Source organism: Pseudomonas sp. MWU15-20650 (genome assembly GCF_023242475.1).
GTDB lineage: Bacteria > Pseudomonadota > Gammaproteobacteria > Pseudomonadales > Pseudomonadaceae > Aquipseudomonas.
This window is the reverse complement of the sequence record NZ_JALJFG010000009.1, coordinates 1-115,343: the sequence shown is the minus strand read 5'-3', so window position 1 is coordinate 115,343 and position 115,343 is coordinate 1. Positions and strand designations below refer to the sequence as shown.

Below are 115,343 nucleotides of genomic sequence, written 5' to 3'. Positions count from 1 at the left end.
ATGCCTGTTGTCTCTCTACGCCCTGGTGAAACCCTGTCCACGCCGCTGCCCGCGTCAAGCGGACCAACCGGCGCGGACAACAGTGCAATACCGCCGCTTGCCGAGCAAAACGTCCCGACGTCCTCGTGGGCTGAACGGCTCAAGAACACGCCCGGCTATAAAGCTGATAAGGAACTGGCTGCCTCTTTTGCCGATGCAATGGTCAACGCAGCCGGCAGAGAGACTGGCAACAGCTATGACGAGCCGGTTGTACCTGTTCCTCCTGATTCAATGTTCGCGCAATGGCGCCAGCAACTCGACGCCCTGCTGGCCAGCCCCGACTTTGAACAGTGGGCCGACTTCAATAATATCGATCGATCCAAACCCATCCGCATCGCCCCTGCCGACGGCACCTCACAGGCGCATATCGTCGCCGCGCTCAAATCAGACGCCCCCCGCGAGAAGGCACCCTTGATGTTATTCGCGGCCGGCCAGGGCAAGACGCTGCCGCACACGTGGCTGCTCATCATGCAGGCCGCCAGCACCTTGTCACCCAACGGCCATTCACTTGAGGTGCCTGCGGCCGCTCGGGCCTCCTCCGGCGTGCACGCCGAACGCCCCGCCTCAATCAGAGAGATCGCCAACTTTTATGGCGAGGCGCTGCCCTCCACCCAGCAAAGCGCCGTGCAACGAGCCAATCAGCTTAAACAGGCAGATTCGTTTCCCGCCGCAGACAGCTCACTGTCGACGGCGCAGTTCGACATGCGCGCCGACGAAATGCTTGAGCACCAACAGAAAACCCTGGGTGACATGCGTAATGACAACCGGTTGTTCCAACAGTTGAGCAACGTTCTGGACCTGATCGACGCTGACGCTGAGCCAGACGAAACCCGCCCCTCTTTCATCACCACACTGCCCACACCCGAAGCAACCGAACGTGCTGAAAAAGCCAACATCAAGGATCTGCTCAAAAGCACTCACCTTGAAATAGATCCTTCGTCCTGGTACTTCCAGGATGAGCAACTCATACCCGAAGACACCGTGACGCTGGAGCAATTCATCCATGACAAGTTCGGTAAAGTCCCCGAGACCAGAGCAGAAATCCTCAACCTGATAGGCGTCCTCAGACAAACGGAACCCGCGACGCCCCTCCATGGGAATTACACCGGAGCATTGGGTTGGGAAGCGCCCGTCAGCGCGTCCGAGCAAAAGGAGCTTTATTCCCACATTGCGTACAACAACCTGCAACTGCCAGGTCTCAGTGCGGGAAAAAAGACAGATGCTTTCAATTACCTGACCAAAAATCGACACTGGACAAGCACCGAGCTGCGCAATCCTGCCCATGTGCTGAGTCAGATACTTGCCTCGCCAAAGGCCAGGGAATTGGAAGCCTCGTTGCAGAAAAAAATGGGCGCCGCCGAAGACCCCGACAGTTCCGACTGGGTACTGGCCGCCATGCTGTTGGGGCTGGACGCGCCAACCTGGCTGGGCACGCCTAAAAAAGCCAATCAAACCGCAGGGTTCGATCTGGCTGACAAAGCCTTTCACGGAAAACCGCTCGACACCATCAAACAAGCGCTGGTCGACCATCTGGTGCAGACCCAGCGCGCCTCGCAAGAGATGGCCCCTGTGGCCGCGCATCTGCTGCTGGCGAGCGCGGCGCCGGAGCTTCAGGTCAAGGACATCCCCAAAGACGTGACCTATGGCTCACCGGCCTGGTTCAGTTTGAAAGCCACGGTGGCCTACATCGAAGCGAAGCACCCGGGAAGCAGTTCATTGATGAGCTTTGCCGAGGTGGTCAAGTATGGCGAGGTCAACCCGATCAGCGACGACGATCAAGCCTTGCTCAATGAGGTCAAGCAGGCTGCGGTCATCGATTGGGCCTTGGCCTATGGCGTACTCAAACCTTCAGCGACGGGAGAGTATTCGGCCCAACAGCTGAACGCTGCGCATACGACGTTCACTGAGGTCATGACCGGGCTGAAGAAGATTGCGCAGGATTTGAACGCACCTGTGCCCCTGCAAAAGTCCATGGCACTGGAGGTGATGGGACAGCACATCAAAAATGTCCCGTTTGAAGCGGCGGTCATCACCAACCCCCAGTCAAGAACCAATAACGCACTCAACGACGGGCCTTTGCACGTCAATACCGGCCCTTATTCGTTGCTGGACATGTACCTGTCCGAGCATGCGCCGAGCCTGAAGGACGATAACACCTGGTATTCACTCAACCCCTCAAAGGTCCCCGACGGCTCGATCAAACTGCTGGGCGATCTGCCCGACATCAAGCCCCTGCATCGCGACGCGGTGGCAAATTATCAGCAAAGCCGGGATAGCGGCCTGGTCAACCTGACCAAACATCTGATTGCGCAACTGCCGATAGAAGACCGTCACCACCTGGAATTCGGCAAGCTCGACCTCTTTATCGAGGGCACAGTCATCAAACACACCAGCTACACCCAGGCGGGCAATATCAATCACGACCAGCCATTCCCGGAACAGGAGAACGACAAGCGCTCATTGATTGTCAGGGCCACCGATGGCGACAGCGTCAGGGCGTATGAATTTTGCCCGCAAGAGAACAGGTTGAAACCACTGAGCGACTTCAAGCCCGGCCTGCAAGGCGAGTGGACCCGCCAGCCAGCCGGCATTATCGGAGGCGACAAATTCTCCAACACCGCCATCGTGCCCTTTGACGTCCCGGCGGGCGTGGCAGGCAGCCTCGACGCCACCACGCCTGGCGACGGGGCTGTACCCGCCTCGTATACCAGCGCCCGCAGCCAGTTTCTCGGTGAACTTCTGGCCCGTCATACCTTTGGCAAAAGTCCGCTCGACGAGTGGGTGAGCGCAACCGGTCACACCACGCGTTTCAGTGAAGAAGATCAAGACTTCGAACATAGCAAGGAGCTGTTGCTCGGATCGATACCTGGCGTGAATCTGGTCAGGAACGTGGTCAAGGGCGACTGGCTGGCTGTGGCAGCCGATCTTATATTCGACGGCGTGATGTATGCCACCACCGCCGGCCTGGGCGGTGGGTTCAAGGGGGTTAAAACCCTGAGGGCCGCCACAAAGCGCACACGTCAGACCTTTGGCAACCGCCTCTTCAATCGCTCGCGGGCATTAACGTCATCGACACCCACGACTGACTTCGACCGGCTATTGCGCGGGCGTACGGGGCGCAACGATCTCTCCAAATTCGCCACCCGCCCCGATGTCGCAGAGGGTACCTACAGGAAAAACGGTGCGACTTTCTCGGTGAGCGCGAAGCTGGACAAAAAAACCGGGAAAATCCACGCATTCGACCCGGTGAAAAACCGCACGTATGGAAAGCCGCTGGAGAACTTCACGCCCCATAAGCAGGTTGATGACGCCGTCCCCGGAACCAGTCGCAGCAGCCTTACGGGCAGGGAGCGTGCGCTGGACACGGCGCTGGGGCGCGATAACGTGATTCAGATGGGCGGAAAGATGAAAGCGCTGAATATGATAGGTAACAAAATCCATACATTTACAGATGAGTATAAAAATTTAAGCCGATTAAACATCGTGGCCCATGGCACCGAGCGCGACTGGGTTGATAACCTCTTCGGCTCAGGCACAAAAGTATGCATAGATGACAAATATTATGGCGCAAAAGATTTAATAAAATTACTGCGAAGCAAGAAAGTGGATCCAGCCAGCTTCAATACTGTCCGGCTGCTGATATGTCACTCAGCAGAAGGTAGAAGTAGATCTTTTGCACGTTTATTTCAAAAGGAAATTAAAAGACCCGTCAAGGCCTTTGAAGGAACGGTATCCGTGGCTCAAAATTCGACCTACATCACGACCCAACGAAATATCGAACGCGCGAGTGCTGCGCTATCAAATAAGGGCGCCGACGCGACGACCCTCAACTTTATTGCGGATAACGCGCTCAAGAAGAGATTCGTCAATAAAATCATTACCCGTGTTGAAAAAGATCATGGCGCAAAGATCAAGATCAACATTGCTGACGTCGACAAACCGGACGTCCTAATAGACGGTATCGTTACCTACCAACCACGTTGGTTCAAACACTAATAAAATGCCAGTCTCTAGGGACTGGCATTTTTATTTGCCTGATCAGAATACGCCCACGTCATCCGAAACGACGCCCCACCCCACTCCGAATCCAGCACTTGCACCTGCCCGCCATGCCACTGGCTGACACGCTTGACCAGCGCCAGGCCCAGGCCGAAGCCGCCCGTGCGGCGGTCACGGCTGGTATCCAGGCGCAGGAAGGGTTCGAAGATCTTTGTCCGCCCGTCCACCGGTACGCCCGGGCCATCGTCATTAACGCGCACTTCGTAACCGCTGCCGAACCTGACCAACGACACTTCCACGCGGCGGTCTGCGTAGCGAATGGCATTACGCAGCAGGTTGATCACCGCGCGCGCCATAAAGCGTGGTTCGATCTGAATAAAATCGACTTCACAGGTGCGCAGCGACAACTGCACGCCCGCGGCCTCGGCCTCCAGCGCTACGCTGCCGATCACGCTGTCCAGCCAGCTATGGGCCTCGATATTCTCGCGGGTCACCTGGGTGGCGCCACGCTCCAGGCTGGCATAGGTCAACAGTTCGGAAACCATTTCTTCCAGTTCACCCAGGTCGGCGTACATATCGGCAATCAACTCGCGGCTTTGCCGAGGATCGGCTTGCTGCTTGAGTTGGTCGAGTTCAAAGGACAAACGCGCAATCGGTGTACGCAGTTCATGGGACACGGCGTTGGTCAGTTCGCGCTGGTTGGCGATCAGGCTTTCGATACGCTCGGCCATCTGGTTGAAGTGCCCGGCCAGTTCGCGCACGGTGGAACGACGCGGCAGCAGGATGCGCGAGCCGAGGTCGTTGTCACCAAAGCGCTGCGCCGCGAGGCGAATATGCTCCAGGTCACGCCAGTGCGGGCGGACCCAGAAATACAGGACCAGGGCCAGGCTCACACCCAGGAAGCCATAGGCCCACATGTATAACCATTTGGGCTCTTCCGGCAGTTTGATTTGTAGCAACTGCGGGCCGCTATCAATGGTGGTCAGGAACTCCATGAAGTCACCGCGCACTACCAGTTCGCCTGCGGCCAGCAGTTTTTGCTCGCGCTCATCCAGCGCCAGGGTATCGCGCTGCACCAATTTCAGGCGCAGCCCGTAATGGGGTTGCAGCTCGGCCAGGCGAGCATCCCGGGCCGCGCCTTGCTCGGGCCGCAATTGTTCCACCAGGCCATAAGCCGGGCCACGCAGGGCTTCGCGGTTATAGACTTCGTTGGCCTCGGGCAGTAACTCGTCGAAGGTGTAGTTGACCAGCCAGATCGCCCCCGCCAAACCCAGCGCCAGGATCACATACAGGCGCAGAAACAGGCGCAGCATCTAAACCTCCCACGCGAACGGATTGAACAGGTAACCCTTGCCCCAGATGGTCTTGATGCACACCGGCTCACGCGGGTTGTCATTGAGCTTGCCGCGCAGCTTGCTGATGTAGACGTCTACGCTACGGTTGAGGCCATCGAAGGCAATGCCGCGCATGCGGTTGAGGATGTCGTCGCGCGAGAGAATTTTGCCCGAGCTGCTGGCCAGTAACCACAGCAACTCGAATTCCATGGTGGTCAGCTCGATTTTCTCACCGCCCAGGCTGACGACCCGGCAACTGCGATCAATCGACAATCGGCCGAATTCCAAGGCGCCGCGCACCGTGGGCTCCGGTACCTGCCGGCGCTGCAAGGCACGCAAACGCGCCAACAGCACCGGCGGCTTGATCGGCTTGATCACATAGTCATCGGCGCCGGACTCAAGGCCCAGGATATGGTCCAGGTCGTCTTCCTTGGCGGTGAGGATCACGATGGGCGTGTCGGAGACATTACGAATCTCGCGACACACATGCAGGCCGCTCTGGCCCGGCAGCATCAAGTCGAGCACGACAATCTTCGGTTTGAACTCCACGAATGCCGCCAAAGCGATGTCGCCCCGGTGCACCACCCGCACCTCAAAACCATGTTGCGACAGAAAATGCGCGATCAGCCCTGCCAGTTTCTCGTCGTCCTCAACGAGCAGGACCTTGCCCAGACCCAGGTTTTCCATAAATTCTCAGTGTGGATACGCGGCTTGAAGTACAGGCATTATAGGTGGCAAGCAGGTCAACAGAAGCCACTGGCCATTGAGCGCCGCCGAAGCTTCATGCTTTTAAGAGTTTTTAACAAATAGCCTGCAATCTTTAACGCCATTCACAGGGAGTTGTATGCGCAAGGACTACTTGGCATTTTTTGTATCGCTGTTCCTTTCGCGACTGGCCGACCAGATCCTGCTGTTTATCGTGCCGCTGATCGTGTTCCAGACGACCGGCAGTGTGGCATGGGCTGGCCTGGCGTTCTTTGTCGAGTCACTGCCGCGCTACCTGGCATTCCCGGTGTGCGGGGCGTTATGCGACAAGTTTTCACCGGTGCGCATTCTGCATCTGAGCCAAGTGTACCGGGCATTGGCCTGTGTGGTAGCGATGGCATTGCATGGGTGGTTCGACGGTATCTATTGGCTGGTCATCCTGTCTGCGTTATGTGGCGTGTTGACCACCCAGGGCATCATGGCCCGGGAAGTGGTCATGCCGCATATCTTCCAGCGCTACACCTACGCCAAGACCTTGTCCTACTCACAGATCGCCGACCAGAGCGGCCTGGTACTGGGGCCGCTGGTGGCGGCGCTGATGCTGGAACTGTGGGCCTGGTATTGGGTAGTGCTGGGCGTCGCCGGGCTGTTTGTGCTGGCGGACCTGGCGATGCTGATCTGGCAGCGCAACACCACCGTCCGCCTGGAAAGCCACCCCCAACATCGGGATATCTGGCTGCAACCGTTGCGCATCGCCTTCGGGCATATCCGCAGCCTGCCGGAATTGAAGCGGATTATTACGTTGGCGGTGGGGGTGAACCTGATTATCGGGGTGACGCTGGCCACTTCTGCGGCGATGGTCACGGGCCAATATGCGGCCAGCAAGGATACTTACGCCCTGCTGCAAGCGGCGGGCGCCTTGGTGACCATTGGGATCTTGTTTTACCTGTCGCGCTCCAGCCTGCCCTTGAAGGTACTGGGTGGGTTGTCATATTCGATGATTACCGTGGGCGCGCTGATCACCGCAATCAGCCCCGGCTTGTGGGCCTATACCTTGGGTTTCTTGCTGGTCACCGGCTTCGACAAGATGTTCAACGTCTACCTACGCAGCACCCGTCAGCGCGTGATTCCGGTGCAGGACTTCGGCAAGACCGTCGGCGTGATCACATTACTGAACAACCTGGCACAACCCTTGGCGGGCTTGCTGATTGCCACACTGGCGGCGCCGCTGGGCGCGCAAACGGTGATCCTGCTGTTGGCGGGCGTCACCGTATTGCTCGGCGTGGCCGTGGCCTCAGGCTGGCACGCCACTGTGAAAGCGGAACTCGATGTCGGGTGATTCGATCAGTTCCTGCTCGGCGGCCCTTACCCGCTCAATCACCTGGGCGATATCCTTGGCGTCGCCGTACTGGTAGGCCAGCTTCAAGTAACCCTGGAAGTGCCGGGCTTCACTTTTCAGCAAACCGAAATAGAACTTGCCGAGTTCTTCGTCCAAATGCGGCACCAGTGCTTCGAAGCGCTCGCAACTACGGGCTTCGATAAAAGCACCGACCACCAGGGTGTCCACCAGCTTGACCGGCTCATGGCTGCGCACCACTTTGCGCAAACCCGAGGCATAACGGCCCGCATGCAGTTGGCGCAGTTCGATTTTGCGCTTCTTGATCAGGCGCATGACTTGTTCATGGTGCACCAGCTCTTCGCGGGCCAGGCGCGACATCATATTGATCAGGTCCACATGGCCGTGGTACTTGGCGATCAGGCTCAGGGCCGTGCTGGCGGCTTTGAATTCGCAGTTCTTGTGGTCGATCAGCAAGGTTTCCTGATCGGCCAAAGCAGCCTGGACCCAGGCATCGGGGGTGCGGCAGCCGAGGAATTCGTGGATTTCGGGCAGGTTCATCGGGCTCACGGGTATAAGAATCACAAAAGGGCGCCGATTATACCGACCACGCCGCAGACCACCAGCCAGCGGCGTTGATGTGTATCAACATGCCGTCTGGCGCGCAGCAACTATAGTTGTTCCAGGCCCCTTTTTTGCGTCCCTGGAGATCCGTCCATGCAAGCCATCCGTAGCATCCTGGTGGTCATCGAGCCCGAGCATTCGGAAAGCCTGGCCCTCAAGCGCGCCAAGCTGATCGCCGGGGTCACCGGCGCGCACCTGCATTTACTGATCTGCGACAAGAAACACGAGCATTCGGCACTGCTGAGTCTGCTCAAGTCCGGTTTGCAGGAAGACGGCTACAGCGTCACCACCGAACAGGCATGGAATGACAGCCTGCATGAAACCATCGTCGATGTGCAGCAGGCCGAGGGCTGTGGGCTGGTGATCAAGCAGCATTTTCCCGACAGCCCACTGAAGAAAGCCCTGCTGACGCCCGCAGACTGGAAACTGCTGCGCTACTGCCCTACCCCGGTGCTGCTGGTCAAGACGTCGACGCCATGGGCCGGTGGTGTGATTCTGGCCGCGATCGACGTGGGCAATACCGACAGCGAACACCGTTCACTGCACCATTCGATCATCGACCACGGGTTTGATATCGCCAGCCTGGCCAAGGCGCAGCTACACGTGATCAGCGCCCATCCATCGCCGATGCTGTCGGCCGCAGACCCGACATTCCAGCTCAAAGAAACCATCGAGGCGCGCTATCGCGAGCAGTGCCAGGCATTCCAGGCCGAATTCGACGTGGATGACGCGCACCTGCATATCAAGGAAGGACCGGCGGACGTGCTGATACCGCATATCGCCCATCGCCTGCTGGCGGCGGTGACGATCATTGGCACCGTGGCGCGCACTGGCATTTCCGGCGCGTTGATCGGCAATACCGCAGAGGTGGTGCTGGATGCGGTGGAAAGCGACGTGCTGGTGCTCAAGCCACAGACGTTGATGGATCACCTCGAAGCGTTGGCTGGCGAGGCCTGAGGCTGATTTTTCAGGCACTGGGGACCTAATGTGGAAGGGGGCTTGCCTGCTAATGCCAGGCAGTTAAGAAGGAACACTATCACTGTGGCGTGCCCCCTCCCACGGTTTGATGTGTATTGTCAGGTAGATAGCGCGTCTTTCAAGAACCCCGGCGCGATGTAGCGCTGGTAATGGGCCTCGGACAGGATGAAAAACTCACGGTCGATGGCATCACGCAATTGCGGCAACGCCCAATCGCGAAACTCCGGCAACAACACCATGCCATACGCCTCGAGGTTATTGATCACCCGCGCCCCACGGGCGATCAACTGATAGGCCCAGCAATATTCGGACTGATGCGGCACAAAGCGAATCTTGCGTTGCTCCAATTGCCCGCGCAGGGTCTTGGGGTCGAAGACTTCCAGCTTGCCGGCCATCACCTGGACCAGCAGTTGTTCGAGCCTGAGCCAAACCGCACGCTTTTCTTCTTCGTTATAGCCATTCCACTGAATGACTTCGTGGTGGAAACGCTTGCAGCCACGGCACACGAGATCGCCGTAGACCGTGGAGCACAGGCCGACGCAGGGTGTCTTGATGGTTTGGTTGGACATGGGCAACAACACGCAGATCAGCGAAACAGTGCGCCATGTTAGCCCTTTGTCTAAGGTTGATCACCCAGCAAACTTGGTTAGGCAACTTACCTTTAGATTTTTTTTGCCGTAGAATCATCCGGCCTTGTAAGGCGCCAATAATCCGCTGGAAGCTGTTTTCAAAGCGTCACGAGCACAGTCGTTCCTTCAGAACGGTGTTGGCGTGGGTTTGACCCGGTAGGTCAGAACCGCGCCAACCCTCATCAGCTCCGTTCTGCAGGCGTAAAACTTTGAAAGCAGCTTCTGTAAGGAATGCCGGCAGCGCTGGCTTTGCGGCCCAAAAAGCCCCCGAGCGCATGCGTGCCGTTCATTTCTGGATGAGCGTCCCGTGGGACCACTGATGAGGGTAATAACTGTGCTTGAAGCCTACCGCAAACATATCGAAGAGCGTGCAGCCCTGGGTATCGTTCCCCAGCCGCTTAACGCCGAACAAACCGCAGGCCTGGTCGAGCTGCTGAAAAATCCTCCGGCTGGCGAAGAAGAATTCCTCGTTGACCTGATCACCAACCGCATTCCACCAGGTGTTGACGAAGCTGCCTACGTCAAGGCCGGTTTCCTGTCTGCCCTGGCCAAGGGCGAAGCCACTTCCCCCCTGATCGACAAGAAACGCGCTGTTGAACTGCTTGGCACCATGCAAGGCGGCTACAACATCGTGACTTTGGTCGAGCTGCTGGACGACGCCGAGCTGGCGCCTGTCGCGGCCGCCCAACTCAAGCACACCCTGCTGATGTTCGATGCGTTCCACGACGTGGCTGAAAAAGCCCGCAACGGCAACGAGCACGCCAAAGGCGTGATCCAGTCCTGGGCTGACGGTGAGTGGTTCCGCAACCGCCCTACCCTGGCCGACAAGATCAGCCTGCGCGTCTTCAAGGTCACCGGCGAAACCAACACCGACGACCTGTCCCCGGCGCCTGATGCCTGGTCCCGTCCTGACATCCCGCTGCACGCCCTGGCCATGCTGAAAATGGCCCGTGAAGGCATTGTGCCGGACGAGCAAGGCAAGACCGGCCCGATGAAGCAGATCGAAGAGATGCGCGGCCAAGGTTTCCCGATCGCCTACGTCGGTGACGTGGTCGGTACCGGTTCGTCGCGTAAGTCGGCCACCAACTCCGTACTGTGGTTCTTCGGCGACGACGTGCCTTACGTGCCGAACAAGCGTGCCGGTGGTTTCTGCTTCGGCAGCAAGATCGCCCCGATCTTCTACAACACCATGGAAGATGCTGGCGCACTGCCTATCGAATTCGACGTCACCAACATGAACATGGGCGACGTGATCGACCTGTACCCGCATGCTGGCAAAGTCTGCAAGCACGGCACCGACGAAGTCCTGACCACCTTCGAAATGAAGACCCCGGTGCTGTTGGACGAAGTTCGTGCCGGCGGCCGTATCCCGCTGATCATCGGTCGCGGCCTGACCGACAAGGCGCGTGCCGAACTGGGCCTGGGCCCTACCGACCTGTTCAAGCTGCCTGAAGCCCCGGTCGACACCGGCAAAGGCTTCACCCTGGCACAGAAAATGGTCGGCAAGGCATGCGGCCTGCCAGAAGGCAAAGGCGTTCGTCCAGGTACCTACTGCGAACCGAAGATGACCACCGTGGGCTCCCAGGACACCACCGGTCCGATGACCCGTGATGAACTGAAAGACCTGGCGTGCCTGGGCTTCTCGACCGATCTGGTGATGCAGTCGTTCTGCCACACCGCGGCCTATCCAAAGCCGATCGACGTGACCACTCACCACACCCTGCCTGACTTCATCATGACCCGTGGCGGTGTTTCGCTGCGTCCAGGCGACGGCATCATCCACAGCTGGCTGAACCGCATGCTGCTGCCGGACACCGTCGGCACTGGTGGTGACTCCCACACCCGTTTCCCGATGGGCATCTCGTTCCCGGCCGGTTCTGGCCTGGTCGCGTTTGCCGCCGCCACTGGCGTCATGCCACTGGACATGCCGGAATCGATCCTGGTGCGCTTCAAAGGCAAGATGAAACCTGGCATCACCCTGCGTGACCTGGTTCATGCCATTCCTTACTACGCAATCCAGGCTGGCCTGCTGACCGTAGAGAAGAAAGGCAAGAAGAACGCCTTCTCCGGCCGCATCCTGGAAATCGAGGGCCTGAACGACCTGACGCTGGAACAGGCTTTCGAGCTGTCCGACGCCTCGGCTGAACGTTCGGCTGCCGGTTGCACCATCAAGCTGTCCAAAGACTCCATCACCGAGTACCTGAACTCCAACATCACCCTGCTGCGCTGGATGATCGGCGAAGGCTACGGCGATGCACGTACCCTGGAACGTCGCGCCCAAGCGATGGAAGCCTGGGTTGCCAACCCGGAGCTGATGGAAGCCGATGCCGACGCCGAATACGCCGAAATCATCGAGATCGACCTGGCCGACATCAACGAGCCGATCCTCTGCGCCCCTAACGACCCGGACGACGCCCGTCTGCTGTCCAGCGTTGCGGGCGAGAAGATCGACGAAGTGTTCATCGGTTCGTGCATGACCAACATCGGTCACTTCCGCGCGGCCGGTAAGTTGCTGGAGCAGGTCAAGGGCCAGCTGCCAACCCGCCTGTGGCTGTCGCCGCCGACGAAGATGGACGCTCACCAACTGACCGAAGAAGGCTACTACGGCATCTACGGCAAGGCTGGCGCGCGCATGGAAATGCCGGGCTGCTCGCTGTGCATGGGTAACCAGGCACGTGTAGAGCCGAATTCGACCGTTGTGTCGACCTCGACCCGTAACTTCCCGAACCGCCTGGGTGATGGTGCGAACGTCTACCTGGCTTCGGCTGAGCTGGCGGCTGTGGCTTCTACCCTGGGTCGCCTGCCGACCGTCGAAGAGTACATGGGCTATGCGGCAAAACTGGACACCATGGCCAGTGATGTTTACCGCTACCTGAACTTCGACCAGATCGCTGAGTTCCGCAAGATCGCAGCAAGCGCCAACATCCCGGTGATTCAAGCTTAACGGTATGTTGATATGAGAGACGCCGCGTATCGCAAGGTACGCGGCGTTTTTTTATGCCTGGGATTTGACCTGCAGTGCCAGTCGCACGGCATCGTCCACGCTTAAAGCCGTGAGCATCACTTGCGGCGCTGCCGCTTCCGGCAGGGCTTGCAGCACTTCCTGCGCCCCATGGCGCACGCGGGCCAACACCAGGTGCTTGCCCTCCCCCCGCACTTGTGCAAAAAACACCGACAGCGCTTCGATGCTGGTGCCGTCAAGGTCAGGCGACTCTTCCAAGCTCAGCACCACAACCTCTACCGTCGACTGACGCATCAAGCGCAAGGCCGCTCCCAGGATGCGCTCGGCATTAGCGAAAAACAGCGCCTCGCTGGGCCGCACGATCAACAGGCCCGGCACTTCCAAGGCATCGGCATGATGTTGACGATCGACAAAGTCATGACTCTCACCCAGACGCCCAAGCACCTGGATATCTGCTGCCGACATCTGACGCAGCATCAACACCACGCTGATCGCCACGGCCGCCAGCAAACCATCCAGCACGCCCAGCACCAGCACCGCCGCCACGGCACAGATCACCAGCAAACGGTCGCGCCGCCAGAGGAAGTAACGCCCCAAAGGTTGCAGGCTCAAGCCGCGGCCCAGCGCGTAGATGACGATAGCCGCCAACACCGGCTCGGGCGTCAGCGCCACATAGGGCAGCACGGTCAACACGATCACCAGCACCACCAGCGCCGCGACGATCCCCGCCAGCCGTGAGCCGGCACCCGCCGCCTCGTTGGCCGACGTCGCCGAATACCCGGCACCGGCCGGCATACCGTGGAACAACCCGGACACCAGGTTAGCCGCTCCCAGTGCCAGCAGGTCGCGGTTGGAGGACACACGGTCACCGTGTTTAAGGGCGAACGAGCTGATCGAGCCGTAGGACTCCGCGTACAGGATCATGACCAAGGCAAACGCCAGCTCCCCCAGGCGCAGCCAGTCGGCGAACGGCAACACCGGGAAATGCCCCAGTTCCAGGCGCAAATCAATCAGGCCAATCAGCGCCACGCCATGGGCTTGCAGGTCCAGAAACTGCCCGGCAACAATACCCAGCACCACCACCAACAACCCACCCGGCAGGCGCGGGATGCGTGCGCACAGCCACAACACCAGCAGCGCCACCGCCGCGACCAGCGCAGCCGGCCAGTTCCAACTCGGCAACTGCTCCAGCAACTGCGGCAGGAAGCGGACCAGGTTGTTGTCGCTCAGGTGCACGCCCACCACACTGGCCAGCTGCTTGAGGATGATGGTCAGTGCCAGGCCGAAGGCAAAACCGCGCAGCACCGGCTTGGCAATAAACGAGGTCACGCCGCCCAGCTTGAATAACCCGGCCAGCAGGAACAGTACGCCGACGATCAATACCAAACCGAACGCCAGGGTCAGCCGCAATGCCGGATCGCCACCCGCCAGGCTGGCGGTGGCGGCGGCTAATACTGCCGCCGAAGACGACGTGGCCGACACAATCGCGAAACGACTGGTGCCGAACACGCCGTAGCACACTAACCCGGCGAACAAGGCAATGACACCGGTCTGGGGTGGCAGCGCGGCGATACTCGAATACGCCACGGCCTCCGGCAGCAGCAGCCCGGCAATGGATAACCCGGCGAGTATGTCTTGGGTACGGTTGGGCTGAGCAGCAATAAGGTTATCGGCTTCAGTTTTCAATCGGCCCAACCCATCCTGGCAAGTAACGTGCTTCCTGGGTGCGTGCCAGGGTCATCGCTTTATTCAACAGCTTGGCGTTCGGTTGGGCCACCACATCGCTACCGATGCGACTGCGAAAAAAGTCCGCCCACAGGAACTCACTGAACGGCGTCGCGTCTTTGGCGTAACCACCGGCCGTGCGCAACATGCCCGCCAGGCTGCGGTAGGGATCATCCTGAAGGTCGGTGATCTTGCGGGGAATAGCTTCGTAAGTTCGCCGCAGGCCCCGCGCATCGTAGGGATGCACCCATTGATTGAACGCCATGACATTCCAGAAGGTGTTGCGCTCCACGAAGGACAAATCCTTGAGCAGCAACAGCGACACGCTCTTGACCTCTTCCAGCAACAGGGCCAGGCCGAAGTGGTGATGGTCGGTAATGTAATAGCGCTCATCCGGCCCCAACACGCAAGGAAACCAGTGTTTGTCGAGGGCGGCGGCGCGTTCTTTACGCTTGAGCTTGGTCCAGGCCGCGCGCTTGGTGGCGACTTCAGCCATGCCGACCGTCAATTGAGTGGGGTGCAGCTTTTCCAGCTTGCCTGTAACCAGTTGCGGGCGAGGTCGAGCCATGGAGAACTCCAAAAAGGAAGCAATAAGCCGACAGCTTAGCCCTCATTGGTTGCCCAGTTTATTTAGCGCAAAAAAAAAGCCGATTCGCGGTGTGCGAATCGGCTTCGGTTCGGTACTGCCTGGCGTCAGGACAGCAGCGAGTAAATCAACGCAGTAATCGCCACCAGGCCAACGGCCGTGACAAATACGTTGGACGCCTGGCCGCGGTACTTGGCCATGGCCGGCACCTTGCGGATCGCGTACATCGGCATCAGGAACAGGATCGACGCAATCACCGGCCCGCCCAACGTCTCGATCATGCCAAGAATGCTCGGGTTCAGCGTGGCGACGATCCAGCACACCACCAGCATGAACGCAGCCGTCATGCGGTCCAGGGTCTTCGGAGCCGGACGACGGCCAGTCTTGACCACCAGGCCCTTGAGACCTTCACTGGCGCCTATGTAGTGGCCCAGGAACGACTTGGCGATCGCCACGAACGCAATCAACGGCGCGGCGAAGGCGATGGTCGGGTTGTCGAAATGGTTGGCCAGGTACGACAGGATCGACAGGTTCTGCGCTTTCGCCTCGGCCAGTTGCGCCGGCGACAGGGTCAGTACACAGCTGAAGACGAAGAACAGCACCATCGCCACCATCAGCAGGTGCGCGCGGGACAGGATCTGCGAGCTGCGCTCATCGGCGTGCGCGCCGTACTGGCGCTTCTGGTCAACCGCGAAGGCCGAGATGATCGGCGAATGGTTGAAGGAAAACACCATGACCGGAATCGCCAGCCACAAGGTGCTGAGCAATGCCGACGGCGCCGGAACCTCACTGGCGGTACTGAGGATGCCGCCATTCCAGTGCGGAACCAGGTACACCGCCAGAAACAGCAAGGCGACGATAAACGGATACACCATCAGGCTCATGGCCTTGACGATGACTTGCTCACCGCAACGCACCACGGCCAGCAGGCCGAGAATCAGCACAAACGCCAGGATCGCCCGCGGCGGCGGCATGATGTGCAGTTGGTGTTCCATGAAGCTGCTGACGGTGTTGGTCAGTGCCACGCTGTAGATCAGCAGGATAGGAAAGATCGCGAAGAAGTACAGCAAGGTGATCAGCGCACCGGCCTTGATGCCGAAATGCTCTTCGACCACGTCAGTGATGTCGGAACCATCGCGGCCTGACAGTACGAAACGGGTCAGCCCACGGTGGGCAAAGAACGTCATCGGGAACGCCAGCAACGCCAGGATCACCAGCGGCCAGAAGCCCCCCAGGCCCGCGTTGATCGGCAGAAACAAAGTACCGGCGCCAATGGCGGTGCCGAACAGGCCGAGCATCCAGGTGGTGTCCTGGCGGCTCCAGCTTGTGAGGGTTGCAGGTGTCGTTGCATAGCGTTCGTCGACGCTATTGGCCTGATCATTCATCCGGTCGGATCTCCGCATTTCCACAGCCGGGACGAGTCAGAAAAACCTGACAGGCAGCGCCCCAGCCGTAACAAGGGCGCGATTGTCCGGGATTCTTGTGAAGAAGCAAAGACTTAGCTGAGGAACGGCGCTGCAGTGCAGGGGTTTGAAGGCGGTTTATCAGCGGCCCCGTTGATCCTTCACGGTCAGATCGTCGTATCAACCGGTCAGCTGAAATCGGTTCATGGGCCGATCATCCAAGGGCGGCGAAGAGCTGGCAATTTGTTTAAACACACCCAGTCACTCAACACTCTCCAGTGGTAAGCCGCCGGCAGAAACCCACTATCGATTTAAGTTAACGCCTTCGTATATAAGAGAAGTCTTACATACAGTAAGCCACCCTATTTCGTTCGAACTTAGGTTTACTCCAGCTTTTGTTACAGGGATTTTCCCAGGTATTGAGAGCCCCTCCTATCACGCCTATATTCCAGTTCAGCGCAAACAATAAAGGCCTCTAAACCCCCGACAACAAAATCAAACGCCTAACTTGCCAGGAGCCACTTCATGAATAAACACAGCCTTCTCTTCACCCTGATACTTTCCGCCGGAATACTCAGCCCGTTGACCAGTCAAGCACACCCGGCAGTAGAAAACTCCGACGCCAAGGCCTTGGGGACATCCCCCCGCTGGCTGACTACAAAAGTTTATATAGAGGGCGCCCCGGAGATCGACGTAAAGGACACGTACCCAGGTGTCGTTGGAATATCAGCGTGGGACCCCGAGCGTAATCGCTACGAATTTTTCTACGCCGATACCGGGCTATCAAAATACGACAACGGCGGCGGCGGTTACTTCATGGTCACCGGTGACAAGAAAAGCCATATCCTGATACCCGACAACGGGCCGACGAGAACGATCGTCAGGCAACTTGAAACGCTGAACACTCAAGAATTCACTTATTCTCGTGAAGTACCGCGCGACATGATCGACGCCAACCCTCTTGTTCGAATACATGTGGTTCATGCCCCCTACACAGGGTCAGTCACCACCACTCCCACACACTAGCCCTCAACGCTCAATTCACGACTCGCGACAACACTCATAAAAAGGCCTCACACAATGAAAACACTATTAAAGCCTTTATTGGCGTCTGTTCTATTACTCTCTACCCTTGTTTCAGGCGCCCTTCATGCACAGGCTTCCGCGCCCGAAAAAACGGTCGCCATCAGTGCGGACAATGCCGTCATGTTGACCGTCTTCCTCAAACATGACCAGTCTCGCAATTTGAACGAAATAAGAGCCAAACTCACCGAGCAGGAACTCTTTAAAGTGTTTCCTCCTGAAGGGGTCGAGATTGTCAGTTGGAACATCGCCATGGGGATCGGTCACGTCATCGTTCTACGCTTCCCCGCCTCGCGCCTGCGAGAAGTCAATCTCGCCATCGAACGCTCTGCCTGGGGGCCCTTCAGGACTGAGTTCTTTCCTACCTACGATTACATGGACATCGTAGCGGCAGAACAGAGCAAGGTACGCAAACCCGCACCCGCTAAATAATTAATTCGCGCGCGTGCAAACAGCGTCTCCCACTCGCCGAGACGCTGGCACTTTTTGCACAATCAGTGGCGCTTTCTCAGGCCCTCGGCATTTCGCGCAACAAAAATGCAGCATAATCCGGGCATCGAACTCACCGGAGAGCTGCCCCATGCCCACCACTGTTCTGGTCCTGGTTGAAACCATCAACGAATACCTGCAGATCATCGAGAGCAACGACTTTCACGTGATTCTGGCACCGACACCTGCTGAACGCGCCCAAGCGATCAAGGCCCACGGCGGGCAGATCAAGGCCGTGCTGACCCGTGGCCCGCTGGGCTTGTATGCCGACGAAATCGCCGCACTGCCGCTGCTGGAGATCATCTGTGTGATCGGCGCCGGCTACGAACACGTGGACCTGCAAGCGGCGAGCAACCGAGGAATCGTGGTGACCAACGGCGCCGGGGTGAATGCGCCGTCGGTGGCCGACCATGCCATGGCCTTGCTGCTGTCGCTGGTGCGTGGCATCCCGCAGACGGATGCGTCTGTGCGGCGCAGCGAATGGCCGAAGGTGATGCGCCCTTCCCTGGCCGGTAAGCAACTGGGCATTCTCGGACTCGGCGCGGTAGGCATGGAGATCGCCAAGCGCGCCGCCCTCGGGTTTGGCATGGAGGTGAGTTATCACAACCGCCAGCCTCGCGATGATGTGGACTACACCTACTGCGCGACCGCCGTGGAGCTGGCTCGCACGTCGGACTTCCTGATCCTGGCCACCCCCGGCGGTGCCAGCACCCGTCACTTGATCGACCGAGACGCGCTGGACGCCCTCGGGCCGCACGGCTACCTGGTGAATATCGGCCGCGGCAGCGTGGTGGTGACCGCCGACCTGATCGCCGCATTGGAGCAACGGCGCATTGGCGGCGCAGCGCTGGATGTATTCGACGATGAGCCCAAAGTGCCCGACGCCCTCAAGCGCCTGAGCAATACCGTGCTCACCTCGCATGTGGCCGGTTTGTCGCCGGAAGCTGCGCATGACACCGTGCAGCGGGTAGCCGATAACCTGGTGGAATACTTCGCCGGCCGGCCGGTGCTGACGCCGGTGACGCTACCACCACGCAACTAGTAGCGATTGGCCAGCGACGGGGCAAAACCTGACTACACTTTCTTGCGGGTAGGCTCAGGACGTCGGTGCAGGACCGGCGAAGGAACGCACAATGTTTGGCCACGGACTCGGCCCGGCCCGCCAACGCGGCGCCATTGGCCTGATCGGCGCAATAACCCTGGGGCTTGCCCTGTTGTTCCTGCTGCTGGTGGTCGACAGTGGCCGACTCTACCTGGAAAAACGCAAATTGCAGCGCGTCGCCGATACCGCGGCGCTGGAAGCAGTCAGCCGGGGCGGCAACTGCGCGGCGCCGGACAATAACGCGGCGCAATTTGCGACGCAGAGCGCGCAGCGCAATCACTTCACAGTCGATGCCAATCGTACCCTGGCCGTTGCCTGCGGCACCTTGGCCACGGGCGCAGACTTTATGCGCACCTTCAACAGCGACCCGAGCAAAGCCGAGGCCATCCGCGTGATCACCACCCATCGCGTGGCCACCAGCATTGCCCACGGCATCCTGACCTTGTTTTCAACGCAGCCCGTCAGCCTCACCACGCTATTGAGTGCTACGGCAGTAGCGGCCGCACCGTCCCCGCCGGTGGCGACACTGACGGTTCGCAGCACCCTGCTGAGCGTGGACAGTACCAAGTCTGCTGCGCTCAACGCCCTGATCGGCGGCCTGCTCGGCGGGAAGTTGCAACTGGATGCCGTGGGCTGGAATGGCCTGATCAACACCAACATCAGCTTGCTCAGCTATCTGGATGCCTTGGCTATTCGCCTGAATGTCAGTGCAGGCAACTACGATCAGCTACTCAAGACCGACGCCACCGTCGGCCAGCTGATCCAGGCCGCTATCGATGTACTCAAGCTGGGCGGTAATGCGGTCCAGGTCGTGATCAATAACCTCGAAGCGATCAAGCTGATAGCACCGGGCACGCAGATCCTGCACCTGGGTGACCTGGTCAACATCCAAAATGGCACGGACAAGAGCGCCCTGGACATCAACCTGCAACTGTTCAACCTGATCCAGGGGGTTGTGCAGTTATCGAACAAGGCCAGCGCGGTGGCGGTCGAGTTGCCGGTGGATGTGCTGGGCCTGCTGAACATCACGGTCAAGACCCGGGTCATCGAGCCCGCCCAGATTTCGGCCATCGGTAACCCGCAGTTGATCGCCACTCAACCGATTTTCGTCAGGACGGCGCAAGTCCGCACGTTGGTTTCCGTGAAACTGCCCGTCATTGATGGGCTCAACAAAGTTATCGACGCCGTCACCGGCCTGGTCGGTTTTCTGCTGGGCAGTTCCCTGGACCCCAATGTCGGCACACAAATCGATATCGCCCTGGAAGCCGCCAGCGGCAGCAGCTACGTCACCGGTTACCGCTGCAACGGCCCTGCGGACAAATCACTCTCCGTGTCAGGCACCACCTCAGCGGTGAGATTGATGGTGGGCCAGATCGACCCGCAAAACCTGTTTTCCTCGTCCCAAACCCTGAAAGTCGACGACTTCCCGTTGCTCGACCTGGGGGTCAGGACTTGCAGCAACGGCGCGTGCGATCCCAGGCAGCCCTATGCGGTCGGCGGCCTTAGCCTGAGGGTCGACAGCAGCGTCGCCAAGACGACCCGAACGCATGTCTACGTCTCGCCGCCCGAGGTGAAACAACCGCCCAGCTACTTCAGTTTCAGCGCCAATAACGTCGTCGGCAGCTTGAGCGATACCCTCAATGGCATCCGGCTGGCCAGCCATACACCCACCCTCGGCGGGCTGCTAGGGTGGGTACTTGGCTTGGTGGTCGACGTGTTGACCGGCGTCCTGAACCTGCTCAGCGGGGTCATCTCCGGCCTGCTCAGCCCGCTGCTCGACCCGCTGGTCAATAACCTGCTCGCCGGTCTGGGTATCGACCTGGCGAAAGTCGACATCGGCGCCAATCTATCCTGCAACCCCGGCGGCCGCGCCACCCTGGTGATTTAAGCGCATCAAGCCGGATGATCATCCCCCAACACGCTAACCTATTAAGCCGCCCTGACCTTGTCGCTGGGCGGCGACGCGCATTAGATTAGCCAATAGTCCAAGGCCTTTAAAATAAGCAGAAGGGATAAGCATGGCGCTTAACGACCAATCGACCCAGATTCGCCCAGGCGAAGAACTTGATGCCAGCCTGATCGATCCCTACCTCAAGGCCCACATTCCCGGCTTGAGCGGCGAGGTCAAGATCAGCCAGTTCCCCGGCGGTGCATCGAACCTGACTTACCTGCTGGAATACCCGGGCCAGGAGTTTGTGCTGCGCCGCCCGCCGTTTGGTCACAAGGCCAAGTCCGCCCACGACATGGGCCGCGAATACCGCATTCTCAATCAGCTTAAGGATGGCTTCCCGTATTGCCCCAAGGCGTATGTGCACTGCACCGATGAGTCGGTGATCGGCGCCGAGTTCTATGTGATGGAGCGCGTCAAGGGCATCATCCTGCGCTCCGACGTACCGGCCGAACTGGGCCTGGACACGACCAAGACCGACGCCTTGTGCAAAAGCTTCATCGACAAATTCGTCGAACTGCACCAGGTTGACTACACGGCCTGCGGCCTGGCCGACCTGGGCAAACCCGAAGGGTATGTGCAGCGCCAGATTCGCGGCTGGAGCGAGCGCTACGAGAAAGCCCTGACCCCCGACGCCCCGCGCTGGGAGACCGTGCGCGCGTGGCTTAACGACAAGATGCCGGCCGACCATCCGACCTCCAGCATCGTGCATAACGACTACCGCTTCGACAACGTCATCCTCGACCCGCACAACCCGATGCAGATCATCGGTGTGCTGGACTGGGAACTGACCACCCTGGGCGACCCGCTGATGGACCTGGGCAACACCCTCGCCTATTGGATCGAGGCTGGCGACCCTGCGCCGGTGCAACTGATGCGGCGCCAACCGAGCAATGCCCCGGGCATGCTCACCCGCCGCCAGTTTGTCGACTACTACGCCGAGCGCGCCGGCATCCAGATCGACAATTTCGACTTTTACTACACCTACGGCCTGTTCCGCCTGGCCGGCATCGTGCAGCAGATCTACTACCGCTTCTTCCACGGCCAGACCCAGGACAAACGCTTTGCCCAGTTCATCCACATGAACACGCTGCTGGAGCAAATGAGCCTGAATGTCATCGGCAAATCAGCCCTCTAAAGGAAACCCTATGTCCAAGACCAACCTGTTCGACCTTGACGGCAAAATTGCTTTCGTTTCCGGCGCCAGCCGTGGCATTGGCGAAGCCATCGCCAAGTTGCTGGCCCAACAAGGCGCCCATGTGATCGTCTCCAGCCGCAAGCTGGAAGGCTGCCAGCATGTGGCTGACGCGATCATTGCCGACGGCGGCAAAGCCACCGCCATTGCTTGCCATATTGGTGAAATGGAGCAGATCACCCAAGTGTTCGCCGGTATTCGTGAACAGTTCGGCCGCCTGGATATCCTGGTCAACAATGCCGCCACCAACCCGCAGTTCTGCAACGTGCTGGACACTGACCTGGGAGCCTTCCAGAAGACCGTCGACGTGAACATTCGCGGCTACTTCTTCATGTCGGTGGAAGCCGGCAAGCTGATGCGCGAGAACGGCGGCGGCAGCATCATCAACGTGGCCTCGATCAATGGCATCTCGCCGGGCGTGTTCCAGGGCATCTACTCGGTGACCAAGGCCGCCGTGATCAATATGACCAAGGTGTTTGCCAAGGAATGCGCGGCATTCGGTATCCGTTGCAACGCGCTGTTGCCGGGCCTGACCGACACCAAGTTCGCCTCGGCACTGGTCAAGAACGACTCGATCCTGAAAATGGCGCTGGCCCAGATTCCACTCAAGCGTGTGGCTGACCCCAGCGAAATGGCCGGCGCAGTGTTGTACCTGGCCAGTGATGCGTCGAGCTACACCACTGGCGTGTCGCTGAATGTGGACGGTGGCTTCCTGTCCTGACATCGCCTGGGTTTCTACGGATCGATTTACGCGTAACCTTGGCGCAGATCGATCTGTCCCAGGATGAAACATGGAATTGCACATTGTCATCAACGGCCGCAAGGACTTGGCTGCCCAGCTTTATCAGCAATTACGCGAAGCCATCTGCGCCGGGCGACTCTCGGCAGGTGCGCAACTGCCTCCCAGCCGACTGCTCGCCGAACAGTTAGGCGTATCCCGCAAGACGGTGTCCGACACCTACGCCACCTTGACGTACGAAGGTCTGCTGGTTGGCAAGATTGGCCGGGGCACCTTCGTCAATGCGTGGGCACCGCAGCCCGACCGCCAGCAAACCGCGACCGACCTGGCGTGCGCCGCCAACCTGGCCAAATGGGCGGCGTTGCCCTCGCCCATGCGCCACCCGCTACGTGACAACATCCTGCGCTACGAATTTATCGGCGGCGCGACCACGCGCAATCAATTCCCCCAGGATGAATGGCGGCGCTGCACCCAGGATGCATTGCGCCGTATCGCCCAAGACAGTGGCTTCTACAGCCAGCCGGAAGGTTTGCCGGCACTGCGCGACGCCATCGCCGGGCATATCGCCTTCTCCCGCGGGGTGAAATGCGGCGCCAGTGACGTGGTGGTCACCAACGGCGCGCAACAGGCGTTGGACTTGATTGCACGCGTGGTCGTGGAGCCGGGCACGATCGTCGCCATGGAAGACCCCGGCTACAGCCCTGCACGCCAGTTGTTCCTGGCCATGGGCGCCCGCGTTGCAGGCGTGCCGGTGGACGAGCACGGCATGCAGGTCGACCTGATCCCGGATGGCACGCGGCTGATCTACGTGACCCCGTCCCACCAGTTTCCACTCGGCATGCCCATGAGCCTGCCACGCCGCGAGGCCCTGCTGGCAAGGGCCATCGAGCTCGGTGCGATCATCATCGAAGACGACTACGACAGCGAGTTCCGCTACGAAGGCCGCCCCACCGACTCCCTGCAAAGCATGGACACCCGTGGCGTCGTGACCTACGTGGGCACGTTCTCCAAAACCCTGCTACCCGAGCTGCGCCTGGGCTACGCGGTGCTGCCGCCGGCGATTTATGGTGCGGTGCTCAAGGCCAAGCAATTGACCGACCAGCACAGCTCGACTCTGCCGCAATGGGCACTGGCCAAGTTCATCAGCGAAGGCTACCTGCAAAAGCACATTCGCCGCTGTCACAGCGTGTATGCCGGACGCCGCGAGCGCATCTTGCAGCGCCTGGCGGGTGACCTCTCGCCCTGGCTTGAAGCCGTGCCCAGCGTGGCCGGGTTCCACATGGCGGCACTGTGCACAGTGGCCGTGAACATCCCGCTGCTGATGGAACGGGCGCGCCAGGCGGATGTGGGGTTGTACCCGTTGAACGTGTTCTTCCACGACACGCCCGTGCGTGCAGGCTTGATCATCGGTTTCGGTGCCATCGAAACCCTCGACATCGACCCGGCGCTGGACAGGGTCCGCGATATTCTCCAGCAGATTGGCTAGCCGCGCGGTCGATGGGTGGGTGTCGACACCTTCAAGGCCGCTGGAACTGCTGGCGCAGCGCTTCGATCTGTGGCCGGCAGGCGCAGCCTTCCAAGTGATCATTGACCATCCCCATCGCCTGCATCAAGGCGTACATCGTGGTTGGGCCAACATAGGTCCAACCGCGCTTTTTCAAGGCTTTGGACAAGCGCACCGAAGCCGGTGACGTCGGGTTGGCGCTCCAATAGGCCATGTCCACCACGGCCGGGCGCTCATGCTCACCGGGCTCGAACGCCCACAGCCAGCGCGCCAACGACCCCGTCTCATCCACCAGCTCGCACGCCCGGCGCGCATTGTTGATGGTGGAGACGATCTTCGCCCGATTGCGCACGATGCCCGGGTCGCTCATCAAGCGCTCGATATCAGCCTCGTTGTAGTGCGCCACCCGCCGGAAATCAAAACCCTCGAACACCTGCCGAAAGCGCTCACGCTTGCGCAGGATGGTGATCCACGCCATCCCCGCCTGAAACCCCTCCAGGCAGATCTTCTCGTACAACTGGATGTCATCCGCCACCGGCACGCCCCACTCGTGGTCGTGGTAATGCGGGTATTCGGCCGCCGCGTTGCGCCAGGTGCAATGGGTGCACCCTGCTCCGTCCGTTGTCAGTCCTGATGGATCCATTCATCACCTCGCGTGCCGATGGCCGATGATACGCAAAAATATTTAAACCCGGCCAACCGCTCAAGCATCACCCTTACCGACCAACTGGTCAGACCGGGACCTGCCAACCGCCGAATATTTACTTGTGATTTGAAAAATTCCAGGCGTAGACTGGCCCCGCACTGGACTTACCGGTAAGACCACAACAATTAAGCCCTGGAACCACCAGGGCACCGAATAGAGATCCCTCCCATGCTCAGATGGTGCTCGCGTTCGATTTTCCTGCAAGTCGTCATTGGCCTGATCCTGGGCGTAGTGTGCGGCTTGGCCCTTCCTGAATTCTCCTCGCAACTCAAACCCCTGGGTGACGGCTTTATCAAGCTGATCAAGATGCTGATTGGCCTGATCGTATTCTGTGTGGTGGTCAGCGGCATTTCCGGCGCCGGCGACTTGAAAAAAGTCGGGCGCATCGGCCTCAAGTCGGTGATTTACTTTGAAGTACTCACCACCGTCGCCCTGGTGCTGGGCCTGATCATGGCCTTCAGCACGGGCATCGGCACTGGCGCCAACATCCACCTGGAGCAGCTTTCGTCCGCAGGTTTAAATGAACTGGCCGACAAGGGCCAGCACCTGCGGGGCACCAGCCAGTTCCTGATGGAGCTGATCCCCAACTCGGTGATCGGCGCGTTCGCCGACAACAACGTACTGCAAGTGCTGTTGTTCTCGGTACTGTTTGGCAGTGCGTTGAACCTGGTGGGCGAAGCCGCGTCCGGCATCTCGCGCCTGATCAACGAACTGAGCCATGTGATCTTCCGTATCATGGGCATGATCGTGCGCCTGGCGCCGATTGGCGTGTTCGGTGCGATTGCCTTCACCACCAGCACGTACGGCCTGGACTCACTGCAACACCTGGGTAGCCTGGTGGGGTTGTTCTACCTGACCTGCTTTGCCTTCGTCGGGTTGATCCTGGGGCTGGTGATGCGCCTGTCGGGCCTGCGCATCCTGCCGTTGCTCAAGTACCTGCGCGAAGAACTGCTGATCGTGATGGGCACCGCCTCCTCCGACGCCGTGTTGCCACAGATCATGCGTAAACTGGAGCACCTGGGGATTGGCAGCTCCACCGTGGGCCTGGTGATTCCGACCGGGTATTCGTTCAACCTCGACGGGTTCTCGATCTACCTGACCCTGGCCATTGTGTTTATCGCCAACGCCACCGGCACGCCGCTGTCGATGACCGACTTGCTGACCATCTTGCTGGTATCGCTGATTACCTCCAAAGGTGCCCACGGTATTCCGGGCTCGGCGCTGGTGATTCTTGCGGCAACACTCACCGCCATCCCGGCGATCCCAGTGGTCGGCCTGGTGCTGGTACTGGCGGTGGATTGGTTCATGGGCATCGGCCGCGCGATGACTAACCTGATCGGCAATTGCGTTGCCACCGTGGCCATTGCCCGTTGGGAAAAAGACATCGATATCCAGCGCGCCAACAAGGTGCTCGACGGCCAGCAAGGTTATGCCTTCCAGGCCAAAAAGCCGGTGCTGCCGGCGCATCAGGAGTTCTGACCCAGTTACATGGGTGACACAGTTCAACGGTGGGAAGGGGCTTGCCCCCTCCCACATATTGTTCATCACCCACTTGGCAATCGTATTTGCAACATCAAGGAAACTTTGAAGTGATCAGCACCTCAACTGTCGTCAATTCAGTCGTAGAGAAACTGCGCGCAGCCCTGGCGCGTGGCCAGTGGCGGCGCGGCGAAATGCTGCCCGGCCAGCGTGAACTGGCCGAGCAGATGGGCATCAGCCGCCCGAGCCTGCGTGAAGCCGTGATTGTGCTGGAAACCCTCGGCCTGGTGCGTTCCATGCCCGGCAAAGGCGTGGTGGTACTGGAAACCAGCGTCAGCGAACCGCAATCGAACGATGCAGTCGCCGAGGCCAGCCTCGAAGACATCCTGCAACTGCGCTACACCCTCGAGCCGTTCATTGTCGGCTTGGTGGCCCAGTCCATCAGCAGCAAGGAAGTCGGCCAATTGCGCCTCACGCTCATGGACATGCGCGAAGCCCTGGACGCGGGTGACGCCGAAGCGGGCATGAATGCCTATATCGGCTTTCACGAAGAGCTGTTCGCGCTGACGTCCAACCCGATTTTCCAGAACGTGGTGCAGCAAACCAGCACCGCACTCAAGCAAAGCGCCCAAGTGCTGCGCAATTCGCCTGAACACCTGGCCGAACGCCTGCAGGAAAATGAAGCCATGGTGCGCGCCATCCGCAACAAGAACAGCGCCCTGGCCAGTGCCGAAATGCGTCGGCACATCCTTCAGGAAGGCCTGCGCATGGGCATTCGCTTGAATATCCCGGACGACCATCTGGGCAGTTGATTTTTTGGAGACAGGCCATGACCGCTCACGCCGTGCAACGCAATCCAGTCGTCAACGCCCTGCCCACCATGCGCCTGGTGGCCGGTAAAAAGCCCTCGGTGGACGATATCTACCCACGGCTGTTCGACGCGATCCTCGAGCAACGCATCGCTCCGGCCAGCCGTTTTACCGAAGAAAGCCTGGGTGAAACCTTTGGCGTGAGCCGCAGTGTCATCCGCCGTGTATTGGCCAAGCTGTCCCACCAGCAGGTGGTCATCCTGCGTCCCAACCAACGCGCCCAAGTGGCTGCACCGGATGCGCAACAAACCCGGCAGATTCTGGAAGCCCGGCGTCTCACCGAAATGACCGTGGTGCAACTGGCGTGCGCCCAGGCCACGCCCCAGCAGATTCGCCAACTGCACGAGTTGATCGCGCGCGAACGCGACTGTATCGAACGCGACCAGCGTGGGCCGGCGATTCGGTTGTCGGGGGAGTTTCACCTGCAATTGGCGGCGATGGCAGGCAACGCGCCATTGGCGCAGTTTCTCAACAGCCTGGTGCCGTTGACGTCGCTGATCATTGCCCAGTATGAGACTCAGGCCTGCACGTATTGCGCGTGGCAAGAGCATGTCGCGATTGTCGAGGCGATTGAGCAACGCGACTCAAGCACCGCAGCGACCCTGATGACCCAACACCTGGATCACCTGGAAAGCAAGCTACTCAAGCACCACTGATCCCAAGTCAATGGAAATCAAACGGTGGGAGGGGGCTTGCTCCCGATTGCAGCGTGTCAGTCGCCGAATACATTGACGGATACACCGCTATCGGGAGCAAGCCCCCTCCCACATTGATCATTGCCCAGTATGAGGCCCAGGCCTGCACGTATTGCGCGTGGCAGGAGCACGTGGCGATTGTCGAGGCGATTGAGCAACGTGACTCAAGCACCGCAGCGCCCCTGATGACCCAACACCTGGATCACCTGGAAAGCAAGTTACTCAAGCACCACTGATCCCAAGTCAAATGGAAATCAAACGGTGGGAGGGGGCTTGCTCCCGATAGCGGAGTGTCAATCGACATCGCTATGACTGAGTCACCGCCATCGGGAGCAAGCCCCCTCCCACATGGCTCCGCTGGCGTTTGATACATCGTATTCCAACAAAAAGCCCCCGTATCTCTCGATACGGGGGCTTTTGTTTTACCGCAGGATCAAGCCGGTTGCAGCACCGACTGACCGCTCAACGCCAGGTCCAGCAACTCACGGTTGGCGACCGCGTACATGGCGTAGTCCGTGCCGACCGCAGCACGAATCTCCACCATCATCGCGCGCCAGCGATCAGCCATGTCCTGGTGCTGCTCAAGCCACAGGGCCACGCGGGCTTCCATGTCTTGTGGCGCGTCGGCCATTTGCAGTACCGAGATGGTGATCGCCCGCTGCTGCCAGTCCACGTCGTCGCGGAAGGCTTCGCGGGCCGCAGCCTGCCAGTTGTTGGCAACCGGCAGGTCGCTGATCTGCTGCAGGTACCACGGCAAGTCCAGTGCACTGCCAACGGCGAAGTAGGCTTTGGCCACCTCGGCGGCATCGTGCCCCGTCACGTCAGCGGCTTCGATGATCGGCAGCAAGGTATACAGGTGAGTCGTCCCTGCAACCATGCGTGCCAACAACTCCGGTACGCCGGCTTCGGTGTAAGCCTTGTAACGGGTCTGCCAGCCTTCGCGGGTCGGGCCTTCCAGCAGTTCGTCGAGCTTGAGGCCCAACGCGGCCAGGTGCGGACCGAAGTGCGCGGTGTCACGCCCGGCGTCCTGCTCGTTACGACGGCTGCGCAGGAACCAGCGCGTAGCGCGACGGCCCAGGCGCATCAGCTCATCCATCAGCTCCAGTTGCACGTCGGCGCAGACCTGGTGATCCAGGGCTTCGATCTGACGGAACCAGTGTGGGAGATGGAAGATGTCACGCACGATCACATAAGCGCCCGCCACGTTCGCCGGGCTCATGCCGGTCGACTCTTTGAGTCGTTGAACGAAAGTGATGCCCATGTGGTTGACCAGGTCGTTGGCGATCTGGGTGCTGACGATCTCGCGCTTGAGGCGGTGGCGACGCATGGCCTCGCCGAACTTGGCCACCAGGCTCGGTGGGAACGCGGTCTCCATGTCACGGGTGAGGTAGTCGTCATCCGGCACCAGCGACTTGAGCAGCGCTTCCTTGAGGTCGATCTTGCTGTACGAGATCAACACCGACAGTTCCGGACGGGTCAAGCCCTTGCCGGTGGCGGCGCGCTCGGTGAGCTGCTCCTCGGTCGGCAGGTACTCGATGGCGCGGTCCAGCTTGCCACGGCTTTCCAGGTCGCTCATCAGGCGCTTGTACTCGGCGGCACGCTCGTAGGCACGGCGCGCAGCCAGGGACAGGGCCTGGGTCTGCTTGTAGTTGTTGCCCAACACCAGGCTGCCGACTTCGTCGGTCATGCTCGCCAGCAACTGGTTGCGCTGCTTGTCGGTCATGTCGCCGGCCTGCACCACTTCGTTGAGCAGGATCTTGATGTTCACTTCGTGGTCGGAGCAGTCCACGCCACCGGCGTTGTCGATGAAGTCAGTGTTGGAACCGCCGCCATTGAGGCCGAACTCCACACGACCCAGTTGGGTCATGCCGAGGTTACCGCCCTCGCCCACCACCTTGCAGCGCAGCTCGTTGCCGTTGACGCGCAGCGCATCGTTGGCCTTGTCGCCCACATCGGCGTGGCTCTCGGTGCTGGCCTTGACATAAGTACCGATACCGCCATTCCACAACAGGTCCACCGGCGCCTTGAGCAAGGCGTTCAGCAGTTCGGTCGGGGTCAGCTTGTCGGCCTGGATGTCGAAGCGTTCTTTCATTTGCGGCGAGATGGCAATGCTCTTCGCGCTGCGCGAGAAGATACCGCCGCCTTCGGACATGATGCTGGTGTCGTAGTCGGACCACGCCGAACGTGGCAGCTCGAACATGCGCTGGCGCTCGACGAAACTGGTCGCCGGGTTCGGGTTCGGATCGATGAAGATATGCAGGTGGTTGAAGGCCGCGACCAGTTGCAGTTTGTCCGACATCAGCAAACCGTTGCCGAACACGTCACCGGCCATATCGCCGACGCCCACCACCGTGATGCTGTCTTCCTGCACGTTGATGCCGCGCTCACGGAAGTGACGCTGCACACCCACCCACGCGCCCTTGGCGGTGATGCCCATTTTCTTGTGGTCATAACCGGCCGAACCACCGGACGCGAACGCGTCACCCAGCCAGAAACCGTAGTCGATGGCGATGCCGTTGGCGATGTCGGAGAAGGTCGCAGTGCCCTTGTCCGCCGCGACCACCAGGTACGGGTCATCGTCGTCATGACGCACGACGTTGGCCGGCGGCACCAGGGCGCCGTCTTTCAGGTTGTCGGTAATGTCCAACAGACCGGAAATGAAGATGCGGTAGCAGGCAATGCCTTCGGCCGCGATCTCGTCCCGGGTGCCGCCCAATGGCAAGCGACGCGGCAGGAAGCCGCCCTTGGCGCCCACCGGCACGATCACCGAGTTCTTCACTTGCTGGGCTTTTACCAGGCCGAGCACTTCGGTACGGAAGTCTTCTTCACGGTCGGACCAGCGCAGGCCGCCGCGAGCGACGTTGCCGAAACGCAGGTGCACGCCTTCAACCCGTGGCGAATAGACGAAGATCTCGAACTTCGGCACCGGCTTGGGCAGCTCGGGAATGGCGCGCGGGTCGAACTTGAAGCTGAAGTACGACTTGTTCTGGCCGTTGGCGTCGGTCTGGTAGAAGTTGGTGCGCAAGGTGGCCTTGATCAGGTCCAGGTAGCGACGCAGGATGCGGTCTTCGTTGAGCACCTGAACGTCGTCCAGGGCCGTGAGGATCGCTTGTTCCAGGCGTTGCTGCTTGTCTTCCAGGTCATCGGCGGTGAGCTTGCGTGCCAGGTAGAAGCGGGTCTTGAACAACCGAGTCAACTCGCGGGCGATGTCGGTGTGGTTGTTCAGGGTGCTGGCAATATAGCCAAGGTCGAAGCCCAGGCGGATCTGCTTGAGGTAACGGGCGTAGGCACGCAGCAGCGCTACATCGCGCCAAGGCAGGCCGGCAGTCAGTACCAGACGGTTGAACGCATCGTTCTCGGCATCGCCGTGGACGATATGCACGAACGCGTCCTGCAGGGTGTCGTTGAGCTGCTGGATATCCAGGTTCACGCCTTCAGCGGCGATGAACGCGAAATCATGGATCCAGAACTCACGGCCATTGGCATGGCGCAGGCGGTAAGGGAATTCACCCAACACGCGCAGCCCGAGGTTTTCCAGGATCGGCAGCACGTCGGACAGCGCCAGCGGGGTATCGGCGTGGTAGAGCTTGCAATGCAGCTCACGCTGGCCGGACACCTGGCCCAGGGGCTGATAGAAGCTCATCACCAATGGGTTGGCTTCGGTCAGGCTGTTGAGGTGTTGCATGTCGACCACGGCCGAATGCGCGGCAAAACGCTCGCGGTAGCCGGCTGGGAAGCCTTTCGGGAAGTCCGCCAGCACATTGGTGCCGTGGGCTTCGCCGAAGCTTTCCACGACCAGGCTGGCGTAGTCGTCCTGCCAGCTGCGGCAGGCTTGCACCACTTCTTTTTCCAGTTGCAGCGGGTCGATGTCCAGGCGGTTCTTCGGGTCGACCCGCAGAATCAGTTGCACACGGGCCAGCACGGACTCGGAGAAGAAGGTCCAGAACTCGCAGTCCGACGCTTTCAGGCGATCCATCAGCACTTGCTGGATCTTCTGGCGTACTTCGGTGGAGTAGATGTCGCGCGGCACGTAGGCCAGGCAGTAGCAGAAACGACCGTACGGGTCTTTGCGCAGGAACACGCGGATCTTGTTGCGTTCCTGGATCTGCACGATGGACATCACGGTGCTGAACAGCTCGTCGACCGGGGTTTGGAACAGGTCATCGCGAGGCAGTACTTCAACGACTTGAGCCAGTTCCTTGCCCAGGTGCGCCTTGGCCTGGAAGCCCGAACGGCGTTCGATTTCCGCGACCTTGCGGCGAATGTAAGGAATCACCCGCACGCTTTCGCCGTACACCGAAGAGGTGTAGAGGCCCATGAAACGGCATTCCTTGATCACCTTGCCGTCGGCGTCGATCTGGCGGATCGACACATAGTCCGGGTACGCCGGACGGTGTACGCGGCTTGGGTGCGCGGCCTTGGCGAACGACAGTACGGTCGATTCACGCAGGTAGGCCACGGCGTAGTCTTCAATGCGCGTGTCCTCAGAGGTGAGGCCGGCACGCAGCAGCTTGGTCAGACCGAGGAAAGAACCGGTGTCATATTCGATATGACCGCCATCGGCCTCGTCACGTACCACAAACTCTTCATAACCGAGGAAGGTGAAGTGGTTGCCCACCAGCCATTCCAGGAAATTCTTGATCTCGGCTTTTTCTTCGCCGTCGATGGCGAACGGGCTGGCGTCGATACCGGCCAGCAGCTCCTGGACCTTGGCTTTCATCGGCTCGAAATCGGCCACGGCCACCCGGACTTCGCCCAGCACCTGCTCAAGCTCTTTGCTCAGCACGCTCAGTTCGGCGGCGTTGGCGCAACGGTCGATTTCCAGGTACATCAGCGATTCTTGCTGGATGCCTTCGCCCTGGGTGCCTTTAGGCAGGATTTCCAGCAACTCGCCCTTGCTGCCACGGCGCACGCTGAGCACGGTGGTTTGCAGGGTATGGATGCTGTAGCCACGGCGGTTCAGCTCGGTACGCACCGAGTCCACCAGAAAAGGCAGGTCGTGGTGCAGGACTTCGACCGCAGTGTGGGTCGACTGCCAGCCATGACGTTCGTAATCGGGGTTGTAGACCCGCACTTGCGGCTGGTTGTGATCAAAGCGCTCAAGCAGGCGCCAGGCAGACAGGGTGCAACCGGCCAGGTCGGAAAGGCGACGCTGGGTCAGTTCGTCCAGGGAAATGATGCCGAAGAATTGTTCAGCGAACAGCGCCACTTGTGGCAGTGCCTGTTCACTGATGTGCTGCGCCAGTGCCGCTTGCAGTTGATGCTGGAAGTCGGCCTTGCTGGCTGCGGTGAAGAACGCCATCTGTGGTACTCCGCTTGGGCTTGTTATTGATGGAAGCGTCGCGTGTTATCCCCTTGCGGGGAGACCGTCAGCTCTGTTCGCTGCTAGTGACAATAAGCACCATAAACGAATCAGGGTGACAGGTGGGTGAAGCTGGACAAGACAGTCAGGTCACATACAACTTCCATAAGATGCGCACCTTGCCGGGTGACGGTACGACGGGCAGGTCAGGCGCCAGGCACGTGCGCATCCGTTGCGCAGCTTAACGAGTGTAGGAAGAACGCTGCTTGCGACGCTGCGACATATTCGGTCATCGGTAAGCAGGCTGTGGGTTGCGGCTTGGGCAACCTGCGCAACCGGAGAGAAAATATGGCGTTTTCCAAGGCATCGAGTACCGGAAATGACTGATAGTGCCCGCCAGGTCATGCACTGGGCCTGACACAGGTTGCAGCACAAAATTTTCCGCAATGGCACAATTGCCAACGCAACGCCCTCCTCCACACAGGATTTCCCATGCTGCAGTTGAAAACCGACGCCCTGATGGCTACCCCGTGCGACGAAGAAGAAGACAACATGGCCATGCTTTGCTGCCACGGCAAGAACGGCGAAATGTTCATGTTGAGCCGCTACCCGGATGAAGAGGAAGTGGAACTGACCTGGGATTACGAGCCATCGACGCTGGATGGGCTGAAGATCACCTTGAGTGCCACGAGGTTGCTGGTCGAACTTGCAGCGGGTGATGCCGATGCATTGGGTGGCAAGGATCATCTGGAGATCACCCACGCCACGGCCGCATCCGACCTGGCTGACGTGGAGGAAACCTTGCAGAAAATCCTCGCAGGCACTGGCACTTTCATCCGGATTTGAGCTGCACCCTAGTTCAAATGTGGGAGGGGGCTTGCCCCCGATAGCGGCAGGTCAGTTAATACATCTGTGCCTGACACACGGGCATCGGGGGCAAGCCCCCTCCCACATTGACCGTGTTCCCACACCAAAAGCCTACAAGTTTTTCTGAAAATACCCGTGACGCCGTTAGTCGCCACCCCCTTCGATGCATTAAAGTAAGCCTCCCAAGCCTGGCGTTCGCGCTCGACCACCAGGCTCATCTTTCCAGGAACCGTCATCGATGGAACATCGTGAAGCGCTGCTTGCGCTGCGAACCTTTCTTTCTACGCAGATTCTCGGCCAGGAAAAACTCATCGATCGCCTGTTGATCGCCCTGCTCGCCGACGGCCACATGCTGGTAGAGGGTGCACCGGGCCTGGCCAAGACCAAGGCGATCAAGGAGCTGGCAGAGGGCATTGAAGCGCAGTTCCATCGTATCCAGTTCACCCCTGACCTGTTGCCCGCCGACATCACCGGCACCGAGATCTATCGTCCGGAAACCGGCAGCTTCGTGTTCCAGCAAGGGCCGATTTTCCACAACCTGGTATTGGCCGACGAAATCAACCGGGCCCCGGCCAAGGTTCAGTCGGCGTTGCTCGAAGCCATGGCCGAGCGCCAGGTCAGTGTGGGTCGCAGCACGTACGAACTGTCACCGTTGTTTCTGGTCATGGCCACGCAAAACCCCATCGAACAGGAAGGCACCTACCCGCTGCCCGAAGCCCAGCTCGACCGTTTCCTGATGCACGTCAAGATCGGCTTCCCCGACGCGGCCGTGGAGCGGCGCATTCTGCAACAGGCCCGCGGCGAAGCCCTTAATGGCGAAACCAAGCCCGAACGCCGCGTCAGCCAGCAGGCGATCTTCGCCGCGCGCAAGGAAATCCTCGGTTTGTACATGGCCGACGCGGTGGAGGAATACCTGGTGCAATTGGTCATGGCCACCCGCACCCCAGCCAAGTTCGACCCGGAAATGGCCGAGTGGATCGCCTATGGCGCAAGCCCCCGGGGCTCTATCGCCCTGGACCGCTGTGCCCGTGCCCATGCCTGGCTGGCCGGCCGCGACTTCGTGAGCCCGGAGGACATCCAGGCGGTGCTGTTCGATGTGCTGCGCCACCGCATCATTCTTTCGTTCGAGGCCGAAGCGGCGGGTATTGACCAGGACCGCGTGGTGCAACGCATTCTCGACGTCGTTGCCGTCGCTTGAAATCGATGAACGCCAGCGCAGGTATTCGCGTAACACTCAGTGAATTGATTGAGATGCGCCACTGCGTGCGCGAAGTGCAGCTGTTTTCGACACCGAGCCAGCGCAGCCCGCTGATCGGCCTGCACCACTCCAAACTGCGCGGGCGCGGTGTCGACTTCGACCAGGTGCGTGTGTACCAGGCCGGCGACGACGTGCGAACCATCGACTGGCGTGTGACAGCGCGCACCCAGGAGCCGCACACCAAGCTGTTCCACGAAGAGCGCGAACGCCCGATTTTCATCATGGTCGAGCAAAGCTGCCGGCTGTTCTTCGGTTCGGGGCAGATGTTCAAATCGGTGTTGGCGGCGCAGGCGGCCAGCCTGATCGGCTGGGCGGCACTGGGGCATAACGACCGGGTGGGTGGGCTGGTATTCGGCGACAGCGAGCACTACGAAATCAAACCCCGACGCAGCAAACAAAGCCTGTTGCAGTTGCTTAACCGCCTGGTGCGGGTCAACCAGAGCCTGAACACCGAGAGTCGCCCGGAAGCCGACGCCCTCGGCATGGCCCTGCGCCGTGGCCGCGAGGTCTTGCGCCCGGGCAGCCTGGGGATTGTGATCTGCGACGAGCGCGCGCTCACCGAGGGCGCCGAGCAACAGCTGAGTCTTTTGTCGCGCCATTGCGACCTGCTGCTGTTGCCGATCTCCGACCCCTTGGACCACGCCCTGCCCGCCGCCGGGCTGCTGCGCTTTGCCGAACGGGGCGCACAACTGGAACTGGACACGCTGAACTTCGATCTGCGCCAAGCCTACAAGGCCCAGGCCGAAGCCCGAATCGCCCGCTGGGAATTGCTCGCGCAGAAGCTGCGCGTACTCTTGATGCCGCTGAGCACGCAGAGTGAAATGGTCGAGCAACTGCGTGAATACCTCAACCCGCAACGCCCGGTTAAAAAACAATGAGCCGCCTGGACCAACTGCAACCGCTGATCGCCCCGCCGACCATTGGTTTCTGGCCGCCGGCGCCAGGCTGGTGGCTGTTGTTGCTGGTGCTTGCGCTGCTCGGTTGGGGCCTGTGGTCCCTGCGCCGCTTCCTGCCGGTGCGTCGTGCCGTGGTTCGCGCCGAACAACCACTGGACCCGCTGCGGATTGCCGCCCTGGCGGAACTGGCGCTGATGCCCAAACCCTACGACGGCGCCCCTGCCGGCGCCTGGTTGCAGCAACTCAACGGTTTGCTCAAGCGCCTGTGCCGCAATGATTACCCGTACAGCCAGAGTCATACCCTCAACGGTCGCAAATGGCTGGCGTTCCTCGACAACCGCTGCCCTGCCGCTGGCCTCACGCGCTGGATGGTGCTGGTGGAAGGCGCCTACAAACCCGAATGCAAACTCGATGACAAAGCCATCGCCGGCTTGACCCAAGCCGTCGACACCTGGATTCGCAAACATGTTTGAGTTCGCCTGGCCCTGGATCTTCGCCCTGCTGCCGTTGCCATGGCTGATGCGCATCGTTCTGCCGGTGGCTGACAGCGGTGAGCCGGCGTTGAAAGTCAGCTACCTCGGCGACCTCGAAGGGTTGGCTGGACGCCGTGCCCGGGTGAACCTGCCCGGCTGGCGCCAGCAGGCGCCGTTCGTGGTGCTGTGGCTGCTGCTGTTGACCGCCGCCGCACGCCCGGAATGGCTGGGCGAACCCTTGCCGATTGCCGCCAGCGGCCGCGACTTGCTGGTGGCGGTGGACGTGTCCGGCTCCATGGACTTCCCCGACATGCACTGGCAGGACGACGACGTCAGTCGCTTGTCCTTGGTCAAGCACCTGCTGGGAGACTTTCTTGAAGGCCGTGAAGGTGACCGCGTGGGCCTGATCCTGTTCGGCAGCCAGGCCTACCTGCAAGCGCCCCTGACCTTTGATCGGCGCACGGTGCGCACCTGGCTGGATGAAGCACGCATCGGCATTGCGGGCAAGAACACTGCCATCGGCGATGCCATCGGCCTGGCCTTGAAACGCCTGCGCCAACGCCCGGCGCAAAGCCGCGTGCTGATCCTGGTCACTGACGGCGCCAACAATGCCGGGCAGATCGACCCGCTGACGGCCGCGCGCCTGGCGGCCGAAGAAGGCGTGAAAATCTACCCGATCGGCATCGGCGCCGACCCCGAGCAAACCGGCTCCCTGGGCATCCTGGGCGTCAACCCGAGCCTGGACCTTGACGAACCGGCGCTCAAGGCGATTGCCGAGGCCACGGGCGGCCAGTACTTCCGCGCCCGGGATGGCAACGAACTGCAAAAGATCAAGCAGACCCTCGACAAGCTCGAGCCCGTCGAACAACAACCGACTCAGGCCCGCCCGGCCCTGGCGCTGTACAGCGGCCCGCTGGCCCTGGCGCTGGTCTTGAGCCTGCTGCTGGTGGTCCAGGAACGCTGGCCGAACAACGCCTTGCAGCGGCTGTTCAACAAATTGTCGAGCAAGGGGATTTTTCTGCAGCAACACCCTGAATGGCGTCAACGCCTCAAACGCCTGCGCCTGCGGAGGCGTCGATGATCGCCCTGTGGCCGCACTGGTTCCGCCCCTGGTGGCTGTTGCTGCTGCCGCTGCTCGGCTGGCTGCTGTGGCAGTTGTGGCACCGACAAAAGCGCGCCGGGCGCTGGCAGATGATCCTGCCACCGGCCTTCCATGCTGTATTGCTCAGCGGTGGCAACGGCCGCGAGAGCAAATCCCCGTGGGTGGTGCTGGGCATCGCCTGGCTGCTGGCCGTGCTGGCGTTGCTCGGCCCCAGCTGGCAACGGGTTGAGCAGTCCAGCCAGAAACCTGCCGACCCGCTGGTGGTGTTGCTGGAGCTGACCCCGGAGATGCTCGCCACCGACACCCCGCCCAACCGCTTGGAGCAGGCGCGACGCAAGCTGTATGACTTGCTGCAAGCCCGCGCCAACGCGCAAACGGCCATCGTCGTGTATGCCGGCAGCGCCCATACGCTGGTGCCACTGTCCGATGACCTGGCCACCAGCCGCAACTTGCTGGAAGCCTTGCGCCCCTCAATCATGCCCGCGCCCGGCCATCGCGCCGACTTGGCGGTGAAAAAAGCCCTGGACCTGCTCAAGCAAGGCGGCCTCGGCCAGGGCCGCCTGCTGCTGGTCGGTTCGTCTTTATCGAAGCAGGAGCGCCAAGGCATCCGACTGCAGCTGGAAGGTGCCCAGGCACCGTCCTTGTCGATCCTCGGCATCGGCAGTCGTGAAGGCACACCGGTCACCCAGGAAAACGGCGAGTTCCTCAAGGACGACCAGGGCGCGATCTTGGTGCCGCGCCTGGACAGCCCAACCCTCAAGGCATTCGCCAGTGAAATGGGCGGCCACTACCGCGCCGCGCGCCTGGACGACAAAGACCTGCGCCAACTCGGCCTGCTCGACAGCGCGCAGAACCTGCGCAACGACGGCCAACTGCTGCACCTCGACACCTGGGCCGACCAGGGTTACTGGCTGCTCCTGCCGCTGCTGCTGTTGGCGGCGTGTGCCGGCCGTCGCGGCTGGCTGTTTTGCCTACCCCTGCTGCTGATGTGCGCACCGCAGCCCAGTTATGCCTTTGAACTCCAGGACTTGTGGCTGCGCCCGGACCAGCAAGGCCAGTACCTGCTTAAACAGAAGCGCCCGGCTGAAGCCGCCGAGCGCTTCCAAGACCCCCAATGGCAAGGCGTGGCACTGTATGAGGCCGGCAATTACGCCGAGGCCGTCAAGCGTTTTGCCCAGGGCAGTGACGCCTATTCCCACTACAATCGTGGCAACGCCCTGGCCAAGGCCGGCGAACTGGAGGCCGCGATCGACGCCTACGAACAAGCGCTTGAAGCCCAGCCCGACTTGCAACCGGCCCTGAAAAACAAAGCTCTGGTCGAAAGCCTGATTCAAGAGCAAGCGCAACCCGAGCCGGCCAAGCCGGCAAAAAACGAAGATGACGAAACCACCCAACCCGGCCAAACTGCGCAGCCGGGCGCCAGCGCACAAAGTACCCAGCCTGGCGAGCAATCACCCCAGGGCCAGGAAACAGGTGAAGCCGGTGCCCACGACACCCAGGCCGGCACCCCGCCGCAGGCTGGCGGTAACGAAGTGCCAGGCAGCGAGCTGGGCGATGAGCAGACCACCACGCCGCCCCTGCGCCCTGCCGATACCCGCCTTGAAGGCGAGCATCGCCAAGCTCTGGAGCAATGGTTGCAGCAGATCCCGGACAACCCCGGGGAGCTGTTACGCCGCAAATTCTGGTACGAACAGCAACAATATCAGGACAAGACTCGATGAGCCGCCGCACCCCCCTTTTGCTCCTGCTCGCGTTATCGGCAGGTCACGCCCAGGCGGCAAACCTGGCCGCCAGCGTCGACCGCAGCCGCCTTAATTCCGGGGAAACGGTGGAGCTGACGGTGGAATCCAGCGACGTGACCCAGTTCGGCAAGCCGGACCTGTCGCCCCTGGATGCGCAGTTCGAAGTCAGCGGCACCCGCCAGATCAACCAGCTCACCACCCTGGGCGGCGATAACCATGCCACCACCCGCTGGATCATCACGCTGCTGCCCAAGGAAAACGGCACCGTGGTCATCCCACCGCTGCAAGTGGGCGAGCTCAGGACCCAGCCGATCACCCTGCAAGTGGTGGAGACCGCCAGCCAGAACACCAGCGCCGAACTGGCGTCGGTGTTTGTCGAAGCCGACCTCGACCAGAACAGCGTGTATGTCCAGGCGCAGGCCCTGTTGACGGTGCGCGTCTACCATTCGGTGTCACTGTATGACGACAGCAGCCTGACACCGTTGCAGATTCCCGACGCCCGCATTGAGCAGTTAGGTGAATCGCGTACCTATGAAAAAGTCATCAACAGCATTCGCCACGGCGTGATCGAAACCCGCTATGCGATCTACCCGCAGCACAGCGGTGCCCTGGTGATTCCGGCACAGACCTTCAGCGCCACCTTGGTCGAATCGCGCCCGCCCCAGGAAAACACGTTGCAAGGCACCAAGCCGGGCAAGCTGATCCACGCCAGTTCGGCGCCCCTGCCGCTGACGGTGAAACCCAAGCCTGAGCTCTACCCCGCCGACGCCCCATGGTTGCCGGCGCGCAGCCTGACCCTGAGTGAAGGCTGGAACCCCACGCCGGACCACGTGCAGGTCGGCGACTCCCTGACCCGCAGCCTCATCGTCAAGGCCGAGGGCCTGTCCAGCGCACAATTACCGGCACTGCCCGGCACCGACGTCAACGGCCTGCGACGCTACCCGGACCAACCGGTACTGGCTAACCAGAACAACGACCGCGGCCTGATCGGCAGCCGCGAAGAACGTGAAGCCCTGGTGCCTACCCGCGCCGGGGCCCTGGAACTGCCGCCGGTGGAAGTGGTGTGGTGGAACACCCACGAAGATCACCTCGAACGCACCAGCCTGCCGCCACGTACCCTGCAAGTCGCGGTCAACCCCAGCCTGGCTGTGGACACTCCCGCCACGCCGACGGTGATTACCGCGCCGGACGATGACAGCCTGTGGCTGTGGCAACTCAGCACCCTGGTGCTTGCCTGCACCACGTTGCTGGGCTTGGGCCTATGGTGGCGTGCACGCCGCCAACCGGCCGTGCAGCGCGCCGCACAAACCGGCCCGAGCCCACGCACCCTGCTCGATGACCTCAAGCGCGCCACCCAGGCCAACGACCCCCAGGCCACCCGCCAGGCCCTCGACGCCTGGGCCCGCCAGCAACCGGAAACCCTGGCCGATATGGCGGCGCGGTTTGTGCCGTTGTCGGACGCGCTGGATGGTCTCAACGGCGCCCTGTACAGCGAGAGCGGCCAATATTGGCTGGGTGAAGACCTGTGGCGCGCAATCAAAGCCATCCCCGTGGCCGAGCGTGAACAAGGCCCGGCGACCGACACCACCAGCTTGCCGCCGTTGTACCCTAAATAAACCTCGATCTACCTGACACCCCGACATCCATGTGTGAGGGGACTTGCCCCAATGCCGGTCAGTTAAGCGCTAGAACGAGCAACCGGTAACCTGTGGCGAGCGGGCTTGTCAAATCGTCGCACCCACACACATTGGTTCTGTGGTCACCCGCAGGCACGGTGTCCGCGTTTGCAGGTAAACTCCCCTCCTTTTCATCTTCTTCACGGAGTTCGCCTTGCGTCTGTTTCATACCTCCGACTGGCACCTTGGGCAAAACCTGCATGGCCAGGAACGCGACTTCGAACACGCCTGTTTCCTTGAGTGGCTGCTGGGCCAGTTGAAAGCACAGCGCCCGGATGTGCTGCTGATCGCCGGCGATATCTTCGACACGGTCAACCCGCCGCTCAAGGCCCAGGAGCGTCTGTATGACTTCATCATCAGCGCCCACGAACAGAACCCGCACCTCACGATAGTGATGATTGCCGGCAACCACGACTCCGGTTCCCGTATCGAATTGCCCGCGCCGTTGATGCGCCGCTTGCGGACTCACGCCCTGGGTCGGGTGTTGTGGCTGGACGACGGCCAGTTGGACGCCGAACGCCTGCTGATCCCATTGCCGGATGCCAAAGGCAAGATCGCCGGCTGGTGCCTGGCACTGCCCTTCCTGCGCCCGGCGGAAGTCACCGGTGCGCACCTGGGTGACGACTATTTGCGCGGTATCGGTCAGGTACATGAGTGGTTGATCGCCGCCGCCAACGGCAAACGCAAAAAAGGCCAGGCGCTGATAGCCATCAGCCACGCGCATATGGCTGGCGGTTCGGTATCAGAAGACTCCGAGCGCAGCTTGATCATCGGCAATGCCGAGGCGCTGCCGGCCACACTGTTCGATAGAAGTGTCGCCTATGTCGCCCTTGGCCATTTGCACAAGCCGCAAAAGGTGAATGGCGAAGAACGCATTCGCTACAGCGGTTCGCCTATTCCACTGTCGTTTTCCGAAATCGGCTACAAGCACCAGGTTCTGGACGTAACGTTCCAGGGCGAAAGACTGGTCAGCGTCGAACCGCTCCTGATTCCACGCTCAGTCGACCTGCAACGCCTGGAGGCCGCGCCCCTGGCCGATATCCTCAAGGCATTGGCCGACTTGCCCGACATTGACCTGCTGGCCGAAACCCAGCGCCACCCCTGGCTGGAAGTGCGCGTACGCCTCGACGAGCCGCAACCGGACCTGCGCCAGCAGATCGAAACCGCCCTGCAAGGCAAAGCCGTGCGCCTGGTGCGTATCGCCGCCGAATATGCCGGCACGCGCGGCAGTGCAGAGGCGGACGATGCGCAACTGATCGAACTCGACCAGCTCACGCCCCAGGAGTTGTTCAGCCGCGCCTGGCAGGACAGCTACGGCAGCGAAGTGGATGAACAGACCTTGAAGGACTTCGCCGTGCTGCTCCAGGAAGTGCAACAGGAGGGCGAACAGCCATGAAGATTCTCGCCATCCGCTTGAAAAACCTCGCCTCCCTGGCGGGCCCGTTCGAAATCGACTTTACCGCCGAGCCCCTGGCCAGTGCGGGTCTGTTCGCCATCACCGGGCCCACCGGCGCGGGTAAAAGTACCCTGCTCGATGCGTTATGCCTGGCGCTGTTTGGCGCGGTGCCGCGCCTGGGGGATACCGGCCAGGCCAAAATGCCGGATGCCGATACGGATATTTCCATCGGCGACCCGCGCACCCTGATTCGACGCGGCACCGGTGGCGGCTATGCCGAGGTGGATTTTGTCGGTGTCAATGGCCGCCGCTACCGTGCACGCTGGGAAGCCAACCGCGCCCGCGACAAGGCCAGCGGCAAGTTGCAGAACAGCCGCCAGAGCCTGATTGATCTGGACAGCGACCAGTTGCTCGCCAGCCAGAAAACCGAATACAAAACCCAGCTGGAACTGGCCCTGGGCCTGAACTTCGAGCAGTTCACCCGCGCGGTGCTGCTGGCGCAAAGTGAGTTCAGCGCCTTCCTCAAGGCCAACGACAATGAGCGCAGCGAACTGCTGGAAAAGCTCACCGATACCGCGCTATACACCCAACTTGGCCGTCGCGCGTTCGATAAAGCCAAAGAGGCCAAGGACGCCCACAAACAGCTGCAAGACCAAGCCACGGGCGTGGTGCCCCTGGCCCCTGAAGCCCGTACCGAACTGGATCAACAGTTGGCCGAGGCCCAGCAACAGCTCAAGACCCAGCAAGCCCAGCTCAAACAGCTGGAGTTGCAGCACACCTGGCTTAAAGAGTTGCGTGAGTGGCAGGAGCGCCAGCTCAGCGCCGTCGAGCAGTTGCAGCAAGCCCAGCAGCAATGGGACGGCCAAGGCCCGCAACGCCAGGACCTGAATCGCCTAGAGCAACTGGCACCGCAACGCCATCACTTTGTGCGCCAGGCGCAACTGGGCACCTTGCTGACGCCTTTGGCCACGCAGATTCAGCAACATACCCAAGAGCAAGCGGCGCTGCATACCCGCCAGGAACAGGCGCAACACCAGCAAGCGGCCGCACACGCAACACTGACCGACGCCCTGAAAAACCAGGCCGACGCGGTTCCCCTGTTGCGCCAGGCGTTCGAAGAACAGAACACCCTTGCCCACTTGACCCAAGAGCTGGCCGCGCGCACTGCCGAGCAGCAGCAACACGAAACCGCCTGCACCGAAGGCCAAGCCCTGCTCATGGGCTTGCAGGAGAAACAGGCCCAGGTCGGCGAGCGCCTGCAACGCCTGGCCACCGAGCTTGAGCGCAGCGCCGCCCTTGCACCGCTGAGCGAGGCCTGGAGCGCCTACCGCGACCGCCTGCAACAGCTGATGTTGATCGGCAATCGCCTCAACCAGGGCCAGGCCGAGCTGCCGCAGCTCGAACTGCGCGCCAGCGCCGCCGCCGAGCAGTTCACCCAACAGCGCGACGCCTTGGACCTGCTGTATCAGGAGGCCGGCGCCGAACCTCACGCCGTGGCCGAGCAGATCCAATTGCTGGCCAGCCTGCTGCAAGACAATCGCAAGCAACAGCGAGCCTTCGAAGACCTCGCACGGTTGTGGGACAGCCAGCAGCAGCTGGATCAACAGGCCAGTGCGCTGGTGCACAAACTCGCCGACGCCCAGCAGCAACGCGAGCGCCTGAACCAGACCGGGCTGCAAACCAAAGCCGAGCTGACAGTGGCGGAGCAAACCCTGACGGTGACCAAGCAACTGCTGGAGCGCCAACGCCTGGCCCGCAGTGCCAGCGTCGAAGAGTTGCGCGAGCAGTTGCAGGATGACCAGCCCTGCCCGGTCTGCGGTAGCCACGAGCACCCGTATCACCAACCCGAAGCCCTGTTGCAGAGCCTCGGTCGCCACGATGAAAACGAAGAGGCCACGGCGCAGAAAGCCGTCGATACCCTCAAGGAAAAACTCACTGAGCTGCGTGGTGAGGTCGGCGGCCTGATTGCCCAGCAAAAGGAGTTCCTGCAACAGCAAGAGCAGTTGGCCATTCAACAACAGGGCCTGGCCCCCAGCCTGGAGGCGCATCCTCTGTCCACGTCGCTGTTCAACCAGGACGCGGCCAAGCGTAGCGCCTGGCTGGCCCAGCAACTCCATCAGTTGACGCAAAGCATCACCCAGGACGAACAACGCCAAAGTGCCCTGCTCAACCTGCAACAGAACGCCGGGTGCCTGCAGCAGCAACTGCAAGCCGCCCAGGACGCGAGCCAGCAAGCCCGTCAGTTGCTACTGGACCAGCAGCGCGAACTGTCCAGCGACCGCGAACGTCTCGACCAGGAACTGCACGCCTTTGCCAGCCTGTTGCCCGCCGACACCCTCGAAGGTTTACGCAAGGAACCAGCCGCGACCTTTATGCAACTGGACCAGCACGTCAGCCAACGCCTGGAGCAATTGGGCCACCAACGCGATGAGCTGGCGGAGCAACAAGAGCGCCAACAGGCCATCGAGAAAGAGCACACCCATCAGCAGCATCGCCAGCAACAACTTGATGCCTTGCGCCAGCAGGTCAGCGGGTTGGCGGCACGGCAACAGGCCGCTCACGAAAAGCTCGGCACCCTGCTTGGCGCGCACAGCCGTGTCGAACAGTGGCAACAGCAACTGGACGACGCTGTGGCCCAGGCACGCCAAGGTGAGGCCGACGCCAACCAACTGCTGCAAGACATCCGCAATGCCCTGATCCAACTGGCCGCCGATCTCAAGGCCCAGCAGGAACGCCAGCAGGCACTGGCCGCCGAACAGCAGGCCCTCGGCGAGCGCCTGGGCGAATGGCGTGCCCTGCACCCAGAATTGGACGACGAAGGGCTCGCACGCTTGCTGGCCTTTGATGACAGCCACGTCAACGAACTGCGCCAGCAATTGCAACACAGCGAAAAAGCCGTGGAGCAAGCCAAGGTGTTGTTGCAGGAGCGCGAACAACGCCTGGCCGAGCACCAGGCCCTGCACAACGGCAATCTGCACGCCGAACAACTGGACAGCACCCTGGCCGCGCTGAATCAGCAATTGGCCGAGGGTGAGAAACACTGCGCCGAACTGCGCGCGCGCCAGTCCGAAGACCAACGCCGCCAGCATGCCAACCAGGCCCTGGCCGAGCAAATCGCCAAAGCCTATGAGCAATGGCAGCGCTGGGCACGCCTGAATGCGCTGATCGGTTCGGCCACCGGCGACACCTTCCGCAAGATCGCCCAGGCCTACAACCTCGACCTGCTGGTGCACCATGCCAACGTACAGCTGCGCCAACTGGTGCGCCGCTACCGTCTTAAACGCGGCGGCAGCATGCTCGGCCTGCTGGTGATGGACACGGAAATGGGTGACGAACTGCGCTCGGTACACTCGCTGTCAGGCGGTGAAACCTTCCTGGTGTCCCTGGCGCTCGCACTGGGCCTGGCTTCGATGGCCTCCAGCACCTTGAAGATCGAGTCGCTGTTTATCGACGAAGGCTTTGGCAGCCTCGACCCCGAGTCGCTGCAATTGGCCATGGATGCTCTGGACGGCTTGCAGGCCCAGGGCCGCAAGGTGGCGGTGATCTCCCACGTGCAGGAAATGCACGAGCGCATCCCGGTGCAAATCCAGGTTAAACGCCAAGGCAATGGCCTGAGCACCCTGGAGGTCAAGTGAGCGAGGCGCTGCTGTATTCGTTTCGTCGCTGCCCTTATGCGATGCGGGCGCGCCTGGCCTTGCGCTATTCAGGTGTCCCGGTGCGCATCATCGAGGTGAGCCTCAAGGCCAAGCCCGCCGAGATGCTGGCACTGTCGCCCAAGGGCACGGTGCCGGTGTTGAGCGTCGAGGGGCGAGTGATCGAGGAAAGCCTGGAGATCATGCAGTGGGCATTGGCGCAGCACGATCCCGAGGATTGGTTACTTCAGGGTGACCCAGCGGTGCTGGCGCTGATTGCCGAGAATGACCAAGGGTTCAAGTATCACTTGAATCGATACAAGTACGCCGAGCGTTACCCCGAGCAGCCAATGGAACATTATCGCGCCGAGGGCGAGGTGTTCTTGCAAAAGCTTGAAGGGTTACTGGCAGGACGGGACTGCTTGCTGGCCGAACATGTGAGCCTGGCCGATGTGGCACTGGCGCCGTTTGTGCGCCAGTTTGCCCATGTGGATCGAGCGTGGTTTGCGGGGACGCCCTATCGGCGCTTGCAGGCTTGGTTGCAGCGGTTTCTGGAGTCGCCGCTGTTTGTCGAAGTAATGGCAAAGACCTGAGCCCTCCTCGATTAAATGTGGGGGGCTTGCTCCCGATTGCAGTGGGTCAGCTAAGAACAAGCTGGCTTCACCACCGCTATCGGGAGCAAGCCCCCTCCCACATTTGCTTTGCGGTGTGCCTGTCAGACCACCATCGACAGCAGCATGATGAAGTACTGCTTGACCGGCCCCCCCCCCGCATCAGATGGGCGAGTACCAAAAACCGGCGCCTGACTCGGTCAATATGTGGGAGGGGGCTTGCTCCCGATAGCGGTGGTGCAGTTGCAGGTGTGTTGACTGAGGCACTGAAATCGGGAGTAAGCCCCCTCCCACACTTATGCCTTCACCACCTGTAGCTCAGTGCTGCGCTTTGTGATCCAGTGCGGCGTAGAAGTTGGCGCTTTGCTGCAGGTACTTCTGGGTGTAAGCGGTGGTGCTGGATTTTTTACCGGTGAGTTCCACACTGGCGGCCGCTGGCAAGGCAACAGTCGCGGAAACAGCGGAAGCGGCGATGATCGAGAAGAGATTGAAGTTCATGGCGGTGACCCTTGTGTTCGTTTGGTTGGGTGGCCCGGGAGGACCTTGGAACCCAACTTACGCCCGAGGGCTGAGCCTTAAAAATGCTTTGAAACAGTAGCCGCTATTAATGGAATTAATAGCAAGGGTCAGGCCCCGCGTTGCGGGGCCTGTGGCTTATTGACGCACCAGGAACTTGAGGTCGCTGGGGGCGTCGATCGGCAATTTCTGCACGGTTTTACCCAGCAGGCCGGTCTTGGGGTCGCGTTCAACCACCACGATTTCATTACTTTTCTGGTTGGCGATCAGCAGGAACTTGCCGCTCGGGTCCAGGCTGAACTCACGCGGGTGATCCCCTTCGACGGAGCGGCGCTGGACTTCCTTCAGGTGCGCGGTGGCCGGGTCGATGCTGAACACCAGCATCTGATTGGCCGTGCCACGGTTGCTGACATAGAGGAATTTGCCATCGCTGGAGGCATGCAACGCGGCGCCGGCTTTGTCGGACACCGGCTGGCCGGCCGCGAAGTCCACCAGTTGGGTCTGGCTGAGCTTGCCATCGTTGTAATCGAATACCGCGACCTGGGCGCTCATCTCGGTGGTCAACCAGGCATGCTTGCCATCTGCGCTGAACAATAAATGACGCGGGCCACTGCCCGGAGGCAACGGCAGCGAAGCCGGGTTGGCCGGGGTCAGCGGCAGTTCGTGGTTGGCCTTGGGGTCGTAGTGGTAGACAAACACCTTGTCTGCCCCCAGGTCCTGCACAAACACGTACTTGCCGTCCGGCGACGACACCACCGAATGCACATGGTTGGACGCCTGGCGCTCAGGGTTCACGCGGCTGGCCGGATGCCCGCTCAACTGCACCGGTGCCGACAGCTTGCCCGTGGTATCGACCGGCAGGACAGCCAGGCTGCCACCCGGGTCTTCCAGAACCGAATAGTTGGCAACGAACAGGTAGCGCCCATCGGCGGCCACGCTGGAATGGGTCGGCTCATTACCCAGGCTCTGCACCTGGTTGATCAGGGTGAGCTGGTGATTCTGCGGGTCGATGCTGTAGCTGCTGACGCGACCCACCGGGTCTTTCTGGCCCGGGCCGTTTTCATTGACCACAAACAGGTGCTTCTGGTCCTTGGAGATCGTCAGCCAGGAAGGGTTGGCTGTTTTGGCCGCCAACACGGGCTTGCCGCTGAACTGGCCGGTACGGCTGTCAAATTGCAGGCGGTAGATACCTTCGCTGGTGCCGGCGGTATAGCTGCCCACCAGCAGTTCATAGGTGTCGGCCGGTGCGGCTTGCACCGACATGGCACCGACACTGCCCGCCATCAGCAGGGGCCAGAATTTACGCATCATCATCGGCTTCATCCTCGTCGTTATTGTTGTCGCCCTTGATGGCGCTCAAGCAAACCAGGCGGTGTTCGCCGTCTTCGTTGCGAAGGAGCCAGCTTTGCAAGGTGTCATCAAAGGTCGCGGCATTCAGTTGTTCTGGGCTGAACGTCCAACGCTTGAGTTCCCGGCCGTCCATGCTTTGGATCAACAAGTGCTGATCAAAGGTGAACTCGAAGGCGTGCAGCCCGTTGATGATCAGCATGTCGCTGTCGGTCAGGGCGCTACTCAGGTTGGGGTGGGCGTCGGTCATGGTGTGAAGTCACTGCGGGGGAAAAGACACATGATAGGTCAAATCCCCCGCCGTGCCTCACGGCGATGGTCTAAATCACTCAGTGCGCGAACAACGAATTGCCCTTCTGCCCTGCCAGCTTCTCAGGTTTGATCAGGAACCGCGCCAGGGCCGGCAACAGCCACAGTGCACCGAACATGTTCCACAGCAGCATGAACGTCAGCATCAGGCCCATGTCGGCCTGGAACTTGATCGCCGAAAAGATCCAGGTGCAGACACCGATGGCCAGGCACAGGCCGGTGAACAGTACGGCTTTGCCGGTGGACTTGAGCGTCTGGTAGTACGCCTCTTGCAGCGGCAGACCGGCACGCAGGAAACTTTCCAGGCGGCTGTAGATGTAGATGCCGTAGTCCACGCCGATCCCCACCCCGAGCGCCACCACCGGCAAGGTCGCCACCTTGACGCCGATGCCCATGAACGCCATCAGCGCGTTGCCCAGCACCGAGGTCAACACCAGCGGTAGCACGATACACAGGGTGGCGGCCCAGGAGCGGAAGGTGATCATGCACATGGTGGCCACGCACAGGTACACCAGGATCAGGATGGTCAGTTCCGACGCCTTGATCACTTCGTTGGTGGCCGCCTCGATCCCGGCGTTACCGGCGGCGAGGATAAATTCCAGGCCGTCCTTGTTGTTGTCCTTGGCGAAGTCCTGCACCGCATGCACCGCGCGGTCGAGGGTTTCGGCCTTGTGATCGTTGAGGAACACCAGCACCGGCGCCAGGGAGCAATTGTTGTTGTACAAGCCATCGGCACGGGCGATGGAGTTATTCAGCACATCCGGGTTGCGCGACAGGGTTTCCCATTTCAGGTTGCCCTCGTTCATGCCCTTGATCATCTGCTTGGACACCGTCACCAATGAGATCGCCGACTGCACGCCCTCGGTGTTCTGCATTTTCCACATCAACTGGTCGATGGGCGCCATGGCTTCATAGCGCGAACAGCCTTCGGCCTTTGTCTTGACCATCACCACCAGCACGTCGGAGCTGGTGGAGTAGTTGCTGATGATGAAGTTGTTGTCCTTGTTATAGCGCGAGTCCGGGCGCAGCTCCGGTGCGCCTTGGTCCAGGTCGCCGATCTTCAGGTTCTGGCTGTACCAGAGGCCGCCACCAAAAGCGATCAAGGCCAGCAACACCGAAACCGGCGCCACTTTCGGGCTGGCGAACTTCGACAGCAGGCGCCAGAACGGATGTTCGCGGTGTGCGTCCTTCTTGCTCTTGGCGATGGCGCGCTGGCTGATGCCGACATAAGAAATGGCCACCGGCAGCAGGATCAGGTTGGTAAACACGATAACCGCGACGCCGATGGACGCACCGATAGCCAGTTCACGGATGACGCCAATGTCGATGATCAGCAGCGTGATAAAGCCCACCGCGTCGGCGAGGATCGCGATCATCCCGGGCAGAAACAGTTGCCGGAAGGTGCGCCGCGCCGCCGTCAGCGCGTTGTCGGCCTCACTGGATTGCAGGGCGATACCGTTGATCTTCTGCACGCCGTGGGAAATACCGATGGCGAAAATCAGGAACGGTACCAGCATCGAATACGGGTCGAGACCGAAGCCGAAAAAGTGCATCAGCCCGAGCTGCCAGATCACCGCCACCAGCGTCGTGCTCAGCACCGCCACGGTGCTGCGCAGGCAGTGGGTGAACCACAGCAGCAGAACCAGGGTGATGACGAACGCGATGCCGAAGAACATCACCACCATCACCAGACCGTCGATCAAATCGCCGACCTTCTTGGCGAAACCGACGATGTGGATCTTGACGTTGGGGTTCTGCGCTTCAAACTTGTCGCGGATCTTGTCTTCCAACTCATGGGAAAACTGGCGGTAGTCCAGGGCCAGCAACTTGCCCTGGTCTTGCGGGTCCGGGTAGGACTCCAGCAGCGGGATGTCGACAATGCTCGACTTGAAGTCGTTGGCCACCAGACGCCCGACCTGGCCGGACTTGAGCACGTTATTGCGCAATTGATCGAGGCTTTGCGGTGAGCCGTTATAGCTCTGCGGGATGACTTCACCGCCGGCAAACCCTTCTTCGGTCACTTCGGTCCAGCGCACGCTGGGGCTCCACAGCGACTTGAGGCCCGAGCGGTCGACGCCAGAGATGTAGAACACCTCGTCGTTGATCTGGCGCAGGGTCTCCATGTAGGCCGGAGTGAAGATGTCACCGTCCTTGGCTTCCACCGAAATGCGCACGGTGTTGCCCAGGTTGGCCAGGTCGTTGCGGTGCTCCATCATCTTTTCGATGAAGGGGTGCTTGAGCGGGATCATTTTTTCAAAGCTGGTGGACGGGCGAATCAACGTCGCCTGCCAGAACAGGAATACGCTCACCAACAGGCAGATGACGATGACCGCCGGGCGGTTGTTGAAGATCAGGCGCTCAAGAAGGGTCGCTTTATCGTTGTGATGACTGCTCATTCTTTCCCCGCCTTCTTATTGTTTTGTGGGTTCGGCGCCGGTCGGCGTGGCCACTCGAACACCGCCCTGCCCGACCAGAATCAAGTTGCCATTGCCCGCCGCCGTGACGGCCGAGAGTGAAATGCGGTCCGGGCGGTTGAACACACTGAAGGTCTGGCCATCGTCGTGGCTGACCACCACGCTGCCGCCATTACCGACCACCACCAGCGAGCCGTCCTCCAGCAACGTCGCTCCCGACAGGCCGAACTCCAGGGCGCCTCGCGTGGCGGTCAATTCGACGGGCTCCCAGGTGCTGCCGAAATCCGCGGAACGGTACAGGTTTCCACGCAGGCCATAGGCCAACAAGGTGCGCGGTTGCGCGGTGCCAATCACGCCGAACAGCGAGCCCTCGTAAGGGCCTTCGAGTTTTTCCCAGGTCTGGCCGTCGTCGCTGGAGCGAAACATGCTGCCCTGCTCGCCGACGATAAACAGGCCAGCATCCTTGATGTACGCGATGGCATTGAGGTGGAACTGGTCCTCGTTGTCGAGGCGCTCACTGACATCCTCCCAGGTCTTGCCGCCGTCGGTGGTTTCGATCAGCGCACCGTAGGCGCCCACGGCCAGGCCGTGGTGGGCGTCGTTGAACCACACGTCGAGTAGCGGGGCTTCGCGCTTGAGGTCCTGATATTGCTGGGTCCAGGTGGCGCCACCGTCGATGCTGGCGAGGATCTGCGCATCATGGCCGACCGCCCAGCCCTGCTTGTCATCGACAAAGAACACCGCCGTCAGCAGTTGCCGGGTAGGGACCTTGGCTTGGGCCCAGGTGTTGCCCTGGTCATCGGAATAGAGGATGTGCCCGCGATCACCGACCGCCACCAGGCGAGCGCCGGCGTGGACGACATCGATCATCAGGCCCTTGGCGGCCTTGGGAGATTCAATCGCAAATACCGGCTGTGTGCTGGTCTCGCCAGCGGCCAGCGCGGGCGTCAACAACACCCCCAGCAGCGAGAGCGCTGTGGCCAGCACCGCAACCCTGCGTGCGGCACGTGGGCGGCAAACGGCCCACCCCATGACAGGCTCACTCATAGACCTTTCTCCCCTTTATTATTGTTAGGTCGTCTCCGCTTCCAGGGCTTGAAACCTGCAATCTAGAGCGCCTGGGAAGCAGGGGCCATCCTATCGGGCTTTGGAATCGTCTGACAATCGACGCTACGTTATGTTTTGTTAACTGCTGGCTTTTGGCCGTGGCCTGAATATGCGTGCATTAACCAGGCTGATGAATGAATTTTTATTCCATCTATTGAATTCAAGGAATATTTATTCCATTAATAGCCTTCCTGAAAACAATAATCCAAAGGACCACGGCTATGCGTGAACTCGGAATCGGCTTGATCGGCACAGGCTTCATGGGCCGCGCCCACGCGCTGGCGTTCAACAACGCGCGGGCGGTGTTTGAACTGCCGGTACACCTCAAGCTGGTAGCCCTGGCCGACGCCGACACCGAACGCGCCCAGCGTTGCGCCACGGCCTGGGGGTTTGCCCAGGCCCATGGCGATTGGCAAACACTGGTCAACGACCCCAAGGTCGATGTCGTGGCCATCACCACGCCCAACCATCTGCACTACCCCATGGCCATGGCGGCAATTGCGGCGGGCAAAGCGGTGTATTGCGAAAAACCGCTGGCCGTCAGCCTGGAACAGGCCGACGCCATGCGCCGCGCCGCCAGTGCGGCCGGCGTGGTGACGCGCGTCGGCTACAACTACCAGCACAACCCGATGATCGTGTTGGCGCGGCAGATGATTGACCAGGGCGACCTCGGCGAGATCATCAGCTTCCAGGGTGAATTCAGCGAGGATTTCATGGCCGACCCGACCTCACCCTGGTCGTGGCGTTGTGAAGTCGAACACGCCGGTGGCGCCCTGGCCGACCTGGGCAGCCATCTGCTGTCGATGGCGCGCTATCTGGTCGGCGATGTGGTCAGCGTGTGCGCCGACACCCAGACTGTCCACGTCCAACGCCCTGCAACGGCCGGTAGCCCCACGGCAAAAGCCATCGCCGTGGATGACCAGGTGCATGCGCTGTTGCGGTTCGCCAACGGCGCACGCGGCACGGTCAGCAGCAGTTGGCTCAAGCATGGCTACAAAAACCACCTGAGTTTCGAGATCAGCGGGACGCAAGGCACGCTGGCGTTCGATCAGGAACGCTTGAATGAACTACGCCTGTGCCGGGTCGGCCACGACGGGTTCCAACGGCTGCTGGCCGGCCCTGCCCTGCCCGGCTATGCCGCGTTCAGCCCGGCTGCGGGGCATCAATTGGGCTACAACGAGTTGAAGACGTTGGAGGTACACGAGTTGATCATGGCACTCACCGGGCAAGGCGCAGATGGCACCGACTTTGAAGCAGCGTGGGCCGTTGAGCGGCTGGCGACGGCGATTCGCATGGCGGCTAAAGAAGAACGCTGGATCAAAGTGAACGAGGTCTGAAATGTGGGAAGGGGCTTGCTCCCGATGGCGGTGGTTCGGTTCATTTATCTGGTGATTGGTACACCGCTATCGGGAGCAAGCCCCCTCCCACATTTAGATCACCTACGCTTTCAAGTGAGCGCAAGGCGATGATGGCACCGACTTTGAAACGACGTGGGTTGTTGAGCGGCTGGGCTGGGGCAAAGTGAACGAGATCTGAAAAGTGGGAGGGGCTTGCTCCCATATTTAGATCACCTACGCTTTCAAGTGAGCGCAAGGCGTTGATGGCACTGACTTTGAAACGGCGTGGGTTGTTGAGCGGCTGGGCTGGGGCAAAGTGAACGAGATCTGAAAAGTGGGAGGGGGCTTGCTCCCGATGGCGGTGGTTCGGTTCATTCATCTGGTGACTGGTACACCGCTATCGGGAGCAAGCCCTCTCCCACATTTAGATCACTTGCGCTTTCAAGTTAGCGCAAGGCGCGGCGAAGTACTTTGCCGACGGTGGTCTTGGGCAGTTCTGTCGTGCGAAATTCCACATACCGGGGCACCTTGTAGCCGGTCAGGTACTCGCGGCAATGCGCAAGGATCTGTTCCTGAGTCAGGCTCGGGTCTTTGCGCACCACGATGATCTTGACCTTTTCCCCGGTCACCGCATCTTCCACGCCGATCGCCGCGACTTCTGCGACCCCCGGGTGCATCGCCACCACGTCCTCGATCTCGTTGGGGTACACGTTGAAGCCCGAGACCAGGATCATGTCTTTCTTGCGGTCCACCAGGCGGATATACCCGCGCTCGTCCATCACGCCGATATCCCCGGTAGACAGCCAACCCTCGGCGTCGAGCACCTCGGCGGTTTCCTTGGGGCGTTTCCAGTAGCCCTGCATCACTTGCGGGCCGCGTACCTGTAGTTCGCCCTGCTCGCCGATGTCGGCCAGTTCCCCGTCTTCGCGAACAAAACGGACCCAGGTCGACGGCAACGGCACGCCGATGCTGCCGGTGAATTCCATCTCGCGCATACGCGAAATATCGATAGGGCTGATGCTCACCACTGGCGAACATTCGGTCAGCCCGTAGCCTTCGATGATCGGCAGCCCGGTCACTTCTTTCCAGCGTTTGGCCACGGCCGTGTGGGTGGCCATGCCGCCGGCAATCACCATGCGCAGGTCGGAAAAGTCCCGCGCACAAAACGCCTTGTTCTCCAGCAAACCATTGAACAGCGTGTTCACCCCGGCAATCCCGTTGAAGCGCTCCTTGCGCAGGATCATCTGCACGCGCTTCACGTCCCGCGGGTTGGCGATCAGGATATTGCGCCCGCCCAGGCACATGAACATCAGGCAGTTCACCGTCAGGGAAAAGATGTGGTACAGCGGCAGCAAGGTCACGTTGGTTTCCTGCTTGTGCTGGTCCAACTGGTCACCGACCCAGGCCTTGGCTTGCAGCAGGTTGGCAATGATGTTGCGATGGCTGAGCATTACGCCCTTGGCATCACCGGTGGTGCCGCCGGTGTATTGCAGGAAGGCCAGTTCATCGCGGTGCAGGCTGACCGGTGAATGGTGCATGGCCCTGCCCTGTTTGAGCACCTGGTTGAAACGCAGCGAGCCGGGCAGCCTGAAGGCCGGCACCTGTTTCTGCACGCTGCGCAGGATGAAGTTCATTGCCGCGCCCTTGAAGGTGCCCAGCAAGTCACCGATCGCCGCGACCACCACACGCTTGACGCTGCTGCCGACCATGGCTTTTTCCAGGGTATGCGCGAAATTTTCGAAGATCACCACGGTTTCGGCACCACTGTCCTTGAGCAGATGCTTGAGCTCATGGGAGGTGTACAGCGGGTTGACGTTGACCACCACCGCCCCCGCCAGAATCGTGCCCAGCAGGCAGATCGGGTACTGCAAGCAGTTGGGCATCATCAGGGCCACGCGATCGCCTTTCTTCACGCCCTGGCCCTGCAACCAGGCGGCAAAGGCAATGCCCTGGGTGCGCCAGTCGGCATAGGTCATTTCGGTGCCGATGCTGACGTAGGCGACCCGCTCATGGAATTTTTCCAAGTGCTCCAGGAACACTTCGCGCAGCGACGGGTAATCCTCGATCCCGGCCTCAATGTCCGCCGGCACGCCGGGCAGGTAAGTGTTCAACCAAATGCGTTCGGTGTGTTCCAGGCTGATAGCGTTCATCGCAGTGTCCTTATTGTTGTTTTTGATAGCGCTACTTTTCGACGATGGCGGTAATGCCTAACCCACCGGCCGCGCAGATCGAGATCAGGCCGCGACCGCCACCGCGTTCATAGATGGTCTTGGCCAGCGCCGCCAGTTGTCGGCCACCGGTGGCCGCAAAGGGATGGCCGCAGCCCAGTGAGCCGCCATTGACGTTCATCTTGGCCCGGTCGATGACGCCCAGGGGGGCGTCCAGGCCGAGTCGCTCGCGGCAATACTGCGGGTCTTCCCAGGCTTTGAGCGTGCACAGCACCTGGGCGGCGAACGCTTCGTGGATTTCGAAGAAATCGAAGTCGGCAAACCTCAAGCCTTCACGCGCAAGCATGCGTGGCACGGCGTAGGCCGGGGCCATCAACAGGCCCTCGCTGCCGTCGACAAAACTCACCGCGGCCGTCTCGCCCGTGCGCAAGTAGGCCAGCACCGGCCAGCCATTCTCGGCGGCCCATTCTTCACTGGCCAGCAGCACCACCGAGGCGCCATCGGTCAGCGGCGTCGAGTTGCCGGCGGTGAGCGTGCCGTTCTGCCGGTCGAAAGCCGGCGATAGCCCCGCGAGTTTTTCCAGGCTGATATCGGCACGCAGGTTATTGTCCCGAGCCAGGCCACGATAGGGGCTGATCAGGTCGTCGAAGAAGCCGCGTTGATAGGCCGCATCAAGGCGCTGGTGGCTGGTGAGGGTCAGTTCGTCCTGGGCCAGGCGCTTGATCTGCCAACGCTTGGCCATTTCTTCGCAGTGCTCGCCCATGGACAGCCCGGTGCGCGGCTCGCCATTGCGCGGCAGCAACGGTTTGAACAGCATCGATGGGCGTACTTTCAACAAGGCCTTGAGCTTGTCGCCCAGGCTTTTGGCGCGATTGGCCGCGAGCAAGGTATGACGCAAGGATTCGTTGATGCCAATGGGCGCGTCGGAGGTGGTGTCGGCACCACCGGCAATGCCCACTTCAATCTGGCCGAGGGCGATTTTATTCGCCACCAACAGCGCGGCTTCCAGGCCGGTGCCGCAGGCTTGTTGCACATCATAGGCAGGGGTTTGCGGGGATAACGTGGTGGACAACAGCGCTTCGCGGGCCAGGTTGAAATCCCGCGAGTGCTTGATCACCGCCCCGGCGGCAAACTCACCCAGGCGTTGACCGTGCAGGTTGTAGCGCTCGACCAACCCTTGCAGGGCGGCGACCAGCAGGTCCTGGTTATTGTCGTGGGCATAGACCGTGTTGGAGCGCGCAAATGGAATACGGTTGCCGCCAATAATCGCCACGCGGCGGGTCGGGGCTGGGGTAAAGCTGTAGTCACTCATTGCTGGCTCTCTTTCCAAATGAATAGCCCGCGCATATGGGGCTTGTCCCCGGCGAAATTGCGCACTTCGAACTCGCGCCGTGGGCCGGTCACCGGGTGGCCCCACAGGGCGACCTGGCCGGGCAGGAAGATCGGCAATTTGAAATCGCAATGGGCCTCGGCCTGGTCCAGGCCACCGGGCGGCTGTTGCGCTGCCAATGCGCGGCCCAGGGTCCACATGCCATGGGCGATGGCGCGACGAAAGCCGAAGAGCCTGGCACCCATGACCGAGGTGTGAATGGGGTTGAAATCCCCGCAGACCTTGGCAAAGCGTCGCCCCAGGTCGGCAGGCAGCACCCAGCGCTGGGTGCGCAACAGGCCGTGTTCCTGCAACGGCAGCGGGTCACCCCAGGGTTCACCCACGGGGTTGTGGACGTCACGGCGCAAGTACAGGCTATCGCTTTCCCACACCAGGGCGCCCGCACTGTAGGCACGGGTAGCGATGCTCAACGCCTGCCCCTTGGAATGGGCCACCCAGCGCTCGCCATACACCTCCAGGCGCAACGCCTGGCCCTCTTGCAGGCGCTGATGCTGGCGAATGCGGTTGGCCAGGTGCACCATGCCGCTGGCCGGGTACGGGAAGCTCGGCCGGGTCAGCAGCATGAGGTGCAACGGGAACACCAGCACATGGGGATAGGCCAATGGCACGCCCTGCTCGCGACGAAAGCCACACGCCCGTGCGTAAACGGCGATACCGGCCGGCGAAAGTTCGACCGCGCTGCGCACCAGGCGCCCTGTAGGCAATGACGGCGCCCCGTCGAACTTGGGTTTGCGCAAGGCACGCAGGCCGTCGAGCAACAACTGGGTGCGCGACGGCGGCGGGTCGATAATCTGAGTCACGTAGTCCATCGGTCAGGCTCCCAACAGGCTTTGGCCGCACACCCGTACCACTTGGCCATTGACCCCGCCCGACGCAGGATGCGCCAACCAGGCAATGGTCTCGGCCACGTCGATGGGTTGCCCGCCCTGGGACAACGAGTTCATGCGTCGCCCGGCTTCGCGGATCATCAGCGGAATTTTCGCGGTCATCTGGGTTTCGATAAAGCCGGGCGCCACCGCGTTCACCGTGACCTGCCGGGCTGCCGCGCGCGGTGCCAGGCCCTGTACCAGGCCGATCACCCCGGCCTTGGACGTGGCGTAGTTGCTCTGCCCCAGGTTGCCCGCGATACCGGAAATCGACGACACGCACACAATGCGCCCGCCGGGGTTCAAGCCCTGGCTGTCGAGCAAGGACTCACTGAGCTGCAACGGGGCTTCGAGATTGACGGCCAAGACACTGCGCCACGCCTGCTCGGTCATTTTGGCGATGGTCTTGTCGCGGGTGATACCGGCGTTATGCACCACCACATCGAAGGCGCCATATTGGCGGGTATGGGCTTGCAGCAGCGAAGCCGCATCGGCGGCGGTGATATCCAACGGCAGGGCCGAACCGTTGACGCTGGTGGCGGCCTGTTGCAGCGACTCCTGGGCCTGCGGCACGTCCACACACACCACGTGGGCGCCGTCCCGCGCCAGCACTTGGGCGATCGCCAAACCAATGCCCCGGGACGCGCCGGTGACCAGCGCCCGTCGACCGGCGAACGGTTGCTCCCAATTGACCGCAGGGTTGCCATCCACCGGTTTTTCCAGGCGCACCACTTGCCCTGAAACGTAAGCGGAACGACGTGACAGAAAAAAACGCAGGCTGCTGTCCAACGCCTCTTCGGCGCCCGGCGCCACATAGATCAATTGCACGGTGATTGCCCGGCGCAACTCCTTGGCCAGCGACCGCACCAAACCTTCGAGCGCGCGCTGGGCGATGGCTTGGGGCAAGTTCCTGCAATGTTCCGGTGCGGTACCGAGCACGACCACGCGAGCGTGCTGGCCGAGGCGCTTGGCGTTGGCGTGGAAGAAGACGTAGAGCTCGTCCAACTGTTGCAGGTCGAGCAGCTCACTGGCGTCGAACACCGCGCCCTGCACCTTGACGGTGGACGGCGCCTTGGGGCTCGCCGGGCTGGCGGCAACCGTGTCGGTAGCGCTGAAGAGGCGTTGCACCTGTTCCGCCAGGCGCCCTGCCCCGGCCAAGATCACTGGGTTGGCCAGGCCCTGCTGGCCGCTGCGATGGCGTTGCAACGCCAGGGGTTGTGGCAAGCCGATTGCCTGGGCCAGGCGACGGCCCCAGGGGGAATTGACGAACGTAAGGTAGTTGTCACTCATAGAGGGTTCCACTCACAACACAATCTTGCCTTGAAACTCGATCAACGGTGGGAGGGGGCTTGCTCCTGATAGCGACCTATCAGGTGCATGTGTAGGCTGATACACCGCCATCGGGAGCAGGCCCCCTCCCATAATCGGACCGCGTTCCTGTTAATTCACCGGGGCGTTTTCGTTTTGGCTGGCACGGCGCTTGGTGGCCGGTTCCAACGCTTGCTTGCGCTGTTGCAGCGCCTCCAGCAAGCCAAAGTCCTGCGGGAAGTCATCCACCTGGATGCCGTGGTCGGCGTATTCCACATAGCGCGCCAGCAAGGCGTCTTCGTCATCGCTGATCAAATCCAGCGCACGCGCCTTGACCCGCCAGCCGGTAAAGGCCGTGGCGCAAATCGGCATCGGTTCGAGCAAACCTTGCTTGATGGCGGGCTTGAGCCGGGCCTCGATCAACTCCACTTGCGGCAACAAGCGAAAACCCAGCTCGCCGTACGCCAGCTTGTCGACTTCCGGACGGGGAATATAGGAATTGGCCAGCAGACGGTCGCGGGTTTCGCCGGGGATTTGCACCACGTCAGCCACCTGCGCCAACAGCCGATCAGACGGTTTACGCAACGGAATGCCAAACGGAAAACTCAAGCCACGCAGCAGCACCGCAGCGGGTTTGGACGGGTAGTTGTCGAGCACTTCGGCCAAAGCTTCATGGGCACGCAACAACGCGTCCTGGGCCGCCCAGTGCACCAGCGGCAGATCCCCCTGGGGCCGGCCGTCATCTTCAAAGCGCTTGAGCACGCAGGACAGGATGTACAACTGCGACAGAATATCGCCCAGGCGCCCGGTGATACTTTCCTTACGCTTGAGCGCCCCGCCCAGCACGCCCATGGAAACGTCCGAGATCAACGCCAGCACCACGGACAGGCGATTGGCCTGGCGATAGTAGGACGCCAATGCCGGCTCGGTCTTGGCCGGCGCGGAAATCAGACGCCCACCGGTCAGCGAATGCACCGCTGCGCGTACGGTGTTGGCCAGTACAAAACTCACATGGCCAAACATCGCGCTGTCGAACGCTTCCAGGGCCTTGCGCCGATCAGGGTTGCGCGCCGCTTCCATCTCACGGAACACGTAGGGATGGCAACGAATCAGACCCTGGCCAAAGATGATCAGGCAGCGCGTCATGATGTTGGCGCCTTCCACCGTAATCGCGATGGGGCTTTGCTGGTAGGCACGGGCCAGGAAGTTATTGGGCCCCATGCAAATGCCTTTGCCGGCGACGATGTCCATGCCGTCATTGACGATCATCCGCGCGCGCTCGGTGACGTGGTACTTGGCAATCGCCGAGATGACCGAAGGTTTTTCACCCGCATCCAGGGAGGCCACCGACACCTTGCGCACCGCATCACAGGCATACAAATGCCCAGCCATGCGCGCCAGCGGCGCCTGCACCCCTTCGAACTTGCCGATCGGCAAGCCGAACTGCTTACGCATCGCGGCATAGGCGGTCGTGCCACGCACGGCGACCTTGCCCAGGCCAACGTTGGCCGAAGGCAGGGAAATCGCCCGGCCGGCGGCCAGGCACTCCATCAACATGCGCCAGCCATTGCCGACTTGCTCACGGCCACCGATGACCCACTCCAATGGAATGAAAACATCCTTGCCCGTGGTAGGACCGTTCTGGAACACGGCGTTCAGCGGCCAATGGCGGCGGCCGCTGTTCACGCCGGGGTGGGAGGTGGGGATCAGCGCGCAGGTGATACCGAGCGAACCGGCGGCGCCGAGCAAACCGTCCGGGTCTTCTGCGCGGAACGCCAGGCCCAGCACTGTGGCAATCGGGCCGAGGGTGATGTAGCGCTTGTCCCAGGTCACACGAAAACCCAGCACTTGCTGGCCTTCATGCAGGCCCTTGCAGACGATGCCCAGGTCCGGAATCGCCCCGGCATCGGAGCCGGCATACGGGCTGGTGAGGGCGAAGCATGGGATGTCTTCGCCGCGTGCCAGGCGCGGCAGGTAGTAATTGCGTTGGGCGTCGGTGCCGTAATGCAGCAACAGTTCAGCCGGGCCCAGGGAGTTGGGCACCATCACCGAAATGGCGGCCGCCGAGCAACGGGTGGACAGCTTCATCACGACTTGCGAGTGCGCATAGTGGGAGAAGCCTTTGCCCCCGTATTGCTTGGGAATGATCATGCCCAGGAAGCCGGCGTCCTTGGTGTACTGCCAGCCTTCAGGGGACATGTCCTGCCAGACCTGGGTGGTTTCCCAGTCATTGGCGATGTCGCACAGGGTCTCGACTTCATTGTCGAGAAAAGCGTGTTCCTCCGCGCTGAGGCTGGCCGGCGCGGCTTGGAGCAGGCGCTGCCAGTTGGGTTTGCCGCTGAACAGCTCGGCGTCCCACCACACGGTGCCGGACTCGATGGCCGCACGCTCGGTGTCGGACATCGCAGGCATGATCGTACGAAACAGGCTGAGGGCCTGGCTGGTCAACAGCATGCGCCGCAGAGGCTTGATCGCCATCAGTAACGCGGGCAACACCACCAGTACCGCCGCCAGCGTGAGACCGAAAACGGCCACCACGCTGAACAGGTAACCCACTGCCAGCCAGGCCAGGCCGGCCCCCAGCCACAGGACGGCGGTGGCCTGTCGATAGGCCAGGACAATCGCTGCGGCAAAACCCACCAATAACCAGATAACCATGGGAGACCTCTACTTGATTCAGGGCGTGAAACCACACTACAAACTTGAAACGACAAATTCAAATTTTGTTTTGAAATTTTTATTTAATGCTTCGCCGAAAAAAATCACGGCCGAGCGAGTCAGCCATGCGCACGTAAGAAAGGAGGCAGGTAGCCGAGGCTAACCTGCCGTCAGGAGGACAGTGCGGGCCGCGCCCCAGATGCGCTGGAGACCCGGCCCCACGGCATGCCCTTTAGAACTTATAGGTGGCCGACAAGCTGACCACATCACCGGAAGACTCGGCCTGGCCGTCCAGTTGAGCAGCACCCAGGCGATCAACGTTCTTGGTCTTCAGGTTGACCTTCTGGACAAACTGGTGCGAGTAAGCGGCATCCACCGACAGGCCAGGCACGGCCTTGATGTCATAACCGGCACCAAACGCGAGGAAGTAGCGATCACCGTCGGGGATCCGAGGGTCACGAGTGGAGTTACGCGTCGGCGTCTGGTCGTAGGCCACACCTGCACGCAGGGTGAGTTCGTCGGTGGCTTTGTAGTCCCCGCCGATCGAGGTCATCCAGGCATTCTTGTAGTTGTAGGGGATGGCAACAATGGTCGAGCCTTGCGACTTGAGCGTCAGGTCCTGGAACGAAGACCATTCAGTCCACTGCGCACTCACGCCCAACGTCCAGCGGTCATTGAACTGGTGGACCCAGTCAATCGCCGCAGTCGCCGGGATATCCAGTTGAGTGCTGGCATGTGCGCCATCCGGGAACAGCTTGAGGCCCGGGTACGCCATTTCAACCAGGGTTTCGCCGTTTGGACCGATCGGGTTGGTCATCGCGTTACGGCCGACGGCATCCGTGTAAATGTTGTATTTACCGGTCATCTTGTTTTTGATCTTGGCGTGATAGTTCAAGCCCAGGGTGTCTTGCGCCGTCGGCTTCCAGACGACACCCCCAAACCAGCCCACCGAGACGTTGTCGACTTTCACACGCATCAAGGAATGCCCTACGCCGGTCGGAAAACCGGTCCCTCCCAGCCCCGGAGAGACATCCGCGGCAGCCAGCAAGTCGATGTTCTGGCTGACAAACCCTTGGCTACGCTGAACGATGGCACCACCACCGACCGAAAACTGATCATTGACCTTGAACGACAGGGAGCCTGTCAGGCCGACGGTCTCGATCTTGGTGTCGACCGCAAAATCGCGCAGCTTGGAGTTTTCGTCCCAGGTGGTTTTCATGCCCTGGGGTACGACCTGACTCAGGCCAAAGGCGAAACGATCACCGATGGGAATGACCAGAAAGCCGGTTGGCAACCAGGCGGTAAAGCCGCCTTGGCCGCCATTGTTGGTGTTGAGGGTCGGGTCGCCCAAGTTACCCTGATCATCCAAGACCGGCGTATGGGTCACCGGATTGCCATTGTGGTCATAAGCCTGGCCCGAGTACTTGATCTTGACCCGGGCGTAATCGACGGTCTGTTGCGCAATGGTTGAATCAATGAAAGCCATGGCGGCCGGGTTGTTATAGGCCGCGCTCGGATCGTTCTTGAACAACGAGCCGCCACCAAACGCACGGCCCCAACCGGGCGCGCCGTAGGTCGGGGTAGAAAACCCGCCCGCCTGTACCGGGCCAGTGGTGATCAGCCCCCCAACCAATGCCAACCCGAGTAATGTGCGGGCGTGTTGTTTTTTATTATTCATGGAGTACCCCTATTATTATCGCAGCCACTTAATCCAGCGTGCCTTGTTATTCACATCACGAGCGACAATGCCGGGAACACAATATCCAACTGTTCAATCGTGCAGTTTCCCGACAAAGCTTGATTGGAGGCCGTTACGCTTTTATTGGCCGGGTTCCAATTCGCATTAATTTCACTCACCCCACAATTGGAGGGGGGTAGAACGCTACCGACCAGGGAAAACCCCATATCGGAAATATTCACCGAACTGAGCGAGTTAGCACTCACCGGCCAACTCAGGTACTTGGCTTTTAACAAACTGCATATACCCGGCCCGGTAATTGAAACACTGGTTATTTTGAGCCCGGTAAACGCGCTGACCTCCCCGCTCATGGACAGTGCGCAGGTCAGCGTTGCGCCAAAACTGGAAGGTGTTTTTATTTTGAGTACGCCGGCAGCACTGGTAAATGGCCCTGCGGGTACAAACTGAAACGCCTGCGCGACACTCGCGACGCCCACCCCGTTGGCCAATAACACTGTACTTAATATCCACTTCAACGCACTGCGCATTGTCAGTTCCCTCGACAGTCAATACCGCCGCGTTAACAGGGGCCTCTTTCGAGGCCCCTGCCATCAACGGGTGATCAGCCCTAACGAAGTGGTGCGACTCATTGAACAGACAATGTTGGCGCGGTCACATCCAGGGACACCACAGTGCAGTTGCCGCTCAGCGACTGGTTGGTGGCCGTCAGCTTCTTGGACGCCGCATCCCACGCCACAACGATTGGGGTTGGGCCGCAATTGGTTGCCGGGATCGAAGCGATCTTGTAACCAACATTGGTCACGTTCCCTGCGGTTGGCGCTGTAGCGGTCAGCACCCACGGCAGGTTGGTGAGCGTCGGCAAGGAGCACAGGCCGCCACCGGTCAGTGTTGCACCATTGATCGACGCGACACCGCCACTGACATTACCGGTGAAGGTGATGCCGCAGGTCACGGCAGCCCCAAAGGACGACGGCGATTTCACCACGATGCTGCCGGCACTGGTGGAGAATGGACCGTCCGGGGTAATGGTGGCGGCAGTAGCCATCGACGCGGCGCCAAAGCACAGTGCAAAAGAAGCAACACAAACGAGGGTTTTCAAGCTTTTCATTGTTTTTCCTCACATGTAATGGCGAGTCATTCGCCAGGGGTAATGGCCATGATCGAGAGGTCACGGTGAATCTGCAGAACTTCCCTTTCCAGCCAAATTTCAATTCATTAACCGCTACAACATTCGGACAGGTTTATTCGACAACTTTGAAGTTGGGCGGCATCTTGATCGACACCGTCTTGATCTTGCAGTCCTCGCCAATCGGGACATTGGCGGCTTCCAACTTGCCGGTGGCGTTATCCCAAGTACCTTCCGCCGTGGACGGGCCGCACTTGCCACCCAGGCCAAAGGCATGCACATCCACGCTGATCTTCGACATGGCGCCGCTTTGGGTGTCCTTGGCCACCAGGATCCACGGCAAGTTAATGGCTTCAACGCGGCTGCATTTGAGCCCGCCCTCAAATTCAACTTTATCGACATGGGCTGAGGTGCCATCGGCCGCCACGTTGCCGGCCACCTTGATAGTGCAGTCGGCACTGATCAACGCGCCTTTGGAAAAGCTGATCGGGCCCTGGGCGGTAAAGGCGCTACCGGCAGGTTCGATACGGGCGGCCTGGGCCTGGTGATAAGCGATCAACCCCAATGCCGCCAATACAATGTGCGTGGTGAACTTGGCAGGTGCTTGCATGGTGTACGTCCTTCCCTTGACATTATTGTTGTTCGGGTCAAACCACTGTCTTGCAACTAAACCGGTAAACGCCGGGCAATATGAAACTGCGCGATACTAAGATCCCGAGTACCGCGACTGACCAGAGACTTCACATCGGCGTCGTGTGGTTGCTGTACTTTTCCATGTACTTCAATCGCTGTGACGGTTGCATATTCGTCTGGGTGATATCACCGGCGTAATGATCAAGCACGCGATGATCCATACGCCGCCGCCACAAATAAGGGACATACGCCCAGACAATCATGCTCGCGTACCCATAGGGAAGTTGCGGTGATTCATCGAAGTGACGCAACGACTGATAACTGCGCGTGGGGTTGGCATGGTGATCGGAGTGCCGTTGCAACTGGAACAGAAAGATATTGGTGACAATCCGATTACTGTTCCATGAATGCCGTGGCGAGCAACGCTCATAACGGCCGTTGGGCAACTTCTGGCGCTTGAGGCCGTAGTGCTCGACGTAGTTCACCACTTCCAGCAACGAGAACCCGTAGATGCCCTGGATGATCAGGAACGGAATCACCGCCGCTCCCAGCCAGACGATCATTGCGCCCCACAACACCACGCTGTACATCCAGGCGCTGAGCACCGCGTTCTTCCAGTGCAATGCCGGCAGGCCGAGTTTGCGCAGGCGTTCGCGCTCCAGGTTCCAGGCCGACACGGCACTGAACCACACCGAGCGCGGCAGGAACGCCCAGAAACTTTCCCCCAGCCGCGAGCTGGCCGGATCTTCCGGCGTGGCGACGCGCACGTGATGGCCACGGTTGTGTTCGGTGTAGAAGTGCCCGTAGAACGTGGGCGCCAGGGTGACCTTGGCCAGGAACACTTCCAGCGGCTTGGGCTTGTGCCCCAACTCATGGGCGGTGTTGATCGCAATGCCGGTAGCGGCACCGGTGGACATCGCCATGCCCAGGTACGTGAACCCGCTGACCTCACCGTGCAGCTCGGTGCGTGCAGTGATGAACGCAGCGGTTTTGGCCAGCCAGCTCGAAGGCTCCAGCGCAGCAGTGACGTGCAACAGGCCACCGTTGATGATCCAGTCGATGCCGCCGGCGGCCAGCCAACCGGTCACCACCACCGAGGTGATGACGAAGAGCACACCGGTATAAACGATCCAGCGATAGTAGCTTTGGGATTCAAGGTTGCTGACGGCGGACTCTGGCGGATTGCTGACATCTTCACCCAGCAGGCCATCGATCAGGGGGATCAGGCCGAAGATCACCAGTACGCCGACCCACCACAGTTGCTGTACGCCAGTGGTGATTGCCAGGGCGCCAGAGAGCAACGGGGTTGCCAGGGGCATGATGCCGAGCCACCACAGGTGGCGTTTGCCGTCGGCCCAGACGTGTGGAGCTGCCAGGGTCTGATTCATGGCAACCTCCGAACGCATTCGGTGGGCAGGGCAGGATATTGAACAGCCAACAGGTTAACGGAGCGCTGACTGCTCCGAGAAATCAACCATGCGATAAAAGACGTTTTTTTCATTATTTTATTCGCTCTTAGGCATTTCAAAAATTGTTTCAAATTAGACATTGAAATAATTTTTTAAATAAATAGCGCGGAATCGTTAGGTCGTCAACTAGTTTTTCGAGCCCTTTTTTTCGTGACCGAGCAGTCTCTTTTTCAGCTGTTTGGTCAGGTGTCTAGGGCAGGCATCGACGCCTTTGAGCCGCGAGTCGGGTAGCCAATTATTTACTCGCCGGGGCAAAGGCTGGGTGCAATACCGTGGCGCTTTGCGCTGGCCTGACCCGCTTCGCCACGTGCTCCACGAGCGCTGCAACGTGCTCTGTGGCGGTGATCGGCAACATATGGCCACGGCCCTCCACCACCTGCAGCTTCAGCCCTGGCACCTTGCTGGCCAACGCCTGGCCGTGCTTCTGGAAGTCGAGCACCTTGTCGCGCGCGCCATAAATCAGCCCGATGGGCAGGGTCAGTTGCGGGTAACGCTTGACCATGTCCGGCAGGCAATCATTGATCAGGTTGACCTCAGTGGACGCGGCATAAAAGTTGTCAGGACGCATACCCAGCAACCCGCCACCGCGCGTGGCGAAGTCGTCTGGCGCAGGATCGGGGGCAAACACGCCCTTCACCACCGAACCTTTGGTCAGCAGGCCGACAGGCATAGTCAGGGTGTGCGACACCCAGCGCCGCAACCAGGCCGGGCGCACCGCCAATGACAGAAACACCAGCGGCAACCTGCGCTGCGGATGCGTCAGCGGCGCGACCAGGATCAGCCCGGACACCGCGTGAGGATGGTCGAGGGCCAGCCCCAGGGCTATCGCCCCGCCGAGCGAATGCCCCAGTACCAACGGTTTATCCAGGTCGAGGGTCTTGATAAAAGCGGCGATTTGGCGTGCCTGTGCCGGCAGGTCTGCCGCTGTGCCGGCGTGCCGGGTGGAATAGCCAGACCCCGGACGGTCTACGGTGATAACCCGAAAGCGCTCACGCAACTGCCCGGACAAGGCATAGGTCAGGTTACGGCTGCTGCCCATCAGCCCGTGGATCATCACCAACGGTGGGCCTTTGCCTTCTTCTACATAATGAAAGCGCTCGCCATCGACCTCTACAAAGCGCCCGTTGATCGGAACGGCGTTTTCAATACGCCGCGTGATCCAGGCGCTCAGGCCCCATAAAACAGCACTGGCGCCCACCACCACACCCGCAGCGACAACCCATTCGACAGCCATAGCTCGGTCCTCTGCTTCCCTGCCGCTGGCGACCCGACCGGAATTGATCACGGCCTCAGCCATCGTCCACACCCTGGACCAAACTGTCTGTACAGACGGTGCGCGTCCGTCGGACAAGTCGCACCTGCGGAACAAGGTCCTAGCGTAGGCGATTTTTTCAGGTAGATTATTTAAAATCTTTTTTAAAATAAATAATTCAATTTTCCTTTGCAATGGTGTTCTATCTAAAAGACAAAACAAAAACAGGAGCACGTCCGATGCCCACAAGACGCTTACCCATGAGACTCTGCTTATGAATGCCCCCAGCGACTCAATCGACATCGCCATCATCGGCTCAGGCTTCGCCGGCCTATGCATGGCGATCAAACTCAAGGACGCCGGGTTCACCGACTTCCTGGTCGCCGAGCGGGCCGACACGCTGGGCGGCACGTGGCGCGATAACCACTACCCAGGTTGCGCCTGTGACGTGCAGTCCCATGTGTATTCGTATTCGTTTGCCCCCAACCCGGCGTGGACGCGGCAATTTGCTCCCCAGGCCGAAATCCGCGCCTACCTGGAGCACTGCGCCCAGCGTTTTGAGCTGGCGCCCTACCTGCGTTTCGGCATGGGCCTCAAACGCGCGGTGTTTGACGAACAGCAGCAACGCTGGCAACTGAGTTTCAGCAATGGCCGCCAGGTCAGCGCGCGGGTGCTGGTGTCGGGCATGGGTGGCTTGTCGCGCCCGGCGCTACCGGACATTCCAGGGCTGGACAGTTTCAAGGGCAAACACTTCCACTCCCAGCAGTGGGACCACGACTATTCCCTGAAGGGCAAACGCGTCGCCGTGATCGGCACCGGCGCCAGTGCCATCCAGTTCGTACCGCAGATCGCGCCGCAGGTGGCACACCTGGACCTGTTCCAACGCACTGCGCCATGGATCATGCCCAAACCCGACCGCGCGATTTCGCGCGTCGAGCGCTGGGCGTTCAAGCACCTGCCCTTCACCCAACGCTTAGTGCGCGGCGCCTTTTACTGGGCATTGGAAGGCCGTGTGGTGGGCTTTGCCCTGCACCCTCGACTGATGAGGATGGTGCAGAAAATCGCCCTGCGTCACCTGCATAAACACGTCGCCCGCCCTTCCCTGCGCAAGACACTGACGCCGGACTACACCATCGGTTGCAAGCGTGTACTGATCTCCAACGACTACTACCCGGCGCTGTCGCGCAGCAATGTCGAGGTGGTGACCGACGGCGTGCTGCGCATCGAAGCCGACGGGGTCATCACCACCGACGGCATCAAGCACCCTGCCGACTGCCTGATCTTCGGCACCGGTTTCCAGGCCACCGATCCGTTACCGCGCGACTGCATCATCGGTCGCGACGGCATCGACCTGATGGACGCCTGGCACACGGGCGCCCATGCCTACAAGGGCACCACCGTGCCGGGCTATCCGAACCTGTTCCTGATCGTCGGGCCCAACACCGGGTTGGGGCATAACTCGATGATTCTGATGATCGAGGCCCAGGTCACCTACATCCTCGATGCCTTGAAACAGATGCAGCGGCACCGTATCGCCACGGTGGACGTCAAGCCTGCGGTCGAACACGCCTACAACATCCAATTGCAAGACAAGCTCAAGCGCACCATCTGGAACACCGGTGGCTGCCAGAGTTGGTACCTCGACCCGCGCACCGGCAAGAACACCACGCTGTGGCCCGGTTCGACCTGGCGCTTCAAGCAGGTCACCCGGCATTTTGCGCTCAAGGACTACGTCGCCGGCCTGGTGCCGGTGCCCTCTGCATCACGCCCGGTTCCAGCGCCCCACTGCGCCACAGAAGGTAGCCTGTCATGAAGTCATTCAATGGCCGCGTGGCGGCGATCACAGGTGCGGCGTCCGGCATGGGCCGTGCATTGGCTTTGGCCCTGGCGCGTGAAGGCTGCCACTTGGCCCTGGCAGACAAGAACAGCCAGGGGCTGGAGCACACCCTGAGGTTGATCAAAACTTCGACGCTGTCACCCGTGACCATCACCACTCAGGTGCTCGATGTCTCCGACCGCGAAGCCATGGTGGCCTGGGCGGCGCGTTGTGTGGCCGAGCATGGCCAGGTCAACCTGATCTTCAACAATGCCGGGGTGGCGCTGTCGAGCACAGTGGAAGGCGTGGATTACGCCGACCTGGAATGGATCGTCGGCATCAATTTCTGGGGCGTGGTGCATGGCACCAAGGCGTTCCTGCCGCACCTCAAGGCCAGCGGCGATGGGCATGTCGTCAACACTTCCAGCGTGTTCGGCTTGTTCGCCCAACCCGGCATGAGCGGCTACAACGCCACCAAGTTTGCCGTCCGTGGCTTTACCGAATCCCTGCGCCAGGAACTCGACCTGCAACGCTGCGGTGTATCGGCCACCTGCGTGCACCCGGGCGGCATTCGTACCGATATCTGCCGCAGTAGCCGTATCGACGCGAACGTGACGGGCTTCCTCATTCACAACGAACAACAGGCACGCGCCGATTTCGAAAAGCTGTTTATCACCGACGCCGACCAGGCCGCCAAAGTGATCCTGCAAGGCGTGCGCAAAAACAAGCGTCGTGTGCTGATCGGTCGCGATGCCTATTTTCTCGACCTGCTCGCCCGCTGCTTGCCGGCGGCCTATCAAGCGTTGGTGGTACTGGCCAGCAAACGCATGGCGCCAAAACAGCCCACGCCAGCGTTTGAAACCCACGACGAGCCCCGTCTCTGAACAGGAGGACGCACCATGTTGCCCATTCGTCGCGATATCCGTTTTGCCTTACCTGCCGGGCGTATCAAGAACTGGCATGAACAAGGGCCGTTCATCACTCACTTCTTCAACGCGCTGTCGTTGCTGTTTCCCCAGGGCGAGCTGTTTTTCATGGACAGCGTGCGCCACTACCGCTCGCAGATCGACGACCCGGACCTGAAAAAGCAGATCCAGGGTTTCATCGGCCAGGAGGCCATGCACAGCCGCGAGCACCTGGCCTACAACGACTTGCTGCAAGCGGCAGGTTTACCGGCGCACACCCTCGACCGTCGCCTCAAGTTCTTCCTCGACCTACAGAAAAAGCACCTGCCACCGTCTTTCAACCTGGCGGTGACGATCGCCCTTGAACACTACACCGCGATGCTCGCGGAAATCCTGCTCAGCGACCCGTCGCGCTTTGGCGATTCGCTCAAGGGTTATCAGCAGATGTGGCGCTGGCACGCCCTTGAAGAAACCGAACATAAAGCCGTGGCGTTCGATGTGTGGAACACCGTGATCAAGCCCGGCCCTGCGCGCTACCTGCTGCGCACCGGGACCATGCTCACTACCACGCTGTTGTTCTGGCTGGTGGTGTTGGATTTTCACCTGCGCCTGCTGATTGCCGACCGCCAATCGGGAGGGCACCTGAAAGGGTTCTGGCGCATGCTCAAGTTCTTGTACGGGCCCAAGGGCGTGTTCCCACGCATGCTGGTGCCGTGGCTGCACTATTTCAAACCGGGCTTTCATCCCTGGGACCACGATAACCGCGTGCGCCTGGCGGGCATCGACGCATTGCTTGAGGAGATCGAACAGACCCGCCAACGCTTCTTGTAGGAGCAAGCTTGCTCGCGAAGAACGCGGTCTGCCCAAGTTCATCGCTAGACCTCGGCCAACGCCGCGCGCTCACGCACAAAGCACGGCAACTGATCGCCGGGCAGCGCCTTGCTGAAGTACCAGCCCTGGATAAACAACTCGGTGCCAGTCTTCAAGAACGCCAACTGCTCGGCGGTTTCTACCCCCTCAACCACGACCCCCAGGTTCAGCGCCTCACAGAAACGCAGCATACCGGTCAGCACCTGGGCCCCTTTGGGGTCGTGCTGGGCGACCACAAAACTGCGATCGATCTTGATGAAGTCAACGGGAAACTGGTGCAGGTAACTCAACGCGGAAAACCCGGTGCCAAAATCATCGATATACACTTTCGCGCCCAACGCCTGCAGTTTCTGGATGGTCTGGCGGGTGGCCTGGATGTCACTGACCAGCGCGTCTTCGGTAATCTCCACCGAGACCCGCCCATGGGCCTGGGCAAGAATCTCGACCAGGCGATCGCCGTAGGCGGTGTCCTTCAGGGTGGCGCTGGAAACATTGATGGTCATCGGTAACTCAAAGCCGACCTTCTTCCACTTCTGGTACTGGCGCACCGCCTGTGACGCCACCCAGACGTCCACATCCGGCATCAGCCTGGCCTGCGCCAGCCATTGCAGGAATTCCCAGGGGGAATGCACCTTGCCCTGGCTATCCCGGGCGCGCATCAATGCTTCGCAACCGGTGCACAGGCCAGTGCGCGTGGAGACCTGCGGCTGAAACTCGAGGTAGAACTCATAATCGCTGATCTGCTGGATGCGACTCAGTTCAGCGGCCTGGCGGGCCAAGGTCCGGTGGGACGCCAGCACCGGGTCGAACTCCAGCAATCGGCCTTTCTCTTCCAGGCCGCGAAAGGTCATGTCCAGGGACTTGAGGTACACCGTACCGCCTTCGCTGGACTGGCGATGAATCGCACGCACATAGGGTGCGTACACCAGCGTCCCCACGCCCACTAACACCAATTGCAGCACCACCGCCGCCACGTCTCCGTGGGTGCTGAGGTAAGCATTGAGCAGGACCGGGGCAGTAAACGGCACAGTGGCCACCGCCGGTGACACCCAGCCCAGTTGTACCACCATCAGCGCGACCATCGCGTTGACGGCCGGCACCAGCAAAAACGGTATGAACAAACGCGGATTGAGAATGATCGGCAAGCCAAACAACAGCACCTCGCTGACATTGAATAACGACAGCGGCAAACTGGCGATCGCCAGCAAACGCATGGACTGGCTCTTGGAGAACAGCAGGATTGCCAGCAGCAGGCACAACGTTGCGCCCGACCCGCCGATGAACGCAAAACAACCCAGCAGGCCGTTGTTGAGCAGGTACTTGATCGGCTCACCGGCCGCCAGCGCCATACCATTGAGCGTCACGGCCTGGTCCAATACATCGAACAGCGGCTGCATGGCATACACGCCGTGAATCCCAAAAAACCACAGCAGCGAATTCATCAGCGTGACAAACAGCCCGCTGCCGTAGGGAGTCTGCAATGCATCGAGCACCTGGGGGCCCTGCAGTTGCGCCACATAGGGGATCAGCAGCAACAACGACAACACCACCACCAACGACAAGGCCGTGATCGCGCCTGGGAGCACCATATTGATGGTGCCCTTGAGGTTGTGCCCTACCAGGTCTTCGTTGACCAGGCGCGTCCAACGAAAGCGGTGCAGCCAGGCAATAGCCGGCACATTGATCAAGGGCGATGCAATGGCAATAAACAACAGGAAGGTGGCTGACGCCCGGGGATACTCACGCAAGACGAACGTGGCGATCACCACATGGGCAAGGCACAGAAAGGCGACAGGTAGCTGCGGCAGGCGATACTGAATCGCCAGCATGTAGCCAATGGAGGCCGCGACCAGCAGTGGAATGACCGAACTGATCTGGTTGTGCAGCCCCGCCAGGAAACTCACCACTTGCGGGTCAAACCCCAACACCTTGGCGCATTCGGACAGGATCAGAAAACCTGCAGACACCAACAGACAAGGCAGTATCCACAACAACCCTTCACGAATCGCACGCAACGATTCAGTGCTGGCCAAGACCGCCAGACGCTGGGTCAGGAAAAGTTTGAACAGCGTTTGCGCCATGAACCGTCCCTCTGCCCGTCACCCAGAGCCTCTGCAAACCAAGGCCGGAAACCTGCGACAACGCTACACGCCCTGATAGCGGGAGCGAAAGCCTTTTGCCGCTCCCCGCGCGTGTTTTTCGACAAGAAAAGCGAATTTGCTACGCTGATTTCCGAATAATTAATAAGAACTTTCTGGCTTCGGCCGTCCACTAAACCTATTTGAGTCGGTATCATCCACGCTTTTCAGCGTATTACTGGATGTTACAAGCTAGGTAACATCGGTTTCCCACTCAGGGAATATGGTCGGGAACGCAAGCAGGTCCAAAGGAGATAGCCTTACTATGCAAGACAAGCGGTCAAGCAACATACGTCCCATCTTTATCACCATTCTGTTGTGGCTGTGCAGCGTCGCGCTGTTATTTGTGATCAAACACGTCATTGAGCTCTTCACCGGGCCCATCGCGGAAACCTGGATAGACCTGACACTGGTACTCGTCGCTTACCTGATGTTCTTTTTGCTGGCGCCAGTGCAAAACTGGATACAGCGCAGGTCTCGTAAACGTGCTCGGCAGCATGTTCGTAAGCGCGCCTCCGACGCAGGTTCCCGCCCTTCTCACTAAGGTGCATACCTTTGTCAGCACCCAGCGAAAAGTACCAACTCGCCCTGGATAGATTCCTGCGCGAACACCCGGAAGTCGTCGCTGAGCTCGACAACCTCAACCCTCTGGCAGCCCGCGCCAGAGGGGAAACCCTGGCGCAGTATCGCGCCGAACGCCTGAACGAAGCCTTCGAAGCACACGCCGAATACTTGCAGCTGTTCGCCTGGGAACTGACCCTCAAGCTCACGGCGGAATCGACCGAAGCCTTCGAAGCCCAGCGCCTCGAAGTCCACAGGGAAGTCGCGCAGATGGCTGGCCTGAGCTGGGTCGAGTACTGCCAACTGCACGACTTGACCGTCTGACGGGTTCGCTACAAATACCAGCGGAATCGGTTGCACCCCATGACCTCGCGCAACTCGGCGACCGTGAGGATTCGGTGTTGCGGGTCAATCGCCAGCGCCGTGCGTAACGCCGGCCAACAGTGCCTGGGCAATTGCGTGGGCCGGGTCAGCCTGCCCATGGGCAAGCGTTCCCCCAGGCGTTTGCCGTGAGCCAGCTCGTACAATACGCTGGCCACGCTGTACAGGTCCGCCACGGCCGTCAGCGCGCCACCGGCCAGCAACTCCGGGGCAGCATAAGCACGTGTCCAGGCGTTCAAACGGCTGCGACTCACACACGGCAAACCTGCCGCCACCTGCGCCGGTGCGTCCCCCAGGCCAAAATCGAACAAACACACCCCGTCTTCACCCACCATGACATTGGCCGGCTTGACATCGCCGTGCAGCACGTTTTGCTGATGGGTGTAGACCAGGGCATCCAGCAGTTGCAAGGCCATGGGTTGCAGTTCCTGCCAGGGCAAACCGTCAGGGCATTCCCGGATCAGGCGGTCCAGGGTCATGCCCTGCAGCAACTCCATGGTGAAAAAAGCGATCTGGCTGTGTGTATCGACCTCAAACGAAAACGTCCGTATCACACGGTCGTGCCGCAGACGGCGAGACAACGCAAATTCGCTGTACAGCAACACATGCGCATCGGGGCACTGGGCAACAGACTCGCCCGGCAGCTTCAGTGCCACACTGGCACATGGCTCGCCAAATTGCTCATGCAGCAAGTCTCTAGCACGATAAACCACCCCCATCCCACCCCTGCCCAATACGTGCTCAAGGTGATAACGCCCGACCAGTAGACCGGGTAGTTCTCCCGGCGAACTCATGGCTGCACCACGACGGCGGTCAGGTCATCTGGCGGGGGCCTGCGCAACGCCCTTGCAAACAGCCGTTCCACGGCCTGCTGCGGTGCCGCCATGCTCAACGCCTGGCCCAGTTCAACATGACTCAGGGCCTGGTACAGGCCATCACTGCACAACAAAAAGACATCCCCCGGCCGAGTACTGAGCTCCAGCACTTCAAGGTGCAATGGCGAAGGTGCGCCAATGGCACGGGTCAGGGCCCTGGCGCCAGGGTGAGCGCGAGCTTGGGCCACGCTGAGTCGGCGCTCATCCAAGAGGCGCTGCTGCAGCGAATGATCCCTCGACAACTGATAAAGGCTCTGCCCACGCCATAGATAACAGCGACTGTCTCCTGCCCAGATACACGCCGCACGTCCGTCCTCAAGCAACAACGCAACCACGGTGCTGCCCATCGTGGTATCACCCTTTTCGCCCGGCGCTGGCTGCCCCCTCACCAATTGCTGATTGACGCCTTGCAAACGTTGACGGGCCGCATTGACACGCTGATCAAGGCTGCCCCGGGCCGGCAATGAGGCCAGGCTGCTGACCACCCACTGACTGGCGAGATCCCCCTGTCGATGCCCACCCATGCCATCCGCCACGGCCCAACAACCTCGTTGCGGGCAGTCTATGAAGGCATCCTCATTACGCAGTCGAGCCAGCCCTCGCTGCGTGCGCCCGGCACTGCGCCATTGAGTGGCCGCCTGGCTCATAGTTGCTCCGGCAGGCGGAAGGTTCGCCACGTGTCCATTTCAAACGGGCCAGGTGTACGTAGGCTCGTCAGGAGATAATTAGCACGCAAGCCGGCAACGTCCGCTTTGAAAATCTGCGCATTCCGACCACTTGCAGGCTCTTTTTGCAGCAAATCGAAAAACCGGAACAACGACCACGCCCCTGCATTCTTCTCGATACCCAATGGCCGTTGCTCAGCGCCCCTCTCCAGTACCAGGCTGCTGCGCCCGTTATCTGCATCAGTGGGCCAATGGAACGTCATGGGCACAATCGGACCGTGGCGATACTCCAACTGCTGCTCGCCAAACCGCAGGATCGCGCGGCTGACCGACTGATCCAGGCTGTAGGGGGCCAGGGTAAATCGAACCGACAACTCCCCAAGCTCCTCGGTGAAAAAACCGCGTCGGATAACCTGGGCTTTCATCAGTTGATCCAGCAGCGAACGAGACACCGGCAACCCATGACCATCCAGTCCCCGCAGCCTGAAACGAGTGCCGTCGACGCTGACGAAAGGCCGCAGGTAAGCCTCTTGAAAACGCGCCATGACGCCCTGTGGCTTGAAGAATTCCTGAAAGTCGTTCAGGGCAACATCACTGGTCGCATGGGCATTGAACGGGTAACGTCGCGAAATCGCCTTGGCGTAAAGGTCATACACCTCGCCCTGATAGCGCTGGTTGACGTGGACATAAGCCTGCTCCAACAAATGCCGCCAACTATTGTCGGCCAATGCCTCAAGCCAGCCGTCGAGCGGTAGCGGCAAACGCCCGGCCACATCGCGCAAATTGCCCAACACATCCTGTTGCCCCTCCATACGCCGCTTTACCCTCAGGAAGGCTGCCTGCTCCGGTGAGCTGTCTCGGTTCAGTGCCGTCAGTTGCAGGTGCAATTCATCGAGCAGGCGCAACGCCTGACTCAACTCGGCACCCGGGTTCTGCTGCTCATCCAGCAACTGATGCAAGGGTTCAAAGCGCCGCTGCAATGCACGCCGCGCAGAATCGGCAAAAGCCGCCTGCCCATCCGCCACCACCACGTTGGTCAGCTCGCCCAGCTCGCCTGAGCGCTGGGCCAGGTCATTCAACCGTTCAGGGGCCAGCCGGTCATGGCCCGCCAGCAAACGGGTGTTCTCACGCAGCTGGTGCAATAACTGAATCAGGGGTGACTGCGGCGACGTCAGGCGCGTGAGCTGTTCGGCGTCCTCGCGCAGGTTGTCGGTTTGTTGCAGCGTGACCTGGCCAAGCGCAGCACTCCAGGCTTGGGCATATTCGCTGAAGTAACGCTGCTGCAACTCGCTCATCAATCGGCGCAAATCCTGAGGGCTCAGGTCCGTTCCTTCCCCCAGTACCCAGTTGTCCTGCGCAATAGCATTGACCAACCTCGGGCCTTGAGCTTCAAAGTACTGCACATACCTTTTTGTATAGAAACCGGGAATCGGTGGGTCGATGGCCGCGAATACCTTGCCCTCGGCCAGGCGTAACGGTTCCAGGTTGCGTGATTGCTCGCGCAGCACCCGATAGACCACATCGGCCAATGACTCCCCCCTCAGTTCTGTACGCGCCTGGGCCACCAGTTCGTCGTCGAGCGGCACCACGAACGGTCGCTCGAGCAACCGCGCAACGTGTTCACTCAGGCGCTTCTGCAGGGGCCTGTCAGCGGCAAAACGTACGCCGCCATAATCGGCCACATACTGTGCCAGCCACTCGGTATCACGGCGCTCACGCAGGTTGAGCATCAGGTACGCACGCAGGTTATCCAACAGCTGCGCGCGATCCCCCAGGCTGGCGCGTACCTGTCCCTCAACCTGGGCCGTCAACCAGGCCAACAGTTGCTGTTGCAGCGGCTGCTCATAGGCCCGGTTTACCCAGGGTCGGCTTTGTTCGCCCTGATAAAGGCCCGCCCGCTCGACCAGGCGCACATCACTTGGCGCGGGGAAAACCTGCGTCGCCGCCCAACGTGTGTCTAGCAGGTCCAGGAGCGCCGGGGCGTCATCGCGCTCCGGCGAAGTGTGCACAGTGAGTATCGCCAGTTCTGCCAGGCGGTGATGGTTGGTGGAGTAACTGTGCATCCACAGCCACGCCGCGCAACCGATCACCAACGCAACGGCAGTTGCCAGCAAACCCTGGCGCCGACGCAGACGCTGTTGTTCCTGGGTTTGCAGCCCAGCAAGGTCGGCTTCGGCGAAAATCACTCGGCTGAACAGCCCCTGGACGAAGCGCGATTGCCTGCCGTCGGCACAGGTCAAGTAGAACCCGCGCAAACCGTTGACCCGCTGGTACCGGTGCGCGGAGAAAGCCAGCTCAATGAACTGACACAAGCGCTCGCCTATTCGCGCCGCCTCTTGGGGGAAGCCAAGCATCTGGCCGCGGCGTCCGACATCACGTTCCAGGTGCAATCGCCCGATCAGCTCACTGTTCAAACGCTGCAATAGTCGCTCGACGGCTTGGCGAACCTGCGTGATATCAATACCCGCCTTGCCGACATCCAGGGGCTGGCCCAGTACACCCTCGCCACCCTCACCAAGCGGCGTATCGAAGAACTCAGTGAACCCCGCAAGCCGGTCGGCCTGGGTCAGCACCAGATAGATCGGCACATCCACATGCAATGTCTGTTGAATCTCCTGCAAGCGGGAATGCACATGGCGTGCATGGTGATCCAGGTCGTACTCGTTGGTGTTCAACAGCGTATCGATCGACAGTACCACCACTACGCCATTGAGCGGGCGTACTCGACGCCGCCACCTGAGCCTGTCCAGCAGCATCAACCAACCGGCGGCATCCACGGTACTGTCGGGCTGGGTCAGGTATCGCCCGGGCGTATCGATGAGTATGCCTTCATCGGCAAAGTACCAGTCACAATGAGTGCTGCTACCCAACGGCCGCGCATCTGCGTGATCAAGCGGCCAGGTCAAGCCGCCTGCGGCCAACAGCTGTGTCTTGCCACTGCCCTGCTCACCGATCAACAGGTACCAGGGCAGCTCGTGGCGCCATCGCGCGTTACGCTCCCCATAGCGGCGAGATGTTTTCAGCAGTTGGAGCGCTTCCTTGAACCGACCGCGTACTTGCCCCCGCTCCTCCTCCACCCATTTCAACGGCTGCTGTCGCGCTGCGGGCTCAGGGCCTTCGCGCCCGGCGGCATGGCGCCCGCCAACAAGGACCATGCCCAGCCCCCATAACAGGAACAAGGTGCTGATGGTGACCAGACGGGCAGGCGCGCCCTGCCAGAATCGGTCGTCATCCACCGCCAGCGACGGCCCGAAGTACCACACCACTACCGCACTGGAAAGCACCAGCAGCAAGCTCCAAACCCAAATCCTGCCCAGCACGGCGCCTACACCCTTGAAGAATGCGCTCATTCATTGCTCCCAGCGTTTACAAGGGCGTGCGGATCAGGTCCGACGCCGAAAATTGAAGAGGTTGCAGCGCGCTCGCCCGCTCTTTACCCAGTACCCAGGCAAATCCCGTGTACATCGTTAATAAGCAGACCAGGGTGAAGACGACGAACCCGGCGACAGGAATGACGCGTAGCTGTTTGCGTCGCACCTGAGCGTGCGTTGCGGGCAGCGCAGGTTCTATTGTTGGCTCACCGCGCACATGCCTGATCTGGCGGTACAGGCCATCGCGAATGGCCTCAAGCTGCACGACTCCTCGCTCAATGACCCGGTATTTACCTTCGAACCCCAGGGACAAGCACAGGTAAATCAGTTCCAACATAGCCAGGTGCTTCACCGGGTCGCGCGACAGTCGTTCCAACAGCTGGAAAACCTTCTCGCCCCCGAAGGTTTCGTGATGAAAGCGGCTTAACAGGCTCATCTTCGACCAGTCGCTTCGGCCCCCCCACGGGGTTGTCACGACGGCTTCATCAACCACACTGCACAACACGTAGCGCGCAGACATGACCTGGCTGTTTTCGACACCCCCCTGCAAGGCGAGGGTTTCGAACTGGGTCACGGCCAACGACAGCCGGTCGTTGATGGTGCCAAGGGGCTCACGACCGGAGCAGGTTTTGAGGCGGACAACCTCCGACAATAATTCCCAGGCCGCCGCCACAAGAGGGTTGAGCCCCACCTGCAAGCCCTGCGCTCCCAGACTGTGGCCCGCGTAGATCATCCGGTCTTCCAACTGCTCATAACGCGGTGGCGACGGAAAGTCCGTCAGCGGTCCCTGCGCAGGCCCACGGCCCTCACGGTCGAGCAGGACGGTTTTCTCATCCTGCAAATAATCACTGTCCATAGCATTCAATTCCTGATGGCCAAGAAGTTGAGTTCAAGCCCCGCAAAGTCCCCACCAACATGGAACGCGAAACCACCCGACGGCTCCAACTGCGCGATATCGCTGGCACTCAAATCGAGCATGAAATAGGTTTTGCCAGCATGAAACGGAATTTGTCGTGGCGCCACGGGCAAGGGCTTGACCTTGATACCGGCCAAGTGCAAGTTGACCAGCTCACGTATGCGCTCTACGGGCGCGACTTTCAGATGCGCCGGCAGGCGTTGGCGCAGTTCTTCCGAATCACACTGCGCAGTCGCTGCCAGGATGAACGTGGCCGCACCCAGCAATTTCAGGTCGCTCACCGGACATACCAAGACCCCGTATTGACGGGGCTGCAATGTCAACTCGATGGCGTGTTGCTCCAGCACGACCGACAGCACGGCACGGACATGCGCCATCAACCCACGGAAGCTGGCGCCCTGGTCAGCGTGTTGGTAATGCACATCCAGATGCGCGCGTTTGCTGTCATGGGCGAACGTCGACAACTCGCCAAGCATCGACACCAGCTTACAGAACACGGCTTCAGGGCGGACCTGCGCCTGGCTCAGGCAATGACGAAGTACCAACTCGGTACGATTGATCACCTGCAACATCAGGAAGTCGCCGACTTGCGTACCCGCAGCTGTCCCCTCGCCACGAATGCGCGCCGCAATGGCATCCCCCCTGCAGGCAAGCAGGCTGATCACTTCTTTGAGGCACGACGACACATACCCGTGGTCCTGCACAAAAATGAACGTTGGGATGAAGTCTGCGTCCAGGCTGACGCCCCCTTCGCCGGTAGACTCCAGCACCTGCGCAACCTTGAGCTTGACGAACCGCTGATCGCTCGGATGTTCGCCCAGCACCAGACGCAGATCCGGACGCGCGCAGTTGATCCGGCAACGCATATCCGCCCCGACGTTCGAATCCCCCACCTCCACATCACTGGCGACGTAGCGTGCCACGACATCGCTCTGCTGCACTTGGCGGGTTTCAATCTGATTCCCGGTGGCCAGGGGCAGCGCCAGGTAAATCGCCTGCTTGTCGGCGTTGGCCGGCACCTGCAATACCAGGGGTTCCATGGCGGAGTTCAGATCAAACAGGCTACCGTCCGGCAAGATGCCACTGGCCTGATTAAGCACCAACTTGCCCAGGTTGAGGTACTGCACATTGAGCTCCAGCGTGAGGAACCCCCAGGCATCATTGGCCAGCAAGCGCGTCTGGTGAAGTTGGTGGTGGTAATAACGGTCGTTTTGCTGCAGGTGCTGTGGCCGCAACAGCATGCCTTCTTGCCAGATGACTTTATGCATAGACATATCACCGGACCTCCATGCCGGGGAGCGGACCGGCAGCATGAACACCAGCCTGGTCCAGCACCAGTTCGGCGCGGGTCAGTCGCTGCATGGTCACTGGAACCAGGAGCCGCCATTGAACGTGCGGCAAGTCTCGATACGCCGCCAACACCCCGACAAAACGGCTGTCAGGCCCGACACTGAGCTTGAGCGCCAGGCGGTCCCCGGGACGCAGTTCAACCTCCTCACTGCTCACCCAGTCCTTTGGCAGCACCTGCTCCGCGTTGCCATACAGGCTGAAGAAGTCGGCATTCTCAAAGGCTACGCCATGGCGCAGCTCGATCAGGTGCACCACCACAGGAGAGGGTCGCCCGTGGAGGTCAGGGTTGACGTGCTCACTGGCGGTCAACACCAGGTCCAACTTGGTCAATGTAGAGAACGGCGACACGGTGCTGCAGCCAGACAGCAGACTGAGCAGGAGCAGCAGGGATATGAGAGTGGCTCGATACATGAATATCATCCTGGATAATCGACGTGCAGGGTTGAGATCAGGCGAACCTGTTCCTCATAGGCTTTGGCGAAGTCGCGGTCCAACGGACGATCAGTAAACTGCTCCTGCGTCACCAGACGCTGGTAGTGACGCTGATAGGCGCGCCAGTGTCCGCCGTCCGTGAAAAACCTGGGAGGTTTGCCCTGAGACTCGAAGCACCACAACAGTTGCCCTGGGGCGAAAGCGGCGCGAGCGCTGCGTATCGCGCTCCGACACGCGGCCAGCAGGGCGACCTGATGCGCTTGCAGACCCCGATGGGCCTGAACAATGGCACGCTCGGCAGGTAGCTGGCCCAACGCTCCCGCGCCCAACATCGCGGCTAACGCGGCGTCGGTATCGGCACACGCTTTCAAGGGGTTCTGAAGCACGCCAAGGGTGGCGACAGACATCGGCCCCAGCTCGTCGATCAGTTCGTCACGCGTGTGCAAGCTTTGTTGCAACCCTTCGATGCCCAGGCGAAACAGGCGCGCAACCTTGATTGCCAGCGCCTCTCGACCCGGTTTGTCGAGGGTGTCCAGGTCGATGCCCAGGGCTGCTGCAAACTGGGCCCAGAACACCTCATCGGTCGGTGGCGTCATTGCAACAGAATGAACCGCGATTGCCTCCACAACGGGCTCAACCCGACGTGGCAGTGCCACATGCTCCCGGTCGGCTGCGTGGCGATCCGTCCACAGTCCCGGCTCGCCGTCGACCTTACTCAATGCCTCCAGCTCAGCCGAGGTGGTCTGTTGCTGATGATCCAGGTCCAGAGCCAGCAAAGGGTCCAGGGACAGGAAGGCATCATCGGGGATCGCCACGCCCGCACCGAGCCCTTGCTCACAGGAGGGTTGCAGGGCAACCGTCAACCTCGCGCGTATCGCCACCGCCCCCAGGTCAAACACCTCGCCATCACCGATCAACCGAGCCTGCCCCTTGCGCAGGCGCTCGGCGCTGCCTGCCACACCGATACCGTTGCTGCTGATATCGGTCAAAAAATAGCGACCCTCACGGTAAGCGACCAATCCATGGTGGCTGGAGAGCAAGCGGCTTGGGTCCGGTATCACCCAATCACAACCGGAACCGCGACCGATCACTCCGCCAGTGCCGTCAAACACTTTGCGGGGCGATACGGTTCTACCGCCCTCGCCCTCACAGACTTCAAACACGAGCTGCATAGTCAGGCGCCCTCCCTTCATCGGCCATGGGTGATCGCCTGTGGATCACCCAAAGGACGGTACTCGGCATCATCAAAGACGTAGTTGGCGTTACAGCCGCCCAGTAGACACAACACAAGCACGACGGCTTGCCATGGACGATCAGGCATCAGGTTTCTCCTTCAGTGAAAAGGCAAGCCGGCTCAATTCGATGGCTACGGCCAATGCTTTGGCGCATCGCTCAGCGCTCTTCCCTGGCATCGCCAAAGGGAATGTTCAAGCGGGCCAGACGGTAGAGCAGCGTGCGACGCGCAACCCCCAGTTCCCGCGCGGTACGGGTCCGGTTGCCACGGTTCTTGTGCAGGCAATCGAGCAGGAACACCCGCTCCACCCGCTCCATACGCTGGCGCAACGTTGCGTCATCAACGGCCGCCGCCGGGGCCAGGGGCAGCGCCAGGTGCGCCGGCAGGATCACATTGTCGTCACACAGCAGTACGGCCCGCTCCACCAGACATTTGAGCTCGCGCACGTTGCCGGGAAAGCCGTGGCTGGACAGTTGGTCAAGGGCGACATTCGACCATTCAACAGCCGCCCTCCCCAATGCCGCACATGCCTTGTCGGCGAAATGCCGCGCCAGTTGCAGCACATCCCCGTCTCGTTCACGCAGGGCCGGTAACAGGATGGGAAACTGGGCAAGGCGATAATAGAGGTCTTCGCGAAAGCTACCCTCAGCGACCATCGCCGCCAGGTCTCGATGAGTCGCCGCGATAATTCGCACATCAACCTTATGCGCCGCACTGGCACCCAGCGGGCGAACCTCGCCCTCCTGCAGGACCCGTAGCAATTTGGCTTGCAGTGACAACGGCATATCGCCGATTTCATCCAGTAGCAACGTCCCGCCATCTGCGGCGTCAAACAACCCCGCATAATTGCGTTCAGCCCCGGTGAACGCGCCTTTGCGGTAGCCGAATAGCTCGCTCTCCAGTAACCCTTCCGGGAACGCCGCGCAGTTCTGCACGACAAAGGCTTTGGCACTACGCGGGCCAGCCGCATGGATGGCTCGAGCCACCACTTCCTTGCCGGTGCCCGTCTCACCACGCAGCAGCACGGTGTAAGGGGCATGCAGGACTTTGCTGATTAACCGGCATGTCTGCTCCATCGCTGCGCTGCCGCCGATCAAACCGTACTGCCCGGCAAGCGGCGCGCTGCGCTGCGGCGTTGTGGCAGCTGGCCTCGATGGCATAGCGCGCAGCATGAGCAGTTGGTTCACCGCAAAGCTGCCCAGTTGACCCAGGGATGGTGCGTAGCCTCGCAACGGGGCCGGGCCTTGGCTGGCGCATAACAGCACGCCTGTCACGCTGCCGAGTCGATTGAACAGCGGCACGCTCAACACTGCGCACCAAGGGGTCGCCAACGCCGGCAGGAAGCCCGTGTCATAGCCACTGCTTTGCACATCATCCAGGCTCAGAGCCATCCCCTGGTTCATGGTGTAGTGCAGCAGTTGTTGGTTTCTCAGGTCGGAACTCGAGGCCGTCGCCCCCGCCTCCGACCGCCCGGGCAAATGCTGGGCGATAAGCTCAAGCCGGCCCGTCTCCTCGAGCAAGTACAACTGGCTGAGTTCACATCGGCTCAGTTGTGCCGCGCCAGCAACGCATGCGCCAGGTAATGAGTGTTCATCACTGTCGAACCCCAAGCGAGTGAAGCAGGCCGATAAGGCATCGGCATATGCCAGCGGGTCGGGTAATTGAGTCAACAGGTTATCGGTCATCGGCCGAACTCGCAGGCTGGCTGGCCATGCCCGTCCAACCTGGCATGCACCCAGGACAACGGCTCGTCCGACGCCGTGGCATCAAGGAGCCCGTCCACCATCTGGGGCAGCAAGTGGCGCTCGATCCACTGGTCGATGTAGCGTGCACCGCTGTCGCCGTCAGCGCAGCACCCAGCCATATGCCCCACCAACTCTGGCGCGAAGGTGAACGCAAGCTTGCGCTGATGCAATCGTTTACCCAGGCTTGCGAGCTTGAGCGTTGCCACGTCATGCAGCACCTGCCCTGTAATCGGGTAATACGGGACGACACGCATCCGGGCCAGCAACGCCGGCTTGAAGTGGGCACGTAACACGGGATGAATGGCGTCTTGCAGCGCCTGGGGATCGGGCCGTCGACCGTCGGCGCACAGCGCGCTGATGCAACGGCTTCCCAGGTTGGAGGTCATCAGGATCAGCGTGTTTCGAAAGTCGATTTCCCTCCCCTCGCCATCATTGGCACGCCCTTTATCAAAGACTTGGTAAAACAAGTTCAGCACCTCCGGGTCGGCTTTTTCCACTTCGTCGAGCAGCACCACTGAATAGGGACGCTGGCGTACGGCTTCGGTCAGAACCCCGCCCTCGCCGTAACCGACATAACCCGGTGGCGCGCCGATCAATCGGGAGAGCGCGTGTTTTTCCTGGTACTCCGACATATTGATCGTGGTGACAAAGCGCTCACCGCCGTACAGAAGGTCCGCGAGGGCCAGCGCTGTTTCGGTCTTGCCGACACCGCTCGGCCCCACCAGCAGAAACACGCCGACAGGCGCATCGGCCTTGTTGAGGCCAGCGGCAACAGCGCGCAAGGCACGGTCGAGGGCCTGTACAGCGTGTTCCTGGCCGAGGATGCGTGCGCGCAAGGCGGCGCCAAGGCCCAGGACTTTTTCGTTGGGTTCCAGGGCCAGTTGTTCGACGGGAATTCCGGTCCAGGCACTGATGACCTGCGCCACCCGATGCGGGCATATTTCCGGGGGCTGCGAAGGTTGCGCGCACTGCCGTGCCCAACGCTGCTCCAGCGTTTGACGCTCGTGATCGACGATGTCCAAGCGCAGGTTCAGCGCTTGCAACGCCTGTGTATCCACCGGTAAACCGAGGTTGGCGTCTCGGCTTAACGCCCACTGTTGCCGTTGCCCTTCGGCCAGCTCCGTGTGCAAGTCCTGCAATGCTTCAGGTGGCATTGCCTGAAGCGTTCGCCCCCTTGCACAGGCGGTGTCCAGCACATCCACGGCCTTGTCCGGCAACTGCCGCCCCACGAGGTAACGAGCACTGAGGTGCGCCGCCGCGACCACGGCATCATCACGGACGTAAACACCGTGGCTCGCCTCGTACAGCGGCACCAGGCCACGCAGGATCGACACCGCCTGCTCGACGCTGGGCTCGTCAACCTGCACCGGCTGGAAACGCCGCGCCAATGCCGGGTCCTTCTCGATGTATTGCTTGTACTCCGACCACGTGGTGGCCGCGATGGTGCGCAGCGCGCCCCGGGCCAGGGCAGGCTTGAGCAGGTTCGCCGCGTCGGAACCGCCCACGTGGCCTCCCGCGCCTATCAGCGTATGGGCTTCGTCTATAAACAGGATCACCGGATCTGTCGATGCATTCACCTCATCAATCACACCTTTGAGGCGCCGCTCGAATTCTCCCTTGAGGCCGGCACCCGCTTGCAGCAGGCCCATGTCCAAAGTCAGGACGCGAGCCGACTTGAGGGCCTCGGGCACCTGTGATGCGACAATTTGCAAGGCGAGCCCTTCGACGATCGCGGTTTTCCCCACTCCGGCCTCGCCAACCAGAATCGGGTTGTTCTTGCGCCGTCGCACGAGGATATCGATCAGTTGGCGAACCTCACGCTCTCGACACAACACCGGATCGATCAGCCCCTCACGGGCTTGCCGCGTGAGGTCATGGGTAAAGCGTTGCAGCAGCGATTGCGTGGCCACTGGCTCACGCTCGGAGGGCTGGCCCATTAGAAAATCACGCACCCTGCCCGCCTCCAGGCGGCCCAGGAGCTCGTGGTACCCGCTACCGGCGTGCTCCAGCGGGTGCCGCAAGAGCGCCAGCAACAGTGCGCCGTGGTCTACACAACGCTGGCCCAACTCGACGTGAGCCACCATCAGCGCCTGTTGCAACCAGAGCACCAGTGCCTGGGCAAAGACCGGGTTGTGTGTTTCACCCTGCTCACTCCTGGGCTGCAGCGTGGCTTGCAGCTCGCCCACCGGCACATTGGCGTCTGCCAACACCTTGGCCATCAGCCCATCGGCGTGTTCAAGCATGGCCAGGAGCAAGTCTTCTACCAACACCTCACGGCCCCCGCGCGTCACACAACGCTCAGCCGAACGCTCCAGGTCTCGACGGGTCGGGGCCGTCAACGTAAGGATCAGTTGTTTCAGGTCCACATTAATCATGCGTCATCAATCCCTAATGAAAATTGCCGGCGAGCGTGACCACACCATCGGCTTGCTCATGGCCCAGCCAGCTGGTCCAGCCCAGGCGGCAAACATTGTTCTCCCCGATGTGCAACGCTCTGATTTCCCCTTGCGCCAATACCAGGCGCAGGTCGTATTCCAAAGGGTCCCGCATGGTCAGGCGCACCAGCGCACACAGGGGCGAATACGCTTTGCCAGTCGGCAGGAAGTCGTGAAACCGCTGCCAGCCCAAGGCCAGGACATGCACCCTGAACTTGCCGCTACGGTCCGCGATCCGATGCCCCAAGACCAGGTCCTGGCCGAGCGCGCAGTTGGCGCGTCCCAAGTCGTTGCGCTGCGAAGGGGTGACCTGCACCGTGCGCTCAACCCATTGCTCGATGAACAACGGTTCGTGCTTGAAGTAGTAACGCAGGACGGACTCGATCAACGCAGCCGAGTGCGCACGCAGACTCAAAAGCCCCAGGTAAGGCAGCAGGCGTGTGCAATGAAGCTGCGAGGCGCCCCGAATCGCGGGGTCTCCCAGGCCAATCAACGCAAACATCTGCGCGGAAAAAGCATCATTGGCGCCCCTTTGGAAGCTCGCTCGATAGCGGTATTTGCGCCAGATCGGCAGCATCAGGCGCTGTAGACGGTGGTGGAACAGATCAAGGAAGTCGCGGGTGGGGTTGCCACCCGCACGCTCGGTAAACGCCTGCTCGCTATAAAACGCGGGCAACGGTGACCCGGCACCGACCAACCCCAACACATTGAGGCGCAGGCGAGCACGCAAGCGCCCGTGCTCCCTAAAGAACTCCACGCGGTCGATGTCGTGTCCGGCAAACCCCAGGCTCGGGTTGGCCTGAAACTCCAACTGGTCATACAGCGCGTCTTCATCCAACAGCGGATGGGCCTCACGCAATCGCTCGGTCACCTGCAGCACCGCCTGGAATAACGTGTATTCGCGAATAACACGACACAGTTGAGTCAAAGCAGGGGTTGTTGTCCCATCCGGGATGGCCATGAATACACGTCTCCTTGTGTGCTGATGACTCGCAACTCGTGATACGAATTGAGGCTGGCATAGAGTGCAAAGAACTGATTGAGGACCGAGGCGAATAAAAACAGGTCGCCTCGACCGACAAAACCGGCGGGGTCGACCGTGAGGTCCACACGCAACCCGCGTACGGGCAACCCCTGGTGCAGCCGGTCAACCGCCTCGTGGTGGATGGAGCGCAACGCCCCCAACCTTTTATGGCTGATTTTCTGCGCCTGGCGATCGTGATAACGCGGCAGGTCGTAGGTTTCGAGAATCACTTTCAAGGCGTTGATGTCAGTCAACGACAAATAGTTGAGTGACATATTGCTGATGAGCTTCCACAGGAAATCCTGGTCCAGCGGTGGCGCGAAACTCGCGGTCGGCGTAGTGATGTTGCGAAACGTCAGCGACTCCGGTGTCTGCTCGCAGGGCTGATTGATGTCGCCAGCGCGTATCTGCCGAGGCAGGTTGCAATTGGTACAGGTCAGCTCGATCGACAGTGTTTCCTGGCCCTGTTCGCGACGGTTGCCGAACCCCATCCAGGTGTCGAGCCCGGCATGCTGCACCGACGAGCGTTGGCGAATGCTGTAACTGGGAGGTGCCACCCAAGACTCGCCAGCGCTGTCGTGCTCAAAGGATTCGAACGGCACATAAGTCTGATAACCCAAACCACCGGGGCGCCACCCGGTGACCCGGTCAACGGAAAACACGCTGGCATTGCCCGGCGTATATTCCCCCGGTACCAGGAGGTACTCATCCTGCTTACCGTCCAGGCGAATGGGTATCGCATCCTGTTGGAACAAGTTGACGATGGGGGTGCAATACAGCTTCACGTTGTCCAGGGTGGGACGCTGGGACTCACGACCTTGGTTGCGAAGCTCGAAGCGCAACACCATGCCGTGCACCCGTTTGAGCAGCTCGTGAGAGAGTGTGTGCAGTACTGTCAGCCCCTCTACGTCGACAAACAGGTACTTCTCGGGAAAAGCGAAGTACTCCTGCAGATGGCGATAACCCCTGAAGGTATTCTGCGGATAAGGGATGAGTGCCTGCTCCTCGGAAAACCCCACTGGCTGGACCTGACTGGGGTTGAGCCGAACCGTCATGGGCTGACCGTCGCCGCCATTGACCGGCAATCCGTCGTGGCCCAACAGCAGCAGCTGGATACCATCCAGCTGGCGCAGCAGACTGAGGTACAACGCCTGGCTGACGTAATGGTCGCCAGCCAGGTGCAGTCGCAGCGCGTCGAACGTCAATTCATTGAAGCTGCCCTCGGCATTCAGGCTCAGGTGCAGGTCCAGCCGGGCACCTTCGCCTTGGCACCTGTACTCCAGGTGACTGAGTTGCAGTGGCATGACGTCGGTGGCATAGCACGTGCGAAACCGGCAGCGCTCACCCTGGATGGGCACACTTTCCACGGCCGTGTCCCGTACAACCCGAACGCTGGGGCCAGCACGCTTCAAGGGGTCGAATTGCAAAATACTGAAGGCCGGTATTGGCCGCATGTAGTTGGGCCAGAGCAAATGCATCAAGGAATGCGTCAACTCCGGCAACTCGTCATCCAGCTTCTGGCGCAGACGCCCGGTCAGAAACGCAAAGCCCTCCAGCAAGCGTTCGACGTCCGGGTCTTGCCCGGTCTGCGCAAGAAACGGCGCCAGGGCGGGATTACGCTCGGCAAAACGCCTCCCCAGCTGACGCAGCGCACTGAGTTCGCTTTGGAAATAACGGTTAACGGTCATGGGCACAGACCTCAACTCGCCCGGCATCCGCCAGGCGTGCATGGAACACGACGGGCTGCGCGACACCGTCGATGACCAGCTGCGCATCGATTACAAATGCCAGGACCAATGGTTCACCGGCACGAGGCAACACCCTGACACGCACATTCGTCAGACGCGGTTCATAAAGCCGGATGAAGCGCTCGATCAGCACCCGCGACTGGGTCAAGGACTCATGCAGGCTAAGCTGCATATCATTGAGGTCAGGCAAGCCGTAATCCGGCAGTGTCTGGACGCTGCCGGCGCGGATGCTGAGCATCTTCCCCAAATGTGCGGCGACGGACGCCGCGCGGCCCCCCTGGGTTGACGCATCGCATTCGAGGCGCTCGAAAAGGCTTTTGTGATGGGACATGCCCTGGCCCTTGCTCATTCTTTATCGAGCTTGCCAACCAGGGACAATGTGAAGTCTGCCCCCATGTACTTGAAATGCGGACGCACACTCAAGTTCACTCGGTACCAGCCAGGCTCGCCCTCCACATCACTGACGACAATGCGTGCTGCGCGCAATGGGCGACGCCCACGTACTTCGGCACTGGGGTTCTCCTGATCCGCCACATATTGGCGAATCCATTTGTTGAGTTCCAACTCCAGGTCCGTCCGTTCTTTCCATGAGCCCAGCTGTTCACGCTGCAGTACCTTGAGGTAATGGGCCAGGCGATTGACGATCATCATGTAGGGCAACTGAGTGCCCAACCGGTAGTTCAGCTCGGCGGTCTTGCCTTCTTCACTGATGCCAAAGGACTTGGGTTTCTGCACGGAACTGGCGGAAAAGAACGCCGCGTTGTCGCTGCCCTTGCGCATGGTCAGGGCAATGAAACCTTCTTGTGACAGTTCGTATTCGCGCCGGTCCGAAACCAGTACTTCGGTAGGAATCTTGGTTTCGATCTCCCCCATGCTCTGGAAGTGATGCAACGGAAGGTCCTCGACGGACCCGCCACTTTGTGGGCCGATGATGTTCGGGCACCAGCGAAAGCGTGCGAAGCTGTCGGTCAGGCGCGTGGCAAAAGCGTAGGCGGTATTGCCCCAAAGGTAGTGTTCATGGCTGTTAACCACGTTTTCCTGATAGGCAAAGGTTTTAACCGGGCACTCCATGGGATCGTAGGGGGTTCGCAGCAAGAAGCGCGGTACGGTAAGGCCGATGTAACGGGCATCTTCGCTCTGGCGAAAGCTTTGCCACTTGGCAAATTGCGGACCTTCGAAGTGATCCTTGAGGTCCTTCAGGTCGGGTAGCCCGGTGAAGCTTTCCAAGCCAAAGAAACTCGGCCCCGCAGCGGCGATAAAAGGTGCATGGGCCATGCTGGCTACACTGGACGCGTACTGCATCAGCTTCACATCCGGCGCGCTGGGAGAAAGGAAGTAGTTGGCGATGATCGCGCCCACCGGCTGGCCGCCAAACTGGCCGTATTCAGCGCTGTAGATGTGCTTGTAAAGTCCCGATTGGGTAATTTCCGAGGAGTCTTCGAAATCATCCAACAGGTCCTGCCGCGACACATTCAGCAGTTCGATCTTGATGTTTTCGCGAAAGTTGGTGCGATCGACCAACAACTGCAAGCCTCTCCACGAGGCCTCCAGTGCCTGGAAATCCGGGTGGTGCAGAATCTCATCCATCTGCTGGCTGAGCTTGCTATCGATCTCGGCAATCATCCGGTCGACCAGGCGTTTCTTGACCGGCTCTTCACGATTGCTTGGCTTGACCAGTTCCTGGATAAACGCCGAGACGCCACGCTTGGCGATGTCGTAAGCCTCGTCGTCGGCGCTTAGCAGTGTCTGGGCAACGATGTTATCGAGGATGCTGCCCGCCTCGGTCGCTGGGGCGGGTTGTGGGTTGTATTGGGGAGTCGTCATGTTGTCAGTGTCCTTTTACTGAAAGGGTCAGGCGTCAGGGCTTTGCAGTCCCAGTTCGGCCAGGACTCGTGCGCGGGAATCGTCATCGGCCAATGCCTGCTCAATGGCTTTGCGAAAGCTCGGTGTGTTGCCCAGCGGGCCCTTGAGGGCCACCAGTGCTTCCCGCAACGCCATCAGCTTTTGCAACGCCGGTATTTGCTCAACCAGGTTCGCGGGGTCGAAATCCTTCATCGCGTTGATCCGGACCTGGATCGCCAACGCTTCAACATCGGCTTGTTCCTGGAGCCGATTGGGCACGTTCAACGTCAGGCTCAACGCCTGATTGGCCAACACCTCATCAAAGGTGTGCTTGTCGATACCAATGGGCTTTCGATCTTCAAGCTTGCGTAAGTCGGTGCGCTGGGAGAAATCCCCCAGCACCAGCAACTTCAATGGCAGCTCGACTTCCTCCTGTACGCCGCCGACGGCGGGTTTGAAGGTGATATTGATACGCTCCTTGGGGGCTACCGAACCGTCTTTGGCCATGGTGTTTCTCCTTGTTTTGATAGGGCTCTATTCAAGTACTGCTTCGAGATCGAACTGGCACAACCGGCGATAGGTAGCGTCCTTGCTTTCGCGCACGGCGTGGCTTTGCGGCAACTGGTCATAACAGCGGTACAACAGCCGGTTGACGTGCAACACCAACTCCGGCTCCCAGCGCTCCAGGCCCGCTTGCTGCAGTTCGAGGTCCAACTGCTCCAACTGGGTCTTGCCCAGGTCATGCTTGCCCGCCCGCACACATAACCTCGCCAGCGCCAACCGCCAATGAAAGCGAGCACGATCGCTGCGCGCGGCCTGTAAACCTTGCTTAAGCACACCGACCGCTGCCTTGAGGCCATCCTTGCGCAGGCTGGGCATCACCGCCTGCAAAGCAGTTTCCCAGGGCGTGGCGGCGTTGTCGGAGACGGTGTTGCCAGGCTCCGCCTTAGGCACATGGCGCAAGACGTGGACAGTGATCCACTCACAGGTCGCGGCGTCGGCAAACGGCGTGCCGTCGTCGAAGCGCAACTCCGGCAAGTTCGGCAGGCGTTGCAACAACAGGGCGATGCCCATTTCCAATTCGGTCATGGCCAGGTCTGCATGCAAGGCTTCAAGGCACTCCCAGGCCATGCGCAAGCCGTCGAACCAGAACAGCGCACCGCACAGGCTGATCTCAAGCTCAAGCAACAGGTCGGCGTAATGGCCTTGGTTGAAGCGATCCTGATACCGCTTGAGTTTGTCCGCAGCCAACGGGCGGAGCGCTGTTAACCCCTCACTATTGGCGTCGGGACAGTTGACGAGCGTCAGCCATGCCAAGGTTCGGCTCAGGCGCCAGGCACGCAGGTCAGTCGCGTTCTGACGTAACCACCAGGTACATAACGGGCGGGCCTGCGCCTGCAATAGGCGCAGTAATTTATGCGCCTCTTTTTCGCTGTTGACCGGCGGCTCAGGCTTGAGTAACTGGGTTGCCACCTGCTTGACCTGGGTCACCACGCCCGTGACGCCCGCGGGTTCAGCCCCGCCTTGCGGTGCGCCTGCCAAGCGCGCCGAGAGCTGCCTGCGAACCGGTAACAGCAAGGGAGCATCGCCACCCAGGTGCTCACCCCATAGTTGATCGAGACGTACGAGGTGTTCCAGCAGTGCCTGGAACAAGGGCCGTTGATCGATCAGCGACAGGTTTTGCAAAAACAGCGGCTCGAGGCGCAGTACCAGCCAACCCAGTGCCGCAATGCGTGTTCCCGGCTTGGTGGGGTACACCTGGGCCCAGTGATGCTCACAAAGATGGCGCAGCAAGCCGAGGCCGGCCAGCAGCCCAGGAAACGAATTGCGCTGGTGCAAGGCCCAGGCCAACCAGACCGCGACACGCAGATCCTTGGAGTGCTCACGTAACAGGCATTCGCTGAGTTCACAGACCTTCTGCCAGTCCGGCAAGCCCACGCCATGTATTGATCGAGCCTTGCCAAGCTCGGTTTCCAAGGTTTCAAACTCGCTGGAAAAACGCATGTCCGTGCCGCAAAACCCACTTGTCGAACACGGGACCTGTGCAAGTTCCAAGTAATAGGCGCACAGTTTTTCTGAATAATCCATTTTTGGCCGCATATCACCATCCAAGGCAGAAACAGACAAACTTTGCGCAACTAGAACACGGAGCAGAAAGTCTTTTTACGTCCGTCCAAGGCAGAACGAAGTGTGCGAACCTTAGCCATGAAAAAAGCATTCTTCAAGCAACGTAACGGCACTTAAGGATTTTCCTACACCGCTCTAGAATCAACGCCTGCGCAGCTATTTGCGCAGTTTTTTTTACAACACAACAAAGCCCCTCTATCCGCACCCCCTATATCGCCCACCCAAACACCCTGAGCAACTAAGTGCGCACACATATGCAACTATCAACTCCCCAAAACCCTAAAACACCACGACAAGTTAGCCACGCCCACTCGACCGAACCTTATTCCCCCTTATTTCATTGAACCTCCTACTTTCAGGCACGCTTCTTGTTATAGGCATTTGCCCGTTCGGCCACCTCGTCGTTCGGCATACCTACTCAATCAGGCAAGGAAACCCGTCATGCCAACACCCGCGTACCTCTCCATCACCGGTGTCAAACAAGGTTTGATCACGGCAGGCACATTTACTCAGGACTCGGTAGGCAACATTTATCAGGAAGGTCATGAGGACCAGATACTGGTGCAGGCGTTTGCCCATCAGGTGATCATCCCCCGCGACCCACAGTCGGGCCAGCCGACCGGCCAACGGGTGCATAAGCCGCTGATGATCAGCAAGGTGTTCGATAAGTCCTCCCCCCTGCTGTTCAGCGCACTGACGACGGGTGAAGAAGTGTCATGCCGACTGGAATGGCTGCGCACCTCTGCGGCCGGGACCCAGGAGCACTACTTCACCACAGAGTTGGAGGGCGCGACGATCGTGGACATCCAGTCGCGGATGCCCAACTGCCAGGACCCGGATAACGCCCATTTCACCCATTTGGAGGATGTGTATTTCACTTACCGCAAGATTGTCTGGACCCACGAAGTCGCCGGCACTTCGGGCTCGGACGACTGGCGTAGCCCGGTGGCCGGCTAACCTCGGCTGATGCAGGAGCGGCGGCCACGCAAGGCGCCGTTCCTGCGGGTCGATTACACCATTGCCAGCGGGTGCTTGCGCTTGGGGGCGCCGAACACACGATCGATTGCTTCCAGGTCGTGCTCATCCAGCACCAGCTTTGCCGCACGGGCATTGAGCCGCACATGTTCGGGCGTAACCGCCTTGGGGATGGCGATCACACCGTCCTGGCGCAGTACCCAGGCGAGCGACACCTGGGCGGGTGTCACGTCGTGGCGACGGGCGATCTGCTTGAGCGTCGGGCTCGACAGCAGCTCTCCCCCTTGGGCGATCGGACAATACGCCATCAACGGCAAATGGTGCTGTTGCCACCATGGCAGCAAGTCGAACTCGATACCGCGTTCTTCGATGTTGTAGAGCACCTGGTTGGTCGCACACGCCGGTGAGGCGAGTTCTTGAAGGTCGGCCACATCAAAATTGGAAACGCCCCAGCGCCCGATTTTCCCCGCCTCGCGCAAACGCTCGAAGGCTTCGACGGTCTCTTCAAGCGGGTACTGGCCGCGCCAGTGCAGCAAGTACAGATCAATATAGTCCGTACCCAGGCGCTGAAGGCTGGCGTCACACGCGCGAGGAACGCCCTTTTGGCTGGCATGATGGGGGTAAATCTTACTGACCAGGAACACCTGCTCGCGCTTGCCGCGAATCGCCTCGCCGACCACTTCTTCGGCACCGCCTTCGCCGTACATTTCGGCGGTATCGATCAGGGTCAGGCCCTCGTCGATCCCCAGTTGCAACGCGGCGACTTCGGCGCGGCGCTGGCTCGGGTCTTCGCCCATGCGCCAGGTCCCCTGGCCAATGACAGGGACGGGAACACCGGCCAGATCGATAGTACGCATGAAGACCTCCAGATAAGTTTGCACGTTAAGAATGGAGCATTGACCGGACAAAAGGGTTCAATCGCAGTAGGGTTGCCCTTTCGCCAGTCGCCAGGAAACCACTGCAATGCTGTTTGTCGTCATGCTCGGGGGCAAAAGCAAGCAGCACATACTGCGCCACGGGGCCCAACCCCATACCGACGGCGTGCTGGATATCGACGACTGTTTGCCTATCGACCTGTTCGCGTTGTTTATCGAATGGCTGACCCGCAGCGGCGCCATGGCCCGCTCTTGAGCCGCCATGGGAACTTTGCCAGGAAATAACCGCCTGAATCCGGTACGCTCACCGTTTTTACTTTAGGAGTTTTTCCCATGGCCAAAGCCACCGCCCGTCACATCCTGGTTGCCACCGAAGCCCAGTGCAACGAACTCAAGGCTCAAATCGAAGGCGGCGCCGATTTCGCAGCGATCGCCAAAGCCAACTCCAGTTGCCCATCCAGCCGTGACGGCGGCAACCTGGGTTCGTTCGGCCCAGGCCAGATGGTCAAGGAATTCGACTCGGTCGTGTTCAGCGCCCCGGTCAACACCGTGCAAGGCCCAGTGAAAACCCAATTCGGTTATCACCTGCTGGAAGTGACCAGCCGCCAGGACTGATCCTCTCTGCGCTGATGCTACAAACAACGGCCCGCCTTTTGGTGGGCCGTTGTGCATGTGATGACTGGCGATGCTCAGGCCGTTAGCGTACAAATCCTTAATCTTCTTCACCTGGCGTTCAAGGCTGACAATGCGATTGGCTTTTTCATCTCTGCTCAGTTCCACCCTGGCTCTGCTGCTGGCCAGCACCGCTGTGATCGCGGCCCCGCAAACCTACCTCACCGTATACGGCGAACCGGCCAAGTACCCCGCCGGTTTCAGCCATTTCGACTATGCCAACCCGAACGCACCCAAGGGTGGCAGCCTGCGCCGCTCGGCGATCGAAATCGGGCGCTTTGACCATGTGCTGCCCTATATCGACAAAGGCATCGGCGTTTCCCAGGTCGACGGCTGGCTGTATGCCCCCCTGGCCCAGCGCTCCCTGGATGAGCCCTACACGGTCTACGGCTTGGTGGCTGAAAAGATGGAGCGCGCCGATGACGGTCTGTCGTTGCGCTTCTACCTCAACCCCAAGGCACGTTTTGCCGACGGCAAGCCTATTACCGCCGAGGACGTGCGCTACAGCTTCGATTTGCTGATGACCCAAGGCAGCCTGCGCTTTCGTACCCTGTTCGCCGACGTCAAACACGTCGAAGTCGAAGGCGAGCGCCAGGTCCGGTTTGACTTTTCCAGCAATGAAAACCGCACCCTGGCGCTGGATATCGCCACCTTGCCGGTCTTCCCCGAACACTGGTGGAAAACCCGCGACTTCGCCAACGGCGGCGGCTACGAAGCCCCGCTGGGCAGCGGCCCGTACACAATCAGCAAGGTCGACTCCGGCAACACCATCACCTTCACCCGCGACCCCGACTGGTGGGGCAAGGACTTGCCGGTCAGCCGTGGCCTGTACAACTTCAACCACCTGAGCCTGGAGTACTTCGGCGACACCGAAGTGGCACGCCAGGTACTGCGCGGCGGCGCCTACGACTTCAACCGCGAGTTCTCTGCCACCGGTTATTCCATCGGCTACAACGGCCCCGCCCTGGACGATGGCCGCTTGCAACGCGCCCACTTGGCCAAGGAGATGCCGCAACCGGCCCAGGGCTACGTGTTCAATGTGCAAAAGCCGATGTTCAAGGACCGCCGCGTGCGCCAGGCCCTGGCCATGCTGTGGGATTTCGAATGGGCCAACCGGCAGATGATGCACAACCTGTACATCCGCCAGCAGAGCTATTTCTCCAATAGCCCGCTGGCCGCCAGCCAGTTGCCGACCCAGGATGAACTGAAGATTCTTGAACCCTTGCGCGGGCAGGTTCCCGATGAAGTCTTTACCCAGGTGTTCAAGGCCCCCGTCACGGATGGCAGCGGCATGATCCGCGACAAGCAGTTGCAAGCCCTGGCCTTGTTGGAGCAAGCCGGCTGGACACCCCAGGGCGACAAGCTGGTCAACGCCCAGGGCGAGCCACTGACGTTCACCTTCCTCAACGCCCAGAACGGCGTGGAGCGCCTGTTGCTGCCGTACAAGCGTAACCTGGCGCAGATCGGCATCACCTTGAACATCCGCCGTATCGATTCCTCGCAATACGTGAACCGCGTGATGGCGCGCGACTACGACATGATCGTCACCGGTTTCCCGGTCACCCCGTCACCGGGGATGGAGCTGTACAACTACTTCGGTTCAGCCGCCGCCTTTGACCCAGGCGCCAATAATTACATCGTGCTCCAGGACCCGGCCGTCGACAGCCTGATCAAGGGCCTGGTCAAGGCCGACAGCCAGGCGCAGATGCTCACCTACGCCCACGCCCTGGACCGCGTGCTGCAATGGAACTATCTGTGGATTCCCAACTACTACCCACCGGGCACTTCCGCCGCTTGGTGGAACCGCTTCGGCCGCCCGGCCATCGAGGCGAAGAATGACGAAGCCCTCGAAACCTGGTGGGAAGTCAGCCCCACGCCGCTGACTAACGAGCAAATGCAAGTCGAACTGAAAAAACGCGCAGGAGCCCGTTGATGTTTGCCTATATCGTACGGCGCCTGCTGCTGATCATCCCGACGCTGGTGATCATCCTGTTGGTGAACTTCGTGATCGTGCAGGCCGCGCCCGGCGGGCCGGTGGAACAAGCCATCGCCCACCTGCAAGGCATTGGCGGCGGTGGCATCGGTGGCTCGGGCGGCGATGGTATCAGTGGCTCTCGGGCCAGCCGTGGCCTTGACCCGAAACTGATCAAGGACATCGAAAAACAATACGGCTTCGACAAACCTGCGCCGGAACGCCTGTGGCTGATGCTCAAGAACTACGCCCAGTTGGACTTCGGCAACAGCTTCTTTCGCGGCGCGACGGTGACCGAGCTGATCCTGGAAAAGATGCCGGTCACCATTTCCCTCGGCCTGTGGGCTACGTTGATTACCTACCTGGTGTCGATTCCCCTGGGGATCCGCAAGGCGGTACGCCACGGCAGCAGCTTTGATGTGTGGAGCAGCACGGCCATCGTGATCGGTTACGCGATGCCGGCGTTCCTGTTTGCGATGTTTTTGATTGTGGTCTTCGCCGGCGGCACTTCGCTGAACTGGTTCCCGGTACGCGGGCTGGTCTCGGAGAACTTCGAAGAACTGAGCACCGTGGGCAAGATCGCCGATTACTTCTGGCACCTGGTGCTGCCGGTTTCGGCCCTGGTGATCGGCGGGTTCGCCACCTTGACGATCCTCACGAAAAACTCGTTCCTCAACGAAATCACCCGGCAATACGTGGTCACTGCCCGGGCCAAGGGCTTGAGCGAACGGCGGGTGCTCTACGGCCATGTGTTCCGCAACGCGATGCTGCTGGTAATCTCAGGGATTCCCCAGGCGTTCATCAGCGTGTTCTTTGCCGGCTCGTTACTGATCGAAGTGATCTTCTCCCTCGATGGCCTGGGCCGCATGAGCTATGAAGCGGCCGTCTCCCGTGACTACCCGGTAGTGTTCGGCTCACTGTTTATCTTCACCCTGTTCGGCCTCTTGATAAAACTCATCGGCGACCTCTGCTACACCCTGGTAGACCCGCGTATCGACTTCGCCGCGAGGAACGCCTGATGCTCGATTTGTCTCCCGTGGCGCGTCGGCGTTTCGAACGTTTCAAGCAGAACCGTCGCGGCTGGTGGTCGCTGTGGTTGTTTATCGGCCTGTTTATCCTGACCTTGGGCGGCGAGCTGATCGCCAATGACAAACCGCTGGTGCTCAGTTTCAAGAACGAGCTGTATTTCCCGGTGTTCAAGCGCTACACCGAGCAGCAGTTCGGCGGGCAACTGCCCTTCCAGGCGGACTACCGCAGTGACTACGTGCAAAAGTTGATCAAGCAGGAGGGCGGCTGGATGCTGTTCCCGCCCATCCCTTTCAGCGACGACACGCCCAACTACGAACTGACCCGCCCTGCCCCCAGCCCGCCCTCGGCAGTGAACTGGCTGGGCACCGACGACCAGTCCCGCGATGTGCTGGCGCGGGTGATCTTCGGCGCGCGGGTGTCGATCCTGTTTGCGCTGGCGCTGACCGCAATCAGCGCCACCATCGGCATTGCCGCAGGGGCCTTGCAGGGTTACTACGGCGGCTGGGTGGACTTGTTCGGCCAACGCGTGCTGGAAGTGTGGTCCGGCCTGCCGGTGCTGTACTTGTTGATTATCCTGTCGGGGTTTGTCGAGCCGAATTTCTGGTGGTTGCTGGGGATCATGGCGCTGTTTTCCTGGCTGGCCCTGGTGGACGTGGTGCGCGCCGAGTTCCTGCGCGGGCGCAACCTGGAATACGTGAAGGCGGCGCGTGCATTGGGCTTGGGTGACGGCAAGATCATTCGCCGGCATATCCTGCCCAACGCCATGACTGCCACCCTGAGCTATTTGCCGTTCATCCTGACCGGCGCGATCTCCACGTTGAGCGCCCTGGATTTTCTCGGCTTCGGCATGCCTGCAGGCAGCGCGTCACTGGGCGAGCTGATCGCCCAGGGCAAGCAGAACCTGCAGGCACCATGGCTGGGTCTGACGGCGTTCTTCAGCCTGGCGTTGATCCTGTCGCTGCTGGTCTTTATCGGCGAGGCATTACGTGATGCCTTCGACCCACGTTCATGAGTGACTGCGTATGAACCTGATCGAAATCCGCGACCTCAGCGTCGCCTTCAACGGCCAGACCGTGGTCCGCCACTTGAGCCTGGACGTACGCCCCGGCGAGTGCCTGGCGTTGGTGGGCGAGTCCGGCTCGGGCAAGTCGGTGACGGCCCATTCAATCCTGCAATTGCTGCCGCAAGCCGGCACTCACACCACGGGGTCCGTGACCTATCGCGGCCAGGCGCTGATCGGCGCTTCGCCCGCCACCTTGCAAAAACTGCGCGGCAACCGCATCGCCATGATCTTCCAGGAGCCGATGACGTCCCTCAACCCGCTGCACAGCATCGAAAAGCAGATCGGCGAAACCCTGCTGCTGCACAAGGGCCTGGGCGGTAAGGCGGCACAGGCGCGCATCCTTGAACTGCTGGAACTGGTGGGCATCCAGAAACCCCAGGAACGGCTCAAGGCTTACCCCCATCAATTGTCTGGCGGCCAACGCCAGCGGGTGATGATTGCCATGGCCCTGGCCTGCGAACCGGAACTGCTGATTGCCGACGAACCCACCACCGCGCTGGACGTGACGGTGCAGCGCAAGATCCTGCTGCTGCTCAAGTCCTTGCAACAGCGCTTGGGCATGTCGCTGCTGCTGATCAGTCATGACCTGAACCTGGTGCGCAGCATTGCCCAACGGGTGTGCGTGATGCGCGCCGGGGAGATCGTCGAGCAAGCCGAATGCCAGGCGCTGTTCAACGCGCCCCAGCACCCTTACAGCCGCCTGCTGCTGGATGCCGAACCCGCCGGCGATGCGCTGTGCAGCGATGAGCGCGAAACGGTGCTGCAGGTCGACAACCTGAGCGTGCAGTTCCCCCTCGGCGGCGGCCTGTTCCGGCGCAAGACTTACCTGCGCGCGGTGGATGACATCAGCCTCAGTGTGCAACGCGGCAAGACCCTGGGTATTGTCGGCGAGTCCGGCTCGGGCAAGTCCACGCTGGGCCAGGCGATCCTGCGTTTGCTCGATTCCACCGGCAGCATCCGCTTCCAGGGTGAAGCCCTCGACCCGTTGAACGCGCAGCAGATGCGCCCGTGGCGCAAGCAGATGCAGGTGGTGTTCCAGGACCCCTATGGCAGCCTCAGCCCGCGCATGTCGGTGCAGCAGATCATCAGCGAGGGCCTGGAAGTCCATGCGCCTTGCAGCCTCGCCAAGCGTGATGCGCAAGTGATCCAGGTACTCAAAGACGTGGGGCTCGACCCCGAGAGCCGCCACCGCTACCCCCACGAGTTTTCCGGTGGCCAGCGCCAACGCATCGCCATCGCCCGGGCCTTGGTGCTCAAGCCGGCGCTGATGCTGCTCGACGAACCCACCTCGGCACTCGACCGCACGGTGCAAAAGCAAGTGGTGGCGCTGCTGCGCGAGCTGCAGGAAAAGTATGGCCTGACCTACCTGTTTATCAGCCACGACCTGGCGGTGGTCCGCGCCATGGCCCATGACATGATCGTGGTCAAGGACGGCAAGGTGGTGGAGCGTGGTGCCAGCCATGATGTGTTCGAATCGCCCCAACACCCGTACACCCAAGAACTGCTGGCTGCAGCGCACATCCCCTTGTAGGATTTTGTTTCCATGAGTACCAGTCTCAAGGATTACCAACAGGTTCGCGGCCTGGCCATCCAGTCGCTGTTCGAGATCATCGAGCAGTCCAGCGAAGGCACGGTGATTGTTGATCGCGACGCCAATATCGTGTGGATGAACGAGCGCTACGCCAAGCGCTTTGGCCTCAAGCGCGCCGATGAGGCCATCGGCCAAGCGTGCGAGCAGGTGATTTCCAACAGCCTGTTGCGCCAGGTCGTGCGTAACGACCAACCGATTTTGCTGGATATCCAGGACACACCCAAAGGCCCGCTGGTGGTCATGCGCCTGCCGATCCACGACGATGCCGGCATGGTCATCGGCGCGATCGGGTTTGCCCTGTTCGATGAGCTGCGTAACCTGTCACCGCTGATCGAACGCTACCTGAGCCTGCAACAGGAACTGGCCTCCACGCGCTCGCTGTTGCGTTCACGGCAAAGCAAATACAACTTCGCCCACTTTATCGGCACCAGCGCCGCCAGCCTCGAAGTCAAGCGGCGTGCGCGGCGCAGCGCGAGTGCCGAGTCGCCGGTGTTGCTGCTCGGGGAAACCGGCACCGGCAAGGAGCTGCTCGCCCAGGCCATCCACGGCGCCTCGCCCAGGGCCCACAAAGCCTTTGTCAGCATCAACAGCGCGGCCATTCCCCATGACCTGCTCGAAGCCGAGTTCTTCGGTACCGCGCCGGGTGCATTTACCGGCGCCGACCGCAAGGGCCGCCCGGGCAAATTCCAGATCGCCCAGGGCGGCACGCTGTTCCTGGATGAAATCGGCGACATGCCGCTGCCCCTGCAAAGCAAACTGCTGCGGGTGTTGCAGGAGAAAGAGTTCGAACCGGTGGGTTCCAACGAGATGCGCCACAGTGATGTGCGCGTGATCGCCGCCACGTCCATGGACCTGGAAGCGGCGATCAAGCGCGGCGAATTTCGCGCAGACCTGTATTACCGCCTGAACGTGCTGCCAATCCAGGTACCGCCGTTGCGTGAGCGCCTGGAAGATATCCCGGCGTTGAGCGAAGCGATCCTCGAAGAGCTGCGCAGCCAGCATGAACTGGACCGTGAGGCCCTGGCGCTGTTGGCCCAGCATGCCTGGCCGGGGAATATTCGTGAACTGCGCAATGTGCTGGAACGTGCAGCCCTGTTGAGTGATGACCTGGTGTTGAATGCCGCCGAGATCCGTGCGGCGATTGGCACCTTCCTCCCGGTACAACAAGGCACCGTGGCGGCAGTCGAGGGTGAAACGTTCGCGGCGGCGCGGGAGCGGTTTGATCGGCAAGTGATCGATGCCGCGTTGCAGGCGTGTGCCGGCAATGTGGTACAAGCCGCCAAGCGGTTGGGGCTTGGACGCTCGACGTTGTACAAGAAGATGGTGGCCCTGGGAATCGCCTAGTCTCAAAAAGGAGACCACTTTCTCATTAACAAGACACCCCTGTGGGAGGGGGCTTGCCCCCGATTGCGGTGGATCAGCTACAGATGTTCAACCTGACACACGGCTATCGGGGCATAGGTATCTACACAACTCGGGGGGACAGCGCTGAACCTGTGGCTCGTTCTAGCGCTTAACTGACAGGCATTAGGGCAAGCCCCTTCCCACATTTGATCCTTGCATGTCTCCGAACAGAGACAAAACCCTCAAGCCCCGCGCATAAATTCAAAAATATCATTACTTTTCAATAGGTTGAAAACATGGCACACATCTCGCTATAGCCTTACCCAGCGCTTCACCCCACAAAAATAACAATCCGATGGAGACACACCATGAGTGTGATCATTGCCCTGGCAGCCTTGGCGCTGCTGATGCTGGCAGCCTACCGTGGCTACAGCGTTATCCTGTTTGCTCCCATCGCCGCCCTCGGCGCCGTCCTGCTCACCGACCCTTCTGCCGTGGCCCCAGCGTTTACCGGGGTGTTCATGGAGAAAATGGTCGGCTTTATCAAACTGTATTTCCCGGTGTTCCTGCTCGGTGCGGTGTTCGGCAAGTTAATCGAGCTGTCGGGTTTCTCACGCGCCATCGTCGCCGCCGCGATCCGTTTGCTCGGCACGCGCCAGGCGATGCTGGTGATCGTGCTGGTGTGCGCCTTGCTCACCTACGGCGGTGTGTCGCTGTTCGTGGTGGTGTTTGCGGTGTACCCGTTCGCGGCGGAGATGTTCCGCCAGAGCGATATCCCCAAGCGCCTGATCCCGGCGACCATCGCCCTCGGCGCGTTCTCGTTCACCATGGACGCCCTGCCCGGCACGCCGCAGATCCAGAACATCATTCCCAGCACGTTCTTCAACACCACGGCCTGGGCGGCGCCGTGGCTGGGGCTGATCGGTACGGTCTTCGTATTCTGCACCGGCATGCTCTACCTGGCACGCCAGCGCAACAAGGCCCAGCGCGCGGGTGAAGGCTATGGCACCGAGCTGCGCAACGAGCCGGAAACGGCCGACAACCTGAGCTTGCCGAACCCTTGGATCGCCCTGTCGCCGCTGATTCTGGTGGGGGTGATGAACCTGTTGTTCACCCACTGGATCCCGCAGTGGTACGGCAAGACCCACAGCCTCAGCCTGCCGGGCATGAGCGCGCCGGTCACCACCGAGATCGCCAAGCTCACCGCGATCTGGGCCGTGCAGGCGGCGTTGCTGGTCGGCATCGTCATGGTGCTGGTGTTTGGCTGGTCGGCGATTCGCAGCAAGCTCGCCGACGGCAGTAAAAGTGCCGTCAGCGGCGCGCTGCTGGCCGCGATGAACACCGCCTCGGAATATGGCTTTGGTGCGGTCATCGCTTCGTTGCCAGGCTTCCTGGTGCTGGCGGACTGGCTCAAGGGCATCCCCAACCCGCTGGTCAACGAAGCGATCACCGTGACGCTGCTCGCCGGTATCACCGGTTCCGCGTCCGGCGGCATGAGCATCGCCCTGGCGGCGATGTCCGAGAGCTTTATTTCGGCGGCCCATGCGGCCAATATTCCCCTGGAAGTGCTGCATCGGGTCGCGGCCATGGCCAGCGGTGGCATGGACACCCTGCCCCACAACGGCGCCGTCATCACGCTGTTGGCGGTCACCGGGCTGACCCACCGCGAAGCCTACAAGGACATTTTCGGTATCACGATCATCAAGACCCTTGCGGTGTTCGTGGTGATCGGTACTTTCTACGCCACCGGCATTGTGTGAGGTTTTCATGACGACTTTGAATGGCAAGACCGCCCTGGTCACCGGCTCGACCAGCGGCATCGGTTTGGGCATCGCCCTGAGCCTGGCCAAGGCCGGCGCCAACTTGATCCTCAATGGCTTCGGCGACGCCAGCGCGGTGATCGCCCAGGTGCAGGCGTTTGGCGGCAAGGTCGGCCATCACCCGGCGGACGTCAGCGACCCGGCCCAGATCGCCGACATGATCGCCTATGCCGAACGTGAATTTGGCGGCGTGGACATTCTGGTCAATAACGCCGGCATCCAGCACGTGGCGGCAGTGGAAGACTTCCCGGTGGAGCGCTGGGACTCGATCATTGCGATCAACCTGTCCTCGGTGTTCCACAGCACGCGCTTGAGCTTGCCGGGAATGAAGGCCAAGGGTTGGGGGCGTATCGTCAATATCGCCTCGGTGCATGGGTTGGTCGGCTCCGTGGGCAAGGCCGCGTACGTGGCCGCCAAGCATGGGGTGATCGGCTTGACCAAGGTGGTGGGGCTGGAGACCGCCACCGGCAACGTGACCTGCAACGCCATTTGCCCAGGCTGGGTGCTGACGCCGCTGGTGCAGAAGCAGATTGATGATCGCGCGGCCAAAGGCGTCGACCCGCAACAGGCACAACATGATTTACTGGCAGAGAAGCAGCCGTCGCTGGAGTTCGTGACGCCGCCGCAACTGGGTGAGCTGGTGTTGTTTTTATGCAGCGAGGCCGGCAGCCAGGTGCGTGGCGCGGCGTGGAATATCGACGGTGGCTGGCTGGCCCAATAGGCCAGACACAGAAACGCGATTGTTGGGTAGATTTTTACAAGAACAAGAGACTTCGCTGATGTCCGAGATCCTCTGGCAACCCTCCCCTGAACGCATTCGCAACACGCGGATGGACCAGTTCCGGCGCTTTATCAATGATCGCCACGGCGTGCAACTCAGCGACTACCCTGCCCTGCACCAATGGAGCATCGACCAGCGTCCGGACTTCTGGGAGGCGATCGTCGCCTTCTTCGACGTGCAGTTTCGCAGCCCGCCCTCCGCGACGCTGGTCGAAGGCCGCGAAATGCCCAGCGCCCAATGGTTCCCCGGTGCGACCCTGAACTTTGCCGAACACTTGCTGCGGCGCCGCGACGATCACCCGGCCGTGGTCGCGATCAGCGAAGACGGCCAGCGCGAACAACTGAGCTACGCCGAACTGGCACGCCACGTTGCAGGCTTGCAGCGTAGCCTGCGGGCCGCCGGTGTCACCCAGGGCGACCGCGTCGCGGCCTGCATGCCCAACACCTGGCAAACCCTGGTGGGCATGCTCGCCACCACCAGCCTCGGCGCGATCTGGTCCTGCTCCTCGCCGGACTTCGGCACCCAAGGTGTCATCGACCGTTTCGGCCAGATCGAGCCCAAGGTCCTGATCACCTGCGCCGGTTACCGCTACGCCGGTAAAACCATCGACCAGAGCGTCAAGCTCAATGAAATCCTCGGACGCCTGCCGTCCCTCACGCAACTGATCATCGTGCCTTATGCGCGGCCCCAGGCGCGGCCCGAGGATTACCGCACCCAAGCCAATGTGGCGCTCTGGGAGGACTTCTACCAGCCCGGTGGCGAGCCGGACTTCGTCGCCGTGCCGTTCGATCATCCGCTGTATATCCTCTATTCCAGCGGCACCACCGGGGTACCCAAATGCATCATCCACGGCACCGGCGGCGTGTTGCTCACCCACCTCAAGGAACACGGCCTGCATGCCGACCTGTGCCGTGAGGATTGCCTGTTCTACTACACCACGTGCGGCTGGATGATGTGGAACTGGCTGGTGTCGGTGCTGGCGATTGGCGCCACGGCGGTGCTGTATGACGGCTCGCCGTTTCATCCGGGCCCGGAGCGCCTGATCGACCTGATCGATGCAGAAAAGATCAGCGTGTTCGGCACCAGCCCCAAGTTTCTCGCCACCCTGGAAAAGGCCGGGCTGCAACCGCGCCTGAGCCACGACCTGGGCAGCCTCAAGGGGCTGATTTCTACCGGCTCGCCGCTGTCGCCCCAGAGCTACGACTACGTGTACCGCGAGATCAAGGCGCAGCTGTGCCTGTCGTCAATGTCCGGCGGCACCGATATCGTCTCGTGCTTCGTGATCGGCAACCCGGTGCTGCCGGTGCGTCGCGGCGAAATGCAGTGCAAAAGCCTGGCAATGGCCATCGAGGTGTGGGACGACCAGGGCCGGGCGCTGATCGGGGAAAAAGGCGAGTTGGTCTGTACCCGCCATTTTCCGGCCATGCCCATTGGGCTGTGGAACGACCCGCAGCAGCAGACGTTGCGCGCCTCCTATTTCAGCCAGTTCCCCGGCGTGTGGGCTCAGGGCGACTACGCCGAACAACGCCCCAACGGCAGCCTGTTGATTCATGGCCGCTCCGACGCCGTCCTCAACCCCGGCGGCGTGCGAATCGGCACCGCCGAGATTTACCGCCAGGTGGAAAAGCTCCCGCAGGTCGTGGAGAGCCTCGCCATCGGCCAACGCTGGCAGGACGATGTGCGCGTGGTGCTGTTCGTGCGCCTCAGTGAAGGCATCGAGCTGGATGAGGCACTGCAGCAACAGATTCGCCAGGTCATCCGTGCCAATACCACGCCGCGTCACGTACCGGCGAAGATCCTCGCTGTCACCGATATTCCCCGCACCATCAGCGGCAAGATCGTCGAATTGGCGGTCCGTAATGTGGTGCATGGTGAACCGGTGAAAAACACCGATGCACTGGCCAACCCGGAGGCGCTCGAGCAATTTCGCGCCCGACCCGAACTGGCGTAAAAAGATGAAAGGTTTCAGCTCTCGCACGGCGTTTTGAAGAAAAACCCTCGATGCATGCTATTTTTCGAGGGGTAGCCACCCGTCCATGTCCCGCCGGATAATGGGCGTTGTCATTTTTCAAAGCGTCATGCTCAGGGTTTTTTCATGAATGGAACATCCACCGGTAGCGAAGCCGCTGCATGGATTGCGCGGGTGGACTGGGCACAAAGCCCTCTCGGTGAGGCCAATGACTGGCCGCAAAGCCTGCGCACTGCAGTCGATATCGTGATGCATTCACCCATGCCCATGCTCCTGTTGTGGGGCCACCAACTGACGCAACTCTACAACGATGCCTTCGCTCGGCTGGCGGGCAACAAACACCCGGGTGCCCTCGGCCAGCCGGCACACCACACGTGGCCGGAACTGGAAAGCTTCACCGCACCGATCTACGAAGCCGTCCTGGGTGGCCAGGTGCGCACCTTCAGCGAGCAGCGTTTTGTGCTGCAACGCCAGGGCCGCGACACCGAAATCTGGCTCGACCTGACCTACAGCCCGGTTCGTGATGAAAGCAACGCGGTGGCCGGTATCCTGGTGACCGCCATCGAAACCAATGAACGTCGCAGCAAAGCCCTGGAACTGCAGCAACGCTCCGAAGACAGCCTCAAGGCCCAGCACAATACCGAGCAACGCCTGCAACTGGCCCTGGCCGCTACCGATGCGGTGGGCACCTGGGACTGGGATATCGGTGAAGACCGCTTTATCGCCGACGCGCACTTCGCCTATCTGCATGGCGTTGACCCCAATGACGCCGGCCTGCTGCCCATCAGCGATTACCTGCATGGCGTGCACCCCGAAGACCGCGGCATGGTGGCGCGCAGCATCAAGCACTGCATCACCTTCGGCACCGAATACGCCGAGGAATACCGCCTGCTGCAAGCCGACGGCCAGGTGCGCTGGGTGTTCGCCCGCGGCCGTTGCTACAAGGACGCTCAAGGCCGGCCCGCACGCTTCCTCGGCGCCGCGCTGGACCTCACCGAACGCAAACACACCGAACAAGCCCTGCGCCAAAGCCAGACCGAGCTGCAACTGATCATCAACGCCATGCCGGTGCTGATCGGTTATGTCGACCACGAAGAGCGCTTTCGCTTGAACAACAGCGCCTACCTCGACTGGTACGGCAAGACACCCCAGGAGTTGTACGGCAAGACCATCCGCGAAGTGATCGGCGACGAGCTGTATGCCGGGCGCGAGGACAAGATCGCCGCCGCGCTCAACGGCAAGGCCTGCAGCTTCATGGCCGTCACGCCCCATCACGATGGGCGGCCGCGCTATGCGCTGATGAAGTACCTGCCGCGCTTCGGCAGTGACGGTTCGGTCAATGGCTTCTACATCTTTGTGATCGATGAAACCGAGCGCAAGCTCACCGAAGAAGCCCTGCGCCACCTCAACGAGAACCTCGAAGAGCGCGTGGCCCAGCGTACCCAGGCGCTGGCCGAGGCCAACCAGCGCCTGCAAAACGAGATGTTCGAACGCGAGCGCGCCGAAGACGCGCTGCGCCACGCGCAAAAAATGGAAGCGGTAGGCCAGCTCACTGGCGGTATCGCCCATGACTTCAACAATATGCTCACCGGCATCATCGGCAGCCTGGACCTGATGCAACGCTACATCGCCGACGGACGCAGCGATGATATCGGCCGTTTTGCCGACGCCGCCGTGTCCTCCGCCCACCGCGCCGCCGCCCTCACCCACCGGTTGCTGGCTTTTTCACGGCGCCAGTCGCTGGACCGGCGCCCGACCGACCCCAACCAACTCGTGGCGTCCCTGGAAGACCTCTTCCAACGCACCAAGGGCGCACACATCGTGCTCAAGGTGCAATTGGGCAAGGACATCTGGCCAGTGAACACCGATGCCAGCCAACTGGAAAACGCCCTGCTCAACCTGGTGATCAATGCCCGCGATGCCATGCCCGATGGTGGCGAACTGCTGATCGAAACCGCCAACAGCTACCTCGATGGCACCGACATCACCACCCTGGAACCGGTCAAGGCCGGCGACTACGTGATGCTCGGCGTGTGCGACAACGGCAGCGGGATGACGCCGAAAATCCTCGCCAAGGCCTTTGACCCTTTCTTTACCACCAAGCCCATCGGCCAAGGCACCGGCCTGGGGCTGTCGATGATCTACGGCTTTGCCCAGCAGTCCGGTGGCCATGTGACCATCCAGAGCGAGCCGGGCCAGGGCACGTGCGTGCGTCTGTACCTGCCGCGCTTGCACGGCACCGCCCTGGAAAGCAACCTGCCCGCCAGCCTCGGCGAAGCACCGGTGGCCCGGGCCGGTGAAGCCGTGGTGGTGGTCGAGGACGACCCGGCGGTGCGCATGCTGGTGGTCAATGTGCTCGACGAACTGGGCTACACCGCCCACCAGGCGGCGGATGCGCGCGCGGCGCTGCCGTTGCTGGAGTCGGATTTACGCGTGGACCTGCTCGTCACCGACGTCGGCCTGCCGGGGATGAACGGTCGGCAACTGGCGGAAATCGCCCGTCAGCACCGCCCCGGCCTGCGCGTGTTGTTCATGACCGGTTACGCCGAAAAAGCCGCCGAGCGCCAAGGTTTCCTGGAACACGGCATGGACATGGTGGCCAAGCCGTTTTCCATTGACCTGCTGGCGACTAAAATCCGCAGCATGATCAGCGTGGCCGAATGAGTTCAGGCATAATCGCGCGCCGTCGCACACCTGGTAGAACGTTATGAAAGCCCAAGCCCGTCACATTCTGGTGAAAACCAGCGAAGAAGCCGAACAGCTCAAGCAGCGCATTGCCAAGGGCGAAGCGTTCGATGTGCTGGCCAAGAAGTACTCCACCTGCCCGTCCGGCAAGCGCGGCGGCGACCTGGGTGAAGTACGCCCCGGGCAGATGGTCGGCGCGATTGACGCGGTGATCTTCAAGAAGCCGGTGAAGGTGGTTCACGGGCCGATCAAGAGCAAGTTCGGGTATCACCTGGTGCAGGTGTTCTACCGCGATTGAGCGGTGTGTAGCAGACACCCCGCGTTGGGCTGCGCAGCAGTCCCATTCTTTGTAAACAAAGAGCGGGGCCGCTTCGCGGCCCAACGGGAGCAAGCTCCCTCGCCACCGGTTACTTTTTAGCCTTTCTCCTTCTTAACTGACTGGCATTGGGGCTCGCCAGCTCGCGACGACAGTTGGACTTAAACTCGGGGAATCAGTGCACCAGGAACCTGGATGACCCGACTCGCCAGCCGATGCCCCGCCAAAGCCGCCTCTTCTGGAGACCCGCCTTTGAGGCGCCCGGCCAAATACGCCGCACTGAACGAATCCCCCGCTGCTGTCGTATCCACCACCGTTTCCACCTTCAACGCCGGCACCGCAAAGCGCTCACCCGCGCAGCGAAGCAGACACGCATCCGCCCCACGCTTGAGCACCACTTCTGCGATCGTTGGATACGCCGCAAACACCTGTTCGCTGTCTTCATAGCCAAACAAGGCACGCTCGTCATCCTCGGTGAGCAAGGCGATATCCACTTGCACCAACACCCGGCGATAAGCCTCACGAGCCGCTTCGACATCGGCCCAGAGTCGCGGTCGATAGTTGTTGTCAAACACGACTTTGCCGCCGCGACGGCGGGTTTCGGTCAGGGCCTGGAGCAAGCGCTCACGCCCAACCTCACCGAGCACCGCCAGGGTGATACCGCTCAAATACACCACGTCATAGCCCGGCAAGGCCGCCAGAATCGGCTCGGCGGCAGGCGTAGTGAAGCACTCACGCACCGCCGCTTCATTGCGCCAGTAGAGGAATTTGCGTTCACCGTTGGCATCGGTCTGGATGCAGTACAAACCCGGCAAGCGCCCGGGCAGGCGCTGGACCCTGCCCAGCCCCAGCCCCTCTTCTTGCCATTGCCGGCACATGGCGTCGCTGAAGCTGTCATCGCCCAACGCCGTCACATAGTCGACGGTACCGACCTCGCCCAACTCGCGGCGCAGGTACACCGCCGCGTTCAAGGTATCGCCGCCGAAGCTCTGTTGCAGGCTGCCGTCGGCACGCTGTTGCAGTTCAATCATGCATTCGCCGATCAGGGCGATGCGGGGAGAAGCGATGGTCATGGGTTCACACTCAGAAACGGGTTTCCAGGGACTCGATCACCTGCAACTGCTCATCCACCAGGCATCCCACCTGCCACTTGTCGAAGGTCAGGCAAGGGTGCGAAGTGCCAAACGAAATGATATCGCCCACGCGCAGGTCAACGCCGGGCGCCACGGTCATGAACGCGTGCTGATCCATCACGGCGGTGACGAGGCAGGCGCTCACGTCATCACCTTGCGCCGGCACAATTCCCGCCTTGTAGCGCTTGAGCGGCACCGGCAGGCCGGCGTCGTAGGCCACATCACGCTTGCCCAGGGCGATCACCGCAAACCCCGGCTCCGGCAGCGATTGCACATGGGCCCACACCTCCAGCGCCGGGCGCAAGCCCTCGTGGAGATCGCTGCGTCGGTCGAGCACACAGCATTGCGCTTCTTTGTAGATGCCATGGTCGTGGGCCACGTAGCTGCCGGGACGCAAGACACTGAGGAAACGGCCGGCGGCGTTCTGTTCTTCAAACGATTCGGCGATCAGGTCGTACCACGCCGAACCCGAGGCGGTGACAATCGGCTTGGGCAGGTCGAAAGCACCATTGTTTTGCAGATCCACCGCCAAGCGCACCAGGCTGGTCGCGAACGCGCGAATGCCGCTGATGGCATGCTCACCGTGGATCACGCCTTCGTAACCTTCAATACCGGTGAGGGCCAGGGCCGGTTGGGCCTTGATCGCCTCGGCCAGTTCGCGCACTTGCTGCTCGCTGCGGCAACCGCAACGGCCACCGACCACGCCGTACTCGATCATCACGTTCAGGCGCAGGCCACGGGCGGCGAAGAACCGGCCCAGGTCGGCGACGTTGTCCGGGTTGTCGACCATGCAGTGAAAGTCGAAATCAGCATCGGCCAGCAAGTCGGCGATCAACGCCATGTTCGGCGCGCCCACCAGTTGGTTGGCCATCAACACGCGGCGTACACCGCCGGCATAGGCCGCGCGAGTCTGGACCGCGTTGGCCAGGGTAATCCCCCAGGCGCCGGCAGCTATCTGGCGCTGAAACAGCGCCGGCATCATGCTGGTCTTGCCATGGGGCGCAAGTTGCGCGCCGCTGTTGCTGACAAATGCCTGCATCCAGCGAATGTTGTGTTCCAGGGCATCGCGGTGCAGCACCAGCGCAGGCAGGCTGACGTCACGAACCAGGTGGGCACCGACGGCGGCGGCGCCCTTTGCAACGGCATTGAAGGCAGACATGGAAAACTCCTATTCGTTGATGCGCCGGGCCAGGTTATTGGCGCTTTCGATCAAGACCCGGCGGTAGTCGTTGTAGTTTTTCAGCGCATCCGCCCGAGGGGCGACAATGCACAGGGTCGCAATGCTGATGCCCTGCGCGTCCCGAACCGGGGCGGCAAAGCAATGGGTGAACGTGTCGGCCACGCTATCGAAGGAAAAGAACCCATCGAGGGTGGCCTGACGGATTTGCGCCAGGAAGGTTTCCAGCGCCAGGCGCTGGCCATCCGGCAGGATAAAGTCGTCGGCGTCGATCAGATCGATGATTTGCTGGTCGCTCAAGTGCCCCAGCAACAAGCGCCCGGAGGCTGTCCACGGAATGGGTGCGTTTTCGCCGATATCCGAAGAGATGCGAAAATGCCGCTCACCCTCGCGCATCAGCGCCACCGTGTATTTGCGCCCGTTGAGCAGGCACATCTGCGCGGTTTCGTGGGTTTGGCTGACGATTTCCTGCAAAGCGTGGTCGGCCTCGCGGGTCAGGTCGAAATGACGCAGGTGCGCCTGGCCAAGAAAATACAGCTGCCGGCCGAGGTAGACGTGACCGTCCTTGCCCACGGTTTCCAGGATGCGTCGCTCCAACAGCGAGGCGACCAGCTCGTAGACGGTGGACTTGGGGCTACCGATGCCACTGGCAATATCATTCGGACGCAGGGGCTGGCCGACTTCCTTGAGAAAATCGAGGATATCGAACGCCCGATCCAGGCCCTTGGCGCGGCGTTTGATGGTGTCTTCGGTCATGGCAATATTCGGTCCGGTCGAAGTGGTTGGGCACGACACAATTCCCCTGTGGGAGGGGGCAAGCCCC

At 60.8% G+C, this 115,343-nt stretch carries 87 protein-coding genes and 2 pseudogenes; 43 read left to right on the top strand and 46 right to left on the bottom strand.

Translation table 11 applies throughout. From position 1 onward, the window contains the following. On the top strand, positions 1-4,035 hold the full coding sequence (locus tag M5B43_RS10605) for a hypothetical protein (protein WP_248750055.1): 4,035 nt from the start codon (positions 1-3) through the stop codon (positions 4,033-4,035). Positions 4,036-4,049: 14 nt separating this feature from the next. Here M5B43_RS10605 and M5B43_RS10600 read toward each other — a convergent pair whose 3' ends face one another. Next, positions 4,050-5,351, bottom strand: a complete 1,302-nt coding sequence (locus tag M5B43_RS10600) for an ATP-binding protein (RefSeq protein WP_248750054.1) — start codon at positions 5,349-5,351, stop codon at positions 4,050-4,052. Beyond that, the gene (locus tag M5B43_RS10595; protein ID WP_248750053.1) at positions 5,352-6,059 is read right to left on the bottom strand and encodes a winged helix-turn-helix domain-containing protein; all 708 of its coding nucleotides are present in this window, start codon (positions 6,057-6,059) and stop codon (positions 5,352-5,354) included. 157 nt (positions 6,060-6,216) lie between these two features. Between M5B43_RS10595 and M5B43_RS10590 the strand changes: the two genes are divergently transcribed. Next, on the top strand, positions 6,217-7,416 hold the full coding sequence (locus M5B43_RS10590) for an MFS transporter (protein ID WP_248750052.1): 1,200 nt from the start codon (positions 6,217-6,219) through the stop codon (positions 7,414-7,416). Here the strand turns inward: M5B43_RS10590 and miaE are convergent. Then, the gene (gene miaE, locus M5B43_RS10585; RefSeq protein ID WP_248750051.1) at positions 7,372-7,974 is read right to left on the bottom strand and encodes a tRNA isopentenyl-2-thiomethyl-A-37 hydroxylase MiaE; all 603 of its coding nucleotides are present in this window, start codon (positions 7,972-7,974) and stop codon (positions 7,372-7,374) included. The two genes, M5B43_RS10590 and miaE, sit on opposite strands and share 45 nt — an antisense overlap. A gap of 156 nt (positions 7,975-8,130) precedes the next feature. Here miaE and M5B43_RS10580 point away from each other — a divergent pair, with 156 nt between their 5' ends. Beyond that, positions 8,131-8,994: a universal stress protein gene (locus M5B43_RS10580; RefSeq protein WP_248750050.1), complete on the top strand. Its 864-nt coding sequence runs from the start codon at positions 8,131-8,133 to the stop codon at positions 8,992-8,994. Between the two features lie 119 nt (positions 8,995-9,113). Here M5B43_RS10580 and M5B43_RS10575 read toward each other — a convergent pair whose 3' ends face one another. Further along, complete coding sequence (locus tag M5B43_RS10575; RefSeq protein ID WP_248750049.1) at positions 9,114-9,584, bottom strand: DUF1289 domain-containing protein; 471 nt, start codon at positions 9,582-9,584, stop codon at positions 9,114-9,116. Between the two features lie 394 nt (positions 9,585-9,978). Here M5B43_RS10575 and acnB point away from each other — a divergent pair, with 394 nt between their 5' ends. Further along, positions 9,979-12,588 carry a bifunctional aconitate hydratase 2/2-methylisocitrate dehydratase gene (acnB, locus tag M5B43_RS10570; RefSeq protein ID WP_248750092.1) on the top strand — a complete coding sequence of 870 codons (2,610 nt, stop codon included), beginning with the start codon at positions 9,979-9,981 and terminating at the stop codon, positions 12,586-12,588. A 51-nt stretch (positions 12,589-12,639) separates the two neighbouring features. Here acnB and M5B43_RS10565 read toward each other — a convergent pair whose 3' ends face one another. From M5B43_RS10565 to M5B43_RS10555, 3 genes are all read right to left on the bottom strand, one after another. Next, positions 12,640-14,292 carry a SulP family inorganic anion transporter gene (locus tag M5B43_RS10565; RefSeq protein WP_248750048.1) on the bottom strand — a complete coding sequence of 551 codons (1,653 nt, stop codon included), beginning with the start codon at positions 14,290-14,292 and terminating at the stop codon, positions 12,640-12,642. Beyond that, the gene (locus M5B43_RS10560; RefSeq protein ID WP_248750047.1) at positions 14,282-14,899 is read right to left on the bottom strand and encodes a ParB-like protein; all 618 of its coding nucleotides are present in this window, start codon (positions 14,897-14,899) and stop codon (positions 14,282-14,284) included. Before M5B43_RS10560 ends, M5B43_RS10565 begins: the two co-directional genes overlap by 11 nt. A gap of 125 nt (positions 14,900-15,024) precedes the next feature. Beyond that, positions 15,025-16,302 (bottom strand): serine/threonine transporter, encoded by a 1,278-nt coding sequence (locus M5B43_RS10555; protein WP_248750046.1) that lies wholly within the window; start codon positions 16,300-16,302, stop codon positions 15,025-15,027. Between the two features lie 543 nt (positions 16,303-16,845). Here M5B43_RS10555 and M5B43_RS10550 point away from each other — a divergent pair. From M5B43_RS10550 to M5B43_RS10520, 7 genes are all read left to right on the top strand, one after another. After that, a complete protein-coding gene (locus M5B43_RS10550; protein WP_248750045.1) occupies positions 16,846-17,346 on the top strand; it encodes a DUF4822 domain-containing protein in 501 nt (166 codons plus the stop codon). Positions 17,347-17,400: 54 nt separating this feature from the next. Continuing rightward, on the top strand, positions 17,401-17,835 hold the full coding sequence (locus M5B43_RS10545; protein ID WP_248750044.1) for a hypothetical protein: 435 nt from the start codon (positions 17,401-17,403) through the stop codon (positions 17,833-17,835). Positions 17,836-17,983: 148 nt separating this feature from the next. Further along, positions 17,984-18,934, top strand: a complete 951-nt coding sequence (locus tag M5B43_RS10540; RefSeq protein WP_248750043.1) for a 2-hydroxyacid dehydrogenase — start codon at positions 17,984-17,986, stop codon at positions 18,932-18,934. A gap of 91 nt (positions 18,935-19,025) precedes the next feature. Next, the gene (locus tag M5B43_RS10535; protein ID WP_248750042.1) at positions 19,026-20,882 is read left to right on the top strand and encodes a pilus assembly protein TadG-related protein; all 1,857 of its coding nucleotides are present in this window, start codon (positions 19,026-19,028) and stop codon (positions 20,880-20,882) included. Positions 20,883-21,012: 130 nt separating this feature from the next. Next, positions 21,013-22,080: a phosphotransferase family protein gene (locus M5B43_RS10530; protein WP_248750041.1), complete on the top strand. Its 1,068-nt coding sequence runs from the start codon at positions 21,013-21,015 to the stop codon at positions 22,078-22,080. 10 nt (positions 22,081-22,090) lie between these two features. Further along, entirely contained in the window at positions 22,091-22,858 is a 768-nt protein-coding gene (locus tag M5B43_RS10525; RefSeq protein WP_034135439.1) for an SDR family oxidoreductase, read from the top strand. A 70-nt stretch (positions 22,859-22,928) separates the two neighbouring features. After that, on the top strand, positions 22,929-24,362 hold the full coding sequence (locus M5B43_RS10520; protein ID WP_248750040.1) for a PLP-dependent aminotransferase family protein: 1,434 nt from the start codon (positions 22,929-22,931) through the stop codon (positions 24,360-24,362). Between the two features lie 31 nt (positions 24,363-24,393). On the opposite strand, the gene M5B43_RS10515 is transcribed toward M5B43_RS10520, so the two are convergent. Further along, a complete protein-coding gene (locus M5B43_RS10515) occupies positions 24,394-25,023 on the bottom strand; it encodes a DNA-3-methyladenine glycosylase I (protein ID WP_248750039.1) in 630 nt (209 codons plus the stop codon). A gap of 216 nt (positions 25,024-25,239) precedes the next feature. Here M5B43_RS10515 and M5B43_RS10510 point away from each other — a divergent pair, with 216 nt between their 5' ends. From M5B43_RS10510 to M5B43_RS10495, 4 genes and pseudogenes are all read left to right on the top strand, one after another. Beyond that, complete coding sequence (locus tag M5B43_RS10510; protein WP_248750091.1) at positions 25,240-26,565, top strand: C4-dicarboxylate transporter DctA; 1,326 nt, start codon at positions 25,240-25,242, stop codon at positions 26,563-26,565. A 110-nt stretch (positions 26,566-26,675) separates the two neighbouring features. Then, on the top strand, positions 26,676-27,377 hold the full coding sequence (locus tag M5B43_RS10505; protein WP_248750038.1) for a FadR/GntR family transcriptional regulator: 702 nt from the start codon (positions 26,676-26,678) through the stop codon (positions 27,375-27,377). A 17-nt stretch (positions 27,378-27,394) separates the two neighbouring features. Further along, entirely contained in the window at positions 27,395-28,090 is a 696-nt protein-coding gene (locus M5B43_RS10500) for a GntR family transcriptional regulator (protein ID WP_248750037.1), read from the top strand. Positions 28,091-28,200: 110 nt separating this feature from the next. Beyond that, positions 28,201-28,365 (top strand): annotated as a pseudogene (locus M5B43_RS10495) (FCD domain-containing protein); the annotation flags it as partial. A gap of 197 nt (positions 28,366-28,562) precedes the next feature. Here M5B43_RS10495 and M5B43_RS10490 read toward each other — a convergent pair. Next, positions 28,563-33,431: an NAD-glutamate dehydrogenase gene (locus tag M5B43_RS10490; protein WP_248750036.1), complete on the bottom strand. Its 4,869-nt coding sequence runs from the start codon at positions 33,429-33,431 to the stop codon at positions 28,563-28,565. A 492-nt stretch (positions 33,432-33,923) separates the two neighbouring features. Between M5B43_RS10490 and M5B43_RS10485 the strand changes: the two genes are divergently transcribed. The 10 genes from M5B43_RS10485 (at position 33,924) to M5B43_RS10440 (ending at position 47,066) form a co-directional block, all read left to right on the top strand. Then, positions 33,924-34,277, top strand: a complete 354-nt coding sequence (locus M5B43_RS10485) for a hypothetical protein (RefSeq protein WP_248750035.1) — start codon at positions 33,924-33,926, stop codon at positions 34,275-34,277. 259 nt (positions 34,278-34,536) lie between these two features. Next, positions 34,537-35,496 (top strand): MoxR family ATPase, encoded by a 960-nt coding sequence (locus tag M5B43_RS10480; RefSeq protein WP_017739127.1) that lies wholly within the window; start codon positions 34,537-34,539, stop codon positions 35,494-35,496. Between the two features lie 5 nt (positions 35,497-35,501). Further along, positions 35,502-36,434, top strand: coding sequence for a DUF58 domain-containing protein (locus tag M5B43_RS10475; RefSeq protein ID WP_248750034.1), 933 nt, complete (start codon positions 35,502-35,504; stop codon positions 36,432-36,434). Then, positions 36,431-36,925: a DUF4381 domain-containing protein gene (locus M5B43_RS10470; RefSeq protein WP_248750033.1), complete on the top strand. Its 495-nt coding sequence runs from the start codon at positions 36,431-36,433 to the stop codon at positions 36,923-36,925. Before M5B43_RS10475 ends, M5B43_RS10470 begins: the two co-directional genes overlap by 4 nt. Beyond that, positions 36,918-38,006 carry a VWA domain-containing protein gene (locus tag M5B43_RS10465; RefSeq protein ID WP_248750032.1) on the top strand — a complete coding sequence of 363 codons (1,089 nt, stop codon included), beginning with the start codon at positions 36,918-36,920 and terminating at the stop codon, positions 38,004-38,006. The genes M5B43_RS10470 and M5B43_RS10465 overlap by 8 nt, the downstream gene beginning before the upstream one ends. Further along, on the top strand, positions 38,003-39,748 hold the full coding sequence (locus M5B43_RS10460; protein ID WP_248750031.1) for a tetratricopeptide repeat protein: 1,746 nt from the start codon (positions 38,003-38,005) through the stop codon (positions 39,746-39,748). Before M5B43_RS10465 ends, M5B43_RS10460 begins: the two co-directional genes overlap by 4 nt. Further along, the gene (locus tag M5B43_RS10455; RefSeq protein WP_248750030.1) at positions 39,745-41,385 is read left to right on the top strand and encodes a BatD family protein; all 1,641 of its coding nucleotides are present in this window, start codon (positions 39,745-39,747) and stop codon (positions 41,383-41,385) included. The genes M5B43_RS10460 and M5B43_RS10455 overlap by 4 nt, the downstream gene beginning before the upstream one ends. Before the next feature lie 214 nt (positions 41,386-41,599). Next, positions 41,600-42,841, top strand: coding sequence for an exonuclease SbcCD subunit D C-terminal domain-containing protein (locus M5B43_RS10450; RefSeq protein WP_248750029.1), 1,242 nt, complete (start codon positions 41,600-41,602; stop codon positions 42,839-42,841). Continuing rightward, the gene (locus tag M5B43_RS10445; RefSeq protein ID WP_248750028.1) at positions 42,838-46,476 is read left to right on the top strand and encodes an AAA family ATPase; all 3,639 of its coding nucleotides are present in this window, start codon (positions 42,838-42,840) and stop codon (positions 46,474-46,476) included. The genes M5B43_RS10450 and M5B43_RS10445 overlap by 4 nt, the downstream gene beginning before the upstream one ends. Next, positions 46,473-47,066, top strand: a complete 594-nt coding sequence (locus M5B43_RS10440; RefSeq protein WP_248750027.1) for a glutathione S-transferase — start codon at positions 46,473-46,475, stop codon at positions 47,064-47,066. The genes M5B43_RS10445 and M5B43_RS10440 overlap by 4 nt, the downstream gene beginning before the upstream one ends. Before the next feature lie 336 nt (positions 47,067-47,402). Here the strand turns inward: M5B43_RS10440 and M5B43_RS10435 are convergent, their stop codons facing one another. The 5 genes from M5B43_RS10435 to M5B43_RS10415 form a co-directional block, all read right to left on the bottom strand. Then, a complete protein-coding gene (locus M5B43_RS10435) occupies positions 47,403-47,582 on the bottom strand; it encodes a hypothetical protein (protein WP_248750026.1) in 180 nt (59 codons plus the stop codon). Between the two features lie 156 nt (positions 47,583-47,738). Next, positions 47,739-48,914 carry a lactonase family protein gene (locus M5B43_RS10430; protein ID WP_248750025.1) on the bottom strand — a complete coding sequence of 392 codons (1,176 nt, stop codon included), beginning with the start codon at positions 48,912-48,914 and terminating at the stop codon, positions 47,739-47,741. Continuing rightward, the gene (locus M5B43_RS10425) at positions 48,901-49,197 is read right to left on the bottom strand and encodes a DUF5629 family protein (protein WP_248750024.1); all 297 of its coding nucleotides are present in this window, start codon (positions 49,195-49,197) and stop codon (positions 48,901-48,903) included. Before M5B43_RS10425 ends, M5B43_RS10430 begins: the two co-directional genes overlap by 14 nt. Positions 49,198-49,276: 79 nt before the next feature. Then, positions 49,277-51,652, bottom strand: a complete 2,376-nt coding sequence (locus M5B43_RS10420) for an RND family transporter (protein ID WP_248750023.1) — start codon at positions 51,650-51,652, stop codon at positions 49,277-49,279. A 15-nt stretch (positions 51,653-51,667) separates the two neighbouring features. Continuing rightward, complete coding sequence (locus tag M5B43_RS10415) at positions 51,668-52,717, bottom strand: YCF48-related protein (RefSeq protein WP_248750022.1); 1,050 nt, start codon at positions 52,715-52,717, stop codon at positions 51,668-51,670. A 281-nt stretch (positions 52,718-52,998) separates the two neighbouring features. Here M5B43_RS10415 and M5B43_RS10410 point away from each other — a divergent pair, with 281 nt between their 5' ends. After that, positions 52,999-54,114 carry a Gfo/Idh/MocA family oxidoreductase gene (locus M5B43_RS10410; RefSeq protein ID WP_248750021.1) on the top strand — a complete coding sequence of 372 codons (1,116 nt, stop codon included), beginning with the start codon at positions 52,999-53,001 and terminating at the stop codon, positions 54,112-54,114. 446 nt (positions 54,115-54,560) lie between these two features. On the opposite strand, the gene M5B43_RS10405 is transcribed toward M5B43_RS10410, so the two are convergent. The 11 genes from M5B43_RS10405 to M5B43_RS10355 form a co-directional block, all read right to left on the bottom strand. Further along, on the bottom strand, positions 54,561-56,264 hold the full coding sequence (locus M5B43_RS10405; protein WP_248750020.1) for an AMP-binding protein: 1,704 nt from the start codon (positions 56,262-56,264) through the stop codon (positions 54,561-54,563). 31 nt (positions 56,265-56,295) lie between these two features. Next, complete coding sequence (locus M5B43_RS10400; protein WP_248750019.1) at positions 56,296-57,594, bottom strand: acetyl-CoA C-acetyltransferase; 1,299 nt, start codon at positions 57,592-57,594, stop codon at positions 56,296-56,298. Next, the gene (locus M5B43_RS10395) at positions 57,591-58,481 is read right to left on the bottom strand and encodes a MaoC/PaaZ C-terminal domain-containing protein (protein WP_248750018.1); all 891 of its coding nucleotides are present in this window, start codon (positions 58,479-58,481) and stop codon (positions 57,591-57,593) included. The genes M5B43_RS10400 and M5B43_RS10395 overlap by 4 nt, the downstream gene beginning before the upstream one ends. Before the next feature lie 3 nt (positions 58,482-58,484). Further along, positions 58,485-59,828: a 3-oxoacyl-ACP reductase gene (locus tag M5B43_RS10390; RefSeq protein WP_248750017.1), complete on the bottom strand. Its 1,344-nt coding sequence runs from the start codon at positions 59,826-59,828 to the stop codon at positions 58,485-58,487. Positions 59,829-59,978: 150 nt separating this feature from the next. Further along, positions 59,979-62,504, bottom strand: coding sequence for an acyl-CoA dehydrogenase (locus tag M5B43_RS10385; RefSeq protein WP_248750016.1), 2,526 nt, complete (start codon positions 62,502-62,504; stop codon positions 59,979-59,981). Between the two features lie 232 nt (positions 62,505-62,736). Beyond that, positions 62,737-64,182, bottom strand: a complete 1,446-nt coding sequence (locus M5B43_RS10380; protein ID WP_248750015.1) for an outer membrane protein transport protein — start codon at positions 64,180-64,182, stop codon at positions 62,737-62,739. 50 nt (positions 64,183-64,232) lie between these two features. Next, on the bottom strand, positions 64,233-64,730 hold the full coding sequence (gene praB / locus M5B43_RS10375; protein WP_248750014.1) for an alkane oxidation protein activator PraB: 498 nt from the start codon (positions 64,728-64,730) through the stop codon (positions 64,233-64,235). Positions 64,731-64,828: 98 nt separating this feature from the next. Next, positions 64,829-65,311: an alkane oxidation protein activator PraB gene (gene praB / locus M5B43_RS10370; protein WP_248750013.1), complete on the bottom strand. Its 483-nt coding sequence runs from the start codon at positions 65,309-65,311 to the stop codon at positions 64,829-64,831. Positions 65,312-65,444: 133 nt separating this feature from the next. Further along, positions 65,445-65,939 (bottom strand): alkane oxidation protein activator PraA, encoded by a 495-nt coding sequence (gene praA / locus M5B43_RS10365; protein ID WP_248750012.1) that lies wholly within the window; start codon positions 65,937-65,939, stop codon positions 65,445-65,447. 130 nt (positions 65,940-66,069) lie between these two features. After that, entirely contained in the window at positions 66,070-67,350 is a 1,281-nt protein-coding gene (locus M5B43_RS10360) for an alkane 1-monooxygenase (RefSeq protein WP_248750011.1), read from the bottom strand. 316 nt (positions 67,351-67,666) lie between these two features. Then, positions 67,667-68,665, bottom strand: coding sequence for an alpha/beta hydrolase (locus tag M5B43_RS10355; RefSeq protein WP_248750010.1), 999 nt, complete (start codon positions 68,663-68,665; stop codon positions 67,667-67,669). A 292-nt stretch (positions 68,666-68,957) separates the two neighbouring features. On the opposite strand from M5B43_RS10355, the gene M5B43_RS10350 reads away from it, so the two are divergent. The 3 genes from M5B43_RS10350 to M5B43_RS10340 are packed head-to-tail and all read left to right on the top strand — an operon-like array spanning position 68,958 to position 72,235. Further along, positions 68,958-70,496 (top strand): NAD(P)/FAD-dependent oxidoreductase, encoded by a 1,539-nt coding sequence (locus tag M5B43_RS10350; RefSeq protein WP_248750009.1) that lies wholly within the window; start codon positions 68,958-68,960, stop codon positions 70,494-70,496. Continuing rightward, positions 70,493-71,383: an SDR family NAD(P)-dependent oxidoreductase gene (locus tag M5B43_RS10345; RefSeq protein ID WP_248750008.1), complete on the top strand. Its 891-nt coding sequence runs from the start codon at positions 70,493-70,495 to the stop codon at positions 71,381-71,383. The genes M5B43_RS10350 and M5B43_RS10345 overlap by 4 nt, the downstream gene beginning before the upstream one ends. Before the next feature lie 15 nt (positions 71,384-71,398). Then, positions 71,399-72,235, top strand: coding sequence for a metal-dependent hydrolase (locus tag M5B43_RS10340; protein ID WP_248750007.1), 837 nt, complete (start codon positions 71,399-71,401; stop codon positions 72,233-72,235). Between the two features lie 44 nt (positions 72,236-72,279). Here the strand turns inward: M5B43_RS10340 and M5B43_RS10335 are convergent, their stop codons facing one another. Next, positions 72,280-74,355, bottom strand: a complete 2,076-nt coding sequence (locus M5B43_RS10335) for an EAL domain-containing protein (RefSeq protein ID WP_248750006.1) — start codon at positions 74,353-74,355, stop codon at positions 72,280-72,282. A 612-nt stretch (positions 74,356-74,967) separates the two neighbouring features. Here M5B43_RS10335 and M5B43_RS10330 point away from each other — a divergent pair. Further along, positions 74,968-75,297, top strand: a complete 330-nt coding sequence (locus M5B43_RS10330; RefSeq protein ID WP_248750005.1) for a DUF6388 family protein — start codon at positions 74,968-74,970, stop codon at positions 75,295-75,297. A gap of 8 nt (positions 75,298-75,305) precedes the next feature. Here M5B43_RS10330 and M5B43_RS10325 read toward each other — a convergent pair whose 3' ends face one another. From M5B43_RS10325 to tssA, 16 genes are all read right to left on the bottom strand, one after another. Beyond that, complete coding sequence (locus M5B43_RS10325; RefSeq protein ID WP_248750004.1) at positions 75,306-76,148, bottom strand: serine/threonine-protein kinase; 843 nt, start codon at positions 76,146-76,148, stop codon at positions 75,306-75,308. Beyond that, the gene (locus M5B43_RS10320; RefSeq protein WP_248750003.1) at positions 76,145-76,876 is read right to left on the bottom strand and encodes a PP2C family serine/threonine-protein phosphatase; all 732 of its coding nucleotides are present in this window, start codon (positions 76,874-76,876) and stop codon (positions 76,145-76,147) included. Before M5B43_RS10320 ends, M5B43_RS10325 begins: the two co-directional genes overlap by 4 nt. Next, complete coding sequence (tssM, locus tag M5B43_RS10315; RefSeq protein ID WP_248750002.1) at positions 76,873-80,244, bottom strand: type VI secretion system membrane subunit TssM; 3,372 nt, start codon at positions 80,242-80,244, stop codon at positions 76,873-76,875. The genes M5B43_RS10320 and tssM overlap by 4 nt, the downstream gene beginning before the upstream one ends. Positions 80,245-80,260: 16 nt before the next feature. Next, positions 80,261-81,121 (bottom strand): type IVB secretion system protein IcmH/DotU, encoded by an 861-nt coding sequence (gene icmH / locus M5B43_RS10310; protein ID WP_248750001.1) that lies wholly within the window; start codon positions 81,119-81,121, stop codon positions 80,261-80,263. A 5-nt stretch (positions 81,122-81,126) separates the two neighbouring features. Continuing rightward, positions 81,127-82,455, bottom strand: a complete 1,329-nt coding sequence (gene tssK / locus M5B43_RS10305) for a type VI secretion system baseplate subunit TssK (RefSeq protein WP_248750000.1) — start codon at positions 82,453-82,455, stop codon at positions 81,127-81,129. Position 82,456: 1 nt separating this feature from the next. Continuing rightward, the gene (tssJ, locus tag M5B43_RS10300) at positions 82,457-82,942 is read right to left on the bottom strand and encodes a type VI secretion system lipoprotein TssJ (protein WP_248749999.1); all 486 of its coding nucleotides are present in this window, start codon (positions 82,940-82,942) and stop codon (positions 82,457-82,459) included. Positions 82,943-82,947: 5 nt separating this feature from the next. Further along, positions 82,948-84,135, bottom strand: coding sequence for a type VI secretion system-associated FHA domain protein TagH (gene tagH, locus M5B43_RS10295; protein ID WP_248749998.1), 1,188 nt, complete (start codon positions 84,133-84,135; stop codon positions 82,948-82,950). 17 nt (positions 84,136-84,152) lie between these two features. Then, positions 84,153-84,284: a type VI secretion protein gene (locus M5B43_RS10290; protein WP_248749997.1), complete on the bottom strand. Its 132-nt coding sequence runs from the start codon at positions 84,282-84,284 to the stop codon at positions 84,153-84,155. A 71-nt stretch (positions 84,285-84,355) separates the two neighbouring features. Further along, positions 84,356-85,882, bottom strand: coding sequence for a sigma 54-interacting transcriptional regulator (locus M5B43_RS10285; RefSeq protein ID WP_248749996.1), 1,527 nt, complete (start codon positions 85,880-85,882; stop codon positions 84,356-84,358). Continuing rightward, positions 85,879-88,317 (bottom strand): AAA family ATPase, encoded by a 2,439-nt coding sequence (locus M5B43_RS10280; protein WP_248749995.1) that lies wholly within the window; start codon positions 88,315-88,317, stop codon positions 85,879-85,881. Before M5B43_RS10280 ends, M5B43_RS10285 begins: the two co-directional genes overlap by 4 nt. Before the next feature lie 13 nt (positions 88,318-88,330). After that, positions 88,331-89,338, bottom strand: a complete 1,008-nt coding sequence (gene tssG, locus M5B43_RS10275; RefSeq protein WP_248749994.1) for a type VI secretion system baseplate subunit TssG — start codon at positions 89,336-89,338, stop codon at positions 88,331-88,333. Further along, the gene (gene tssF, locus M5B43_RS10270) at positions 89,302-91,089 is read right to left on the bottom strand and encodes a type VI secretion system baseplate subunit TssF (RefSeq protein ID WP_248749993.1); all 1,788 of its coding nucleotides are present in this window, start codon (positions 91,087-91,089) and stop codon (positions 89,302-89,304) included. Before tssF ends, tssG begins: the two co-directional genes overlap by 37 nt. Continuing rightward, positions 91,079-91,480, bottom strand: a complete 402-nt coding sequence (gene tssE, locus M5B43_RS10265) for a type VI secretion system baseplate subunit TssE (RefSeq protein ID WP_248749992.1) — start codon at positions 91,478-91,480, stop codon at positions 91,079-91,081. The genes tssF and tssE overlap by 11 nt, the downstream gene beginning before the upstream one ends. Positions 91,481-91,494: 14 nt before the next feature. Then, positions 91,495-92,973: a type VI secretion system contractile sheath large subunit gene (tssC, locus tag M5B43_RS10260; RefSeq protein WP_248749991.1), complete on the bottom strand. Its 1,479-nt coding sequence runs from the start codon at positions 92,971-92,973 to the stop codon at positions 91,495-91,497. Between the two features lie 27 nt (positions 92,974-93,000). After that, a complete protein-coding gene (gene tssB, locus M5B43_RS10255) occupies positions 93,001-93,498 on the bottom strand; it encodes a type VI secretion system contractile sheath small subunit (protein ID WP_248749990.1) in 498 nt (165 codons plus the stop codon). A gap of 27 nt (positions 93,499-93,525) precedes the next feature. Continuing rightward, a complete protein-coding gene (gene tssA / locus M5B43_RS10250; RefSeq protein ID WP_248749989.1) occupies positions 93,526-95,079 on the bottom strand; it encodes a type VI secretion system protein TssA in 1,554 nt (517 codons plus the stop codon). A gap of 480 nt (positions 95,080-95,559) precedes the next feature. Here tssA and M5B43_RS10245 point away from each other — a divergent pair, with 480 nt between their 5' ends. Continuing rightward, positions 95,560-96,075 (top strand): Hcp family type VI secretion system effector, encoded by a 516-nt coding sequence (locus M5B43_RS10245; protein ID WP_248749988.1) that lies wholly within the window; start codon positions 95,560-95,562, stop codon positions 96,073-96,075. 53 nt (positions 96,076-96,128) lie between these two features. On the opposite strand, the gene M5B43_RS10240 is transcribed toward M5B43_RS10245, so the two are convergent. Beyond that, positions 96,129-96,950, bottom strand: coding sequence for an aldo/keto reductase (locus M5B43_RS10240; RefSeq protein WP_248749987.1), 822 nt, complete (start codon positions 96,948-96,950; stop codon positions 96,129-96,131). Between the two features lie 133 nt (positions 96,951-97,083). On the opposite strand from M5B43_RS10240, the pseudogene M5B43_RS10235 reads away from it, so the two are divergent. From M5B43_RS10235 to M5B43_RS10180, 12 genes and pseudogenes are all read left to right on the top strand, one after another. Beyond that, positions 97,084-97,170: pseudogene (locus M5B43_RS10235) on the top strand (DUF1543 domain-containing protein); the annotation flags it as partial. 131 nt (positions 97,171-97,301) lie between these two features. Beyond that, positions 97,302-97,583 (top strand): peptidylprolyl isomerase, encoded by a 282-nt coding sequence (locus M5B43_RS10230; protein WP_248749986.1) that lies wholly within the window; start codon positions 97,302-97,304, stop codon positions 97,581-97,583. A 130-nt stretch (positions 97,584-97,713) separates the two neighbouring features. Further along, positions 97,714-99,573: an extracellular solute-binding protein gene (locus M5B43_RS10225; protein ID WP_248749985.1), complete on the top strand. Its 1,860-nt coding sequence runs from the start codon at positions 97,714-97,716 to the stop codon at positions 99,571-99,573. Further along, on the top strand, positions 99,573-100,631 hold the full coding sequence (locus M5B43_RS10220; RefSeq protein WP_248749984.1) for a microcin C ABC transporter permease YejB: 1,059 nt from the start codon (positions 99,573-99,575) through the stop codon (positions 100,629-100,631). Before M5B43_RS10225 ends, M5B43_RS10220 begins: the two co-directional genes overlap by 1 nt. Beyond that, positions 100,631-101,653 carry an ABC transporter permease gene (locus tag M5B43_RS10215; RefSeq protein ID WP_248749983.1) on the top strand — a complete coding sequence of 341 codons (1,023 nt, stop codon included), beginning with the start codon at positions 100,631-100,633 and terminating at the stop codon, positions 101,651-101,653. The genes M5B43_RS10220 and M5B43_RS10215 overlap by 1 nt, the downstream gene beginning before the upstream one ends. A 10-nt stretch (positions 101,654-101,663) precedes the next feature. Next, the gene (locus tag M5B43_RS10210; RefSeq protein ID WP_248749982.1) at positions 101,664-103,235 is read left to right on the top strand and encodes an ABC transporter ATP-binding protein; all 1,572 of its coding nucleotides are present in this window, start codon (positions 101,664-101,666) and stop codon (positions 103,233-103,235) included. 12 nt (positions 103,236-103,247) lie between these two features. Further along, a complete protein-coding gene (locus M5B43_RS10205) occupies positions 103,248-104,639 on the top strand; it encodes a sigma 54-interacting transcriptional regulator (RefSeq protein ID WP_248749981.1) in 1,392 nt (463 codons plus the stop codon). Positions 104,640-105,007: 368 nt separating this feature from the next. Continuing rightward, positions 105,008-106,399, top strand: coding sequence for a GntP family permease (locus M5B43_RS10200; protein ID WP_248749980.1), 1,392 nt, complete (start codon positions 105,008-105,010; stop codon positions 106,397-106,399). A gap of 7 nt (positions 106,400-106,406) precedes the next feature. After that, positions 106,407-107,180: a 3-hydroxybutyrate dehydrogenase gene (hbdH, locus tag M5B43_RS10195; RefSeq protein ID WP_248749979.1), complete on the top strand. Its 774-nt coding sequence runs from the start codon at positions 106,407-106,409 to the stop codon at positions 107,178-107,180. Between the two features lie 58 nt (positions 107,181-107,238). Further along, positions 107,239-109,191, top strand: a complete 1,953-nt coding sequence (locus M5B43_RS10190; RefSeq protein WP_248749978.1) for an acetoacetate--CoA ligase — start codon at positions 107,239-107,241, stop codon at positions 109,189-109,191. Between the two features lie 144 nt (positions 109,192-109,335). Beyond that, a complete protein-coding gene (locus M5B43_RS10185; protein ID WP_248749977.1) occupies positions 109,336-111,873 on the top strand; it encodes a PAS domain-containing protein in 2,538 nt (845 codons plus the stop codon). A gap of 43 nt (positions 111,874-111,916) precedes the next feature. Beyond that, positions 111,917-112,192, top strand: coding sequence for a peptidylprolyl isomerase (locus M5B43_RS10180; protein WP_003174397.1), 276 nt, complete (start codon positions 111,917-111,919; stop codon positions 112,190-112,192). Between the two features lie 179 nt (positions 112,193-112,371). On the opposite strand, the gene M5B43_RS10175 is transcribed toward M5B43_RS10180, so the two are convergent. The 3 genes from M5B43_RS10175 to M5B43_RS10165 are packed head-to-tail and all read right to left on the bottom strand — an operon-like array spanning position 112,372 to position 115,276. Further along, positions 112,372-113,283, bottom strand: coding sequence for a sugar kinase (locus M5B43_RS10175; RefSeq protein WP_248749976.1), 912 nt, complete (start codon positions 113,281-113,283; stop codon positions 112,372-112,374). A 10-nt stretch (positions 113,284-113,293) separates the two neighbouring features. After that, a complete protein-coding gene (locus M5B43_RS10170; protein ID WP_248749975.1) occupies positions 113,294-114,502 on the bottom strand; it encodes an amino acid deaminase in 1,209 nt (402 codons plus the stop codon). A 9-nt stretch (positions 114,503-114,511) separates the two neighbouring features. Next, positions 114,512-115,276 (bottom strand): IclR family transcriptional regulator, encoded by a 765-nt coding sequence (locus M5B43_RS10165; protein WP_248749974.1) that lies wholly within the window; start codon positions 115,274-115,276, stop codon positions 114,512-114,514. Positions 115,277-115,343: the final 67 nt, after the last annotated feature.

Excerpts from the sequence above, each read along its gene's own strand:
- M5B43_RS10605 (WP_248750055.1), top strand. The coding sequence starts at position 1 with ATGCCTGTTGTCTCTCTACGCCCTGGTGAAACCCTGTCCACGCCGCTG.
- M5B43_RS10600 (WP_248750054.1), bottom strand. The coding sequence starts at position 5,351 with ATGCTGCGCCTGTTTCTGCGCCTGTATGTGATCCTGGCGCTGGGTTTG.
- M5B43_RS10595 (WP_248750053.1), bottom strand. The coding sequence starts at position 6,059 with ATGGAAAACCTGGGTCTGGGCAAGGTCCTGCTCGTTGAGGACGACGAG.
- M5B43_RS10590 (WP_248750052.1), top strand. The coding sequence starts at position 6,217 with ATGCGCAAGGACTACTTGGCATTTTTTGTATCGCTGTTCCTTTCGCGA.
- miaE (WP_248750051.1), bottom strand. The coding sequence starts at position 7,974 with ATGAACCTGCCCGAAATCCACGAATTCCTCGGCTGCCGCACCCCCGAT.
- M5B43_RS10580 (WP_248750050.1), top strand. The coding sequence starts at position 8,131 with ATGCAAGCCATCCGTAGCATCCTGGTGGTCATCGAGCCCGAGCATTCG.
- M5B43_RS10575 (WP_248750049.1), bottom strand. The coding sequence starts at position 9,584 with ATGTCCAACCAAACCATCAAGACACCCTGCGTCGGCCTGTGCTCCACG.
- M5B43_RS10560 (WP_248750047.1), bottom strand. The coding sequence starts at position 14,899 with ATGGCTCGACCTCGCCCGCAACTGGTTACAGGCAAGCTGGAAAAGCTG.
- M5B43_RS10555 (WP_248750046.1), bottom strand. The coding sequence starts at position 16,302 with ATGAATGATCAGGCCAATAGCGTCGACGAACGCTATGCAACGACACCT.
- M5B43_RS10550 (WP_248750045.1), top strand. The coding sequence starts at position 16,846 with ATGAATAAACACAGCCTTCTCTTCACCCTGATACTTTCCGCCGGAATA.
- M5B43_RS10545 (WP_248750044.1), top strand. The coding sequence starts at position 17,401 with ATGAAAACACTATTAAAGCCTTTATTGGCGTCTGTTCTATTACTCTCT.
- M5B43_RS10540 (WP_248750043.1), top strand. The coding sequence starts at position 17,984 with ATGCCCACCACTGTTCTGGTCCTGGTTGAAACCATCAACGAATACCTG.
- M5B43_RS10535 (WP_248750042.1), top strand. The coding sequence starts at position 19,026 with ATGTTTGGCCACGGACTCGGCCCGGCCCGCCAACGCGGCGCCATTGGC.
- M5B43_RS10530 (WP_248750041.1), top strand. The coding sequence starts at position 21,013 with ATGGCGCTTAACGACCAATCGACCCAGATTCGCCCAGGCGAAGAACTT.
- M5B43_RS10525 (WP_034135439.1), top strand. The coding sequence starts at position 22,091 with ATGTCCAAGACCAACCTGTTCGACCTTGACGGCAAAATTGCTTTCGTT.
- M5B43_RS10520 (WP_248750040.1), top strand. The coding sequence starts at position 22,929 with ATGGAATTGCACATTGTCATCAACGGCCGCAAGGACTTGGCTGCCCAG.
- M5B43_RS10515 (WP_248750039.1), bottom strand. The coding sequence starts at position 25,023 with ATGGATCCATCAGGACTGACAACGGACGGAGCAGGGTGCACCCATTGC.
- M5B43_RS10500 (WP_248750037.1), top strand. The coding sequence starts at position 27,395 with ATGACCGCTCACGCCGTGCAACGCAATCCAGTCGTCAACGCCCTGCCC.
- M5B43_RS10490 (WP_248750036.1), bottom strand. The coding sequence starts at position 33,431 with ATGGCGTTCTTCACCGCAGCCAGCAAGGCCGACTTCCAGCATCAACTG.
- M5B43_RS10485 (WP_248750035.1), top strand. The coding sequence starts at position 33,924 with ATGCTGCAGTTGAAAACCGACGCCCTGATGGCTACCCCGTGCGACGAA.
- M5B43_RS10480 (WP_017739127.1), top strand. The coding sequence starts at position 34,537 with ATGGAACATCGTGAAGCGCTGCTTGCGCTGCGAACCTTTCTTTCTACG.
- M5B43_RS10475 (WP_248750034.1), top strand. The coding sequence starts at position 35,502 with ATGAACGCCAGCGCAGGTATTCGCGTAACACTCAGTGAATTGATTGAG.
- M5B43_RS10470 (WP_248750033.1), top strand. The coding sequence starts at position 36,431 with ATGAGCCGCCTGGACCAACTGCAACCGCTGATCGCCCCGCCGACCATT.
- M5B43_RS10465 (WP_248750032.1), top strand. The coding sequence starts at position 36,918 with ATGTTTGAGTTCGCCTGGCCCTGGATCTTCGCCCTGCTGCCGTTGCCA.
- M5B43_RS10460 (WP_248750031.1), top strand. The coding sequence starts at position 38,003 with ATGATCGCCCTGTGGCCGCACTGGTTCCGCCCCTGGTGGCTGTTGCTG.
- M5B43_RS10455 (WP_248750030.1), top strand. The coding sequence starts at position 39,745 with ATGAGCCGCCGCACCCCCCTTTTGCTCCTGCTCGCGTTATCGGCAGGT.
- M5B43_RS10445 (WP_248750028.1), top strand. The coding sequence starts at position 42,838 with ATGAAGATTCTCGCCATCCGCTTGAAAAACCTCGCCTCCCTGGCGGGC.
- M5B43_RS10435 (WP_248750026.1), bottom strand. The coding sequence starts at position 47,582 with ATGAACTTCAATCTCTTCTCGATCATCGCCGCTTCCGCTGTTTCCGCG.
- M5B43_RS10430 (WP_248750025.1), bottom strand. The coding sequence starts at position 48,914 with ATGATGATGCGTAAATTCTGGCCCCTGCTGATGGCGGGCAGTGTCGGT.
- M5B43_RS10425 (WP_248750024.1), bottom strand. The coding sequence starts at position 49,197 with ATGACCGACGCCCACCCCAACCTGAGTAGCGCCCTGACCGACAGCGAC.
- M5B43_RS10420 (WP_248750023.1), bottom strand. The coding sequence starts at position 51,652 with ATGAGCAGTCATCACAACGATAAAGCGACCCTTCTTGAGCGCCTGATC.
- M5B43_RS10415 (WP_248750022.1), bottom strand. The coding sequence starts at position 52,717 with ATGAGTGAGCCTGTCATGGGGTGGGCCGTTTGCCGCCCACGTGCCGCA.
- M5B43_RS10410 (WP_248750021.1), top strand. The coding sequence starts at position 52,999 with ATGCGTGAACTCGGAATCGGCTTGATCGGCACAGGCTTCATGGGCCGC.
- M5B43_RS10405 (WP_248750020.1), bottom strand. The coding sequence starts at position 56,264 with ATGAACGCTATCAGCCTGGAACACACCGAACGCATTTGGTTGAACACT.
- M5B43_RS10400 (WP_248750019.1), bottom strand. The coding sequence starts at position 57,594 with ATGAGTGACTACAGCTTTACCCCAGCCCCGACCCGCCGCGTGGCGATT.
- M5B43_RS10395 (WP_248750018.1), bottom strand. The coding sequence starts at position 58,481 with ATGGACTACGTGACTCAGATTATCGACCCGCCGCCGTCGCGCACCCAG.
- M5B43_RS10390 (WP_248750017.1), bottom strand. The coding sequence starts at position 59,828 with ATGAGTGACAACTACCTTACGTTCGTCAATTCCCCCTGGGGCCGTCGC.
- M5B43_RS10385 (WP_248750016.1), bottom strand. The coding sequence starts at position 62,504 with ATGGTTATCTGGTTATTGGTGGGTTTTGCCGCAGCGATTGTCCTGGCC.
- M5B43_RS10380 (WP_248750015.1), bottom strand. The coding sequence starts at position 64,182 with ATGAATAATAAAAAACAACACGCCCGCACATTACTCGGGTTGGCATTG.
- praB (WP_248750014.1), bottom strand. The coding sequence starts at position 64,730 with ATGCGCAGTGCGTTGAAGTGGATATTAAGTACAGTGTTATTGGCCAAC.
- praB (WP_248750013.1), bottom strand. The coding sequence starts at position 65,311 with ATGAAAAGCTTGAAAACCCTCGTTTGTGTTGCTTCTTTTGCACTGTGC.
- praA (WP_248750012.1), bottom strand. The coding sequence starts at position 65,939 with ATGCAAGCACCTGCCAAGTTCACCACGCACATTGTATTGGCGGCATTG.
- M5B43_RS10360 (WP_248750011.1), bottom strand. The coding sequence starts at position 67,350 with ATGAATCAGACCCTGGCAGCTCCACACGTCTGGGCCGACGGCAAACGC.
- M5B43_RS10355 (WP_248750010.1), bottom strand. The coding sequence starts at position 68,665 with ATGGCTGTCGAATGGGTTGTCGCTGCGGGTGTGGTGGTGGGCGCCAGT.
- M5B43_RS10350 (WP_248750009.1), top strand. The coding sequence starts at position 68,958 with ATGAATGCCCCCAGCGACTCAATCGACATCGCCATCATCGGCTCAGGC.
- M5B43_RS10345 (WP_248750008.1), top strand. The coding sequence starts at position 70,493 with ATGAAGTCATTCAATGGCCGCGTGGCGGCGATCACAGGTGCGGCGTCC.
- M5B43_RS10340 (WP_248750007.1), top strand. The coding sequence starts at position 71,399 with ATGTTGCCCATTCGTCGCGATATCCGTTTTGCCTTACCTGCCGGGCGT.
- M5B43_RS10335 (WP_248750006.1), bottom strand. The coding sequence starts at position 74,355 with ATGGCGCAAACGCTGTTCAAACTTTTCCTGACCCAGCGTCTGGCGGTC.
- M5B43_RS10325 (WP_248750004.1), bottom strand. The coding sequence starts at position 76,148 with ATGAGTTCGCCGGGAGAACTACCCGGTCTACTGGTCGGGCGTTATCAC.
- M5B43_RS10320 (WP_248750003.1), bottom strand. The coding sequence starts at position 76,876 with ATGAGCCAGGCGGCCACTCAATGGCGCAGTGCCGGGCGCACGCAGCGA.
- tssM (WP_248750002.1), bottom strand. The coding sequence starts at position 80,244 with ATGAGCGCATTCTTCAAGGGTGTAGGCGCCGTGCTGGGCAGGATTTGG.
- icmH (WP_248750001.1), bottom strand. The coding sequence starts at position 81,121 with ATGGACAGTGATTATTTGCAGGATGAGAAAACCGTCCTGCTCGACCGT.
- tssK (WP_248750000.1), bottom strand. The coding sequence starts at position 82,455 with ATGTCTATGCATAAAGTCATCTGGCAAGAAGGCATGCTGTTGCGGCCA.
- tssJ (WP_248749999.1), bottom strand. The coding sequence starts at position 82,942 with ATGTATCGAGCCACTCTCATATCCCTGCTGCTCCTGCTCAGTCTGCTG.
- tagH (WP_248749998.1), bottom strand. The coding sequence starts at position 84,135 with ATGCAGCTCGTGTTTGAAGTCTGTGAGGGCGAGGGCGGTAGAACCGTA.
- M5B43_RS10290 (WP_248749997.1), bottom strand. The coding sequence starts at position 84,284 with ATGCCTGATCGTCCATGGCAAGCCGTCGTGCTTGTGTTGTGTCTACTG.
- M5B43_RS10285 (WP_248749996.1), bottom strand. The coding sequence starts at position 85,882 with ATGACCGATAACCTGTTGACTCAATTACCCGACCCGCTGGCATATGCC.
- M5B43_RS10280 (WP_248749995.1), bottom strand. The coding sequence starts at position 88,317 with ATGATTAATGTGGACCTGAAACAACTGATCCTTACGTTGACGGCCCCG.
- tssG (WP_248749994.1), bottom strand. The coding sequence starts at position 89,338 with ATGGCCATCCCGGATGGGACAACAACCCCTGCTTTGACTCAACTGTGT.
- tssF (WP_248749993.1), bottom strand. The coding sequence starts at position 91,089 with ATGACCGTTAACCGTTATTTCCAAAGCGAACTCAGTGCGCTGCGTCAG.
- tssE (WP_248749992.1), bottom strand. The coding sequence starts at position 91,480 with ATGTCCCATCACAAAAGCCTTTTCGAGCGCCTCGAATGCGATGCGTCA.
- tssC (WP_248749991.1), bottom strand. The coding sequence starts at position 92,973 with ATGACGACTCCCCAATACAACCCACAACCCGCCCCAGCGACCGAGGCG.
- tssB (WP_248749990.1), bottom strand. The coding sequence starts at position 93,498 with ATGGCCAAAGACGGTTCGGTAGCCCCCAAGGAGCGTATCAATATCACC.
- tssA (WP_248749989.1), bottom strand. The coding sequence starts at position 95,079 with ATGGATTATTCAGAAAAACTGTGCGCCTATTACTTGGAACTTGCACAG.
- M5B43_RS10245 (WP_248749988.1), top strand. The coding sequence starts at position 95,560 with ATGCCAACACCCGCGTACCTCTCCATCACCGGTGTCAAACAAGGTTTG.
- M5B43_RS10240 (WP_248749987.1), bottom strand. The coding sequence starts at position 96,950 with ATGCGTACTATCGATCTGGCCGGTGTTCCCGTCCCTGTCATTGGCCAG.
- M5B43_RS10230 (WP_248749986.1), top strand. The coding sequence starts at position 97,302 with ATGGCCAAAGCCACCGCCCGTCACATCCTGGTTGCCACCGAAGCCCAG.
- M5B43_RS10225 (WP_248749985.1), top strand. The coding sequence starts at position 97,714 with ATGCGATTGGCTTTTTCATCTCTGCTCAGTTCCACCCTGGCTCTGCTG.
- M5B43_RS10220 (WP_248749984.1), top strand. The coding sequence starts at position 99,573 with ATGTTTGCCTATATCGTACGGCGCCTGCTGCTGATCATCCCGACGCTG.
- M5B43_RS10215 (WP_248749983.1), top strand. The coding sequence starts at position 100,631 with ATGCTCGATTTGTCTCCCGTGGCGCGTCGGCGTTTCGAACGTTTCAAG.
- M5B43_RS10210 (WP_248749982.1), top strand. The coding sequence starts at position 101,664 with ATGAACCTGATCGAAATCCGCGACCTCAGCGTCGCCTTCAACGGCCAG.
- M5B43_RS10205 (WP_248749981.1), top strand. The coding sequence starts at position 103,248 with ATGAGTACCAGTCTCAAGGATTACCAACAGGTTCGCGGCCTGGCCATC.
- M5B43_RS10200 (WP_248749980.1), top strand. The coding sequence starts at position 105,008 with ATGAGTGTGATCATTGCCCTGGCAGCCTTGGCGCTGCTGATGCTGGCA.
- hbdH (WP_248749979.1), top strand. The coding sequence starts at position 106,407 with ATGACGACTTTGAATGGCAAGACCGCCCTGGTCACCGGCTCGACCAGC.
- M5B43_RS10190 (WP_248749978.1), top strand. The coding sequence starts at position 107,239 with ATGTCCGAGATCCTCTGGCAACCCTCCCCTGAACGCATTCGCAACACG.
- M5B43_RS10185 (WP_248749977.1), top strand. The coding sequence starts at position 109,336 with ATGAATGGAACATCCACCGGTAGCGAAGCCGCTGCATGGATTGCGCGG.
- M5B43_RS10180 (WP_003174397.1), top strand. The coding sequence starts at position 111,917 with ATGAAAGCCCAAGCCCGTCACATTCTGGTGAAAACCAGCGAAGAAGCC.
- M5B43_RS10175 (WP_248749976.1), bottom strand. The coding sequence starts at position 113,283 with ATGACCATCGCTTCTCCCCGCATCGCCCTGATCGGCGAATGCATGATT.
- M5B43_RS10170 (WP_248749975.1), bottom strand. The coding sequence starts at position 114,502 with ATGTCTGCCTTCAATGCCGTTGCAAAGGGCGCCGCCGCCGTCGGTGCC.
- M5B43_RS10165 (WP_248749974.1), bottom strand. The coding sequence starts at position 115,276 with ATGACCGAAGACACCATCAAACGCCGCGCCAAGGGCCTGGATCGGGCG.